The 86,809-nt window shown below is 62.9% G+C and carries 68 protein-coding genes and 1 pseudogene; 31 read left to right on the forward strand and 38 right to left on the reverse strand.

Features of this window, described 5'->3' with window-relative positions:
- Positions 1-124 precede the first annotated feature (124 nt).
- Positions 125-1,708, forward strand: coding sequence for a hypothetical protein (locus DA1_RS23505; RefSeq protein WP_034393307.1), 1,584 nt, complete (start codon positions 125-127; stop codon positions 1,706-1,708).
- Between the two features lie 16 nt (positions 1,709-1,724).
- On the opposite strand, the gene DA1_RS30645 is transcribed toward DA1_RS23505, so the two are convergent.
- A complete protein-coding gene (locus DA1_RS30645) occupies positions 1,725-3,005 on the reverse strand; it encodes a S1 family peptidase (protein ID WP_155294235.1) in 1,281 nt (426 codons plus the stop codon).
- 252 nt (positions 3,006-3,257) lie between these two features.
- Between DA1_RS30645 and DA1_RS31395 the strand changes: the two genes are divergently transcribed.
- The 3 genes from DA1_RS31395 (at position 3,258) to DA1_RS29995 (ending at position 19,010) form a co-directional block, all read left to right on the forward strand.
- Entirely contained in the window at positions 3,258-13,169 is a 9,912-nt protein-coding gene (locus DA1_RS31395) for an LPD38 domain-containing protein (RefSeq protein WP_080736864.1), read from the forward strand.
- A gap of 405 nt (positions 13,170-13,574) precedes the next feature.
- The gene (locus DA1_RS23520) at positions 13,575-16,097 is read left to right on the forward strand and encodes a DEAD/DEAH box helicase family protein (RefSeq protein WP_034393309.1); all 2,523 of its coding nucleotides are present in this window, start codon (positions 13,575-13,577) and stop codon (positions 16,095-16,097) included.
- A 1,605-nt stretch (positions 16,098-17,702) separates the two neighbouring features.
- Complete coding sequence (locus tag DA1_RS29995) at positions 17,703-19,010, forward strand: HD-GYP domain-containing protein (protein WP_080736865.1); 1,308 nt, start codon at positions 17,703-17,705, stop codon at positions 19,008-19,010.
- A gap of 137 nt (positions 19,011-19,147) precedes the next feature.
- Here the strand turns inward: DA1_RS29995 and DA1_RS30660 are convergent, their stop codons facing one another.
- A complete protein-coding gene (locus tag DA1_RS30660; protein ID WP_155294236.1) occupies positions 19,148-19,381 on the reverse strand; it encodes a hypothetical protein in 234 nt (77 codons plus the stop codon).
- A 152-nt stretch (positions 19,382-19,533) separates the two neighbouring features.
- Complete coding sequence (locus DA1_RS30665) at positions 19,534-19,731, reverse strand: hypothetical protein (protein ID WP_155294237.1); 198 nt, start codon at positions 19,729-19,731, stop codon at positions 19,534-19,536.
- 128 nt (positions 19,732-19,859) lie between these two features.
- Between DA1_RS30665 and DA1_RS23525 the strand changes: the two genes are divergently transcribed.
- The 3 genes from DA1_RS23525 (at position 19,860) to DA1_RS31490 (ending at position 22,847) form a co-directional block, all read left to right on the forward strand.
- Positions 19,860-20,582, forward strand: coding sequence for an IPTL-CTERM sorting domain-containing protein (locus DA1_RS23525; protein WP_062794167.1), 723 nt, complete (start codon positions 19,860-19,862; stop codon positions 20,580-20,582).
- Between the two features lie 765 nt (positions 20,583-21,347).
- Positions 21,348-21,749: a hypothetical protein gene (locus tag DA1_RS31195; protein WP_218017181.1), complete on the forward strand. Its 402-nt coding sequence runs from the start codon at positions 21,348-21,350 to the stop codon at positions 21,747-21,749.
- Between the two features lie 69 nt (positions 21,750-21,818).
- Entirely contained in the window at positions 21,819-22,847 is a 1,029-nt protein-coding gene (locus DA1_RS31490) for a BclA C-terminal domain-containing protein (RefSeq protein WP_080736866.1), read from the forward strand.
- Between the two features lie 596 nt (positions 22,848-23,443).
- Here DA1_RS31490 and DA1_RS30675 read toward each other — a convergent pair.
- From DA1_RS30675 to DA1_RS23570, 8 genes are all read right to left on the reverse strand, one after another.
- Positions 23,444-24,472 (reverse strand): hypothetical protein, encoded by a 1,029-nt coding sequence (locus DA1_RS30675; protein WP_155294239.1) that lies wholly within the window; start codon positions 24,470-24,472, stop codon positions 23,444-23,446.
- A gap of 231 nt (positions 24,473-24,703) precedes the next feature.
- Positions 24,704-25,393, reverse strand: a complete 690-nt coding sequence (locus DA1_RS23540) for an ANTAR domain-containing response regulator (RefSeq protein WP_034393316.1) — start codon at positions 25,391-25,393, stop codon at positions 24,704-24,706.
- Positions 25,394-25,395: 2 nt separating this feature from the next.
- Positions 25,396-26,544, reverse strand: coding sequence for a transporter substrate-binding domain-containing protein (locus DA1_RS23545; RefSeq protein WP_034393318.1), 1,149 nt, complete (start codon positions 26,542-26,544; stop codon positions 25,396-25,398).
- An 80-nt stretch (positions 26,545-26,624) separates the two neighbouring features.
- Positions 26,625-28,355 carry a nitric oxide reductase activation protein NorD gene (locus DA1_RS23550; protein WP_034393320.1) on the reverse strand — a complete coding sequence of 577 codons (1,731 nt, stop codon included), beginning with the start codon at positions 28,353-28,355 and terminating at the stop codon, positions 26,625-26,627.
- A 12-nt stretch (positions 28,356-28,367) separates the two neighbouring features.
- On the reverse strand, positions 28,368-29,225 hold the full coding sequence (locus tag DA1_RS23555) for a CbbQ/NirQ/NorQ/GpvN family protein (RefSeq protein ID WP_034393323.1): 858 nt from the start codon (positions 29,223-29,225) through the stop codon (positions 28,368-28,370).
- Positions 29,226-29,296: 71 nt separating this feature from the next.
- Entirely contained in the window at positions 29,297-30,334 is a 1,038-nt protein-coding gene (locus tag DA1_RS23560; protein WP_012205469.1) for an aliphatic amidase, read from the reverse strand.
- A gap of 307 nt (positions 30,335-30,641) precedes the next feature.
- Positions 30,642-32,051 (reverse strand): GntP family permease, encoded by a 1,410-nt coding sequence (locus DA1_RS23565; RefSeq protein ID WP_034393326.1) that lies wholly within the window; start codon positions 32,049-32,051, stop codon positions 30,642-30,644.
- A 123-nt stretch (positions 32,052-32,174) separates the two neighbouring features.
- The gene (locus DA1_RS23570) at positions 32,175-33,683 is read right to left on the reverse strand and encodes a cytochrome P450 (protein ID WP_080737002.1); all 1,509 of its coding nucleotides are present in this window, start codon (positions 33,681-33,683) and stop codon (positions 32,175-32,177) included.
- 102 nt (positions 33,684-33,785) lie between these two features.
- Between DA1_RS23570 and DA1_RS23575 the strand changes: the two genes are divergently transcribed.
- The gene (locus tag DA1_RS23575; RefSeq protein ID WP_034398522.1) at positions 33,786-34,736 is read left to right on the forward strand and encodes a helix-turn-helix domain-containing protein; all 951 of its coding nucleotides are present in this window, start codon (positions 33,786-33,788) and stop codon (positions 34,734-34,736) included.
- Positions 34,737-35,074: 338 nt separating this feature from the next.
- Positions 35,075-37,309 (forward strand): NADP-dependent isocitrate dehydrogenase, encoded by a 2,235-nt coding sequence (locus DA1_RS23580; protein ID WP_013802520.1) that lies wholly within the window; start codon positions 35,075-35,077, stop codon positions 37,307-37,309.
- A gap of 154 nt (positions 37,310-37,463) precedes the next feature.
- On the opposite strand, the gene rbp is transcribed toward DA1_RS23580, so the two are convergent.
- Positions 37,464-37,811, reverse strand: a complete 348-nt coding sequence (gene rbp, locus DA1_RS23585; protein WP_012205474.1) for an RNA-binding regulator — start codon at positions 37,809-37,811, stop codon at positions 37,464-37,466.
- Positions 37,812-37,932: 121 nt separating this feature from the next.
- Positions 37,933-38,142 (reverse strand): hypothetical protein, encoded by a 210-nt coding sequence (locus tag DA1_RS23590; RefSeq protein WP_012205475.1) that lies wholly within the window; start codon positions 38,140-38,142, stop codon positions 37,933-37,935.
- Between the two features lie 353 nt (positions 38,143-38,495).
- On the opposite strand from DA1_RS23590, the gene DA1_RS23595 reads away from it, so the two are divergent.
- The 6 genes from DA1_RS23595 (at position 38,496) to fur (ending at position 42,517) form a co-directional block, all read left to right on the forward strand.
- The gene (locus DA1_RS23595; RefSeq protein ID WP_051940745.1) at positions 38,496-38,894 is read left to right on the forward strand and encodes a Fur family transcriptional regulator; all 399 of its coding nucleotides are present in this window, start codon (positions 38,496-38,498) and stop codon (positions 38,892-38,894) included.
- Positions 38,895-38,960: 66 nt separating this feature from the next.
- A complete protein-coding gene (gene zigA / locus DA1_RS23600) occupies positions 38,961-40,181 on the forward strand; it encodes a zinc metallochaperone GTPase ZigA (RefSeq protein ID WP_034393333.1) in 1,221 nt (406 codons plus the stop codon).
- A 46-nt stretch (positions 40,182-40,227) separates the two neighbouring features.
- Entirely contained in the window at positions 40,228-41,118 is an 891-nt protein-coding gene (gene folE2 / locus DA1_RS23605; protein ID WP_034393335.1) for a GTP cyclohydrolase FolE2, read from the forward strand.
- A gap of 45 nt (positions 41,119-41,163) precedes the next feature.
- Positions 41,164-41,313: a type B 50S ribosomal protein L36 gene (gene ykgO / locus DA1_RS23610; RefSeq protein ID WP_034393339.1), complete on the forward strand. Its 150-nt coding sequence runs from the start codon at positions 41,164-41,166 to the stop codon at positions 41,311-41,313.
- Positions 41,310-41,870 (forward strand): gamma carbonic anhydrase family protein, encoded by a 561-nt coding sequence (locus DA1_RS23615; RefSeq protein ID WP_013802514.1) that lies wholly within the window; start codon positions 41,310-41,312, stop codon positions 41,868-41,870. Before ykgO ends, DA1_RS23615 begins: the two co-directional genes overlap by 4 nt.
- 197 nt (positions 41,871-42,067) lie before the next feature.
- Positions 42,068-42,517 (forward strand): ferric iron uptake transcriptional regulator, encoded by a 450-nt coding sequence (fur, locus tag DA1_RS23620; protein ID WP_013802513.1) that lies wholly within the window; start codon positions 42,068-42,070, stop codon positions 42,515-42,517.
- Here the strand turns inward: fur and DA1_RS23625 are convergent.
- From DA1_RS23625 to DA1_RS23655, 7 genes are all read right to left on the reverse strand, one after another.
- Complete coding sequence (locus DA1_RS23625; RefSeq protein WP_034393342.1) at positions 42,504-43,289, reverse strand: DNA alkylation repair protein; 786 nt, start codon at positions 43,287-43,289, stop codon at positions 42,504-42,506. The two genes, fur and DA1_RS23625, sit on opposite strands and share 14 nt — an antisense overlap.
- Positions 43,286-43,777 carry a MarR family winged helix-turn-helix transcriptional regulator gene (locus DA1_RS23630; protein ID WP_012205483.1) on the reverse strand — a complete coding sequence of 164 codons (492 nt, stop codon included), beginning with the start codon at positions 43,775-43,777 and terminating at the stop codon, positions 43,286-43,288. The genes DA1_RS23625 and DA1_RS23630 overlap by 4 nt, the downstream gene beginning before the upstream one ends.
- A gap of 23 nt (positions 43,778-43,800) precedes the next feature.
- A complete protein-coding gene (locus DA1_RS23635; protein ID WP_034393343.1) occupies positions 43,801-45,333 on the reverse strand; it encodes a PepSY domain-containing protein in 1,533 nt (510 codons plus the stop codon).
- A 14-nt stretch (positions 45,334-45,347) separates the two neighbouring features.
- Positions 45,348-47,555: a TonB-dependent receptor gene (locus DA1_RS23640; protein WP_034393345.1), complete on the reverse strand. Its 2,208-nt coding sequence runs from the start codon at positions 47,553-47,555 to the stop codon at positions 45,348-45,350.
- Positions 47,556-47,653: 98 nt separating this feature from the next.
- The gene (locus tag DA1_RS23645) at positions 47,654-48,025 is read right to left on the reverse strand and encodes a DUF2946 family protein (protein WP_034393346.1); all 372 of its coding nucleotides are present in this window, start codon (positions 48,023-48,025) and stop codon (positions 47,654-47,656) included.
- A gap of 9 nt (positions 48,026-48,034) precedes the next feature.
- Positions 48,035-48,547, reverse strand: a complete 513-nt coding sequence (locus DA1_RS23650; protein WP_174549413.1) for a DUF192 domain-containing protein — start codon at positions 48,545-48,547, stop codon at positions 48,035-48,037.
- Between the two features lie 151 nt (positions 48,548-48,698).
- Entirely contained in the window at positions 48,699-48,920 is a 222-nt protein-coding gene (locus tag DA1_RS23655; protein WP_012205488.1) for a hypothetical protein, read from the reverse strand.
- Positions 48,921-49,129: 209 nt separating this feature from the next.
- On the opposite strand from DA1_RS23655, the gene icd reads away from it, so the two are divergent.
- Entirely contained in the window at positions 49,130-50,392 is a 1,263-nt protein-coding gene (gene icd, locus DA1_RS23660; protein ID WP_012205489.1) for an NADP-dependent isocitrate dehydrogenase, read from the forward strand.
- 66 nt (positions 50,393-50,458) lie between these two features.
- Here the strand turns inward: icd and DA1_RS23665 are convergent, their stop codons facing one another.
- The gene (locus DA1_RS23665) at positions 50,459-51,226 is read right to left on the reverse strand and encodes a DsbA family protein (RefSeq protein WP_034393351.1); all 768 of its coding nucleotides are present in this window, start codon (positions 51,224-51,226) and stop codon (positions 50,459-50,461) included.
- Positions 51,227-51,363: 137 nt separating this feature from the next.
- Between DA1_RS23665 and DA1_RS23670 the strand changes: the two genes are divergently transcribed.
- From DA1_RS23670 to mnmH, 3 genes are all read left to right on the forward strand, one after another.
- Positions 51,364-51,951, forward strand: coding sequence for a retropepsin-like aspartic protease family protein (locus tag DA1_RS23670; protein ID WP_230590790.1), 588 nt, complete (start codon positions 51,364-51,366; stop codon positions 51,949-51,951).
- A 31-nt stretch (positions 51,952-51,982) separates the two neighbouring features.
- A complete protein-coding gene (locus tag DA1_RS23675) occupies positions 51,983-53,107 on the forward strand; it encodes a serine hydrolase domain-containing protein (protein ID WP_034393356.1) in 1,125 nt (374 codons plus the stop codon).
- Positions 53,108-53,333: 226 nt separating this feature from the next.
- Positions 53,334-54,398, forward strand: coding sequence for a tRNA 2-selenouridine(34) synthase MnmH (gene mnmH / locus DA1_RS23680; protein ID WP_034398524.1), 1,065 nt, complete (start codon positions 53,334-53,336; stop codon positions 54,396-54,398).
- Between the two features lie 27 nt (positions 54,399-54,425).
- On the opposite strand, the gene DA1_RS23685 is transcribed toward mnmH, so the two are convergent.
- Positions 54,426-55,061, reverse strand: a complete 636-nt coding sequence (locus tag DA1_RS23685; protein ID WP_034393364.1) for a LysE family translocator — start codon at positions 55,059-55,061, stop codon at positions 54,426-54,428.
- A 136-nt stretch (positions 55,062-55,197) separates the two neighbouring features.
- On the opposite strand from DA1_RS23685, the gene DA1_RS23690 reads away from it, so the two are divergent.
- On the forward strand, positions 55,198-56,709 hold the full coding sequence (locus DA1_RS23690; RefSeq protein ID WP_034398526.1) for an aminotransferase-like domain-containing protein: 1,512 nt from the start codon (positions 55,198-55,200) through the stop codon (positions 56,707-56,709).
- Between the two features lie 120 nt (positions 56,710-56,829).
- Positions 56,830-57,627: a hypothetical protein gene (locus tag DA1_RS23695; RefSeq protein ID WP_373851554.1), complete on the forward strand. Its 798-nt coding sequence runs from the start codon at positions 56,830-56,832 to the stop codon at positions 57,625-57,627.
- A gap of 9 nt (positions 57,628-57,636) precedes the next feature.
- Here the strand turns inward: DA1_RS23695 and DA1_RS23700 are convergent, their stop codons facing one another.
- The 5 genes from DA1_RS23700 to DA1_RS23720 all read right to left on the reverse strand — a co-directional run bounded on the left by DA1_RS23700 (position 57,637) and on the right by DA1_RS23720 (position 62,866).
- Complete coding sequence (locus tag DA1_RS23700; RefSeq protein ID WP_232625587.1) at positions 57,637-60,072, reverse strand: TonB-dependent siderophore receptor; 2,436 nt, start codon at positions 60,070-60,072, stop codon at positions 57,637-57,639.
- 191 nt (positions 60,073-60,263) lie between these two features.
- Entirely contained in the window at positions 60,264-61,256 is a 993-nt protein-coding gene (locus tag DA1_RS23705) for a FecR domain-containing protein (RefSeq protein ID WP_034393372.1), read from the reverse strand.
- A complete protein-coding gene (locus DA1_RS23710; RefSeq protein WP_051940748.1) occupies positions 61,253-61,783 on the reverse strand; it encodes a sigma-70 family RNA polymerase sigma factor in 531 nt (176 codons plus the stop codon). Before DA1_RS23710 ends, DA1_RS23705 begins: the two co-directional genes overlap by 4 nt.
- Positions 61,784-61,983: 200 nt before the next feature.
- Entirely contained in the window at positions 61,984-62,313 is a 330-nt protein-coding gene (locus DA1_RS23715; RefSeq protein WP_013802496.1) for a cupin domain-containing protein, read from the reverse strand.
- A 100-nt stretch (positions 62,314-62,413) separates the two neighbouring features.
- Positions 62,414-62,866, reverse strand: coding sequence for an SRPBCC family protein (locus tag DA1_RS23720; protein WP_012205499.1), 453 nt, complete (start codon positions 62,864-62,866; stop codon positions 62,414-62,416).
- A gap of 233 nt (positions 62,867-63,099) precedes the next feature.
- On the opposite strand from DA1_RS23720, the gene DA1_RS23725 reads away from it, so the two are divergent.
- The 5 genes from DA1_RS23725 to DA1_RS23745 all read left to right on the forward strand — a co-directional run bounded on the left by DA1_RS23725 (position 63,100) and on the right by DA1_RS23745 (position 68,121).
- Positions 63,100-64,083 (forward strand): Bug family tripartite tricarboxylate transporter substrate binding protein, encoded by a 984-nt coding sequence (locus tag DA1_RS23725; protein WP_034393374.1) that lies wholly within the window; start codon positions 63,100-63,102, stop codon positions 64,081-64,083.
- 11 nt (positions 64,084-64,094) lie between these two features.
- Positions 64,095-65,399, forward strand: a complete 1,305-nt coding sequence (locus tag DA1_RS23730) for a CaiB/BaiF CoA transferase family protein (RefSeq protein ID WP_080736868.1) — start codon at positions 64,095-64,097, stop codon at positions 65,397-65,399.
- The gene (locus DA1_RS23735) at positions 65,384-65,779 is read left to right on the forward strand and encodes a cupin domain-containing protein (RefSeq protein ID WP_034393376.1); all 396 of its coding nucleotides are present in this window, start codon (positions 65,384-65,386) and stop codon (positions 65,777-65,779) included. Before DA1_RS23730 ends, DA1_RS23735 begins: the two co-directional genes overlap by 16 nt.
- Positions 65,780-65,836: 57 nt before the next feature.
- The gene (locus DA1_RS23740) at positions 65,837-67,000 is read left to right on the forward strand and encodes an acyl-CoA dehydrogenase family protein (RefSeq protein WP_013802491.1); all 1,164 of its coding nucleotides are present in this window, start codon (positions 65,837-65,839) and stop codon (positions 66,998-67,000) included.
- A gap of 167 nt (positions 67,001-67,167) precedes the next feature.
- A complete protein-coding gene (locus DA1_RS23745) occupies positions 67,168-68,121 on the forward strand; it encodes a LysR family transcriptional regulator (RefSeq protein WP_034393379.1) in 954 nt (317 codons plus the stop codon).
- On the opposite strand, the gene DA1_RS30015 is transcribed toward DA1_RS23745, so the two are convergent.
- The 3 genes from DA1_RS30015 to DA1_RS23750 form a co-directional block, all read right to left on the reverse strand.
- Positions 68,102-68,422 carry a hypothetical protein gene (locus tag DA1_RS30015; protein ID WP_080736869.1) on the reverse strand — a complete coding sequence of 107 codons (321 nt, stop codon included), beginning with the start codon at positions 68,420-68,422 and terminating at the stop codon, positions 68,102-68,104. The genes DA1_RS23745 and DA1_RS30015 overlap by 20 nt on opposite strands.
- A gap of 196 nt (positions 68,423-68,618) precedes the next feature.
- On the reverse strand, positions 68,619-69,296 hold the full coding sequence (locus DA1_RS30020; RefSeq protein WP_230590791.1) for a hypothetical protein: 678 nt from the start codon (positions 69,294-69,296) through the stop codon (positions 68,619-68,621).
- Between the two features lie 474 nt (positions 69,297-69,770).
- A complete protein-coding gene (locus tag DA1_RS23750) occupies positions 69,771-72,263 on the reverse strand; it encodes a hybrid sensor histidine kinase/response regulator (RefSeq protein ID WP_034393382.1) in 2,493 nt (830 codons plus the stop codon).
- Between the two features lie 85 nt (positions 72,264-72,348).
- Between DA1_RS23750 and DA1_RS30680 the strand changes: the two genes are divergently transcribed.
- The 4 genes from DA1_RS30680 (at position 72,349) to DA1_RS23765 (ending at position 77,933) form a co-directional block, all read left to right on the forward strand.
- Entirely contained in the window at positions 72,349-72,639 is a 291-nt protein-coding gene (locus tag DA1_RS30680) for a hypothetical protein (protein WP_155294240.1), read from the forward strand.
- Positions 72,640-72,861: 222 nt separating this feature from the next.
- Positions 72,862-73,962, forward strand: coding sequence for a porin (locus tag DA1_RS23755; RefSeq protein ID WP_013802488.1), 1,101 nt, complete (start codon positions 72,862-72,864; stop codon positions 73,960-73,962).
- 122 nt (positions 73,963-74,084) lie between these two features.
- On the forward strand, positions 74,085-75,665 hold the full coding sequence (locus DA1_RS23760) for an esterase-like activity of phytase family protein (protein ID WP_034393386.1): 1,581 nt from the start codon (positions 74,085-74,087) through the stop codon (positions 75,663-75,665).
- A gap of 504 nt (positions 75,666-76,169) precedes the next feature.
- Positions 76,170-77,933, forward strand: coding sequence for a DEAD/DEAH box helicase (locus DA1_RS23765; protein WP_034393389.1), 1,764 nt, complete (start codon positions 76,170-76,172; stop codon positions 77,931-77,933).
- Positions 77,934-78,082: 149 nt separating this feature from the next.
- Here the strand turns inward: DA1_RS23765 and DA1_RS23770 are convergent, their stop codons facing one another.
- From DA1_RS23770 to DA1_RS30030, 6 genes and pseudogenes are all read right to left on the reverse strand, one after another.
- On the reverse strand, positions 78,083-78,520 hold the full coding sequence (locus DA1_RS23770) for an SEL1-like repeat protein (RefSeq protein WP_034398531.1): 438 nt from the start codon (positions 78,518-78,520) through the stop codon (positions 78,083-78,085).
- A gap of 136 nt (positions 78,521-78,656) precedes the next feature.
- Positions 78,657-79,100: pseudogene (locus tag DA1_RS23775) on the reverse strand (DUF1501 domain-containing protein); the annotation flags it as partial.
- A 577-nt stretch (positions 79,101-79,677) separates the two neighbouring features.
- On the reverse strand, positions 79,678-80,328 hold the full coding sequence (locus DA1_RS30685; protein ID WP_155294241.1) for a DUF1780 domain-containing protein: 651 nt from the start codon (positions 80,326-80,328) through the stop codon (positions 79,678-79,680).
- Positions 80,329-80,346: 18 nt separating this feature from the next.
- Complete coding sequence (locus DA1_RS23780) at positions 80,347-81,222, reverse strand: toll/interleukin-1 receptor domain-containing protein (protein ID WP_051940750.1); 876 nt, start codon at positions 81,220-81,222, stop codon at positions 80,347-80,349.
- A 378-nt stretch (positions 81,223-81,600) separates the two neighbouring features.
- Positions 81,601-82,257 (reverse strand): HNH endonuclease, encoded by a 657-nt coding sequence (locus tag DA1_RS23785; protein WP_051940753.1) that lies wholly within the window; start codon positions 82,255-82,257, stop codon positions 81,601-81,603.
- Positions 82,241-83,716: an ATP-binding protein gene (locus DA1_RS30030; protein ID WP_218017182.1), complete on the reverse strand. Its 1,476-nt coding sequence runs from the start codon at positions 83,714-83,716 to the stop codon at positions 82,241-82,243. Before DA1_RS30030 ends, DA1_RS23785 begins: the two co-directional genes overlap by 17 nt.
- Positions 83,717-84,186: 470 nt before the next feature.
- Here DA1_RS30030 and DA1_RS23790 point away from each other — a divergent pair, with 470 nt between their 5' ends.
- Positions 84,187-84,564, forward strand: coding sequence for a hypothetical protein (locus tag DA1_RS23790; RefSeq protein ID WP_034393398.1), 378 nt, complete (start codon positions 84,187-84,189; stop codon positions 84,562-84,564).
- 109 nt (positions 84,565-84,673) lie between these two features.
- On the opposite strand, the gene DA1_RS23795 is transcribed toward DA1_RS23790, so the two are convergent.
- Together DA1_RS23795 and trpB are read right to left on the reverse strand one after the other, a co-directional pair.
- The gene (locus DA1_RS23795; protein WP_016445999.1) at positions 84,674-85,219 is read right to left on the reverse strand and encodes a PepSY domain-containing protein; all 546 of its coding nucleotides are present in this window, start codon (positions 85,217-85,219) and stop codon (positions 84,674-84,676) included.
- A 142-nt stretch (positions 85,220-85,361) separates the two neighbouring features.
- Positions 85,362-86,573 carry a tryptophan synthase subunit beta gene (trpB, locus tag DA1_RS23800; protein ID WP_034393401.1) on the reverse strand — a complete coding sequence of 404 codons (1,212 nt, stop codon included), beginning with the start codon at positions 86,571-86,573 and terminating at the stop codon, positions 85,362-85,364.
- Positions 86,574-86,809 lie beyond the last annotated feature (236 nt).

Below are 86,809 nucleotides of genomic sequence, written 5' to 3' on the forward strand. Positions count from 1 at the left end.
TCGCCTATCTCAAGCAACTGCACCCCGACAAGGTGGGGCAGTACCGAGCGAGTCTGCAGACCATCCGCGCCGAACTGGCGCGCCGGGTGCAGGAGTTGGACAGCGAATTGAAGGAGTGCGAACAATGAATTTGGGAAGTGGTTTCGCTGCAGGCCTGGCACAGGGCCAGCAATTTACGAGGGGCATTGCTGATGCCTATCGCGCCGGTCAGCAAATGAACGATGCGCGCGACCAGGCGGCGCAGAAAGAGGCGTTGAAGGGCATTGCCAGTGCCACCGCCGTGGAGTCCACGGGCTACACCGCCGATCAGGGCAAGGAGCTGGAAGGCTTGGCCGCCAACGGCTACAAGATCGACTTTGACGACGCACAGAAGGCCTATGTCGCGAGCAATGAAGCCGGCGACACCAAGACCATCGCCATGCAGGGCGTGACCGATTTCATGGGCGAGCGCACGCAGGGCTCGATGAGCCGCGAGCAGCAGGACAGCACGCGCATGCTGGCCATGGCCGACGTGATCGGCCGCACGGACCCAGAGCGCGGCCTGCAGATGCGTCAGCAGTTCCGCCAAGGCCAGCATGCTGAAAGGCGCCAGGCCCGCGAGGAAAAGCAATGGGCCAGAGAGGACGGTATCGAGGCGCTGGACAAGGAAATCGGACAGTCGTTCAAGGATTCCCTGCGTGGTGAGGACGGAAAGGAGCGTGCAGCCACGGCCGATGACTATCTGGCCAACATGCAGCAAAAAATCGCGCGCTATTCCGGCGCCGGGTTTGCAAAAGAGGCAGAGAGCGCCATGAAAGAGCACTACGCCATGGCCAACATCAAGCTGCAGACTGAAAGCAAGGAACGCGAGGCAGCCATTACCAAGACCATTGCCCGTTTGGATGCTGGTGACGCCTCGGGAGTTATGGACTACTACAACAAGTTCCTGCCCACCGGGGACAAGCTCACCGGGGTGGAGCTGGGCAAGGATGGCAAGGTCGTGGCGCAGCGCGTGCGGCCGGACGGCAGCGAATTGCCGCCAATGACTATGGGGTCCATTGATGAACTTCGCACTGGGCTGCTCAAGAGCGCTGACTACAAATTCGCATACCAGATCAGCCAGGACCAGTTCACCAACAACTTGAAGCTCCGTGGCGAACGGCGCGCCGACAACGCCGACCGGCGCCAAGCTGGCGCGGATGCCCGCGCTGCAGCAGCACACGGGCTCAACATGCAGGAGAAAGCAGAGAGCCTAAAGCAGAAGCGAGAGCTGCCTAGCATCCGCGAGGCCCTCGCAAGGGAGGCTGACCCATCCATCTCGGAAACCAAGATCCGGGGCGTGCGCGCGGGCATCGTGCCGACACCAGGGGCCGACAACGCTAAGGCCAAATACGACTACGACCCGGTGAAGGTGCAGAAGGCATTTGGTGAAACGATCCCGGCCCGTCTTCCGGGGGAAAAGGACACTGTGAAGCGCGACATGGACAAGGAGCGGCGCTTCCAGGAGTTCATGGCCGACAACCCGAATATCCGGAGCGTAGACGAGGGGCTCATGAAATTTAATGTCACAGAAGTCAAAAACACCAGGAATGAGAAGGTCCGCCGGGCTGCCGCAGTGCGGGCGGCTATATCGCCTCAGGCTATAGCAGCCACAGCCAAGAAAAATGGAATCACGGAAGAGCAAGTCCGCGAGCGCTTGCGCGCGCACGGACTGATTCAGGTTGACTGAAAACAAGCTCCGTAGATCAGTTTGTAAGAAGCTTTATATTATAGTATTTAGTCAAATATGGCCCAAGTGGTTGGTAAACTGACTTTGCTGCCGGGCCTCCGCCGAAGACTGCGCCACAGGTTCCGTCGGGATGTTCCCCGGGTGACCCAACATAAATGCCGATAGCATTAAAGGCATTCGAAACCACAGGGCCTCCAGAATCGCCGGGGCCTCCGCAGGCTGAAAATTCGCCAAAGAAGAATTCACGGCCTTTTATTGTATGACGGGTGCTTGGTGTTACTAACGTTCCGCATCGCCAGCCATTGCTTCCTCCGGAAGTACAGATAGTTGTAAATGGTGTTGGAACTATCAGTGGCTTGACGTTTGCAAGGTTGTTGCCGGTCGTAATTATTTGCCGCTGCAAAGTATGTACGAAATTTGTGTTGCCAAAAAGAATGGCATCCATTTTGTGTTCCCAGCCATCTGCGAAAAACTCACCAATTAGTGGGCCTTTTATAGATCCGGGGCTATTGCCTGTGTTGAAATGGACAAATTTTCTTGATCTATCGTAATCAAGACAGTGCGCTGCTGTAATTGATCCTGGGTATATGTCGTCAATCACTACATGAAATCCAGTTGTGCATAAATACATGCTTTGGGTGCCATCGTATGTTGCGCCTATTTTTGTCCCAGAATATATGGTTCCCATTAAAGTAATCGGGCCATTTTGTTCTTCAAAAACAATTATTGATGTGTCAATGCCAGATCGTTGAATTATTTCTGTAATGTACTGATAGTTCTCTTTGCGACCGCGAACAAATACTTTATTTTCTTTTTCATAGACGCCGCTGCTTAGTAGAATTGCTTCGCCGCCTTGCTCAATTCCTCTGAAAATATCTGCGATTTTTGTCTCTATAGAATTTAGATAGGCTAAATTATAATTAACCTTCTTGAAAACAATTCGCTGGTTTTTATTTTGATTTTGGCTATTTTGTCGAAATATTGTTTCTTCTCCAGAAACTCCAATGACTAGTGTGGCGCGTTTATTGTCATCATATTCAATCCATGCACCACCAAATTCGTTGCCTAATTCTTGTTTTATGCTTTCCAAATTTTTAGTTGATTCCGCTATTATGTTGTCATTATCGCTGGTTGCATATTCCTCTAGGCCGGCCGCCTTTAATGCGGATTCCTTTGAAGTATGTTTTGTAAATGTGGTCTGATTTCCCTCGGTGACCGCATTTTCTTGGGAATAAGATGTTGTTGAAATAAGAAGGCCTAATGCAAGAAATATATTGCGCATAGTTGATTTACTCATTGAAAAACTGATCTACGGCTGCATGTTAGCCTCAAAGAGCAATGTCCTCAATAGATTGACATGAAAAATATAAAATTAATTTGTTTGCATGCTGTCTATTGGCATTGTGGTGAGCTAACGAATTGTCGATTCTTCAATGGCCGTGAGTGAGAGTGTGCAACCTCACTTATTGCACGATATAGACAAATTTGATTCCTCCGCGGTCGTACCAAGCCTGACAGCCTCAGCAGGGTTCTATCCGCGAGGTAATGCATGCCCCAGACCACCCAAAGCGCCGCCGATGGCGGCGTTGACCTGTTCGAGATTGCCGGTATCAATCCCACGGCGAAGACGGCAACCCAGGCCCCGACCGGCGACGTTGACCTGTTCGAGCTGGGCGGTATCTCCATCGATGTGCCAAAGCCCAAGCCACAGGGCATTGGCGGCTATGTGGCCGATGCCATCACCGACGTGTTCAAGCGCGCGGGCGGCGCCGCTCTCTCTGGCGTGGCTGCCGTGCCCGAGGCCGCCCAGTCGGGCGTCCGCGCCACGGTGCGCAGCGGCGCCGGCGGCGACCCCGCCACGGTCATGCCCGGCGGCGCCTTCATCCCAAGCATTGACACAGACGAGGCCATCAACGGCCCGATGACGCAGCAGCAGCTCGACCGCCGCGAGCTGCAGGCCGAGCGCGCGGCCGTTGGCGTGCGCCTGCCGGGCGCGGAGGCGCTGGCACGCGCGGGCCGCGATACGCAGAAGGCCATCAACGACACTAACAGCCAAGCCACGCAGCATGCGGTGGCCAATTCCCAGATCACGGGCAATCTGCTCAAGGGCGAGATCGACTTCGGCAAAGACCCGTCTGTGCGCGGCTTCCTGATGCAGGGCGCAGACGTGTTCGGCAGCATGTTCCCCGTAGTGGCCACGGCGCTGGCCACACGCAGCCCGGGCGCGGCCGGCGCGGTGGGCGGCGCCATGGCAGCGGGCGAGGGCGTAGAGAACGCGCGGGAGTTCATCGCCAAGCAGTCGCACGAGCAGCTGCTGGACACCAGCCCGCTGTATCGCCGCATGGTCGATGCCGGCGCGCAGCCCGACGAAGCGCGGCGGATCACCAGCGCCAAGGCCGAGGATGCCTCGGCGCTGCTGCAGGGCGCGGTGGCCACGTTCGGCGACCGCTTCACCGGCAAGCTGGTGACGGGCGGACTCGACCCGCTGCTGGCCCGCGTGGCCGGCCGCTCGGTGCTGGGCAAGACTGCGGCCGGCGCGGGCATCTCGGCGCTGGAGGAGGGCACGCAGGAGCTGATGGAAGGCGTGGCCTCGGACCTGGGCACCAAGAGCGTTGCCCACGGCAAGGAAATCGGCGAGGACTCGGCCGCCAACTTCGTGCTGGGCGCGCTGGGCGGATCAGCACCAGGTGCTGCCCGGGGCGTGGTGGCCGGCGTGAAGGATCGGGGCGCCAAGGCGGATGCCGGCGGGCGCAGCACGGTCATCGACGTGACCTACAAGGACGCCGAAGGCAACACGGTCACGGACGTGGCCACGACCGCAGACGCTTACCCAGGTGACGGCGCTGCAGCTGCGCCTGTGCAAGACGCCCAGGCCTCGGCGCCTGTCTCGGCGCCGGCCGCGCCGCAGACGGAACAGCAGCGCGTGCAGCAGCCCGATGGCACGCCCGAAACCATGGACAGCACCACGGCTGCCACGCGCCTGGCCGAGCTGGAGGTGATCGACAGCACCACGGGCCTGAACCCGGTGCAGCAGGAGGAGCGTGCAGCACTGGCCCAGCGCCTGGAGCAGGACGCGGCGCGCGAGGCCGAGCTGGAAGCCCTGGGCGATGAGCCCCAGGCCGTGGCCGCCGAAGCTGCTGCGGACGAACAGGCCCCGGCGTTTGATCCGGGTGCAGTGCGGTCCAAGACCTGGCCCCAGTTTGTGCACGAGCGCGGCGAGAAGGTGGCCACCCTGCGCCGGGGCACGCCCATCTGGGACCAGCTGCAGCACGAATGGGCCGCAGTGAAGACGCGCCGCGCCGGCACCAACCCCGAGGGCACGGGCGCCGCCGGCACGCCGGCCCAGGAGATCCAGAACCGCGACCGCAGCCGGCCTGCCAGCGTGGTGCAGATGCAGGGCATGGCCCAGAACCCCGACTACCTGCGGCTGGGCGTCTCGCGCAGCCCAGAGTCTGGCGCGCCCATGGTGTTCGCCGTGGGCGACCAGGCCGACGCCGTGCAGGCGCTGGGTCGGGCCGACGTGGCCGTGATGAGCGATGGCCAGCGCGTGCCGTTCCGCTATGGCGTGATGGAGGCGGCCGACGTGCAGCCGTCCAACTTCGCGGACGGCGCCGTCAATCCGCTGTTCGACGCAGCGCACCCGGGCACGGTCAAGGCCTTGAACAACGGCCGCGTGGCAGGCCTGCGCGCTGCCTACGAGCGCGGCACGGCCGACGCCTACCGGCAGGAGCTGGCCGCCGACAGCGACATGCACGGCATCGACCCGGCCGCCATCGCCGGCATGCATGCCCCGGTGTTGGTGCGCCTGTACTCCGAGAAGGACAACCAGGTCAACATGGGCGCCAAGAGCCAAAGCCAGGCCTTGGGCCTGTCCGCCACGGAGCAGGCCGCCACCGATGCGGCACTGGTGGACGGCGGCGTGCTGGAAGTGTTCGACAGCGGCGCCCTGGACAGTGCGGCAAACCGCGACTTTGCCCGCGCCTTCATCGGCAAGCTGCAGGAGCAGGGCCAGGACGTGGCCGGCATGGTGGACGCCAATGGCGCGCTCTCACCGGCCGGCGTCACCCGCCTGCAGGCGGCCCTTGTGCACAAGGCCTACGGCGACGGCGACCTGGTTGAATCGCTGTTCGGCTCCACCGACAACGACATCCGCGCCATTGGCGAATCCCTCAAAGCCGTGGCTGGCGAATGGGCAAACCTGCGCCTGGCGGCCGAGCGCGGCGCCATCAATGCCGAGGTGGACGTGACCGAGAACCTGCTGCAGGCCATCCGCCTGGTGCAGAAGGCCCGGCGCGAGCGCGCGGCCCTGCACGACGCTGTGCAGCAGGTGGACATGCTGACGGGCGACGTGCCCGATGCCCTGACCGTGGGCATGCTGCGCCTGCTGTACAGCGGCCATTACCTGACCCGGCCCGTGGGCCGCGACCGCCTGGTGGAGTCCCTGCGCGCATACATGGGCGCTGCCTTAGCGACCTCGGCCAGCGGTGATATGTTCGGCGAGCAGGTAGGCCCTGCCGCAATCCTTGCTGCCCTGAGCGGCCAACCCGTCCCAAAGCGACAACAGACCAATGACACAAGCACCGACTCCCAGCAAGCCCCAGCCCCGCAAGGCAGCCGAGAACCCCCTGGCAGCGATGCTGCTGGGCAGCGTGCTGATGCAGCAGGGCCAGAAGCACAGCGACAAGAGCCAGACGGAGCAGGGCGAGCAGCTGCTGGAGATCGCGCAGAACGCCCAGGGCAAGATGCCGACGCCGACAGCGGCGCCGTAGCGCCCGCGCTGGAGCTTTCCAGCTACACCCCCGAAGAAATCCAAGCCCAGCAGGCCCAGCAGCAGGAGGCCGAGCAGCGCCGTGCGCGCGACGATGCCAAGGCAGATGCGGACGCGCGGGCCGAGCGCGAGCGCAAGGAAGTGGCCGAGCGCCAGACTGCCAGCGCCGAGCACTTCCAGCTGGGCCAGGATGCGAACGACTCGCTGAGCGGGCAGAAAGGCATCTTCGATGCGCCGGCCGAAGCCGAGCCGGCCCAGCGCCACGATCTGGAGGCCATGTTCGACGAGGTGCTGGACGAGGTGGTCACGGAGCGCCAGGCCTCGCCCCGCTCCGGTGACTCGGTGCCGCACGGCAAGGCCTTGACGCAGGAGGCCGCCCAGGCTGCAGCCCAGGACTACCTGCGCTGGCTCGGCGCAAAGGCGCCCGGGGATGTGCGCCCCGGCATCCATGGCGGCTACACCTTCGAGGGCGGCCCCGGTGCCGTGCGCGTGAAGGCCGGGCACATCAAGGTGGACGGTCAGGACCGCCTGCAGTTCCCGATTCAGCGTCTGCTCAAGCTGGCTGACCCGGCCAAGCCCAAGCCGCGCGGCCAGGCCGCCCAGAAGGCCGCCGGACAGGAAGCCGCGCGGGCGGCCTATTTCACGCCGGACAACATCGTCCGAAGCCAAGACGGCAGCCACGATCGCGTTGTCTCGTACACGGCACCCGATGCGGATGGCCGCTGGAGCGTCACCGTGCGTCCCGTGGAAAAGGAAGGCAATTCATGGGTGGATGTGCCAGGTCTGCGCGAGCGCACCCACGGCACGCAGCCCGATACCCGTGCATTGAAGGCCGGCCCGGTCGCTCAGGCGCAGCCCGAGCGCGGCGCCGGTGAGGCACTGGCCAGCGCAGCCAAGAATGCCGGCGCGGGCCTGGCCGCCGCCATCGATGGGCTGGGCGAGCTGTTCGGCGGCGCGGGCAAGCTCGGCTCAGGCCTGTCCTTCGATGAGCAGACATACGCCAAGGCCAAGCCGCTGTTTGCCCAGGCCGTGGCCAACCTGCAGGTCGCCGGCACTGACCTGCGCGATGCCATGCGGGCCGTGGTGCGCATGGTCGTAGACAAGTTCGGCGCCGAGGCGGCCGTACGAATGAAGCCGTATGTTGTGCGCTACATCGAGGAAATGCGCGACAAGCATGCCGCATTCCCCGAAAATACCTCCAACGGAAAGGACACCTCCCATGTATCAGGCTCCGCTGCCCATCTGGAACGAAATCGCCCGGAGTCAGCCGGTGCTCCCTCCGATGCTTCCCTCGATGCGCGAACTGTTCAGCGCGACACCCGAGACTCTGCCAGCGCTGATCGACAAGCACCTGGACAAGCCGGCCGAGGCGATGGGGCTGGACACTCCGACGACGCTGGCTTTTCGGCTGGTGATGCCGCTGTTTATGGAAAACGAAGCGATCAGCGCATTCATCGAGGCGAAAGGCCAACCGCAGCTTCGCAGCTGCTTGCCGGAACTGACAACGGTCAGGGAGTGTCTGGAGCTGGCCGCACTGGAATACCGGCTCGACCAGTCACAACTGGCCAGCTTGCAGCGATCACTCGTGCAGCACGCGCAGCGGCTCGAAACCGAAGCGATAGCAGCAATGAACGCAGCGCAGAACGCGCAGTAGGTCCGGCGGTTGCGCCCAGCGCGGGCGAGGCCGCGCACCTGGCCAAGGGCGAGCAGCCGGCCCGCGCGCATCGGCAGATCGACCTGACCGACGCGAGCAGCGTGGAGGAGCTTTTCGAGCGGCTGGAACACCTGGACCTGCCCACACGCACCAAGCCTCGGCAGGCCGCTGCAGCTGCTGGACCAGCGCCTGTAGGCGCCCAGCCGGCCACGGTGCCCAGCACGGCCACCCCACAGGCCCAGCCCGCGCCGGCCCAGCTGGCTACGGGGGAGCCCGGCTCCCTGAGTGGCCAGCTGCAGCGCGACGGGCGCCCGCTGGTGCCGCACACGACCAAGGGCGGCAAGCCGCTGCAGGGCATCGTCATGCAGGGCGTGGACCGGGACACGGCCATGCTCTACGACCCATACACCTTCAAGAAGGACGGCGGGTATTTCATCCGGGCCAAGCACCTGGCGCGCGAGGGCGTGGGATTCCGGCGCGGTGAGAGCGCCGTGGCGCCGGCCATGACGGCCGACCTGGCGCAGGAGCTGCTGCGCATTGCCGGCAGCACGGCGCCTGCCGGTGGACGTGGAGCCCAGCAGGCGCCCATGGCGCGCGCGCAGAAAGTCGTGGACGAGGTGCGCAAGGCCTGGGCCAACGCGCCGCGCATCAACGTGGTGTTCGACCTGCAAGACCCGCGCGTGCCCCAGGAAGCGCGCGACACGGAGCGGCTGCAGGCGGCCGAGGGTGCAGAGGGAGTGCCCAAGGGCTTCTACTTCGATGGCGAGGTCTACCTGGTGGCGAGCCAGCTGGCCACGCCAGAGGAAGCGACCCGCGTGCTCTTCCACGAGGCGCTGGGCCACCACGGGCTGCGTGGTGCCTTTGGCGAGAAGCTGGACGCGGTGCTGGACCAGATCATCGTGGCCCGCCCGCGCGAGGTGCGCGCCAAGCTGCAGGAGTATGGCGAGCTGGACGACCTGGTGGGCCGGCGCTACGCGGCCGAGGAGGTGCTGGCCGAGATGGCCGAGATGCAGCCGCATCTGGGATTCGTGCGCCGCGCCGTGGCAGCCATCCGCGCCTGGCTGCGCGCCCATGTGCCCGCGCTGCGCGACCTGGCCATGACGGACGCGGAGATCATCCGCGACTTCATCCTGCCGGCGCGCCGCTGGGTGGAGCGTGGCGCTCTGGCTGCCGCTTCCGCGCCGGCAGCAAAACCTGCGTTCAGCCTGGACAGCGGTGCGGGCCGTCGCGCGCTGCAGGAACTGTCCGAGCTGGACGACCTGTTCACGTTCCCGAAGTCGCAACAGAAGGACCTGGCTGCCATCGCAAAGGAGCACAACCCCGAAATTCAGGTGAGCAAGCCCATCAGCATTGCAGGGCGCCAGGAGTACACGCTGACCATGCCGGGTGGCAAGAAGGCCATCCTGTCGGTGCGCCAGCCCAACCCGTATGGCGGCGAGCAGGTCTACGACATGCTCTACACCGCCGAGGGCATGGAGGCCGTGACCGGCCGGCCCGGTGTGAACCCCGAGGACGTGCCGCCCACGCCCGACGTATGGCTGGACGTGTCCCGGCTGGACCAGGGCGATGCCGGTGCAATGGCCTACAGCATCGCCTCGACCTTTGCCCACAACACAGACAGCATTTTCATCGGCGACCCGCACGGCCTGAGCAAGACCGCGCTGCGCCGCCGGCTGGAGCAGATGCTGTCCAGCGCCTTGAAGTTCGGCACCACGCGCCACCTGGCGCCGCATCCCGACCAGGTGCGCGGCGGCCATGGTGTGCCGGGCCTGCGATGGGTCTATGGGGATGACGTGGGCAATGTGGAGCGCATGATTGCGGCGAGCTTGGAGGGAATGGATAATGCATTTCCTTCATCCAATCAGATTGCATACGATGCCGAACGAGGCACTTTCCGACTATCCGATTCCGGGCAGCAACTATCAAGACAGCAATTGGCTGGCTTGGTTGGACAATCCATCGAAAGAAGACGTCGAATGGATGCAAGCGCGCCAGGAGACGCGGAAGCTGGCTGGCGAACAGTTGCGCGAGCGGCTGTCTGGCGTTCCCTTCTACGCGGAGAGGGCAGCTCGGGTGAAGGCAATCGACGGGGACGAGGCGCTGTACTGGGAAGGTTTGCTGAGCGGCACGCACAAGTTCTAGGCGACCCCAGTCCCAAGCTGCGCGTTTTCTACAGCCGCGGCCCCGCTGCCGGCGCGGCCACGCCGGCACCCTCAAAGGGCCTGCTGGGCCGCCTGCAGGACAAGGTGGCGGACCTCACCGGCTACCGCTCCGTCGATGACTTCCTCTACGCTTGGCAGGACAAGTTCATTGACCTCAAGCGCATCCAGGAACATATCAAGGCCCTGAACGGCACCGTCAGCGAGACGAACGACGCGTACAGGGGCGAGGAGCTGTACCACAAGCGCGTGGCCAAGCGCACGGCAAACTTCCTGCGCGACGAAGTGCAGCCGCTGCTACGGCGCCTGAACGCCACGGGCGTGGCCATCGAGGAGCTGGAGCGCTTCCTGCACGCCCGGCACGCGCCCGAAGCCAACCGCGTCATGGCCGAGCGCAACCCTGGCGCCCAGCAGCTGCAGGCGCAGCGCGATGGCGCCGCCAAGACCGTGGAAGATCTGCGCCGCCAGCTGCAGCGCGCTCAGGCCCGGGGCATGGCCACCGGCCCGGTGCAGAAGGCGCTGGGGCAGGCCCTCATCGACCAGGACCGCTGGGACGGCGCGGAGGCCTTCACAGGCACCGAGGACGAGCGCCTGTCCCTGTCGGGCATGAGCGATGCCGAGGCAGCGGCGGTGATGGCCAGCTACAGCCCGGAGCAGCGCCAGGTGCTGGACGAGCTGGCTGCGCGTGTGGACCGGATGAACGAAGGCACGCTGCAGACACTGGAGAGCTACGGCCTCATGGACCAGGCCACGCTGACGGCCTGGCGCAAAACCTACCGGCACTACGTGCCCCTGCACCGTGACGAAGCCCACCCGGAGAGCAAGGCTCACCCCATTGGCCAGGGATTCAGCACCAAGGGCGATGCGGCCAAGAAGCGCACGGGCTCAAACGAGCGCGTGACCAACATCCTGAGCCACATCGTCATGCAGCGAGAGGCGGCATTGACGCGCGGCGAAAAGAACAACGTGGTCAAGCGCCTGTACCTGCTGGCCGCCCAGAACCCGGACAAAGATCTGTGGAGCCTGGAACTGCCCAAGAAAAAGGCGCTGGACCCTGATACCGGCCTGGTGCGCACAATGGTGGACCACGCGGCGAAGCTGCGCGCCAATGTCGTGTCGGTGCGGATCGGCGGCAAAGACCAGTACATCGTGTTCAACGAGCGCAACGAGAAGGCCGTGCGCCTGGCCATGGCCATGAAGAACATGGACGCCATGGAGCTGGACAGGTTCACGCGGGGCGCGGCCTGGATCACGCGCTGGTTCGCATCCGTCAACACTCAGTACAACCCGGTGTTCGGCGTCATGAACCTGGCGCGCGACCTGCAGGGCGCCATGCTGCAGCTGTCCACTACCCCCTTGGCCGGCAAACAGGCAGAGGTCTTCCGCAACATCCGGCGCAACACGCGCGCGATCTACAAGGATCTGCGCCGCGAGCGTCGAGAGGAGGGCATCGGCACGAGCGAATGGGCCAAGCTGTGGGAGCAGCTGCAGCTGGACGGCGGCACCACGGGCTACCGTGACCTGCACGCCGATCCCCAGGACCGGGCCAAGAAGCTGCAGAAGGCGCTGGACCAGGTGGGCGAGGGCAAGGTGGTCGGCAGCGGCCGGGCGCTGCTGGCCTGGCTGTCGGACTTCAATGAAACCCTGGAAGCAACCACGCGCCTCGGCGTCTACAAGGCTGCGCTGGACCAGGGCATTAGCCGCCAGGAGGCCGCGAGCATCGCCAAGAACATCACGGTGAACTTCAACCGTAAGGGCCGGAATATGCCCGTGGCCGGCGCGCACTTCGCTTTTCTGAATGCGGCAATCCAGGGCAACAAGCGCATGCTGGAGACGCTGGCGGGGCCGGCCGGCCGCAAGATCATGATGGGCGGGGTGGCCCTGGGCATGGTGTCGGCCATGGCCGGCTACCTGATGATGGGCGGCGGGGATGGTGCAGACGACGAGTGGAAGAAGATCCCGGGCTTTGTGAAAGAGCGGTCCATCATCATTCCGCTGGGCCGGCAGGACTATGTGGCCACCCCGCTGCCGCTGGGGTTCCATGTGTTCCCCAACATCGGCCGCACCATCGTGGAGATGGCCGTGCACGACGACCCGACAAAGAGCCGAATGGGTCACGTCCTGGACATGGCCGTGCTGGCCATGGATGCCTACAACCCGCTGGGCGGCTCTTCAAACCTGGGGCAGTTGGTGTCCCCCACCTGGCTCGATCCCACAGTGGCGCTGTGGCAAAACCAGGACTGGACGGGCCGAGAGATCTACCGTGAAGACCGCAGCTCCAAGGACCCTAAGCCTGGCGATGCTCGGGCCAAGGATGCGGCTCCAGCTCCCTACAGGGTGATGGCCAGGACTGTGAACGCTATCAGCGGCGGCAACGAGTGGCGACCGGGCGAGTTCAGCCCCACGCCCGAGGCCATCGAGTACCTGTTCGGGCAGATCACCGGGGGCGTGGGCCGCGAAGCGTCCAAGGTCGCCAGCATGGCAACAGCGGCCTGGACGGGGGAGGAGTTGGCCGCGCACCAGCTCGTCCTGGTCGGCCGGGTCTATGGCAACTCGCGCGGTGTGAACGGGCAGAGCGCTGGCTACTACGAGAACGTCAAGCGCATCAACGTCAGTATGGCCGAGGCCAAGGGGCGCGTGGAGCGCGGGGAGGAGGCCGATGCTGTGTTGCTGGACGTGCCACTGGCTCAACTGGACGGTGCCGCATCCCTGGTGGACAAGCACATTTCCAACCTGGTGAAGGCGCGGCGCCGCGTGCATGCCAGCGACGATCCGAACAAGCGCGAGTTGGTCAAGTCGATCAATCAGGAGATTGAACTCTCAATGCGGCAGTTGAACCAGGGGGTTGAGGATGTGCTTGGCAATTTCGGGGGGCGATGATGAAAAGGGTACGGTTCTTCTGGTGTGCAACTGCTGCCGTCCTATTGTGGTCTTTTGGGTGCCTTCGTGTAGGGTCTACTTTGCAGGGGAAACCACCGTTGCCTGCTCCGGCTGAACTGACGCCAGATACCGCATTACGGTCGCCAACACGCTCGGACAAGGGATGAAGGCGCAACAGGTTCCAGAGGTGCCAGTCAAGGATTCGTGTCGACGTGGATCTAGTTTGTCGTCGAGATCTCTCCGATCAATAGATTAGGATGTACCTTCTCTCGAAGGGAAGATTCCTGGTACTCTCCAATCGGAGAATCACGAGTGCATCAAACTGGGCTGTAAAAATCTATGTGAATTTGTTAGAGGGCGGCAGCTTGCTCTAAAATTGCACACATTAAAGGGAGAAGGCGTCTTATGGTTGATTTCAGTAAAAAGCTTGCAAGCAAGAAGGTCTCAAAAGTATCGGACCCCATTGAGCTATATAAAGGTCTTGATCGGGCCAGCGACAAGGGTCCACTTCGTCCTTCTCAGGATGCGATATTTCGAGAGTGGAATGCGACCGGTCGCAATCAGCGCGACGTCATCGTCAAGCTGCACACCGGCCAAGGCAAGACGCTGGTTGGGCTTCTGATGCTGCAGGCCCGCCTGAACGAAGGAAAAGGTCCGTCCGTCTACCTTTGCCCGAACAACTACCTCATTGAACAGACCTGTGAGCAAGCGCGTCAGTTCGGAATTGCAACGTGCCAAGCAGAACCTGATCTGCCCGAGGCGTTCCTCACAAGCGAGCAGATCCTTGTGACATCGGTGCAAAAACTCTTCAACGGCTTGACGAAATTTGGCCTTGAACGCAACTCAGTTTCTGTCGGGACTCTCCTGATGGACGATGCTCACGCGTGCGCAGATACGATCCGTGATCAATGCAAGATCCGTATCGATACCAGTGAACCAGCGTACCAAGCGCTCCGAACCTTGTTCGCTGCCGAGCTTGAACTACAAGGCGTTGGTACTTACGCTGACATCTGTAATGGGAAACAAGATGCGCTGCTGCCGGTTCCCTATTGGGTCTGGCGTGATCGCGAGTCCGACGTTGCAGCGATCCTGTCGGCAGCATCTGACCGAAGGAGCGTCAAATTCGCATGGCCGCTCTTGCGCAATATGCTCGCACACTGTCAGTGCGTTGTGTCCGGAACCTCGATCGAGATTGAGCCGCATATCGCACCGCTTCAATCTTTCGGAAGCTACTGGAAGGCGGAGCATCGGATTTTCATGTCTGCCACGGTGACTGACGATGCATTCCTGATCAAAGGGCTTCGGCTGCAGCCATCGACGATCGTTGCTCCACTTCTTTACTCTCAAGAAAGTTGGTCCGGCGAGAAGATGGTGCTGCTGCCTTCTGTCATCAATCCGCTGTTGGATCGTGAAGCGATCGTCGCTAAATTCGCTCCCAAGGATGCGCGTCGCCACTATGGCGTTGTGAGCCTCGCGACCTCTTTCAAGAACACAGCTGATTGGGAGACCTACGGTGCAAAGGTGGCAAAAACGGAAACTGTGTGGACGGACATTAACGCATTGCGTAAGGGAAACTACGAGCAGACGCTGGTGCTGGTCAATCGCTACGACGGCATTGATTTGCCAGACGATGCCTGCCGAATTTTGGTGATCGATGGAAAGCCCTACTCCGAGAGTCTGATAGATCTTTATCAAGAGGACTGCCGCCCGGCGAGCGACACTACCCTAATGCGTCTGGTTCGAAACATTGAGCAGGGCATGGGGCGAAGCGTGCGAGGCGAGAAAGACTATTCTGTGATTCTTGGAATCGGCGCTGATCTCACTCGGGCGCTCCGAGACCAGCATTCGCGAAGCTACCTATCGTCCCAGATGGCGACACAGATCGAGATCGGCATTGAGGTGGCTGGGTTCGCGAAAGATGATATTGCCAATGGAGCCGATGCTGAGACGGCGTTCTTCGGCCTCATCCGTCAGTGCTTGGGTCGGGATGAGGGCTGGAAGGCGTTCTATGCCGAGTACATGGAGAAGGTTGAACTGAGAGGCGCCAATAAGCGGCTGCTCGGTATATACGCTGCTGAGCTTGAGGCTGAAGAGCTGTTTATGGCTGGAGACTACAGTGGTGCGGTGCAGCGCATTCAGAAGTTGATGGACGAACAAAATTTCGATGCGCCTGATCGTGGATGGTATCTCCAAACCATGGCGCGATACAGCTATCCGCTCGATCGGGCAGAGTTCAAGCGCCTGCAATTGGCTGCGCACGGAGCCAATCGCATAGTGATGAAGCCACCACAAGGTCTGAAGGTCACGAAACTTTCAGTGGTGAGTCAGGGACGCGTTGAGCGAATAGCCCAATGGATTCGCAACCACAACGATTACGCCGAACTTGACATTGCGTTGGCGGACATTCTCGGACGTCTTGTATTCGGCGTGAAGGCGGACAAGTTTGAACAGGCGCTTGATGAGCTGAGCCGGGCGCTGGGCTTTGCTGGCGAGCGGCCCGACAAGGAATGGAAGGAGGGTCCAGACAACCTTTGGGCGCTGGATGACGCTAACTATATCGTCTGGGAATGCAAGAACGAGGTCGATCTGAGCAGGTCGGAGATCAATAAGACTGAGGCCGAGCAGATGAACCGTTCCGCGGCATGGTTCCGGAAACACTACGAGGGATGCACTGCCATCCACATTGAGGTGCACCCCGCGTACCAGGTACAGAGTGCTGCCAACTTCTTGGTAGACGTAAAGGTGATGCGAGAGAAGGAGTTGAAGACGTTTGTGAAGGCTGTGAAGAAGTTTTTCCAGTCATTTCAGCGCCTCAATCTCAAGGACTTGTCTCTGCCGCACATCCAGAATCTCCTTGTCGAGAATGGATTGGACGTTGACAACCTGCTCAATGGAAGCTTTATGAGGAAGACCGTTGACCTAAAGTGACCCATTATGACCGAGCAGCCTTCGATTTCGGAGGCGCTGCTTGTTTGGATGTTGTGCGGTTGCGCCAATTGCAACCGACGAATAGCTGGCGATAATTGCAGCTAATAATCAGCCTACCGGTGGGGAGTGAATTTGATTGCGCCTGTAGCAGGCATCCTGAGTGGATGCTCAATGACTGCTCCTGGCCGATCTTCGAGGCTCGCTGCTGCTCCCAGAGCTAGGACGCCAGCCTCGTAGAGACTGTTAGGCGTGTTCCAGCAGCTTAAACGGCCGCATGACGGACGGTGTGAGTCTCGGCCCCTGTGCTATGACCAAAAACTGTCCAGAATACGCAGCAATAGGGTGAAAAAGGCAAGATTTCGAAAACACCGGAAGCGTGGCTATCGCTGCAAGTTGTTAATCGGAAAGGTGTTTTCTCTCATGCCTATTTCGGTGGATCGGACTTTTAATCCGTTGGTTGCGGCTCCCTGGGCAGGTTGTATTCCCAGACGGGTCTATGCGCCTTTCTGTTCAAAGGCTTCCGGGCTTGGTAGGGCCTCCATCACCGGTCGGTACATGCAGACACCCGGATCTACGCACCATTAGAAGCACAACTGAGCCAGCGATGCTGCAAAGTTGCTACGGAGGGTCGGGGGTATTCCTCTAAGTTGCTGTCAGATAATGATTTTCTTCAAATATCAATCCAGTCCATCATGGGCGCAACGGACATGCGCCACATGCTGGCAGGTGCTTGATTTTCTACGTTTTTCATTGATCTGATTGGGTTTTTTGCTCTGGCGGCTGCTCTTGGTTTTACGCCGTGGAACCCCGCTTTTCCTATTGTTCCAGCTCTGGGTGCTACAGATTGGGCTTGTGGCGTGCAATAGGAGCCATCACTGCACGCAAGTCGAAAGGTTCTGACCAGCGAATGGTTGCACCGGCGGGGGTACGAGCTGCAGCAGGGGCGTGCTTCAGGCCGGGCTCTGCACAAGAAGGTCTCAGTGGGGAGCTGCCGCGGAATTATGTCAGCGCGGCCGAAAACGTGACTGAGTGGGGTCGTAGCAAAAGGTGGACTTCGCGCCGGCCGGCCTCCGGCCTGGCCCGGCTTCAAGCGGCCAGGCCCATGAGTGGCGCGACGAAGGCCAATGGAAGAGCACCGTGGCGGCTGCTCGGGTAGCCAGCAGGAAGGTGTTGATGCAGACCGGGACTGTCAAGGCAGCCAGCAGTCTGCCTATCCCGGCCACCAAGGCGAGTAGCGAGGCGGCTGCAGGTGCGGTTACAGGTGCGGTTACAGGGCAGCACCTGATCGGCCGCGAGACCGGCGCGGATCTTCGAATACGTGAGCCTGAGTTGCAGGCCTTGCATGCCTGGCACGCAAGCATAGTGGTGCTTGCAAAAGCCGGAGGCATTCCAGCATCAAACTCCAGCATGCACATTACTCACATATCGCGTCCAGCTTGCTTCTGGATAGTTTGAGTTTTGGAAAAAAGAAGTGCGTTAGATAAATTTGATCTTCAGTCATTGCGGATTGTTGAAAAAATTCTATTTTTCCGGATGCATTTTGTGGCAAGTTCTACATGTGCTTTGAGCATTGCATCATGTATTTAACCAGTTGAGGCAAATTGAATGAATGACATGAGGAAACAAGACTCATTCTCGCCCCAATCGCGCTTGCAAGCATTGCTGGCGGACCCTGGGATGGAGGATTTTTCAGGGTTAAACCTATTGCTTGAGCAAGCCGGGTATGAACTGAGTTGGGTGGCGAGCGAATCTGATGTGCAGAATTTGCTCGAAAGGAAGCATGTTGATTTGCTTATATGCAACACGCGGCTGCTTGACGTGGACGACGGAAGGTGGATGGAAGAATTGATTGTCCAATCGTGCAATATTTCCGTGATTATTTTGGATGAAGGCGGGAGAGGGAACGCTAGGGGAGGTATTGGGCGTTTATTGGGATTGTGCCGTCATATTATCAGCCCATGGGATAGCGATCAATTTTTGGCGACTATTGAACAGTTGAATGAGCAAAGGATTTCACGCCACGAAAATATTCGCCTCGAACAGAGAAATCGGACGCTGGTGAAAGAGTTGAGTGAACTCAGTTCGAAGCTGGAGAATGCTGCGCACGAGCATGACGACGAGCTTCTGGAAGCACATAGAAAGCTCAAGAGGAGTTTCGTGGCGACAATCCGGATGTTCTCGAATCTTCTGGAGTGGCGAGGAGGGGCGCTTGCCGGCCATTCTCGACGCGTGGCCGACCTGACTCGGCGAACGGCAAATATCATGCAGCTTGACGAAGGTGAGCAGCAAAATGCCTTTGTCGCTGCGTTGATTCATGATATTGCACACATAACGCTGCCCGACGGGTTGTTGAATAAATCAGTGACCAGCTTAAGCCATGAAGAGCTGGAGAAATATCGAACCCACTCCAGCTTGGGAGAACAACTGCTCCTGTCAATAGATGACGCACATGGGGTTGCCACTTTGGTCAGAGGCCATCATGAACGTTTCGATGGCGCAGGTTACCCGGATGGGCTGAAAGGGGGAAATATTCCAGTAGGTGCGCGAATAATCGCAGTCGCAGATTGTTATGATGACCTGACAATAGGACATTTGAACGGTAAATCTCTCACTCCGGCAGAGGCAAGAACCATAATATCCCATGGCAGGGGTACGCAATTCGACCCTGAGGTAGTCGATGCATTCTTGCAGATTCTGCTGCAGGCAACGCCCGCTGTTGATCCTGCACCATTTTATATTCGCTGTTCAGATCTCAAGCCTGGAATGGTCTTGGCCCAGGATTTTATGTCTGGAGAGGGTTTGGTTTTACTCACTGCAGGTCGGGTTTTGACTGAGGAGTTGATTCACAGAATACAACTACGTGTTCATCTTGGACGCAAGTTGCCGGTTCGTGCCATGACGGTGGCCGCATGATGCGGGTTTTTCTCATAAAACGTCTTTATTGAATCCTATGAATTCCTGGGCTAAAGGGGAATATCGAAGATTGGTCTGGATGCTCCGATGTGGAAACTGTCCTTGTTACGAAATGTTGACGCAAATAAGTCCATTTATCAGGGTTTCTTTGCCTTGAAGAACTTCAGCAGAATTTCGCCATTCAACGCGACTGCTTGATTTTTCAATATATCTGCTATATGTGATGGAGGCGCTTCTGTTGAATAGAGCTTGTTGTCGCTCACTCGATATAAGATCCTGGTGGCGCCCATGATGAATTCGTCTCCTTCGATATGGCCTACATACCTGCCATTTTTTGTGTAGGCTTTCCACCATCCGCCTTCAATCATCATATGTCTCTTTCAGTTGGGGATTTTATCATTGGGGCTCATTGTGTTTTTGAGCGCAACCAGATTCTATGTTGATGATTATTCTTTTGTGCAGGCGAGACAAAAATTGACAGAGTTTGGAAACCATTCATTTATTTGATAATGAGTTTTCAAAATCAGCCCATGGCGTGAGTTGTGGTGCCATCGATATCCAGGAAGAGGGCGACGACGATACGGACACCTCTTGCACCACCAAGGGCAAAGCCGGACACCAGCATGCCTGCCGGGCCCGCGGCCACCGCCGCTGCGACGGTACGCCTCCTGAACCAAGAAGTGCAAAACGTGTTTGTAAAAACAGAAGTGATAGTTTGCATGCTAAATGCAACCGACTTCTTGATAAGTTTCTTTAATGAAGTGCGTTTTGTTTCAGTTGACAATGTTTGATACTTTTTTGAGTCGGATCCACGTCAGGTGGGTCTCGGCCTTACCGGAGCCTCCCCTGATGAATTTTTCAATTTCCCGCTGGCTGAGCGCAGCAGGTGTTGCGCTTTTACTGTGCTCCAACGCCGCAGCTCAGTGGTCCTACCCTCCAGGTAGTTCCTTGGTCGTTCCCCCTGGCGGTTCTGTTGACCTGTCCTGCTCCTCGTTGGACATGCAAGGGACCCTGGATCTCGGGGGGGCGCTGACTGTGGATTCTTCAGCAACCTTTGGAAGCACGGCAGCCATCACCAGCAGCGGCGGAACGCTGTCCGTGGGCGGTGACCTGCACATCAATGGGTCGCTGAATGCAGGGAACAACACGATAGAGCTGCGCGATGGGTGCGACCCAGGCAACACGAGCCAGCTGAGCGGAACACTCGTGGTGCAGAACCTGACCATCAAGAGCACGAGTGGGCGCACTTTCGTTCTTCCCGTCGGGGCCAACATTACCGTGCTCGGCACTCTGACCATTGAGGGCGTGCCTGGCCAGCCGGTGGTACTGCAGGCGGCCAGCGGCACGGCCGTCATCAACCTTGGCCCTGGAGCGACGGTAGTGCGTGGCAATGCCACCGTGCCAGCGAATGTGCAGATCGGCGCGCCGGTTTCCACAGCCGCCATTCCGACCTTGAGCGAGTACGGGCTGATGCTTCTTTCCCTGCTGATGTCCATCGCTGTTTGGGTGCAGCGCAAGCGGTCGTCGGCTCCACGGCGCGATGCACGCGCAATCTGCAAGACATCTTTTTGAACCTTTGCGATTTCCTGAATCATGCGAAAAAAACCAACTGCTGCGTCTCCCTGGCTGATCCTCACTCTCTCCTCCGTTGCAGCGCTGCATGCGGCGGGCGCCTTGGCGGCTGACATCACTCTCACGCCTCCTGCCGGTGGCGGGTTTGTGATCAAGAACCAGGCTGGGCAGGAACGCCTGCGCGTCCAGGACACCGGCCAGGTTCTGCTCCCTGCGCTGCCGTCAACATCGGCCTCCGGCACCCATGTGACTTGCCATGACGGCGCTGGGCAGCTCATGCCCTGCGCGGCAGGCGTGGGCGCAGGAGCGACGGGGGCCACTGGTCCTGCGGGAGCTGCAGGAGCTGTCGGTCCTACCGGGCCTACCGGCGCAGGTACGCCTGGAGCGACCGGCGTGGCAGGTCCCATGGGTCCTACGGGGGTTACAGGGGCAGTCGGCCCTGCCGGCCCCACTGGCGCCGGCATACCAGGAGCCACCGGTGCGACAGGCCCCACAGGTGCGACGGGTGCAACCGGAGCGACCGGCCCCACCGGATCCACCGGGGCGCAGGGCCTTCAAGGAATCCAAGGCGTGCAGGGCGCTCCGGGTTCGACTGGAGGCGTTGGGCCGGTTGGCCCCACGGGGTCCCAAGGGGCACAGGGCGCTCAAGGCAATCAAGGTATTCAGGGAATTCCCGGTCCCACTGGCGCCACCGGCGCGACGGGTCCTGCTGGCAGCGGCGGGGTGCAATTGGTGGACGGTGCCAACAACGTTCTTGGAAAGGTCTTGAGCGCAACTCGCAGCAGCATCACGATCGTGACCAGTACAGGACATTTGCTTGTGATGTCGTGGGACGGCACAGTCCCCAACGGCCAAATCTACTACCAAGGCAGTGGCGGCAATCTCTGCTCAGGTACAGCCTTCCTCAATTCGGGGAACTCCACACCCGCATCTATCTATGCGAAGACGCTGGTGTGGTCCGGTTCGCTGGCATCGTTCATGGTTCCGGCTTCTGCACCGCAGTCCAATGGAACCGTGCTGTCTGCGGCCATGAGCGGCATCACTGGCATCGACAATCCGGCCTGCGGACCCTCCAGCAGCACCCAGCATGCCTGGCAGTTGCAGACCATCACCCCCGCACTTGTGGGGCTACCGGCGACGATCACGTCCCCGCTGGTCTTCCAGTAGTACGCAGCTGTATGAGCAGCTTGCTGAAAGCTGCTCGTGGCTCTACTCCCGTCCCGTTGATGGGCTTGAATGAGCCCGCGGTTCTATGTGAAGGATATGGCGGCAAAACCAAGCCGGCGTTGGCCGGCGCTCCGCAACGCCGATGACACAACATTCACGACCATGAAAACCATGAAATTTACGCTGCGCTCTGTTTCCTTTGCCGTAGCCATTGTTTTGAGTGGTGCTTCGATGGCGGCTCCTGGCGGCGCCGACATCACCATCACACCGCCGGCCAATGGTGGATTCGTCATCAAGAACAATGCAGGCAATGCAGAGCGGTTCCGGGTAATGGAAACAGGCGATGTATATCTGCCCAACCTGTCCAATACAACGGAGGCTGGCAGCGTGGCCTGCTATGACGACGCGACGGGGCGACTGGGCAAGTGCGCAGCAGGCGCGATTGTGGGGAACCCGGGTCCGACGGGAGCAACCGGAGCGACCGGTGCAACAGGGCCGGCAGGCGCGACCGGCGCGACCGGCCAGGCAGGCCCGGCGGGACCCACAGGTCCGACTGGCGTTCAAGGCCCAGCGGGCCAGACAGGCGCTCAAGGCCCCATTGGTGCCACGGGCCTTCAAGGTCCGACGGGGGCGCAGGGTGATATTGGCTTGTCTGGTCCCACAGGCCCCACCGGACCAGCAGGGGCTGGAGGAACTACTGCCACCTCAATGGCTGCTCACAATACAAGCGGTGCCGTAATAGCTGTGGTTCTCGGTGGGACCGATATTCCATTGCCTCAGTCGCAGAATCTCTCTGGATTCATGGTTAATGGTTTAAATACGATGTTTACTGTCCCTTCGAGTGGCAGGTATAGGGTTAAATATTCTATTAAAACTAATGCCAATATGCTTGTTTCAGCAAGGGTTTTGTTGAATGGTACGCCAGTTGCGGCGCTTACAGAGAATACAACGATCAGCGTTTCAAGGTTCGATGGTGAATCAATTTTGGCTTTGGCTGCCGGCGATACACTGAGGGTTCAATTCTTTGATATGCTTGGGGTGGTGACTTTGCAGTCAGGTAGCGGTGCTGCTCTAATCGCGGAAAAATTAAGCGATTAGCATATTTGGATTTTCATAAAGCGAGATGTATATCTCGCTTTATTTTTTGTTGTGTGGATTTGTGGCCTAAGGAATAGTATTTTTGATAAAAAAATGCCAGAGAGAGGAAATGGCCTGCGGGTATCTGAGGAAAGATGAAGTGGTGAAATAGATGTGTCCCGGGTTCGGGTCTATACATTTCTACCGAGGGCTTGCAGAAGAGCTTTCCAACGCTGAGTGCAAGACTACCAACCAGACCATCCACTTTGACAAAAATCTGTCCAAAGTAGGTAGAAGTCGAGGGCAAATGCATGATTTCGAAAATACTAGAGGCGTGGCTATCGCTGCAGTTTGTTGATTGTAAAATCTTTCTCTCTTATGCATATTTCGGTGGATCGGACTTTTAATCTGTTGGACGCGATCCCATAGGTAGGGGATATTCGAAAGTGATTCGATGTGTCCTTCTGCTCAAAGGCTTCTGAGCTAGGCAGAGGTCTACCCCGATAGGTGAGCATATGAAGACAGCCCGAAGCACAGTTAGGAGCGCAACTTAGCGATGGGTGCAGCAGCCGTGGCCTGTCCGGGGCTGGCCGGATTGGGTCATGGTGCAAAGCCGCTCAACAGGTGTGCGGCGCGGTTATCAAGTAAGCAAGGATGGCAGTGCACACACAAGCCAAGGCCACCATCAGTCCCAGCCACATGCCTTTGCGAGCGAGCATTGCCTCGTCCTGTGCGCGGGCGGCCTCATTACGGTAGAAGGCGGCTTCTTTTTGCGCTTCCAGCGCGCGATTTCGTTCTGCCCGCAGTGCAGCTTCCGAAGCTATCGCGCTGCGCCTGGCGTACTCGGCTCTTTTGTCTTCGCGCTCTTCCTGTTCCCTTCGCCGCCCCTCCAGCATGTGGCTGAACGGCGTCGATCCTGTTATTTGTTGGCGGGGTGGGGGGTCTCCCCCGCTGGGTCGTACTTTGAGCAGTATGGGTTGAATTGGAGTACTTTTTTTGGCGGGGCTGTCTGGTGTTTTTTGAGTTTTTGTCTCGTTACCTTTTGTATTTTTGGAGATGGGAGTTTCTGAGTCCTTGATATTAATCTTGGGGTTTGATGTGGTTGGTTTGGATTTGCTGATTTTCCCGTTGAACTCGATGAGGGGAATCCTCGGTGAAACATGGGTTTCCCGGGTCTTATTGTTTGCATGGCTGGCGGGCTTTGAGTTTTTTGATGCGATATAGGAATGGTTTGATATTTGGGTGGGAGTTTCTACTCCATGCGGGTAGGAGTGGAGAAACGAACCATATTCAAAACGACCTGAAGCCTGCTGCTGGAATAGATTGATATCTTTAGGCGGTGATGGCGATTGCGATGAGCCTTTTGAGTTTGATGTTGTCAATCGGAGGTCAGGTTCCGGAAGGCTCTGTGGCGATTGGGTAGTTTCATTCCCGAGAATTTCTTCAGGCGACAAGGCAGAGATGCTTGCATTCAAGGCCGCTCTCATCCTGTCCAGGGCTTTGTGATCACGTCCTGCGATGGATCCACTCAGGCCTGCGGCCTGTAAGCTGAGATCAGCAGGAGTAGTGGGGCTTTGCCCAAGATGATTTTTGGGCATGTTGCTTTCCGATTCTCTGTCTTCTTGCAACTTTTTCGGATCTGTCATTGCTCTCTCACGGTCTCAGATGTGATCAGGCTATTGTGTCATCCCGGCCGCTTGGGCCTATGCCTTTGCAAGGCAATGAAGCACTTGCCGGTCATCCTTGTCCTTGGCGCAGTCAACGGGCCTGCGGCGCCCTTGACGGCATCAATACTCGGTGTTTCTGAACCGTCAGCCGAAGCATTGACGATGTGCCAATAGCGCCTCACTCGTCCGCGTTGTTTCTGCCCGGCCCCTTCACTGGCCCACGCCCTTGCCCAGCGACAGTATTTCGCTCGCATGCACGATGGCTTGGGCAATCTCCTCCACCGAGCTGCGCCGGCTCATGGCCTGGGCGCGGATCATGTCGTAGGCCTGGTCTTCGTTGATCTGGTGGGTTTGCATGAGGATGGCCTTGGCTTCGGCTACGCGGCGCTGGCCCAGCAGCTTGGCCTGGAGCTTGGCGATGCGCTGCTGCTGCTGGCGTGATTCCTTGTGGTTTCTGCGCGCCAGCACCAATGTGGACAGCAGGCCGAAAGAGCGTATGGGCGAGGGCAGGATGGCTTGCACCTGCAGTTCCAGCACGGCGGAGACGATGGTGGGGTTCTCGTAGTTGACCACGGCGATGGCGGTGGGCGGGCTCTCTCCCTCGCCCTGGGTCCAGGCGTAGTTCAACTGCAGGTGATCGGGGCGCACGGCCAGGAAGACCACGTCCGTGCCCTCGGGCAGGCTGGGCTGGGGCGGCCAGATGGCCTGGACCTGGCAGCCTATGCGCTGCAGCTGCTGGGCCAGCAGGCGGCCGTCCGCGTCGTCGGGGTGGACGACGGCAATGCGCAGCTGGCGCAGTTCCTTCAGTTGGGGCGAGGTGGCACGCAGCAGCGGTTTTCTTTCCAGCAGCGGCCGGCCTGTGGCAGCGCTGCCGGCGTCCTTGTTCGGGGCGGCATCCACGCTCAGTTCTCCAGGGCACCGAGGCTGGCGGTCCAGTCGCCCAGGGAGTGGGTGACCAGGTAGGGGTCGGGCGAGACGGCCCGAGTGGCCTGGCGCACGATGGTGAAGCCGCCCTGGGCATTGGCGCGGCCCACGCGCGGGTGCAGCCAGGTGTGGTGGTTGTCGGGGTCCAGCCGGATGCGGCCCTGGGGCGCGTCGAATTCGCTGCCCAGCAGATGGGGCAGCAGCTCGCCTATTCGATCACTGCCGGCCTGGCGGAAGGCGTTGGCGAACAGGTGCATCTGAAAGTAGGCGGCCTCCCAGCACAGGTTGGGCCGGCAGTCGTCCCCCAGGCGCTGGCGCAGCCGGGCCAGGCAGCGCGCGTTGGCGGGCGAATCGATGGACTGGAAGTAGGGCGCGGCCGTGAAATGTCCGCTGGCCACGTCGGCCCCCATCTGGGCGATCTCGGCCTCGGAGGTGGTGAGGCTGGCAATCGGCATGGTCTGCGGGCTGAAACCCGCATCGGCATAGGCGCGGTAGAGGCTGGCCGTGGAATCGCCGACCACGGTGGAGAAGATGAAGTCCGGCTGCCTGACGCGGATGTCCTGCATGATGGCCGCGTAGTCGCGCTCGGTGGCGTCCAGCGGCAGGTAGTGTTCACCGAGCTTGTCGCTGCCCGGGTGCTGCATGACCAGCTCACCCATGATGCGGTTGGACTCGTAGGGATAGATGTAGTCCGAGCCGATGAGGTAGACCCGTGCGCCGAAGCTGCTGGTCATGTAGTCGGCCAGTTGCACGCTGTTCTGGTTGGGCGCGGCGCCCGTGTAGATGACATTGCCCGAGAACTCGAAGCCTTCGTAGAGCGTGGGATAGAACAGCAGCTTGTTCCATTTCTCGACGATGGGGATGACGGCCTTGCGGCTGCTGGACATGTAGCAGCCGAAGATGACGTTGATGCCGTCGCGCACGATGAGCTGCTCGGCCAGGGCCGCATAGCGGGCCGGCGTGGAGGCCGGGTCGTAGCGCACTGCGACCAGTTCACGCCCCAGCAGGCCGCCCGCCTCGTTGATTTCGTCGATGGCCAGCTGCGCGCCCTGCAGCTGGGACTGGCCGATGGTCGATGTGGTGCCGGTGGCCGAGTAAAGAATGCCGACTCTGACGGGGTCGTTCATGGGTTCCTTCTGTGCCAGGTACTGGCTTGCGTTCTTTGCAGGCTTCAGGTTAATCGAGATTTCCGTGGCGCTTGCCGTGGTCAGCGGCCGGCTGCGAGCCTTGCGCCCATCTGGGACAGCCGCCTTGGCAGATGCCGCGCGTCGTCGGCAATGCCGTAGTTGCGCCCGCCAAAGATATGGCGCACATAGCCGTCTGCCTGGCTGTCCACGGCCAGGCAACTGATGCGTATGCCTGCGGCGCGGGCCTGCTGCACGGCGTGGCGCGCGTCTTCGATCAGGTAGCGATCGTCATGCACGTCGATGTCGGCGGGTGCTCCGTCGGTGATCACCAGCAGATGGCGCTGGCCAGCAGGCTCGGCTGCCAGCAGGCTGCTGGCGTGGCGCAGGGCTGCGCCCAGGCGGGTGGAATGGCGGCCCTGCAGTGCCTGCAACCGGGTGGCCGCTGCTGCGGCAAAGGGTTGGCCGAAGTCCAGCAGGCGCAGGTAGCGGACTTCGGTGCGCGTGTTGGACGAGAAGGCGTGGATGGCCAGGCGGTCCACGCCGGTCCTGTGGCCTGCGCGCGATTCGGCCAGCATGAGGGCCGCCTGTTTCTCCAGCTCCAGCAGGCTGGCGCCGTGGGGGCCGGGCGTGTTGACCGATTCGGAAGCGTCCATCAGCACGAGCACGCTGGTGGGGCGCGGGCCTTTGCCGGCACGCATGAAAAGGCGAGGTTCCGGTCGCAGGTTCAGGCGGCGGTCCACCTGGACCTCGATGGCGGCATTGAAGTCCAGGTCATCGCCTTCCCACTGGCGGCGCAGGCGCTGGCGCCGGTCCAGCTGGCGTGCGGGCGGCAGCGGCAGGGGCGGCAGTGTCTGTCTGCCGGCCTGGGAGCCTTTCCCGGCCAAAGCCTCGGCCTGCCATGCGGGCAGGGTGTCGATGACGGTGCACCAGTCCGTCTTCAGGCGCTCCGACCTGCGATCCCATTCGGGATAGCTGTGGCGCGACAGTTCCAGGCCTGGGTCCAGCGACTGGCCTTCCTGTGCATCGGACTGCTGTCCTGCGCCGGCCGATGGAGGCGGAGCTGCACGCGCAGCGGTCTGCTGCAGCGCGAGTGTGTCTTCCTCGCCCTGAGGCGGCTCCGGATGCTGCCAGAGATAGCTGTTGTCATCACGGTAGATGCTGGGCACGGCATGGTGCTGCGGGTCCATGCGCACGCGCATCTGGCCCAGGTCGTTGGCCAGGATGGACGCAATGGCCCGGAATGCGGCGTAGTCCTCCAGCCCGTGGCGCGTGGCGGTGTTCTCGAACAGGTCACGGGCCTTGTGGATCCAGTGGTTGCCGTCCATGCGCTCTGGCCACAGCAGCATGCGGTCCAGCCGGGCCATGAAGGCGGCAAAGCCCAGGTCGGATGGGTCGGGCTCGGGGGCGATGCAGGCCTCGAACCAGCGGCGCACGCCGGGGTGCTGCAGGCACAGCAGCCGTTCCACGCGCGCATCTTCCAGTGCGCCCACCACGGCCTGGCCCATGGGCTTGAGGGCGCTGCTGTCCTGGCGGGCGGGCGAAAAGCGCAGATGGGCTGCGGCATGGGCCATCGTGGCTGCGTGCAGGTGTGCCTGCATGGGCAAGTTGGCGGGAACCAGCAGCCGGGCAGGTTGGCTGATCAGCACGGCGCGCGGTGGCAGGGCGTGGGCCTGGCCCGGCGCCGGGGCACTGGCCGGCATCCTGGCCAGCGCCTGCACGGCGACAGGCTGGCGTGCCAGGCCGCTGGCCAGCAGGCCCAGCGTGTGCAGCAGGCGGGACTCTTCGGGCAAGGCAACGGAGACGATGGCCATGGCGCGCGGCCCTCAGGCGCCGAACTCTGCTTCGACCAGCTGGCGCAGCGCGGCGGCCGTGTCGGGGTCGTCGGTCAGGGCGCTGGTGATGGTCATGTCGCAGCTGTCGTGCACCGGCATGCCGTCGCGCATCAGCAGGCCTGCGTAGATCAGCATGCGGGTGGAGGCGCCTTCGTCCAGGCCCCGGTGGCGCAGTTCGCGCGTGCTGCGCGCCAGGCTGACCAGGCTGCGAGCGGTGGCCGGGGCAATGCCGGTCTCGTGGGCCACGATGTCCGCCTCGATCTCGGGCGCCGGGTAGTCGAAGTCCAGCGCCGCGAAGCGCTGGCGGGTCGATGGCTTCATGTCCTTGGCGCTGCTCTGGTAGCCGGGGTTGTAGGAAATCACCAGTTGGAAGTCGGGGTGCGCGTGGACCACCTCGCCCTTCTTGTCCAGCGGCAGGGCGCGGCGCGCATCGGTCAGCGGGTGGATGACGACCGTGGTGTCCTGGCGGGCCTCCACCACTTCGTCCAGGTAGCAGATGCCGCCGTGGCGCACGGCCAGGGTCAGCGGGCCGTCGTGCCAGGCCGTGCCGTCGGCATCCAGCAGGTAGCGGCCCACCAGGTCGGAGGCCGTCATGTCCTCGTTGCAGGCCAGCGTGACCAGGGGGCGCTTGAGCGCCCAGGCCATGTACTCCACAAAGCGCGTCTTGCCGCAGCCCGTGGGGCCCTTGAGGATGAGCGGCATGCGGTGCTGGTAAGCCTGGCGGTACAGCTGCACTTCGCGGCCCGAGGGGCGGTAGAAGGGCTCTTCCTCGATGCGGTAGGCCGCCAGCGGGTCGGCGGCCTGGTTGGCAGGAGCGTGCAGCGGGCCTGTGGTTGTTGTCGTGCTCATCTTCACTCTTCACCTTTCCGTGTTCATGGGCGGGCCTGCCCCAGGCCTGCAGGCTCGGAGGCAGGACGCTGTCAGCGGTGCTTGGGCGCCTCGTGCGGAATGCCTTCGATGGGGCATTCGGGCGTGCCTACGGTGGTGCGTGTGAAGGACTCCACCATCTCGCGCGTGCCCTCGGGATCGTTGACCCACTGGCTGTAGAAGTTGTAGGGGCAGGCGGCCACGCCCTTGTCCCCGTCGCCGGAGTTGATGGTGCCGGTGTAGCCCCGGTGCACCAGCTTGAACAGATGGTTCTGAGACTGGCCGTTCTTGCGCGCATCGCGGATCAGGTGCTTGGACAACTCGGCGTACTGGATGCCCATTTCCTCCTCGCCGGTCTCGCCCAGGGTGCGGCCGTCGAAGCCGATGATGGCTGAGTGCCCGAAGTACGAGTACACGCCATCGAAGCCCGCCGCATTGGCCACGGCCACGTAGCAGTTGTTCATGAAGGCCATGGCCTTGGAGACCATGATCTGCTGCTCCTTGGCCGGGTACATGTAGCCCTGGCAGCGCACGACGAGCTCGGCGCCACGCATGGCGCAGTCGCGCCAGATCTCGGGGTAGTTGCCGTCGTCGCAGATGATGAGGCTGATCTTCAGGCCCTTGGGGCCCTCGCTCACATAGGTGCAGTCGCCGGGGTACCAGCCCTCGATGGGTACCCAGGGCATGATCTTGCGGTACTTCTGCACGATCTCGCCCTGGTTGTTCATGAGGATCAGGGTGTTGTAGGGCGCCTTGTTGGGATGCTCCTCATGGCGCTCGCCCGTCAGCGAGAACACGCCCCAGACGTTGGCCCTGCGGCAGGCGTCGGCGAAGATTTCGGTCTCTTCGCCCGGGATGGCGCTGGCCGTGTCGTACATCTCCTTGGCGTCGTACATGATGCCGTGCGTGGAGTACTCGGGAAAGATCACCAGGTCCATGCCCGGCAGGCCGCGCTTCATGCCCACCAGCATGTCCGCGATCTTGCGGCAGTTGTCCAGCACCTCGGCCTTGGTGTGCAGGCGCGGCATCTTGTAGTTGACCACCGCCACGCCGACGCAATCGTTGCTGCTGGAAATATCTCCGTGTCTCATGCTGCTACTCCTGAAGGGGTTGAGGGGGCGGCGCGCGGCATCACAGCCCCCTCGATTCCCGGCCAACAAAAAAAGGCCCGAACCGCTCCGGGTCATGGAGCGGTTCGGGCCTTGTTGCCCGACATCTGCGCTGGCAGCTTTGGCAGCGGATGTCGTCTTGTCGGTAATGCGGGAATGAATCGGGGCGATGCCTTATCGCCGTGCATGCATTGTTGCCATGCACCCGCTCCGCGCATATACGTCATATGCCGGTTGTGGCGGGCGCGAGGCCGTGGTATTTTCCGCGCGCGCTCTGCGCCCTGGTCCCTCAGAAGGACCCGAACATGGTGCCGAGCGTGATCACCAGCACCAGGGCCAGCAGTGGCGCGCCAATGGTCATGATGGCGATGTTGCCGTATGACTGGCGGTGCGTGAGGCCGCAGATGGACAGCAGCGTGATGATGGCGCCGCTGTGCGGCAGGGTGTCGAAGCAGCCGGCCGCCATCACCGCCACGCGGTGCAGCAGCTCGGGGCTGATGCCCAACTGGGCGGCCATGGCCAGGTAGTCCTTGCCCAGCGTGGACAGTGCAATCGACAGGCCGCCCGACGACGACCCCGTGATGCCCGCCAGCACGTTCATGGCCACGGCCTCGGAGATCAGCGGGTTGTGTGGCGCCACGTTGAGCACGGCCTCGCGGATGATGGCAAAGCCCGCCAGCCCCGCGATGACCGCGCCGTAGCCCACCTCCGAGGCCGTGTTGAAGATGGGCAGCATGGAGCCCAGCACGCCCTTGTTCACCGACTCCTTGAGATTACGCCAGCGGCCCAGGCCCAGCAGCACCAGTGCGGCGCAGGCCACGGCCAGGGCCATGATCAGCGCCCACAGGCCCGTCTGCTTGGCCGGGTCCACGGCAGGAAAGCGTTCCTTCAGAAAGCCGAAATCCATCTGCGGGAACACACCGTAGGTCAGCAGCGCATTGACTGCGATCACCAGTACCAGCGGCAGCAGGGCCAGCAGCAGCGGCAGGTCCCGGCGGCTGTGCAGGGCGGGATCGCTTTCTTCATGCAGCCCCTGCTCGACGGCGTCGTCATGGTCGCCGTAGCCTTCGCCGGCCACGCGCGCCTTGGCCGCGCGCGACTGCAGCCACCACAGGCCCAGGGCCAGCATGGTCATGCCGCCGATGATGCCCAGGCCCGGCGCCGCGAACACATTGGTGCCGTAGTAGGGAATGGGAATGGCGTTCTGGATGGACGGCGTGCCCGGCAGCGCCGTCATGGTGAAGGTGAACGAGCCCAGCGCGATGGTGGGCGGTATCAGCCGCTTGGGCACATGGGCCGCGCGGAACAGAGACTTGGCAATCGGATAGATGGCAAAGGCCACCACGAACAGCGACACGCCGCCATAGGTGAGCACGGCGCAGGCCAGCACCACCGTGAGGATGGCGTGCTTCTCGCCCAGCACGCGCATGATCCAGTGCGATATCGCGGTGGCCGCGCCCGAGTCCGCCATCAACTGGCCGAACAGCGCGCCCAGCAGGAACACGGGGAAGAACTGCAGCATGTAGTTGCCCAGGGCGCCCATGAAGGTGCTGGTGTACAGCGGCAGCATGTGGCCCAGGTCGCCGGACAGCAGCACGGCCACGGCGGCCATCAGGGGGGCCAGCAGCAGCACGGAGATGCCTCGGTAGGCCAGGAACATCAGTCCCGCCAGTGAAATCACGATTGCCAGGGTACTCAAATCGTCTCCAGTCCAGTAGTTCTAGTCAAAAAGACAGAATAAATGCGGATGGGTGACAATTTGGCGTAATTGGCGTGCTTTGTGGATGATTTGGCGCAATATATCGCCACGTTATCCCCATGTTTACCCGGCCTGTGCGCCGCTGCGCGACTGCAGCCGCAGTCTCAAGGGCGTGGATGGCCGCAGCGTGACCTGCAGCACAGGGCGGGGGGCGCCGGCACCTTCGGGCACGCTCAGCCGCAGACGCTGCAGCACCATGGCCGCCACCACCGTCATCTCCGTGCTAGCCAGGTGCTGGCCCAGGCATACGCGCGGGCCGGTGCCAAAGGGCATCCAGCTGCCGCGCGGCGCGGCAGGGGCGCCGTCCTTGTCGGCATCGGCGAAACGCTGCGGCTGAAAGGCATCGGGTTGCGGGAACCAGCGCGCATCGCGTTGCATGAGGCCGGGCGCAATCATGAACAGGGTTCGCGCGGGCAGGCGCCACGGACCCAGCTGCACAGGCCGTGTGCAACGCCGGCTGATGAGCACCGGCGCGGCCGGGTACAGGCGCATGGCTTCTTGAAGGCTCCAGCCCAACTGGCGCAGCGCCGGCAGGTCCTGCGCCGTGGGCGTGCGGCCCTGCAGCTGTTCCTGGATCTCGTCGGCCACCTGCTGCTGCGCCTCGGGATGGGTGGCCATGCACCAGGACCACCAGGTCAGGCTGCTGGCCACGGTTTCGTGACCTGCCAGAAAGGCCGTCATGCACTCATCGCGCACGGCCTGCAGTGTCCAGGTCTGGGCGTCGCCCCGGTGCAGGCGCAGCAGGCGGCTGAGCAGATCCTCGGGCCAGTCTGCATCGGCCTGCGCCAGCCGGAGCCGGACCTGCCGGTCGATGAAGCTGCGCAGCCAGGCAAGCGCCCGGCGCTTGCGGCGCTTCCAGGGCATGGCATCGGGCCAGCGCAGGGGCCAGTAGAACTCGCTGTTGGCGGCATGGCTGACTTCGCGGATGGCCTGCTCCGCGGAGCGCGCATCCTCGCCGATGGCGCCGGAGAACATCAGCCGCATGATCACATCCATGGCCAGGGCGGTCAGCGCCTGTTCCATGGGAAAGTCCTCGGACTGCTGCGGCCAGGCCTGCAGCGCGGCCTGCGCGGCTGCGGCCAGGGCCGGTATCTGGGCCTGCACGGCTTTGGGGGAGAAGGCCGGCAACAGGGCCTGCCGCTTGCTGCGCCAGCGCTGGCCTTCGCTGACCAGCACGCTGTGGCCGTGCAGTTGGGCAAAGACCGAGATGCCGTGCTCCCAGCGCACCAGCGCATCGTGCTGGCCGACCAGCAGCTCGCGCACCAGTTCGGGATCCGTGACGACGACCTGGTGCTCTGGCCAGATGCGCAGATGGATGGCATCCCCGTGCTCGCCGCGCCACTGCGCCAGCGTACCCAGCAGGTCGCGCGACATGCGGCGCAGCAGGCCCCAGCCCATGAGCCCCGGTGCCGGGCCGGGTGGCCAGGCCGTGGAGGCCATCTGCTCGGATTGCTCGGATTGCTCGGGTTGCGCAGGTTGCGCGGATTGCCGCGCTTGCGTGGCAAAGGGGCAGGAGGCTGCGTTCGACGGCGCCGGTGTGCAGGTATCTTGCGTGGGATTCGGGCGGTTCATGTTCCCATGCTCGCTGGTCACGCCGCCCGTGGTCTTGAACGAAAGCGTCACGGGATCGGCGGGCGGCAAGGCCTACACTGCGCCTCCATGGATGCCGTCGTGATGCCCGAAGCCGAAGCCGCAATCGAAGCCTGTACGTCCAGTGCCTTTGCTGCCTGTCCGCCCCTGCATGCCAGGGCCGCGCGCTGGGCAGGCCAGGGGCGGCAGCCGCACTCCATGCTGTATCCCGCGCCGGCAGGGCTGCATGGTGCGGTGGTGGCCGTCGTCTGCCGCGATACGCGGGGCGTGGTCCTGGACGATGCGCAGCGGCTGTCGCATTTTCCCGCCACCCCCATGGTCTGCCTGTCCTGGTACCAGGACATGGCCGCAGGCCTGGTGGGCGTGCAGGGCTGCGAGCCCTTTGAGGCATCCGTCATGCTTTCGGGCAGCCAGACAGCGCCCACGGCGAGCTGGGCCAGCGGGCCGGGCCGTGGCGGCATGGTCTGCCTGCACCTGGATGCCGCGCTGCAGCTGTTCGGCTCCGGCGTGCTGCAGGCGCAGGATGGCTTTGTCGCGGCAGCCGGGGTGCTGGGGCCGTCCTGGTCCGCGCTGTGCCAGGCCCTGCTGCATGCGCAGGACGATGCCGGCACCCTGGACGCGTTGCAGCGCCACCTGGCGCCGCGCTGGCGCGAGGTCCGGGGGAGCGCCCTGCAGGTGCTGCCCTCATTGCGCGAGCATGGGCGCCACTGGGTGGCCTGGCTGGGGATGCAGGCGCTGCAATGGCAAAGAACGCTGGGCGCGCGCCAGGTGGAGCGGCGCATCAAGCAGTTCAGCGGACGCTCCCTGCGGCAGTGGCAGGGCATGGTGCGCACGGAAAGCCTGTTCCATGCGGCGCGGCGCCGCCATGAACAGGGACAGGCGCTGGACTGGGCCGCGCTGGCGCTGGACGAGGGCTTCTCCGACCAGGCCCATATGTGCCGCGCCGTGCGCCAGATCACGGGGTTTTCGCCGGGGGAGTTTGCGCGGCGCTTCGAGCACGATGAATCGTTCTGGATGTATCGGCTCTGGGTTTGACCCGGGGGTCTGCTCCGCTTGCGTGTCCGTCACGCTACAGCATTTTTTGCATGGTAGAAAACGCGGGGGCTGCAAGCCGTTTCCCTGTGAAAACAGGTCCTGAATGCCGCTGTAAAACCCTAAGTCTTCTACAAGACTTAAAAAATGTGGCGGGTTCCGCTTAGAATTTTGTATTGTGGGATCGCATTGCAGAAAACGCCGGGGCAGCATGCTGGCGCGACGGGGCATTGCGTGACGGTCCTACTGCCTCAGGCTGCACCGGCCCCGTTTCCCCTAGCGGATGCCCGGTTCGACGGCCTGCGGCGCGACCCCTACCTTTTCACTACCTGAGACAAGAGATGAGCACGCAGCAACCCACCATCATCTACACCCTGACCGATGAGGCTCCGCGCCTTGCCACCAGTGCCTTCCTGCCTGTGGTGCGCGCCTTTGCCGCACCCGTCGGCGTGAATGTCGAGACCGCCGACATCTCCGTGGCCCACCGCATCCTGGGTGAGTTCTCCGAATTCCTGGCCGAAGACCAGCGCGTGGCCCACACCTTGTCCGAGCTCGGCAAGAAGACGCTGGAGCCCGATGTCAACATCATCAAGCTGCCCAACATCAGCGCCTCCGTGGCCCAGCTGACGGCTGCCATCAAGGAGCTGCAGGGCAAGGGCTACGCACTGCCCGACTACCCCGAGAATCCGACCAACGACCAGGAAAAGGACATCAAGGCACGCTACGGCAAGTGCCTGGGCTCGGCCGTGAACCCCGTGCTGCGCGAGGGCAACTCCGACCGCCGCGCTCCTGCCGCCGTCAAGAACTACGCCAAGAAGCACCCCCACTCCATGGGCGAGTGGAAGCAGTGGTCGCAAACCCATGTCTCGCACATGGAGCACGGCGACTTCTACCACGGCGAAAAGTCGATCACGCTGGACGCCGCACGCGACGTCAAGATGGAGCTGACCACCAAGAGCGGCAAGACCGTGGTGCTCAAGTCCAAGGTGGCACTGAAGGCCGGCGAGATCATCGACTCCATGTTCATGAGCAAGAAGGCGCTGTGCGACTTCTACGAAAAGGAACTGGACGACTGCCGCGACGCCGGCATCCTGTTCTCGCTGCACGTCAAGGCCACGATGATGAAGGTCTCGCACCCCATCGTGTTCGGCCACTGCGTGAGGATCTACTACAAGGAAGCCTTCGAGAAGCACGGCAAGCTGTTCGACGAGCTGGGCGTGAACGTCAACAACGGCATGTCCACGCTGTACGAGAAGATCGAGACGCTGCCCGCCTCGCTGCGCGAAGAGATCATCCGTGACCTGCACGCCTGCCAGGAACACCGTCCCGCGCTGGCCATGGTGGACTCGGCCAAGGGCATCACCAACTTCCACTCGCCCAACGACGTGATCGTCGATGCGTCCATGCCCGCCATGATCCGCCAGGGCGGCAAGATGTGGGGTGCCGACGGCAAGCCCTACGACTGCAAGGCCGTGATGCCTGAGTCCACCTTTGCCCGCATCTACCAGGAGATGATCAACTTCTGCAAGTGGCACGGCAACTTCGACCCCAAGACCATGGGCACCGTGCCCAACGTGGGCCTGATGGCGCAAAAGGCCGAAGAGTACGGCTCGCACGACAAGACCTTCGAGATCGAGGAAGACGGCGTTGCCAACATCGTCGATCTGGCCACCGGCGAAGTGCTGATGAGCCAGAACGTGGAGCAGGGCGACATCTGGCGCATGTGCCAGGTCAAGGACGCTCCCATCCGCGACTGGGTCAAGCTGGCCGTCACGCGTGCCCGCAACTCCGGCATGCCTGCCGTGTTCTGGCTGGACCCCTATCGTCCGCACGAGGCCGAGCTGATCAAGAAGGTCAACACCTACCTCAAGGACTACGACACCACGGGCCTGGAAATCCACATCCTGTCTCAGGTCCGCGCCATGCGCTACACGCTGGAGCGCGTGGCCCGCGGCCTGGACACCATCTCGGTGACGGGCAACATCCTGCGCGACTACCTGACCGACCTGTTCCCCATCATGGAACTGGGCACCTCGGCCAAGATGCTGTCCATCGTGCCCCTGATGGCCGGCGGCGGCATGTACGAAACGGGTGCTGGCGGCTCGGCTCCCAAGCACGTGCAGCAGCTGGTGGAGGAAAACCACCTGCGCTGGGATTCGCTGGGCGAGTTCCTGGCACTGGCCGTGTCGCTGGAAGACCTGGGCATCAAGAACGACAACGCCCGCGCCAAGCTGCTGGCCAAGACCCTGGATGAAGCCACGGGCAAGCTGCTGGACGAAGACAAGTCGCCTTCGCGCCGCACCGGCGAGCTGGACAACCGTGGCAGCCAGTTCTACATCGCCCTGTACTGGGCACAGGCCCTGGCGGCGCAGACGGAAGATGCCGAACTGGCCTCCAAGTTCGCTTCGCTGGCCAAGCAACTGGCTGACAACGAGTCCAAGATCATCGAAGAGCTGCGCGCCGTGCAGGGCAAGGCCGTGGACATCGGCGGCTACTACATGCCCGACGTGGCCAAGATGGATGCCGTGATGCGCCCCAGCGCCACGTTCAACGCAGCCATCGACGCGCTGCTGTAAGCCACTGTGCCGGGGCCTGGCCCCGGCAGGCTTCAGCCATGACCGGCCGACCCGCAAGGGCGGCCGGTTTTTTCATGCCTGCAACGGCGGGAAAGAAAACCGCAGGCGAAAAAAAACCGGCCCAGAGAGCCGGTTTTTGGAAGCTGCGCCGTGATCAGTAGCGACCGCCGCCGTGGCCGCCATTGCCGTAGCCGACGTCCGAACGCTTGCCGGCGTAACCCTGCGGGCTGTAGCCACCGGAGCTGCGGCCTTCTTCACGGGGACGGGCCAGGTTCACGACGATCGAGCGTCCGTCCACGGACATGCCGTGCAGGCCGGTGATGGCGGCTTGGGCGACTTCGGCAGAAGCCATTTCCACAAAGCCGAAGCCCTTGGAGCGGCCGGTTTCGCGGTCCATCATGACCTTGGCGGAGGCCACGTTGCCGAACTCGGCAAAGTTGCTTTCCAGGCTGGAGTCGGTCACGGAGTAGGGCAGATTGCCCACGTAGATTTTGGTGGTCATAGGAAAACCTCTTCGATTGGATGTGCGCAAAAGGGCGCACCGTTGGCATGCATGCGGCGGACTGTGCAATCCGCGGCGGTGAATGGGTGGGAGGGCGACAGGCAGCCGGGCAGGCAGGCCGTCAGCACGCAGGCGGATGCTGCATGCAGGTCTGAAGCCAGCCCTGAGTGACGGCAAACAGCCGTGCTGCTTCGCGGGAGGCGAACGCCTTGTCGAAACGGAATACGCGGCAGTAGCTGCCGTTGCCTTGGGAGCGATGGACCGCGAAGGAGGCGCGGAAGCGGCCGCAGTCGGTCGGGTGTGTCGAGGGCGAGACGACGTACTTGCCCATGGGAATGCCGGTGTTTGAAATGTGGTTCAGTCAGGTTCGCAGGCTTGAACAGGCCTGCGTGAGCATCTGGGAACTCGGTTGGCTGCAGCTCTACAGACCAACTGTGCGACAAAGGTCGCAAGAGACATCCTGCGGGGAGCGGCGGACAGCCGTTGTGCAGGGAAGGGAAGTGGGCGGCTTAAGCGCTTGGCCTCAACAACGGAGCTGACTATAACCTGTTGTGTATTTAGGCGCAACTTAATATTCTTTTTAATTGTAAAACAGTGCGTGGCCGCCGATTTTGTTATGTTATAACGTAACTGTTTTGATGCAGGGCAAGGTCGCTGCCCGCCCTTTTTGACCAGGAAACCACCATGTCCCACTCCCTGACCACCAAGCAACAACGCGTGCTCGACACGCTGCGCCAGGCCGGCGCGCCGCTGACGGCCTACGCGCTGCTCGACCAGTTGCGGGACCACGGTTTGACGGCCCCTACCCAGGTCTACCGCGCGCTGGACAAGCTGGCCGAGCAGGGCGTGGTCCATCGCCTGGAGTCGCTGAATGCCTATGTCTGCTGCTCGCATCCGGACGAGGGCAGCCATGATTTCTCGGCCTTTGCGATCTGCGACAGCTGCGGCCAGGTCGATGAGTTCGTGGACGACGCGCTCAACCGCTGCCTGGGCAGCTGGGCGCATGGCAATGCCTTTGCGCTGGCCCATTCAAACATCGAGCTGCATGGCAAGTGCTCCGCCTGCACCGCGCTCCCCGCCTGAGACCCCTCCCTGCGCATGCGGCCGCAGTGCCCGCCGCGCGATCCCTGTCCCTGTTCGAGAGATTCCATGATGCATACCGTAGCGCCGGTTCAGCCGCCGCATGCCCGATTGCCTGTGACCGTGCTGTCGGGCTTTCTGGGCGCGGGCAAGACCACCTTGCTCAACCACATCCTGCACAACCGCGAAGGGCGGCGCGTGGCCGTCATCGTCAATGACATGTCCGAGGTCAACATCGACGCGGCCCTGGTGCGCGATGGCGGGGCCGACCTGTCGCGCACCGACGAAAAGCTGGTGGAGATGAGCAATGGCTGCATCTGCTGCACGCTGCGCGAGGATCTGCTGCTGGAGGTGGCGCGGCTGGCGGGCGAGGGCCGTTTCGACCAGCTGGTCATCGAGTCCACGGGCATCTCCGAGCCGCTGCCGGTGGCCGAGACCTTCACCTTCGCGGGCGAGGACGGACGCAGCCTGGGCGATGTGGCGCGGCTGGACACCATGGTGACCGTGGTCGATGCCTTCAACTTCCTGCACGACTATGGCTCGCGCGACAGCCTGCGCTCGCGCGGCGAATCGCTGGGCGAGGAGGACCGCCGCACCGTGGTCGATCTGCTGATCGAGCAGGTGGAGTTCTGCGATGTGATCGTGCTCAACAAGATCGACCTGGTCACCGAGGAGGACTGCACGCGGCTGATGGCCATCCTGCGCGGGCTCAACCCGCGTGCCAGGCTGGAGATCGCCTCCTTCGGCCAACTGCCGCTGGATCGCGTGCTCGATACCGGGCTGTTCGATTTCGAGGAGGCCTCCAGGGCGCCGGGCTGGCTGCAGCAATTGCGTGGCACGCACCAGCCCGAGACCGAGGCCTATGGCGTTGCCAGCTTTGTCTACCGCGCCCGCCGCCCCTTTCATCCCCGGCGCTTCTTTGGCCTGGTGCAAAGCGAATGGCCGGGAGTGGTGCGCTCCAAGGGGTTTTTCTGGCTGGCCAGCCATCCGGCGCTGGCCGGTTCCTGGTCGCAGGCTGGCGCCGTGGCCCGCCATGGGCCGGCCGGCCACTGGTGGGCCGCCGTGGAGGCCGAGCGCTGGCCGCGCGACCCCGAAAGCGTGGAGCGCATCCTGGACAAATGGGTCGATGGCGTGGGCGACGCGCGCCAGGAACTGGTGCTGATCGGCATGGGCATGGACGAGGACGCGCTGCGCGCCCGCCTGGACGAGTGCCTGCTGACCGATGCAGAAATGGCCCTGGGCCCACAGGCCTGGGCGCAATGGGACAACCCGTTTCCCGACTGGAATTGAACGAATACCGCGCCGGCCTGGGTCGGCGTGGCCACTGGAGTCCCGAATGCCTGCACCTCTTCCCGATGTTTCCCTGACCGATCCCGCTCCCAGCCTCAGCCCGCTGCAATGGGTGGGCATGCAGGGCATAGACCTGCCCGTGACCGTGGCCGAGCCCGGCTACTGGCGCGAGCTGCATGCGCGTGCCGATGTGCAGGTCGATCTTCCTGCGGCCCATGTCAAGGGCATACACATGTCCCGGCTGTACCGGCAACTGGACAGCCTGGCCGAGGAGTCCGCGCTGTCTGCCCTGGCGCTGCGCCACGCGCTGCAGGCCATGATCGACAGCCACCTCGACTGCCAAAGCCGCAGCGCCCGGCTGCGCCTGTCGCTGGACCTGCTGACCCAGCGGCCGGCCCTGGTCACCCACGATCTGTCGGGCTGGAAGTCCTATCCCGTGCGCCTGGACGCCACGCTGGCGCAGGGCGTGTTCCAGCTGCGGCTGCAGGTGAGCGTGGGCTATTCCTCGACCTGCCCCTGCTCGGCGGCACTGTCGCGCCAGTTGCTGGAGCAGGGCTTTTTGCAGGCCTTTGCGGGCGAGCCGCTGGTGGAGCCGGACCAGGTGGCTTCCTGGCTGCGCCGGCATGGCACTCTGGCCACGGCACACAGCCAGCGCAGCGAGGCCCAGGTCAGCGTGGACCTGGCCTGTGATGCGCCCGACCTGGGCATCCTGCCCCTGATCGCCCGCGTGGAGCAGGCGCTGGGCACGCCCGTGCAGACCGCGGTCAAGCGCGCCGACGAGCAGGCCTTTGCCGCGCTCAACGGCCGCAACCTGATGTTTGTCGAGGATGCGGCGCGCCGCATACAGGCCGCGCTGGAAGGCAGCTACGCCCGGCCGCGCGTGCATGTGCGCCACATGGAGAGCCTGCATCCGCACGACGCCGTGGCCTGGGCATGACCGGCGAGCCGGCACCCGTTTCTCTACAACCCAAGGAGTTTTCCCATGCAAGTTCTCTCGTCCCTCAAGGAAGCCAAGCTGCGCCATCGAGACTGCCAGGTGGTGTGCCGTCGCGGCCGCATCTACGTCATCTGCAAGAGCAACCCGCGCTTCAAGGCCCGCCAGGGCGGCGCAAAGAACAGGCGCAAGGGATGATCCGCAAGAACCCGCGCGGCGACCTGCCGCGCATCCATGCCAGCGCCTTCGTGGACCCCACGGCCATCCTGTGCGGACTGGTGGTCGTGGAAGAGAACGTCTTCATCGGCCCCTATGCGGTGATCCGTGCCGACGAGATGGATGCGGACGGCCACATCGACCCCATCGTGATCGGTGCCCACTCCAACATCCAGGACGGGGTGGTGATCCACTCCAAGTCCGGCGCGCGCGTCAGCGTGGGGCAGCACACCTCGATCGCCCATCGCGCCATCGTCCACGGGCCCTGCACCGTGGGCAATGGCGTGTTCATCGGCTTCAACAGCGTGCTGTTCAACTGCGTGGTCGATGACGGCTGCGTGGTGCGCTACAACGCCGTGGTCGATGGATGCCACCTGCCGCCAGGCTTTTATGTGCCGTCCACTGCGCGCATAGGCCCGGAGACCGACCTGTCCACGCTGGCCCAGGTGCCCGCCGACGCCAGCGATTTCTCCGAGGACGTGGTCCGCACCAACAACGAATTGGTGCGCGGCTACAAGGCCATCCACAATGAGTTCTAGAACAAAGCACCCCCTGAGCGGCTACGCCGCTTCCCCCTATCTCGCTGCGCGGGAGGGGGACGACACCCTCGGTGCGGGGCGGCGCGGCCGGCATAGGCCCTTCCTCGGTGTCCCTGAGCTGGGGTGCGCCAGTCTCGTGGACCGTGGACGGTTGGTAGCGCGCATTGGCGTGAATCACTGAGACAAGAAAGGGCTGCATGTCCGATTCCGCTGACCTCAAGAACCTGGGGCTGAAGGCCACGCTGGCGCGACTGTGGGTACTGGACATCTTTCGCCACGGGGACCAGCGGCATTTGGCGGCGGAGGAGGTCTACCGCCAGCTGCATGACCAGGGCCGGGGCACCAGCCTGGCCACGGTCTACCGCGTGCTGGCGCAGCTGGAGCAGGCCGGCATGCTGCGCCAGCAGCGCTTTGCGGCGGGCAAGGCGGTCTATGAACTCGACGACGGCGAGCACCATGACCACCTGATCTGCACGCGCTGCGGCCTGGTGCAGGAGTTCCACGATGCCGTGATCGAGCAGCGCCAGAAGCTGCTGGCGCGCTCGCATGGCTTTGCCATCGTGGAGCACTCCCACATCCTCTACGGGCGCTGCATCAAGCCCGACTGCGAACGGCTGGCGGGCCGGCAGGAGGCTAGCTCTCCTTGAGGCTGCGCTGCGCACGCTCGCAGATGCGGCGCGTGGCGGGCACGGGCGATTCCTCGAGCCATTGCGCGCACAGGGCGCGCACCCAGTCGGGCCGGCTCTTGGCCGCGTCGTTGAGCCAGTTGGCCACCGAGTCCTGCACATAGGGCGAGGCATCGGCGCGCAGCCGCTGCAAAAGGGGCAGGGCGATCTCCGGCTGCTGCTTGAGCGCCGCGATATGGCTGCACCAGACGCCGCGCGGCCGCAGGGCCTCGCTGGCGAAGCGGCGCAGGCGGTCGGAGGGCCGCCTTGTCCACCGAGACAACTCGGCCACGGCCTGCGGCAGATCGCTGGCCAGATGCGGGCGCACGCCCATCCACGACCATTCGCGCACGCCGAAATGCGGGTCATCGGCCAGCGGCTGCACCAGCTCCAGGCGCTGGCTCAGGGTCAGGCCCGGCTGCGCGCCGGCCATGAAGCAGGCCCAGCCGCGCACCGTGTCAGAGCGGTGCGTGAGGCAGCGCTGCCAGCCGGCCTGGCCCAGTGTCTGCCACAGCAGGCCGCCAATGCACTCCATGCGCTTGAGAATGCCAAGCTGGCCCAGCGCCTGCGCCGTGTCCTCCAGTTGCGGCCACGCGTCAGGAAAGACGGCCTGCAGCAGCCGGGCCTGGTCCACGGCCAGGCTTTCGGTCAGCGTGGCGGTCTCGATCTCGCCCAGGGACAGGGCCTGCAGCAGTTCGGGAGTGATATCGACTGTGCGGTTGGCGCCCTTGCGGCGGGGGGCGGGCGCCGTCATGCGCTGGCCTCCACGCCTGCGGCGGCCTTGGCCAGCAGCTTTCCCAACTGGCCGCGTTCGGCGGGCGACAGGTTGGAAAACAGGCCGGCGATCCATTGGCTGTGCCGGGCAAACAGCTTGCGCGCCAGCTGGCGGCCCTTGGCGGTGAGCTGCACGCGCAGCGCTCGGCGGTCGGCCGGGTCGGGCAGGCGCTCGGCCAGGGCCTCGCGTTCCAGGCCGTCCAGCAGGCCGGTCACGGTGGCGCGGGTGATGCCGGCCTGCTCTGCCAGGTGGTTGGGCGCCAGCCCTTCGCTGGCGGATTCCAGCAGGAACAACAGCACGAAGCGCCCTTCGGACAGGCCATGGGGCGCCAGCAGCGCGGCGCAGTCACGGTCGATGCGCGCAGCCAGGGACAGGGTCTGGAAGCACAGCCGCATGCTGTCCACGTCGTCCAGCTTGCGGCGCTCGGCCTCGGCCAGCAGGGCCTGGTATTTCTGTTCGAGTTGCATGTGGCAAGCATACAGTATGGTGGCTAACCATGTGGCTGCGCCTCCAGGCAAGCAGTGGCCTGTGCGCGATGGCTGCGCTTGCGGCGCAGCCTGCGCACGCCTATGAGCACGCCCGTGGCGCTCATCAGCAGGCCGCCCAGGCTGAAGGCCAGCAGCAGCCCATCCCACAGCGGCCGGCGCTGCAGCAGCGGCAGCCAGTCCCAGCTGTGCAGCATGGCGAACAGCCAGCGCTTGAGGCGCTGCGTGCCGTCCAGCCGGCCCAGCACCTGGCCCGTGTGCGGGTCGATGTGCACCCAGCTGGCCGCGGCATCGCCAAAGACCACGCGCAGCACGGGCAGGGGCTTGTCATGGCCGCCCATCATGGTGTGCTCGGCGCGCTCGTACCAGTACAGGTCGTGCGCGGTCAGCCATTCGCTGCGCAGCACGGGTGCGTCGATCAGCACGGCCGCGCGGTCCAGCAGGGCCTCGCGCGAATGGGCTGCGGGCGCTGCGCTGGCGCTGTCCAGCACCAGGGGCGTGCCGGCTGCGGGCTGGGCCAGCACCTCGGTGCGGCCTGCGGTGCGCAGCCAGCGCAGTTCGCGCACGGGTCCGCCCGCTGCGGCAATCAGCGACTGCGGCGTGGCGTCGCCCCCTGTCAGGCGCAGCGGGCCCTGCTGCCACCGGGCCATGTGCAGTGGCGGCGTGCCTGTGTCGAACAGACGCCAGGGGTTCATGGACATCAGGCCGCTGAAGATCCAGGCCAGCGTGGTCAGCGCGAACAGCAGGCCCGCCACATGGTGCCAGCGCATGGCGCGGCCCGGGTAGGGCGTGCGCCGGCCGCTGCGGTAGGGCTGCCTGAACCGCCAGCGCATCACCCCGACCACGGTGCCGGTGATGGCCACGGCAATGCCGAACAGCGACAGCACGTTGACGATGTCGGCCCAGGCGCCGTCAAAGGCATTGCCCCGGAACATGTACAGCCAGTGCAGCCAGGCGCCCAGGTAGTTCCAGCCGCGCTCGGTGCGCGTGGCATCGCGCACCACCTCGGCCGTGCGGCCGGAGATGTAGAGCAGCGTGCCCTGGGCATCGTCCATCTGCACGCGGTGCAGGGGGCGGTGGATGTCCAGCGCGCGCGAGTGGCTGAAGGCATCCTCATCCACCGTGCCCAGGTAGTGCAGGCCCGTGCCGTCCTCCGCGAAGGCGCGGGCACTGGCCAGGGCCTGCGCCTCACTGGTGGCGGGCAGCACCTGGCCGCTGGCCGCATCAATGGCCACGGGCTGGCGCCGCCCCTCGGGCGTGGCCAGGTAGCTGGCACGGCCGGCGCTGCCGGCATGCAGGCGCAGATCCTTGAGCGGGCCGTCGATGCCGGCCGCATGCAGCGCCTCGGCGGGCGCGAGCAGGGCGGCGTTGCCATCGAGCGGGGGCAGGTGGCGCAGCCGTTCGGCTTCGGTGAGCTTGGGGTAGCCCACGTACATCATCACCATGCCCGAGACAAACCACAGCGCAAAGAACAGGCACACGGCAATGCCCAGCCAGCGGTGCAGCAGGAACAGCCAGCGTTTGAGGTGAAGGCGCATGGCGCGGCCCTCTCTCAGAACGCCACGCGCAGCGTGATATCGGCCGTGCGCGGCGCCCCCAGGTAGGCCATGGTGCTGGTCAGGCTGGCGGCGTAGACGCGGTCCGTGGCATTGCGCAGCCGTGCAACCACGGTCATGCGCGGGTCGATGCGGTAGCTCAGGCCCAGGTCCAGCAGCGTGTAGGCAGGCCAGGACAGGGTGTTGGCCGCATCGGCATAGATGCCTCCCACGCGGCGCAGCCCGGCGTTGACCTCCAGGGCCGGCGTGATGCGGTAGCTGGTCCAGAGGTTGAGCACGCTGGCGGGCGTATTCGTGGGCCGCTTGCCCGCCAGGGACACGCCGCCTTGCTGGTAGTTGTCATAGCGCGCGTCCACATGGCTCCAGTTGCCCTGGACCGACCAGCGCGGCGTGGGCGCCAGGCCCATGGACAGCTCCACCCCGCGCGAGGACTGCTGGCCCACCAGCACAGTGCGCGTGCTGTCCTGCGGGTCCTGGGTGGAGATGTTGCGGCGCGTGATGTGATAGACCGCCAGCGCCGCCGTTCCCTTGCCCTGCCAGAACGACAGCTTGCTGCCGGCCTCCACCTGGCGGCCCGTGGTCAGCCCGGTGTTGTTGATGGCGTCGGCAAATGAGGCGCCCATCAGCATGCCCGACGGCGGATCGGCCGCCGTGGAGAACTGGGCGTAGAGATTGGCCTCGGGCGTGGCATCCCAGACCAGGCCCACGCGCCCGGTCGTCGGGCTATAGCTGCGGCTGTAGCTGGCGGGCAGCGCGGGCGTTACATCGCGCCGGTTGGTCAGGTCCACGTCGATGCGTTCATGGCGCAGGGCGGTCAGTAGGTGCAGGGCCGGGGTGAGGGCCGTGCGGTTTTCCAGGTACAGGGCGGTGGTGGTGACCTTGTTGTCGCGGTCGGGCCTGAAGCCGGGTGCCATGCCGGGAATGTCGTAGAAGTTCTCTGTCGTGAAATCGTAGGGATTGACCGTGCTCACCGTGCCAGACAGGCTGTTCGGAAAGCGTGTCTGCCGGTTCACGCTCACATCCAGCCCAAAGGCCCATTCGCTGCGCCGGCCGGCCAGCTCGCCCAGGTAGCTGCCTTCGATGCGATCGCCCACCATGCGCTGGTCATGGCGCTGCAGCAGCGCAGCCGAGCGCACCACCGCGCTGTTGTCGGGCGTGAAGCGGTAGGTCTCCACGTTGCGGTAGTCGCGCAGCGCGTCATAGGCGTAGAAGGTGTTGCTCAGCTTGAGCCGGTCGCTGGCCCGCCATTCGGTGATGGAGCGCAGCCACTGCACGCGCTGGGCATACAGGCCGTCGGCGCTGTTGTAGTTCTTGCCGAGGGTGGCCTCGTCAATGCGCGCCTGGCCGCGCAGCGGGTTGAGCAGCGGCGTGCCCCAGTAGGGGCGGTCCACGCGCTCATGCTGGGCTTCGTAGGCCAGGGTGTGCGTCAGGCCGCCACCCAGGTCGGACAGCAGCGAGGCCGCCAGCTGCGTGGAGCGCGACTGCGTGCCGCCCACCCAGCTGCCGGCATCGCGGTGGTTGAGGTCCAGGCGCAGGTAATGGGTCGTGCCCTGGCTGTCGGTGGCATCGCCCAGGCGGCGGTTCAGCCCGACGGAGGCTTCTTTCAGCCCATAGCTGCCCAGGCGCAGCTGGCCTTCGGTGAAGCTGTCGCGCTGGGCCAGCTTGGTGATGTAGTTCAGCGTGCCGCCCACGCCGCCTGCGCCGTAGAGAAAGCCGGAAGCGCCGCCAATGGCCTCCACCCGGTCGTAGATCCAGCTGTCCACGGGCCGGGCCGCAATGGAGTACTGCAGATTGATGCCGTTGAACAGCTGGCTGACCGACCCCGTGCCGAAGCCCCGGTAGCTGATGCCGATGTTGCCGGGCGGGCTGTAGGCCGTGACGCCCGGAATGGAGCGCAGGATCTCCTGCGTGTCCTGGGCGCCGCGCGCCTCGATGGCGGCGCGGTCCACGATGTGCACCGAGGCCGGTGTTTCCCGCGCCGTCAGGCCCAGGCGGCTGGCCGTGCCCACGGTCTTGTTCAGCGGCAGCAGTCCGTTGGCGTCGGCCGTGGCCTGGTCGGAGACTTCGACGGCGGGCAGTGCCGCCTCGGCCAGGGTCTGCGCGTGCGCAGCAGGTGCCCATGCGGCGCCCAGCGCGCAGCACAGCGCCGTGGCCAGGGGATGGAGACGAAAGGCGTGCGTGGATGCGCGCACCGGCGCCGCCATCGCGGGGAAAGGGGAAGAATTCACGAACTGACTCCGGGTCTTGCACCGCGCATGCGGCACAGGCGGGCCGGGCGCGCATCAGCAGGCCCGGCGGCGATTCAAGAGAACACGGCAGTCAGCGGGGGAGGGCCGCGCGCCGGCAGCGGCGCACGTGTGACGGAGGCAATGTGCGCCGCCACCAGCGGCAGCAGCGCGTGGGCCAGCGGTTGCTGGTGGGGCACGGCCATCTGCGGCAGCGCCGGCGGCGGTGCGCCAGCGGGCAGGCACATGGGGCAGTCAAGCTGGTGGTGGCCCATGCCCGGGGCTGCGCTTTCGCCCAGCGCCACCAGCTTGACGTCGCCGCTGGCCGTGCAGACCAGCTCGAATCCCTGGGGATGGACCAGGGGTGAGGCCACGGCAACGCCCAGCGTCACGGCAAACCAGGCCAATATCAGCCGGGTGAGCCAGAACGAGGAGCGAAGCGCTTGCATGGGGCGTGATTATGGCTTGGGGGCTGGCGTCGGTGTGAACAGACTGCCGCCCAGCTTGACGCCAGCCTTCAGGCCGCGCTTGGCGAACCAGCCCTGGTTCATCTCCAGCACATAGCGCACGGGCTTGGCCGAGCAGTGCGAGTCCTCGGTCATGGGCTTCATGTCGGCCAGGTTCACGATGGTGCCGTCATCGGCCACGAAGGCGGCGGTCAGCGGCAGCAGGGTGTTGCGCATCCAGAAGCACTGCACGGCGGGCACCTCGAAGACGAAGATCATGCCCTCCTGCGCGGGCATGTCCTGGCGGAACATCAGGCCGATGGCGCGCTCGCGGTCCGAGGCGGCCACCTGGGCATCGATGCGGTGGAACCCGGCCGTCAACTCCACGCGGCGCAGATTCATCTGGGGGCTGCCCTGGGGCTGTGCGCCTGCCGATACGGCGGCGCCGGCCAGGCAGGCGGCCATGAGCAACCGCTGCAGCGCGCGGCGGGAAAGGGATGTGAGGGGTGTCGAAGGCTTCGTCATCTTGCACATTCTGTCGCAGGGGGCGCGTGGCCGGACGCAAAAATCGGCCTGGCCGGGCCATCATGGCCGGGCGGGCGGCAAAAAGCCCGCAGTGCATTGCTGACTTGCGGGCTTTTTTGAGGGGATGCCGGCTGGCATCCCGCGGCATGGATCAGGCCACGGCCTTGTGTGCCTTCTTCGTGGAGCGCTTGGCGTGCTTCTTGCCGGAGTGCTTGCCGCTCTTGGCGACCTTGGCCTTCTTGGCTGTGTGAGCGGGAGCAGCTGCGGAAGCGGCCGTGGGAGCCGACATCGGCGCTTCGGGTGCTGCGGCGGCCTGTGCGAAGGCGCCTGCGGCAAACGAACCGGCGATCAGGACAGCGAGGAGTTTTTTCATATATGCCATTTCCTAGAAAAGCGGTAGAAGCCAAGTTGAATCAGACAACGGTGCGAAATTCTTGATGCACCGCACATGCTCAACGCGTTTACTGTATCGCCGTTGACAGGAGGGCGGCCCGATTGTCGTTAGAATTTTCTGCACTAAATTCGTGCCCGATCCGGGCATTCACTCTTGCCTCGTGCACCAGCCAACGGAGACCCGTCCCCATGAACCGCTTCCAGCACATCCAGGTGCCGGCCGAGGGCCAGAAGATCACTGTCAACGCCGACATGTCGTTGAACGTGCCAGACCAGCCCATCATTCCTTTCATTGAAGGCGACGGCACCGGCGTGGACATCACGCCCGTGATGATCAAGGTGGTGGATGCCGCCGTGGCCAGGGCCTATGGCGGTAAGCGCAAGATCCAGTGGATGGAGGTTTTCGCAGGCGAGAAATCCACGCGCATCTACGGCCCCGATGTCTGGCTGCCCGAGGAAACCATGCAGGCCCTGCGCGAGTACGTGGTCTCCATCAAGGGCCCGCTGACCACGCCCGTGGGCGGCGGCATCCGCTCGCTGAACGTGGCGCTGCGCCAGGAGCTGGACCTCTACGTCTGCCTGCGCCCCGTGCAGTATTTCAAGGGCGTGCCTTCGCCGCTGAAGGAGCCCGAGAAGACCAACATGGTCATCTTCCGCGAGAACTCCGAGGACATCTACGCGGGCATCGAGTACGAGGCGCGCAGCGACAACGCCAAGAAGCTCATCGACTTCCTGGTCAAGGAGATGGGCGTCAAGAAGATCCGCTTCCCCGAGACCTCGGGCATCGGCGTCAAGCCCGTGTCCATCGAGGGCACGGAGCGGCTGGTGCGCAAGGCCATCCAGTACGCCATCGACAACGACAAGCCCAGCGTGACCCTGGTCCACAAGGGCAACATCATGAAGTTCACCGAAGGGGGCTTCCGCGACTGGGGCTACGCGCTGGCCGCGCGCGAGTTCGGCGCCCAGCCCATCGACGGCGGACCCTGGCTCAAGTTCAAGAACCCTCGCACGGGCCGCGACATCGTCATCAAGGACTCCATTGCCGACGCCTTCCTGCAGCAGATCCTGCTGCGCCCGGCCGAGTACTCGGTGGTGGCCACGCTCAACCTCAACGGCGACTACATCTCGGACGCGCTGGCGGCCCAGGTCGGCGGCATCGGGATTGCGCCCGGCGCCAACATGTCCGACTCCGTGGCCTGCTTCGAGGCCACGCACGGCACGGCCCCCAAGTACGCGGGCAAGGACTATGTGAACCCGGGTTCCGAAATCCTCTCGGCCGAGATGATGCTGCGCCACATGGGCTGGCGCGAGGCGGCCGACCTGGTCATCAGCGCGCTGGAAAAGGCCATCCAGAGCAAGCAGGTGACCTACGACTTCGCCCGCCTGATGGACGGCGCCACCCAGGTGTCGTGCTCCGGCTTTGGCGAGGTGATGATCTCCAAGATGGATTGACGGGCGCCCGTGCTCCATGAAAAAACCGCGCCAGGCGCGGTTTTTTCTTTGCTGGTCGTTGAGGGATCAGCTCTTGGGCAGCGCACAGCCATCGGGCCCGCAATCCTCGCCTTGGGGCGCGGTCTGCTCGCCGGCGGTGATGGCCGCCACCTGTTGCACCCACTGGCCCAGTTGCTGCGCCCAGCCATCGGCATCTCCCAGCCAGGGACCGATGTCGATGCGCTGTATGGCGCGCTGGCCCGGCTGCTCGGCCTCGGGGTGGTCGAACTCCAGCGCGAAGGTCGGGAAACCCTGGCCCTGGGCCAGCTCCAGCCATTCGCGCGCCTGGGCGATATGGGCCTGGGTGGCGGCGCCCGAAAGGCGCTGGAAGGCGTCGGTGAAGGCCGCCACGTCCAGGCCCAGGTCCCGGGCCAGTTCCAGCAGCACGGCCGGATCGCTGATGCGGCGGCCTTCCACGTAGTGGGCCTGCTGCTGGCGCGCCAGCATGTCCAGGCCCCGGCCCGCCAGTTCCTCGGCGGCCAGCAGGGCCGTGGTGGGCGGTTCGGAGTCCAGCACGGCGCCCAGGTCGTTGAGCAGGCCGTCGAAGTAGGCCGTGCCGAAGGGCTGGCCCGTCATCTCGGCAATGCGCTGGTCGTGCGGCATCACGTGGCCGCGCCAGTCGGCCGTGATGGTGCGGGTGTGGGCGCCCGTGAGCATGCCGCCGCCATGCCACTGCAGCGTGACGCCGGGCACGCTGCGCGCGGCCTTGACCAGGGGCGCGGCGGCATAGCACCAGCCGCACAGCGGGTCGAAGATGTAGTGGAGGACAAAGGGCGGCTGCGCGGTCGTGGTCATGGCAGGAGCAGGCTGTGATGAAGGCGCCCACTGTAGCGGCTATTGGCTTGCCCGTGACGGGGCAGGGCCGCAGGCAGAATGGGCGACTGCCGCCGTGCAGCCACGGTGCTGCCATCGTCGATCCCGTCTGCATTGCCATGCGCCTCAAATCCACGCCGCCTCCGTCCGATCCGTCCGCTTCCTCCGCCCCGGCCGCCCCGGCCGCCGAGCCCAGCGTCCAGTCCGTCGCCCGGCGCGGCATGCTGGGTTTTCTGCTGTTCTGGCTGCTGGTCATGGGCGTGCTGTACTGGGCCATGCAGATGTACCTGAAGCCGGCCGGCGTCAAGGTCCAGGCCGATGGCACCGTGGCCATTGCGCGTGACCGCGACGGGCATTTCCGCGTGGAAGGGGCCGTCAACGGGCAGCCCGTCATGTTCCTGGTGGACACGGGCGCCAGCATGGTCGGCGTGACCGAGCCGCTGGCCGAGCGCGCAGGCCTGGACGGCGGCGAGCCCGTGCGCTTTCGCACCGCCAATGGCGAGCGCGACGGCCGCATGGTGGTGGCCGAGCAGGTGCGCGTGGCCTCCCTGGTGGTCAGCGGCCTGCGCGTGGGCACGGGCTATACCGGCAGCACGGACAGGGATGCGCTGCTGGGCCAGAACTTCCTGCGCCAGTTCGATGTGGAAATACGCGGCGACCGCATGCTGATCCATCCGCGCGGCAGCGGGTCTTCGCCCAAGCAGTAAGTACGTAAGTAGGTAACTAAGGGAGAGGGACATGACAAACAACGGCTTTCGCACCGACAGACGCAGATGGCTGCAGACAGGCGCAGCCCTGGCGGCGCTGGGCTGCACGGCCTGTGCCAGCGTGGGGCAGGGCGGTGCCTCTTCCTCCGGCACCGGCCTGGCCGAAGACCTGGGCGAACGCCTGGACCAGGGCGTGCAGAGCGGAGAACTGGCGAACCTGCACGCCGTCGTCGTGATGCGCCACGGCCGGCTGGCGCTGGAGCGCTATTTCGAGGGCGAGGACGAGCGCTGGGGCGAGCCGCTGGGCAAGGTGGCCTTCAACGCCGACTCCCTGCACGATGTGCGCTCGGTCAGCAAGAGCGTCGTCGGCCTGCTGTACGGCATGGCCCTGGCCGAGGGCAAGGTGCCCGCGCTGGACACGCCCCTGGTACAGGCGTTTCCCGCCTACGGCGATCTGGCGGCCGATGAGGGCCGGCGCGCCATCCTGGTCTCCCATGCCCTGGGCATGACCATGGGCCTGCAATGGGACGAGGACCTTCCGTATTCCGACCCGCGCAACAGCGAAATCGTCATGGAGCGCAGCAGCGACCGCTACCGCTACGTGCTGGAGCAGCCCATCGTCGCCCCGCCCGGCGAACGCTGGTGCTACAGCGGCGGGGCGACGGCCCTGCTGGGCCATCTGATCGCGCAGGGCAGCGGCATGCCCCTGCTGGACTATGCGCGGCACAAGCTGTTTGCTCCGCTGGGCATCGACCAGGCCGAGTGGACGCCTGGCACCAACGGCGAGGCGGCCGCCGCCTCCGGCCTGCGCCTGCGGGCGCGGGACTTGGCCCGTATTGGCCAGCTGGTGCTGCAGCAGGGCGAGTGGCCGGGTGGAAGGCAAGGCCGGGCGCTGGTGCCCCGGTATTGGATTGTGCAATCCATTCAGCCGCGCGTGGACGCCTGGCCCGGCCTGCGCTACGGCCACCACTGGTACGTGGGGCAGACCCGCGCCGGCCTGGCGTACTACATGGCCATCGGCCTGGGCGGCCAGCGGCTGGTGGTCGTGCCCCAGCATTCGCTGGTGTATGCCGTCTTCATGGGCAACTACGACAGCCCCCAACAGGTGCAGCGCGTGGCCGCCGTGCAGGGCCTGATCGCCGCTGCCTTGCGTTGACAGCCTTGCCCTGACAGCCGAGCGCGGGCACGTCGGGCGTGCGAGAATCCCCGCTTCCAAGGTCGGCCGCATGCCCGGCTCGCGCAAGCAGGGCGCGAAGCGGGGCGGGCCGGTGCGTGTCGAGGCTCGATCCACTTTCCTGGTTCCGGTGCCGGCCCATGAGCCCCCGAGGCCATGGCGCCGGTTGTTTCTGCCTCCCGCATGATCGCCAGATCACCGTTTGCCCGTGTCCCACCGCCAGCCCATCCGCATCGCCGACCGCCACCAGTTCGACACCCTGATCGACGCCCGCTCGCCTGCCGAATTCGCGCAGGACCACATTCCCGGCGCCATCAACTGCCCCGTGCTCGACAACGAGGAGCGCGCCCGGATCGGCACCATCTACAAGCAGGTCAGCCCCTTCGAGGCCAAGCGCCTGGGCGCGGCCATGGTCTCGGCCAATCTGGCGCGCCATCTGCAGGAAACCTTCGCCGACAAGCCCGCCAACTGGAAGCCGCTGGTCTACTGCTGGCGCGGCGGCCTGCGCAGCGGCTCCATGGTCACCTGGCTGCGCCTGGTCGGCTGGGATGCGCAGCAACTGGCCAACGGCTACAAGTCCTATCGCGGCCATGTGATCGAGCTGATCGACCGCCTGGTGCCCCAGCTGCGCCTGCAGGTGCTGTGCGGCGCCACCGGCAGCGCCAAGACCCGGGTGCTGCATGCCCTGGCCGAGGCCGGCGAGCAGGTGCTGGACCTGGAGGGCTATGCCAGCCACAAGGGCTCGTTGCTGGGCAACCTGCCTGGGGTGGAGCAGCCCAGCCAGAAATACTTCGAGACGCTGCTGGCCCAGCAGCTGGAGAGTTTCGATCCGTCGCGCACCGTGTACGTGGAAGGCGAGAGCGCCAAGATCGGCCGCGTGTCCCTGCCGCTGGTGCTGGTCGAGCACATGCGCCAGTCGCCCGTGATTGCGCTCGATGCCACGCCCGAGGCGCGCCTGGCCTACCTGCTGCGCGACTACTCCTACCTGGGCGACGATCCGCAGATGCTGGCCGACAAGCTGGGCTGGCTCAAGGAGCTGCAGGGCAAGGAGACCATCTCGCGCTGGCAGGGCTGGGCGCATGAGCGCAGTCTCTCGCCGCTGTTCTCCGAGCTCATGGCCCAGCACTACGACCCGCACTACGAGCGCTCGCAGGAGCGGCATTTCACGCAGTGGAGCACGCGCCGCAGGGTGCAGGCCGACGACCTCAGCGAGGCCGGCATCGCCGCGCTGGCGCAGCAGATACTGGCGCTGGATGCGGCATCGGCCGCATGAAGCAGCCGCGTGGATCAGGCGTTTGAATCAGGCGTGTGAATCTGCCAGCACCGGGTACAGCGACAGCAGCAGCAGGGCCGCCATGCCCCAGTTGAAGCGGCGCAGTGCCTGCGGCGAGCGCAGCGCGCGCCCCACGGCGCTGCCGAACAGCGTCCAGACGCTGACGCTGGGATAGTTCACGATGCCCAGCACCAGCGCGGCCAGCACCAGGTTGATGAAGAAATCCTCGCGCGGCGTGTAGGTGGCAATCACGCCGATGGCCATGATCCAGGCCTTGGGGTTGACCCACTGGAAGGCCGCCGCCTGCCAGAACCCGAAGGGCCGGGCACCCGCGTTGCCGCCGTCAATGCCGCCGCTGCCCGCGATCTTCCAGGCCAGCCAGACCAGGTAGGCCGCGCCCAGGTACTTGAGCGCGGTGTAGATCACCGGCAGCCGCTCGAACACCGCGCCCAGGCCCGCGCCCACCAGCAGCACCATGACCACCACGCCCATGGTGATGCCCAGCATGTGGGGCACCGTGCGGCGGTAGCCGAAGCTGGCGCCCGAGGCCGTCAGCATCACATTGTTGGGGCCGGGCGTGACGGAGCTGACGAAGGAGAACATGGCCAGCGGCAGCAGGAACGAGGTTTGGGCGGTATCGAAGGGCATGGTGGCAACAGGCATGACAGGGAATCCGGCGCCCTGTCTGCGCATGCCGCAGGCCGCGGCGCCGTCAGGCCATGCTAATCGCAGTTGGTGGCAGTTATCGGTACAGTAGCAGTACACTTTGCCAGAACAATTTGCCAACTGGCCTGCCATCATGACCCTGACACTTGATCCCGCCGCCACGCCAAATACACCGCAGGCACCGCGCGCATCCTCCGATACGGCTTTCCAGGCCGCTGCGCCCTGGCGTCCGCTGCGGTCCTCCGACCTCTCGCTGGTGGACCAACTGGTGGACCACTACGGCGGCCTGATCCGCCACCACGGCCTGCGCGCGGGATCGCGCCTGCCTTCCGTGCGTGCGCTGGCGCAAGAGGCGGCCGTGAGCCGCGACACCGTGGTGCAGGCCTATGACCGGCTGGCCGCCCAGGGCCTGGTGCATTCGCGGCGCGGCTCGGGCGTCTTCGTCAGCGCCCGGCGCGCGGCCCAGGCGGCGCCCCGGGCCAGCGATGCCCTGCCTACGCTGGAGCAGGGCGCGGCCTTCGATACCGCCTTTTTGCTGCGCAGCATGTTCCGCGAGGGCATGGAGCACTCGGGTGGCGCGGGCATGCTGCCGCCGGAATGGCTGGACCAGGAGATGCTGGCCTCGGCCCTGCGCGCCGTGGGCCGCAGTACGGGCACCAGCCTGCTGACCTACGGCGTGCCCCAGGGCTACCTGCCGCTGCGCCAGCAGATCGCCTCGGTGCTGCAGGCCCAGGACGTGCCCGCCCACCCCGAGGCCCACCTGATGACCGTGGCCGGCGTCACCCAGGGCCTGGACCTGATCGTGCGCAGCCTGGTGCGGCCCGGCGATACGGTGCTGGTGGAAGACCCCGGCTGGTTCCTCATCTTCGGCCGGCTCAACGCCCTGGGCGTGAACGTGGTCGGCGTGCCCCGCCTGCCCGGCGGCCCCGATGTGGAGGCGCTGGAGCGGCTGGCCCGCCAGCACCAGCCCCGGCTTTTCATCCTGAACACGGCCGTGCACAACCCCACTGGCCAGACCCTGTCGGCCGGCGTGGCCCACGAGGTGCTGCGCATTGCCGAGCGCCACGACTTCTACCTGGCCGAGGACGACACCTACTCCGACTTCCTGCCCGGCGTGCCCGTGCGCCTGGCCGCCATGGACCGGCTGCAGCGCGTGCTCCTGGTGGGCGGCTACTCCAAGACCCTGGCCGGCAGCCTGCGCGTGGGCTATGTCGCGGCACACACCGACCTGATACGGCGGCTGACCGACCTCAAGCTGCTGGGCGGGCTGACCACGGCGCTGCCGGGCGAGCAGGTGGTGCACCGCGTGCTGGCCGATGGCCAGTACCGCAAACATGTGGACCGCCTGCGCGAGCGCGTGGACCGCGCGCGCAACCGCTGCCTGCGCATGCTCGAAGCCCTGGACTGCCGCGCCCCGCACGAACCGCAGGCCGGCATGTTCGCCTGGGTGGATTGCGGCGTGGACTCGGAGGTGCTGGCACGCCATGCCGCGCCGCAGGGCCTGCTGCTGGCACCGGGCCTGCTGTTTTCGCCCAGGCAGGCCGCGGGCAGCATGCTGCGCATTCCCGTGCCCATGGTGGAGCAGCCCCAGACCTGGAAGATCCTCGGCCACCTGCTGGCGCAGCACCGGGGCGGTGGTGGATGAGTGGATGACTGGATGGTGCAGCAACGCTGCCTGACGGGAGGTTGACGCTGCCGGCGCCAGGGCATGTAAGACATGGCATCGGGCCTCGGCGCCCCGGTAGCGCGCTGCTATCGTTCCGGGATGACTATTGAGCTTGTCTTGCCAGGGGAGGCCGGCCGCAGAGCCGGGGTGAACGACAGCCGGCCCCGACCGGGAGGCGGCGCGGCGCGCCGCCTGGCGCCGGTGCTGGCGCTGCTGCTGACAGCGGGCTGTGCCGACACGCCCGCGCCGCGCGGCAAGGTGGAGGGTGCCTCGTTCGAGCCCAGCGAAATCGTGCAGTCCGACAGCAACCGCATGGCCACGCTGGCCATGAAGGAGAACCTGGACAGCCTGATGCGCATCATGGACAAGCTCTACCTGCGCAACCCGGCCGAATGGAAGAAAACCGCCGAAAGCCGCGAGGCCGCATCCGCCTACGTGCGCATTGCCATCACCGAGCGCCAGCCCTGGGCCGACCTGCACGGTGCCCAGGACGTGGCCGCACTCTCGCTGGCGCTGCAGCCCGACTTCAAGGGCGACCGCGTGGCCGCCTTCGTCCATGCGCTGGCCGACACCATCATCACCGCCCACGGCGGGCGCACCAGCTTCACCCTGGTCCATGGGCTGGACCCGCAGCTGATCTACAACGCCGCACGCAACGTGGAAGTGGCCAACTGGATACTCAACTCACGGCGCAATGCCGCAGGCGGGCCGCTGCTGCTGTCCAACCACCTGGGCGACGACGCGCGCAACCTGAGCTTCGAGCGCGAGATGGGCAAGATCATCGGCCGGCTGGACCTGATCGCCAACTACACCACCGAGCGCTACAGGCGCTCCTTCATCGGCTACGGGCAGGGGCTGGTGGCGGGGCCCTTCATGCAGTTCCTGCCCGTGCGTTGAGGCGCGGCCTCAGAGCCTGTAGCTGAGCGTCACGGCCACCGAGCGCGGTGCCCCGTAGCGCGCCAGGCCCCCCGACCATGAATAGCCAAGATCCTGGTAGTAGCGGCGGTCCAGCAGGTTGTCCACGCTCAGCTGCACATGGGCATTGGCATTGACCTGGTAGCCCACGCCCAGGCCCAGCAGGGCGTAGCTGCGCTGCGTGGTCTCGAAGCCGGTTTCGCGGCGGAACATCTTGCTTTGCGCATGCAGCGATCCGTACAGGCTCCAGCGCCCGTACTCGCCGGGCAGGCGATAGCTGGTGTAGAGCTTGAGCAGGTGCTGGGGCTCGTCGGTGCTCACGCGCTGGCCGATGTTGGTGGCAATCCGGTCCTTGGTGTAGCGCGCCCGCACATAGGTGTAGCCGGCCGAAACCTGCCAGCCGGGCTGCAGCAGTCCGGACAGCTGCAACTCCAGGCCATCGCTTTGGATCTCGCCCGCCGCGCGAAAGCAACTGATGGCGCCGCTGGTGGGGCAATTGGCATCGTCACGCACGGCACGGTTGCGTTGCGTGATGCGGAACACCGAGGCGCTGGCATGGAGTCGCCCTTCAAAGTACTCGCCCTTGGCGCCCAGCTCGTAGTTGGTGCCTGTCATCGGGTCCAGGGTGTTGCCCCGCACGTCCATCGAGCTTTGGGGCTGGTAGCTCTGTGTCAGGCTGGCATAGACCGAATGCCTGTCATCCACGTCATAGACCAGGCCCGCATAGGGAACGAACTTGGCACTCTCGTCCAGGCTGCGCTTCCAGTTGGGCGTGCCGGTGTACCAGCCCGTCGTGTCCTGCTCGTACCAGCCCAGACGCCCGCCCAGAATCAGGTGCAGCGGATCGGCCAGGCTGAAGTTGCCGCTGGCGTAGATGGCTTTTTCGCGCGTCTTGCGGCCCCACAGGTCGCCATTGGCAGGCACTGAGCCGGTCCAGGGCGCGGAGTAGGGATTCCAGTTCGCAATGTCGACGATGCGCGAGGCCGACGACCCCCAGGTCTCGGCCGCACGCGAGCTGTCATTGCGGTAGCTGGCGCCCACGGCGATCTCGTGCGTGCGCCCGAACCACTTGACCGGGCCCCGGGCGCGCAGGTCGGCCACGGTCTGGCGTGTGCCGTAGCGCCAGCCCGTCTCGGACTGCTCCAGCTGTGTGGTCGATCCCGCGAAGCGGCTGTTGGTGGTATTTCGGATGTCGGAATCGGCCTCGACATGGTTGATGCCCAGCTTGACCGTCCAGCCGTTGCGCAGGCGCTGCTCCAGATCAACGAACACGCCATCGTTGTCGCGGTTCTGGAAAGACTCCGCGTTGTTGAGGAAGGTGGAGTGCGGCAGGTCCATGTGGCCGCCATCGGGCAGGGTGGGCAGGCCCGTGAACACGCCCTTGGTGCGCGTGCGCTGGCGGTAGGCGCCCAGGCCCAGCGTGGAGTCGGGCGTGAGGTCCGCTTCCACGATGCCGTACAGGCTGGCATTGCGGGTGTTGGTGACATCGACAAAGCTGTCGCTGTCGCGCCAGCCGCCCACCACGCGAGCGCGCACGCTGCCGCTGGCATTGAGCGCACGGCTTGCGTCCAGCGAGGCCTGGCGGTTGTTCCAGCTGCCCAGGCCCAGCGTGGCATTGAGCAGCGGCTGGGCCGTAGGGCGCTTGCGCACCAGGTTGACCGAGCCCGAAGGCGCGCCCACGCCATCCATCAGGCCCGTGGCGCCGCGCACCACCTCCACGCGGTCATACATCAGCAGGTCGGCCGAGACATTGCGCGAATTGAAGCCCGTCACGTCCAGCGGCAGGCCGTCCACATTCACATGCTCCAGCGCAAATCCGCGCGCGTAGAAGGTGGACTCCGAATCGGTCACGGCCGGATTCTTGGCGTACAGCCCGGGCGTGACCTTGGCAATGTCCTGCAGGGTGCTCAGGTGGAAGTCATCCATTTGCTGGCGCGTCACCACGCTCACGGACTGCGGCGTCTGGCGCTGCGACAGGTTCAGCCCCGTGGCGCTGGCCATGCTGGGCGTGGTGTATGAGCCCGTGCCTTCCGTGGCGCTGCTGCGCTCCGCATCGGCCGTCACATTGACGGTTTGCAGCGTGCTGGCGGAAGACGGTGGGGTGGGGCCTGCCGCAGCAGGCAAGGGCGCGGCAGCCTTCAGTGAAAAGCCTCCGCCAGGCTGCTGCACGGCTGCCACGCCGCTGCCCGCCAGCAGTTGCTGCAACCCGGCAGACACGCCGTGGCTGCCGGTCAGCCCGCCCGTGCGCAGGCCCGCCACCAGTGCCGGGTCATAGGACAGGCTGACGCCCGCTGCGCGGGAGAAGCGATCCAGTGCCGCATCGAGCGGACCTGCTGCAATGCTGAAATCGCGCGTGAGCGCTCCGGCCTGGCCTGTGGCCGTCTGCGCCCATGCTGCGCCTGCAGGCGCCAGGGTCGACATCGCCATGCCGATGACGGCGGCTTGCACAAGGGTGACAAGCGGGCGGGGACGCCACTGCGGTTGGCTACCGGGCCTGGGCGGGTGATGACGGGACATGCTGGGTTCTCCTGGATGGAATACGGGAAAGGATTGAAGGACTCATTCCCAGGCCGTACAAAAATCCGGATCCCCTCACTTTTTCTGAAAAAAAGTGGAAATCACTGGCCGGATGCCGGCCCCACATGAACCCACCAGCGCGTGCGCCGGCTGATGCTCACGGGCTGCGTCTGCGCGATGAGCTGCAGCACCTGCTCGGTCTGGCGCACATGGAAGGTGCCCGACAGGCGCAGGCCTGCCACGCGATCATCGCAACTGATGTGCCCATGGCGGTAGCGCCCCAGTTCCGCCAGAAGGTCACCCAGGCGGATGGCCCGGCCTGCCATCACGCCATCTGCCCAGTCGTCCGCACCAAAGTCCGGGTGAGGTGCCGGGGTACTGGCATCGGCCGACAGCCACCACGGCGAGCCGGGCATCGCCGTTTGCCGTGCGGCGCTGTCGGCGGCCTTTGCAGGCGTCAGCCGTACGGCGCCTTCCTGCACGCTGACAAGGGCCCGATGCTTGTGCAGCCTGACCACAAAGCGCGTGCCCAGGGCCTGCAGATCGCCAAACGGCGTGCGCACCCTGAAGGGCCGGTGGCCGGGTGCAGTCTCGTCGGCGCCCGTGGTCACCAGGATTTCCCCACGGCTGAGCACCACCAGGCGCTGCTGCGGGTCCAGCTCCGTGCGGATGGCCGTGTCCGTGTTGAGCACGATGGTGCTGCCATCGTCCAGCCTGACGGTGCGCTGCTCGCCCACCGAGGTGCTGGCGCTGGCCAGCAGGCGCTGCCAAGGCGTGTGGCTGTAGGCCATCCAGCCCGTTGCCGTGGCGATTCCGGACAAGGACAGCAGCTTGAGGGCGCGGCGGCGCGAGACGCTGCGGGACTGGCGCATGCGCTGCGCTGCATCCAGCGTGTCCAGTGCCAGGCGTTGCGGCATGCGGCCAAAGTCGGTCCTCAGTGATTGCACCCGATCCCAGGCCAGGGCGTGGGCGGGCTGCGCATGCAGCCATTGCTCGAAGGCCTGCCGTGTGGCGGGGCTGGGCGTGTTGAAGTCCAGCCGTACGGACCACTGGATGGCTTCGTCGATCAGGCCGGGCGAAAGATCGCTGCTCATGCCCCGAAGCGCAGTGCGTAGCAGTGGCGCAGGGCCGTGGCAATGTAGCGCTCGGCCGTGGCCAGGGACACGCCCAGTCGTTCGGCGATCTGCGGGCAGGTGAGTCCTTCCAACTGCGCCCACAGAAAGGCGCTGCGCACCCGGGGCTTCAAGGCATCCAGCATGCGGTCTATGGCGACCAGGGTTTCCAGGAAGATCAGCCGGCTTTCCGGCGAAGGGGCCTGCGCCTCGGGCATGAGGGCCAGGGTCTCCAGCCAGGCACGTTCCAGCTCGCGGCGGCGCCAGTGGTCCACCAGCAGGCCATGGGCAATGGTGCTCAGGTAGGCGCGGGGCTGGCGCAGGCCGGTTGCGTCAGGGCCGGGTTGGCGGGTGAGCAGGCGCATGAACACGTCCTGCGCCATGTCGGCCGCGTCGAAGGAGTCGCCCAACCGGCGCCGCAACCAGCCCTGCAGCCAGTTCTGGTGGCTGTGGTACAGGCTTTCCACGCTGGTTGCCGCCTTGGCGGACTGGGAAATCTGCGCGTCCATGGAGCGTCCATTCAACGAATGCAATCACGGGGCTCGTCATGCATTGCGAAGGGCCGGCGGCGGCTGCGTCCATGGCGTGAGCTAACGAGAAAGGCGTGATTATAGATTTGGTAATGAGAATGAATCGCAAATGAGGCGCAGGCACAACCATTCGCACGCGGGCAGGCCGCGCGCGAGGCTGCATGTTCCGCGTCAGCCGTTCAGCTGCACAGAACGATGGTGACCAGAGCGGAGGTGTCTTCGATGGCGCGTACCGCATGCGCCATGTTGGCCGGCAGGTGCATCAGCTGGCCGGCCTGCAGGGACTGGCGGCTTTCGCCGAGCATCACCTCCAGCTCGCCTTCCAGGCAGTGCAGGCTGACGCTGCCCGGCACCTTGTGCGGCGGCAGCGACTGGCTGGCGCGCAGCACCACGCGGATGACCTCCATGTCCTGGGACTTGAACAGGGCGCAGGTCCGGGCGCCCGCCAGCCGCGCACCAAACGGCAGGACATCGATGGCTTGAGCGGTCAGTGCAAAGGGGGTGGCCATGGCGGACCTCCGGGCGTTGGCGGGCAATACTGCCATTGTCCTCCGAAGCACCGCAATCCATCAACCGCAGCTGTGTGACAGCAGGGGCTTGTGCAGGGTCTCAGCCCGGCACGCTGGCCTCCACCAGCAGGGTCAGCAACTGCAGAGACTCCTGCCAGCCCAGGTGACAGGCCTCGGCGGGAATGACGGCGGGCACGCCTTCCTGGGTCACATCCATTTCAGTGCCGCAGAACACCTCGCGCAGCGTGATGGTGGTGATCATCTCGCCAGGCAGTTGCGGGTCGTCGAAGCGGTCGGTATGGCGTACCAGCCGGCCAGGTTCCAGGTCCAGGAACTCCCCGCCGAAGCCGCTGCGCCCGCCCGTGGACAGATTGACGAAGGCCATGCGGTAGCGCCCGCCGACCCGGGCGTCGAACTCGGGCACCTCGCAGATGTAGCCGTGGGGCGGCAGCCATTTGGCCAGGGCAGCGGCCGTGGTGAAGGCCTGGTACACGCGCTGAGGCGGCGCCTTGAGGACGCGGTGCAGCCGGATGGTGTGGACGGTGTGTGACATGCGGAACTCCTTGGCGTGGTGTCGTGCAAGGCTGCCAGCCTCGCACCGATGCAGTCCGTGTGCAAGAGGCGGGACCTGGAGGCTGAGGCGGGATTCAATGATTCATAAATCGAATCCTTGATTGGTTTTAAAGAATTGGACTTGAATCATTGACACCCGCACCATGGCGGCGAGCGCTGGACACACAGCGCCGCCTTCCATAGGAAACAGGATAGGAAACAGGAGACAAGCAAATGAAGCATTCCCCGTTGCGCAGGGCCCTGGCCCTTGGCGCTATCAGCACCATTGCGGCCGTGGCCGCGCCCTCCGTGTTGGCGCAGGGGGGTTACCCCTCCAATCCCATCACCCTGGTCGTGCCGTTCGCGGCCGGCAGCGGCACGGACGCCGTGGCGCGCCTGGTGGCTACCCGGCTGGGCGAGCGGCTCAAGCAGCCCGTGATCGTGGACAACAAGGCCGGCGCCAATGCCCAGATTGCCGCCAACCATGTGGCCAAGGCCAAGCCGGACGGCTACACGCTGTTCATGACCACCAACACCTCGCACTCGGCCAACCCCTGGCTGGTCAAGGGCCTGAAGTACGACCCCGTCAAGGATTTCACGCCCGTGGCGCGCGTGGGCGAGCTGCCGTTCGCGCTGCTGGTCCACCCCTCCGTTCCCGCCAAGACCGTGCAGGAACTCATCGACTACGCCAAGGCCAATCCCGACCGCCTGTCCTACGGCACGCCCAACAGCACCTCGCTGGTGGCCTCGGAGACCTTCAAGTACGTCACGCACGCCCAGATCACCTCGGTGCCCTACAAGTCCAGCCCCCAGGCGCTGACCGACCTCATGGGCAACCAGATCCAGGTCTACGTGGCCGACCTGGGCTCGGCCTGGGGCACGATCAAGACCGACCGCGTTCGCACCCTGGCCGTCACGGCGGCCAAGGGCTCCACCCTGCTGCCCAATGTGCCGGCCATCGGCAAGACGCTGCCGGGCTTCGACATCACCTCGTGGAACGGCATCTTCGGCCCGGCCGGCATGCCGGCCGAGATCACCGAGCGGCTGAACACCGAGCTGCAGGCGATCCTCAAGGACAAGGCCGTGCAGGAGCAATTGGCCCAGGTCGGCTTCGAGGTCTGGCCCACGGCCACGCCCGCCGAGTTCGCCACCTATGTGAAGGACCAGATGGCCCGCTGGGGGCAACTGGTCAAGCAGGCCGGCATCGAGACGCAGTGAGGGAGACCGGCATGCAAGAAGCGCAGCAGGGGCAGCAGGGACAGCAAGGCCCTCTTGCCGGAGTGAAGGTGCTGGACATGACCTCGGTGGTCATGGGCCCCTTTGCCACCCAGATCCTTGCGGGCCTGGGGGCCGAGGTGATCAAGGTCGAATCGCCCGAGGGCGACAACATGCGCCACGTCGGCCCCATGCGCAACCCCGCCATGGGCCACATCTTCCTGCAGGCCAACCAGGGCAAGCGCTCCGTGGTGCTGGACCTCAAGCAGGGCGCCGCGCGCGAGGCCCTACTGCGCCTGGCCGAAGGCTGCGACGTGCTGGTCAGCAACGTGCGGCCCCAGGCCATGGCACGTCTGGGCCTGGCCTACGAGGACTTGGCGGCGCGCAACCCGCGCATCATCCACGTGAGCTGCTGCGGCTTCGACCAGCGCGGCCCCCATGCGGCCCGGCCCGCCTATGACGACCTCATCCAGGGCGCCACCGGCGTGCCCTGGCTGGCGCAGCAATACGGCGGCGGCGAGCCGGCCTATGCCCCCATGACCCTGGGCGACCGCGTCACCGGCCTGCACGCCGTCTACGCCGTCACGGCCGCCCTCTATGCGCGCGAGAAGACCGGCAGGGGCCAGGCCGTGGTCGTGCCCATGTTCGAGGCCATGACCCAGTTCATCCTGGGCGACCACATGGCGGGCCTGTCGTTCGAGCCGCAGCTGGGCGGCCCCGGCTATGCGCGCCTGCTCACGGCCCACCGCAGGCCCTATCGCACCAGCGACGGCCACCTGTGCGTTCTCATCTACAACGACAAGCACTGGCACAGCTTCTTCAACGCCATAGGCCAGCCCGAGCGCATGGCCGAGCCCATCTTCGCCACCCACAGCCAGCGCGCGCTGCACATCGATGCCGTCTATGCCGAAGTCTCGCGGCTGATGGCCGGGCGCACCACCGCCGAATGGCGCACGCTGCTGGACGCGGCCGACGTGCCCAACATGCCCATGGCCTCGCCCGAGGATCTGATCGCCGACCCCCAGCACCAGGCCACCGGCTTCGTGCACGAGATAGACCACCCCAGCGAAGGCCGGTTGCGCACCACGGCCAGCCCCACGCGCTGGAGCGCCACGCCGCCCGCAGAACGCGCCGCCCCCGCGCCGCGCCTGGGCGAACACACCCTGCAGGTGCTGCGCGACGCGGGCCTGACCGAGGCCGAACTGGCCGCCCTGCAGGCCAGCCGCGCCTGCAGCCAGGCTGCCGCGCTGCAAGACGCCCCACCACAAACACAAGCACAGGCACAAACAGAAGGAAACCGCCCATGCCCCGCTACCTGATCCGCGAACAAGACGTGCCCGGCTACAGCCCCGCCAACCACCACGGCACCGTCAACCGGCGCCTGGTCAGCGCCGCCAACGTGGGTGCGCGCCACATGGAGCTGGTACTGGGCACGCTGGAGCAGGGCGGCGGCGCGCTGCCCCATGCCCACCCCGGCATGGAGCAGGCCTGCTACCTGCTGGCCGGCACGGCCGAGGTGGAAATCGACACCCCGGACGGCAAGGAACGCTTTGCCATGCAGCCCGGCGACACCTGCTTCTTCCCCGAGGACTGCATGCACATCTTCCGCGTGACCAGCGCCGAGCCCGTGCGCCTGCTGGTCTTCTACAGCCCGCCTTACGCAGAGAACCCCGAGCGCGTGCGCCGGCCGGCAGCCTGAGCGCCGTCACCCCACAGACACAACAAGCGAACAGCAACAAGCAACGGAGAACACACCATGGACTTTCTGTGGAACGAAGAACAGGAACAGATACGCGACGCCGTCGAGCGCGCCTGCGCACCCTTCGATGCCGACTACTGGCTGCACAAGGACCATGAAGGCGGCTTCCCGCACGACTTCCACAAGGCCCTGGCCGACGCGGGCTGGCTGGGCATTGCCATGCCCGAAGAGTTTGGCGGCGCCGGCCTGGGCATCAGCGAAGCGGCGCTGATGATGCACACCATCTCGGCCACGGGCGCGGGCCTGTCTGGCGCCTCGGCCGTGCACATGAACATCTTCGGCCTGCACCCCGTCGTCGTCTTCGGCACGGACGAGCAAAAGCGCCGCTGGCTGCCCCCGCTGATCGCGGGCACGGACAAGGCGTGCTTCGGAGTCACCGAGCCCAATGCGGGCCTCAACACCCTCAAGCTGCAGACCCGCGCCGTGCGCGATGGCGACGTCTACGTGGTCCATGGCCAGAAAGTCTTCATCTCCACCGCCCAGGTCGCCAACAAGATCCTGCTGCTGGTGCGCACCAAGCCCGTGGAAGAGTGCAAGGGCACGGAAGGCCTGAGCCTGTTCTACACCGACCTGGACCGCGAACGCATCGAGGTGCGCGAGATCGACAAGCTGGGCCGCAAATGCGTGGACACCAACCAGCTGTTCATCGACGGCCTGCGCATCCCCGCCGAGGACCGCATCGGCGAAGAGGGCAAGGGCTTTTCGTACATCCTGCACGGCCTCAACCCCGAGCGCATCCTCATCGCCGCCGAGGCCGTGGGCCTGGGCCGCGCAGCCCTGGCGCGAGCCACCCAGTACGCCAAGGAGCGCGTGGTCTTCGACCGCCCCATCGGCCAGAACCAGGGCATACAGCACCCGCTCGCCCAGGCCTGGATGGGGCTTGAGGCGGCCCACCTCATGGTGCAAAAGGCCGCCTTCCTCTACGACAGGGGCCTGCCCTGCGGCGCCGAGGCCAACGCCGCCAAATACCTGGCGGCCGAAGCCTGCGCCAAGGCCTGCGAAACCGCCATCTTCACGCACGGCGGCATGGGCTACGCCAAGGAATACCACGTGGAGCGCTACATGCGCGAATCCTGGATCCCGCGCCTGGCGCCCGTCAGCCCGCAATTGATCATGTGCTTCATCGCCGAAAAGGTATTGGGCTTGCCTAAATCGTATTGACCCCCTGAGTCGCTTCGCGCCTTCCCCCTTCTCGCTGCGCGGAGGGGGACGACACCCTCGGTGCGGGGCGGCCCTTCCTCGGTGTCTCAAAGTTGAGGTGCGCGGGTTTTGTGGCTGCGAACCATCTGAAGTCCCATGATTTATCAATCTGTATTTCAGAGGTAGCCATGGTGCAAGATGCCATCTCGCTTGCTCCTCATCCGCCGCCTCTCATGAAGACCCACCTGCTGCGCTATTTCGTCGCCCTGGCCGAGGAACGCCACTTCGGCCGCGCGGCCCAGCGCCTGTGCATCACCCAGCCGCCGCTGAGCATGGCGCTCAAGACCCTGGAGCAGGACCTGGGGGCCAGCCTCATGGACCGCGACGCCAAGAACGTGCGCCTCACCCCTGCGGGCGAGGCCTTTCTGGTCGAGGCACGCAAGGTGCTCGCCCAGCTGCAGCATGCGGCTGACGTGGTGCGTGGCGTGGCCGAAGGCATGCAGGGCCGGCTGGACGTGGGCATCACCGGCTCCATGGTCTACCGCCAGGTGCCCGACTTCTGCCGCGCCTTCCGCGCAGAACGCCCCCTGGTCGAAGTCTGCCTGCATGAAATGTCCACGCGCGAGCAACTGCAGGCCATTGCCAGCGGCCAGATCGACTGCGGCTTTCTCAACATAGGCACCCCGCCAGACGGCCTGCAGACCCTGTCGATCGGCGAGGAACCCTTTGTCTGCTGCCTGCCCGCCACGCATGCGCTGGCGCAGCAGCCCGCCATCGACCTGCGCGAACTGGCCCGCGACACCTTCGTCATGTTCGCCCGCGAAGTGGCTCCGGCCAACTACGACAACGTCATCGCCTGCCTGCAGCAGGCCGGCATCCACCCCCACACACGCCACGCGGCGCGCCAGTGGCTCACCGTCATGGCCCTGGTCTCGGCAGAACAGGGCGTGGCCCTGGTGCCCAGCTGCATGCAGCGCGTGGGAATGAACGGCGTGGTGTTCGTGCCGCTGCGCGGTCCGCAGCAGGCCATGACGCCCGCTGTCATGGCCTGGCGGGCGGACCAGCCTGCGGCGGTGCTGCAGGCTTTCATTGAGAGGGTGAGGGCGATGGCATCCACCGCCGTCAAGGGTGGTAGGGGTTGAGGGCTGTCACCTCTACAGACCCTTCGCAGTAGTGCATGGCGAAAACCACCAGCTCCTTACCATTCGATTGGGTGATGGCCTCCACGTACCAAAAAGGCACTTTTTCTCCTGGAGAAAACGTCACCTTGGTGATATCGAATGCGTACTGAGGAAACTTCTCTTTCAGTTTTTTCAGTACATTCGTTCGAACCAGATTAAGGTCATGGTTTTCGCAAGCGGTTGCGTTTTTTGCGTCCCCGCATGCGGTGATCAGCAAGAATGCGCCAGCCAACAAACTGCGCAAAAAACTGCATCTTGACATGGTTTTTTCATATCAGCGGCCTGTGAAGTAATTGGCCAAAGCCGTTGATGGCCGGATACTGGCTGGAATTATGCGCGGATGTGCGGCGTTGTGCGGGCACCATCATCAAAGACGGGTTGCCATGGTACTTTCTTCTGTTTTAGGCTGAAGAAGGCACCATGGCTTCCTGGTGTCATACACTTGGTTTATTATTGCTTCAATAGATTTCCATTATCCCATTCTCACTGGCCGAGTATTTGCTTTCCGAAACTGCTCGAGCAGAAACGGCCTTTCCCCCTGTGCCGGCCAAATGGGGGTACATGTAGCACAGAACTGCGACTTGCAAATTTGCTACTGGAATGCTACCAGCCATGGTGAAACCATTGTTATAGCAATTTGGAATTCCTCGAACTCCAACGGCGAGTGAAAGATCGCCACCTCTCGCGACAGAAAAGTCAACTCCTGCACTTGCAGATACTCTTGTATATGAACCAGCACGTGGGTAAGGGTCGTAGCTTAGAGATAGAACAGGTCTGTAGTCCCATTGGCCACCAGGCATGTAATAGTAGTTGGAATGTTGCTTAAATGACATTTCCTTTTGAAGGGAAGCCGGTTCACAATGAAGGGGAATATTCCTTTCATCGCTACCAATTACCATTTTTCCAGGAGATTCTGGATTTTTGTCTCCGTATATTTCACACAACCTCTTGTTGAATTCAATTGCTTCATCATTTTGATTGGTGGTTTCGTAGAGATACGATCCATTTGATAGCTTGACTAGATTTATGGTCACAGTACCATTCATTCCAGCCATGCTGCCAGAAATACTTCTGGCGACCATTGGCATGCCGTTCTTTTCAATTTCCTCATTCCCTATCAAAAAATCTTGAGCCATTGCAGATATTGATCCGAGAACAAGTATGGATCCGGTGAGAATTTTACTTAGCATAGTTCCCTCTGTGCTGAAATGTTAATAAGCCTTTGCTGCCATATGGCAGTGAGTGGCGCTATTAGTCTAAGTTCTTTCGCATTTTCAGATCAAGTGCAGACTGCTGTCGTTTTCTGTTTGTTCTGAAAAATAAGATACTTCCTAGGAATTGACGTGAATTGACGATCAACGGTCTAAACACACGCATTCGGATGGCCTGATGAGCAAGGCTTGCGCTGATTCGCAGGCTTGATGAATCCGTAAGTTCCTGGTGCCGTGCATCCGAGTGCTCTTGCCGCTTTGGCAGTGCCCCTTTGTCGTCGGCGATCGAGTCTGCCCACATAGCCACTACGAGGGCCGAGGGAGATGCGATATGGCAGGGTTTGAGCTGCGAGACAGGCGCCCGGAATCTGCGGGTCACCACGGCGCCAGCCGCGCAACTCAGTCCGATGGCACAGCGTCTGTACTGCCCAGAATCTCCGCCACCTTGAGCGCCAGCGCATCCAATGTGAACGGCTTGGTCAGAAGCTGCGTACCGGGGTGCAGGTTTTCCTGGCTGAGCGGAGATGCCTCGGTGAACCCGGTGATGAAGAGCACCGGCAGGTCGGAACGGGCCAGGCGCGCCTCGTCGGCAAGCTGCTTGCCGTTCATTCCGCCGCGCAGCCTCATGTCCGTGATCAGCATGTCCACCCGGGTTCCGGCGCGCAGTACCTGCAGCGCGGCGGCTGCATCGGCCACGGCAAGCACCGTGTAGCCCAGGTCGACAAGCGCCTCGTCGATGAGATGGCGGATCGGGGCTTCGTCATCCACGACCAGCAAGGTCCTTTGGGCAGGAACCACCACCTGCCTTGCCGCATCGACCGCGCGTTCTGCAACGGGCGCGGCGTCGCACCTGGGCAGATACAGGCAGACCGTGGTGCCCTGGCCCGGCTTGGAGAAGATCCTGACCGCTCCTCCCGATTGCCGTGCGAAACCGTAGATCATCGACAGCCCCAACCCTGTTCCATGGCCCACCGGCTTGGTGGTGTAGAACGGCTCGAAGGCGCGCGCAATGGTCTGCTCCGACATGCCGGTACCCGTGTCGGTGACGCACAGCGACACATAGCCGCCCGGCGGAAGGTCCCACTCCCGGGCTGCCGCCTCTTCAAGCTCGATGTTGGCTGTCCTGATGGTCAGCCGGCCGCCTTCTGGCATGGCATCGCGGGCGTTGATGCACAGGTTCAGGATGGCGTTCTCCAGCTGCGTTCCATCGATTTGCACATGCCACAGATGGGCTGCCGGCACGATGTCTATGTCCACGCTGGCGCCCACCGTCCTTCGCAGCAGGTCCTCCCAATCGGCCAGGAGCGCGGCCATATCGGTGGGCTTGGAGTCCAGGATCTGCCGGCGCGAGAACGCAAGCAGCCGCTGCGTGAGCGTGGCGGCGCGCCGCACCGCCCCCTGCGCTCCATGGATGAAGCGCGTGAGGTTGTCCACCTGGCCGCGCGCCAGCATCCGCTGCAGCAGCTCCAGATTGCCCATGACGGCCGCCAGCAGGTTGTTGAAGTCGTGCGCAAGGCCGCCCGTCAACTGGCCCACCGCCTCCATCTTCTGCGACTGGCGCAGTTGCTCCTGCGCCTTGGCCAGCGCTTCGGCCTTGGCCATTTCGGAGGTGATGTCGCGGCCCACGGCGTTGATGCGGCCTGCCGCCGAACGCGTGGACCAGGAGATCCAGCGGTAGCTACCGTCCCGATGGCGATACCGGTTGTCAAACCTGGCATGCGCCATGCCTGTGGCCAGCTCCTGCGTGTCCTGGATGGTGCGCGCCAGATCCTCCGGATGGATGAGATGAAAAAGCGTTGTGCCCAGCAGCTCGTCTTCACGCCAGCCCAATACCTCGGTCCAGGCCGGGTTGACCGCAGTGATGATGCCCTCGAACGTGCAGCGCATCATGATGTCGGATGACAGCTGCCACAGCGCGTTGCGGTCGGCCGTGCGCTCTGCCACCTGTTCCTCCAGCGTGGCATTCAAGCGCTCCAGCGCGGCCTGGGCCTGCTTGCGCTCGGTAATGTCGGAGGCCGCTCCCAGCCAGCCGGTGATGGCGCCTGCGGCATCGAACAGCGGCACGGCGCGCGAGAACGCCCAGCCCACGCTGCCATCGACCCGGTTCACCCGGTGCTCGATCACATAGTCGGTCTTCGTGCGTATGGCCCGCGCGATCTCCGCGCGCACCAGGTCGCGGTCCTCCGGGGGGATGTAGTCTTCCAGCCAGTTCGTGTTGGACGCCTGCGTGTCAGGGATGAACCCGCCGCCTGCCAGCTGGTGCAGCTCGCTCCAGTCCGCACTGATGGAGTAGCGCACCTCCGACGAGGACCGCACCAGCGCATCCAGCCGTTCCTCGCTCTGGCGCAACATGTCCAGCGCCCGCCGTTCCGCATCGATGTCCAGAATGGCGATGGCCGTGGCCACGACTTCCTTGTCTGCATTGCGCAGCGGCACCCCGAACACGCGCGTCCATACTTCGAGCCCCTGGGGCGTGTCATAGACGCAGTCAACACCCGGCACCACCAGCTCCCCGCGGAACGCGCGGGCAGCCACAAACTGGTCGCGGGGGACGGGCTTGCCATCCTTGTCCCAACTGCGCCAGCGCCCCCGGTCTTCCTCGGCCGACAGCAGCGAAGGGATGGGGGTCTCCGGCAGGAAATGGCGGTAGGCCGGGTTGGACATCAGCACCTTGCCGCCCTTGCTCACCAGGCACAGGCCTATCGGCAGATGCTCAATGAAATCCGAAAACAGCGTCTTTTGGTCTGCCACCTGCGCATCGAAGGGGTCCTTATCGCTGGTGCCCGCGCCCTGCACGGCGCTGGCATGGCCCGCCGTGGCAATCGCCAGCTGCGCCCGCAGCCGGGCGTTTTCAGCCCGAAGCAGGGCAATCTCGTCAGACGCTTGGATCATGGGGGAATGGGGCGGGGCGTTGGGTGGAGGAGAGGGGGCAACTCGCCGCTGGCGGGGACGGTGATGCTGCCTGGGGATCATAGCTGTGACTGCTGGTGCGACCGATGTTGAGGCTGTAGTCCTCGGTGCGGCAATTCTTGTGAGCTTTCGGCCTCCCAGGGACTATTGGGTTGAATTGGCCGTGCAATGGGCTGAATTTGGGTCCCCAATGACCGATGAATCGGTCGACGAACGCTCGAAATGCGCCATTGAAAATATGGAAGTCGAGAACCTTATTGAGAAAATGGCAAAGGATGCATATTTCCGCCAATTTCTCGAATATGAATCAAACAAATCGGCAATGAATGATCTGCCCCGTCGTGCAGGCCATGGCTGAAGGGGGGGCGGCGAGAGGGCTTCCCTGCAGGAAACGTGCCGCAGGCACCGCCGCTGCTGTGACTTTCATGTCACACAGCACAGCTGTCACGAAGAATACTTATGTGTTGCCTAGAGTTCCCGCAGCGGTGGCAGGAGGCTACCGTCATTCTCATTAATAAGTTCAGTTCGTATCTCGCCAATGAAAAATCAAAAAACGTGCTCGCGCATTCTGGGACTCGCGATGGGCACATTCTTCGCCTCTTCTTCCAGCCTGGCCTTGGCACAATCTTCCGTCACCATTTTTGGTGTGGTGGACGTCGGCGTCACCATTGCCAAGTCCGGCAGCAACAGGCTCAATGCGCTGAACTCCAGCCAAGGCAAGACCAGTCTGCTTGGATTGCGTGGCACGGAGGACCTCGGCGGCGGCAACAGAGCTCAGCTCTGGCTTGAAGGCGGCCTCAACCCCGATGTCGGCACTGGCGGCAGCAGCGGCTCCCTTGGCTTCGAGCGCCGCTCCACGATCGGGCTGAGCAACAATTCCTGGGGCGAGATCCGGCTGGGTCGCGACTACACCCCCAGCTACAACATCTTCACCGCTTTCGCGGGCCCCGACACCACCACCGGCGTGCAGGCCAATCTGTTCCAGACGATCCGCCAGACTGCCTACAACGCCGCCAGCCAAAGCGGCGTGGTCGACCGCACGCGCATCAGCAACGCCGTGGGCTACTTCCTGCCGAGCGACTTGGGCGGTGTCTATGGCCAGTTCTCGGTTTCCTTTGGCGACGAGAACGCCTCCGGCTCTGGCGCAAGCAAGGCCCGCAGGTACATAGGCGGCAACCTGGGCTATCGCTCTGGCCCGCTGAACGTGGGTATCGGCTACGGCAGGATCGACGGCACCGCAGCCGTGGCTTCGCCCAGCGCCATCGCTGCAACCAGCGATCTCGAAGACCTGGTGCTGGGCGCCTCGTACAACTTCGGCAGTTTCCTGCTTAATGGCGGATACAACAGCCTGAAGTGGGAGCCCGTCAACGGCGCAACCTCCGGGAAGGTGGACGGTTTCTACCTGGGCGCAACCATCCCCATGGGGCCAGGCAGCTTGCGCGTCAAGTACGCCAGCGCCAAGTTCAGCGGCAACGCCTCTGCCCTCACGCGCAGCGGCGGCAAGGCCGACAAGTATTCGATCGGATATGTCTACGACTTCTCCAAGCGCACCTCTCTGTACGCAGGGCTGGCGCGTGTCAACAACAAGAACGGCGCCAGCGTCGGCCTGATCGGCGGCCCTGCGGGTGTGGCCAACGCCGGCTCGACCGGTGTGGATCTGGGCATCAGCCACTCGTTCTGAGCGGCACAGCGCCTTTTCCAGAAACGAAGCCTTCAAGGTGGGGCAGGCCCTTGCCACGCAGGGCCTGCCGATCTGCCTATCTGCTTATCAGGCTTGCCTCTTCTTCTCAAGACCTACTCGCCATGCGCCCCCCCACTTCTTCTTCCTGCCTGATGGCAGTGATCGCCGCCGCGGCTGCCTTGCTGAGCGCCTGCGCCGACACCCGCCCGCTCCAGGTCGCCGGCTCCGAGACGGTGACGCAGACCACCGGCGTCGGCAGCATCCGCGCCACCGTCACGCACCAGGACGTCCAGTTCGACGACAGGTTCTATTTCCCCTACGAAGGCCAACACCCCGCTACCAAGGCCGATTTCCCCAAGGGATTTCTGCCAGCCTACGGTTCGGGCCTGGCCTTGAAGGGCAGGCGTGCCGACGGCACGCTGGAGTTCTACGCCATCACCGATCGCGGCCCGAACGCGACCACCGGCCCGGTCACGCAGATCACCGACGGCTCCAATCCCGCGGGCTTCGCCAGTTCCACGGTGTTTCCCTCGCCCAACTTCACTCCGTCCATCGGCGTGATCGCCCTCGGAAAGGACGGAGCCAGGCTCGTCTCCACCCTGCCGCTCAGATTCAGCGCCACACAGAATGCCAACGGCCGCGTGCAGCCACGGGGCATCACAGGCAACACGGGCGAGCAAGTCCTGGACGACTCCTTCACCTATCCCGGCAAGGCCAAGGGCTACAGCGAATTCGGCCTGGACACAGAATCCGTGGTGGTGGATGCCGCACGCAATGTGCTGTGGGTGTCCGACGAATACGGACCCTTCATCGTGAAGATCGACCCGGCCACCGGCATCATCCAGAAGAAATACGGGCCCGGCACTGGCGCGGCCGATCTGCCGGCCATTCTCGCCAAGCGCCGCGCCAACCGTGGCATGGAGGGGCTGAGCATTGATGTGGCCAGCGGCAAGCTGCACGGTTTCCTGCAAAGCCCCCTGGACGACGGCAAGGCCGACTACACCACCACTGCCGTTGCCGACGCCACAGGCAAGTCGGAGAACGTGCGCGACTACGCTCGCTTTGTGCGCTGGGTGGAGTTTGACCCGACCACCGAGAAAACCCGCCTGTTTGCCTTGCCCGTGGACAGCCGCTGGTACAACCAAGGCAAGACCGGCAATGCCAAGCTGGGTGATGTGGTCTCACTGGGCAAGGGGAAATTCATCGCCATCGAGCAAGGCACGGGCAAGGACAAGAAAGTCTTCAACGATCTGGTTCTGATCGAGTTTCCGGCCAACGCCACCGACATCACCGCGCTGGGCTCCGACCTGGAAAAGAGCAGCCTGACTGGCAAGCCGGTCAATGGCTCGGACTATTCCAAGGTCGTGACGCTCAAGAAGACCCGGCTCTTCAACCTGAACGCCACCGGCTGGGTGGCCGAGAAGGCCGAAGGCCTGGCACTGGTCGATGACTACACGCTGGCGCTGACCAACGACACCGACTTCGGTGTTTCGCTGGCCGTGCTGGACGCCAGCGGCAAGGCAATCGAAGGCTCGGACGTCACCAAATGCATGGTGGACGCCGAAGGCAAGATCGTGAACGACGGCCAATGCGCCAAGGGCGCGGCGAGCCTGCGCTTTACCACCAATGACGTCAACGATCGCACGCAGCGACTGTGGACCTTTGGGTTCAGCAAGAAGCTGAGCGAATACGGCGCTCCCTGAACGACTGGACTACGACTGCGACTGCATGGCATAGGCAAGACAACGGGGCCACGGCGATCCAGGGCGGTTCGTCCAGCGCGAAGGCGCTGCGACGGGCCGCAACGCTGATGCCGCTTCCTCTGGCACGGCGCCGCCGTTGCGGCGCAAGTGTGGGCTTGCCGCAATGACTGGTCCTTTCGACCTTCGGCAGTGTTCCGGCATTGCCCAAAGCGGTAGTCGTTGAGTGCGTAGATGACAGGCATACGTCCGAGCCGATCACTCCCACAATCAAATCCCCATCTGCTGGCCATTTCAGAAGCGCCTTCAAATTCCATGCTGTTTTCCCCGCGAGTCGAGGAAATTCAACAGAGAGCCGTTCAGAATTCAATTCCGGATTTTCGATGGCTTGGGATTGGCCAGTCATCGAATTCCTGAAGAGATGGCGCGTGCGGTATCCTCAGCCGCTCTGTGGAGGAGAAGAAAGTGGCGGTACTGATTCCTGCGATGGGGGCGTGCGTTGGGCGCATGACGCCTGGCGAGCGACGGCTGGCCGAGCGTTTGGAGCAAAAGCTCGAAGACGATTACATGCTTTGGTATGACGTACCCATCGGTCCCAAGCAGACGCATCCTGACTTCGTCGTCATTCATCCACGCAGGGGCGTTCTGATTCTTGAGACCAAGGATTGGCGGCTCGAGACGGTTCAAGAGGCGACCAAACAGGCCTGGACGCTCATCGTGGATGGAAGACCCAAGGTCGTCATCAATCCGGCAGCTCAGGCGCGACACTGCGCCATTCAAGTGGTCAATGCGCTGGAGCGAGATCAGCAACTCATTCACGGCGAAGGCCCTCATCAGGGAAAGCTGGCATTTCCCTGGGGCAGCGGCGTGGTGTTCACCAACATCACGCGCAAGCAGTTTGAAGAGTCTGCACTGGACCAGACGATTGATGCGCATCTCGTCATCTGCAAGGACGAGATGCTGGAATCCGTTGATGCCGAGGCTTTCCAGCAGCGCCTGTGGAACATGTTCCCCCACGCTTTCGGCAAAGCCATGTCGGTGCCGCAGCTCGAGCGCACGCGGTGGATCATGTTCCCGCAGGTGCGTGTTCCGGTGCAAGGCAGCCTTCTGCCGGAAGACGCGGACGAGCTGCCGGACATCATGCGCGTCATGGACTTGCAGCAGGAGCAACTCGCGCGCAGCCTGGGCGATGGGCATCGCGTGATCCACGGAGTTGCCGGCTCAGGCAAGACCATGATTCTTGGCTATCGTGCGGAACACCTGGCCAAGACCGCTTCGACCAAGCCCATCCTCGTGCTCTGCTACAACGAGCCCTTGGCAGTGAAGCTCAATGCCTGGTTTGCGGCCAAGGGCCTGGCCGATCGGGTGCACGCCCGCAACTTCCACAAGTGGTGTCGCCAGCAATTGGTGGCCTATGGTCAGACGCTACCCGCTCAGGGCCCAGGCATGTTTGATCAGATGGTGGAGTTTGTGATTCGCGGCTTGGACCGGCAACAGATTCCGTCCGGGCAGTACCAGGCCGTGATGGTCGACGAGGGGCACGACTTTCAGCCTGAATGGCTCAAGCTCGTCACCCAGATGGTGGACCCTGAGACCAACAGCCTGTTGATCCTGTACGACAGCGCCCAGAACATCTATGGCAAGAGCAAGGCGCGTGGGTTCAGCTTCAAAAGCGTGGGAATCCAGGCCTCAGGGCGCACAACCATTCTCAAGATCAACTACCGCAACACCAGGCAGATTCTGCAAATCGCCAACCGCGTCGCCGCCGAGTTCCTGCAACCCAATGCCCAGGATGATGACGGTGTTCCGCTGGTGCAACCCATCAGCTGCGGCCGCGAAGGGCAGGAGCCGCTGATCGTGCGCCTGCCGAGCTTGCGGGACGAGCCCGCCAAGATCGCCGAGCTGCTGGCTGCGGCGCATCAGGAAGGCCACGCCTGGGGTGACATGGCCATCCTGTGCCGCGATCACGACTCCATGAACCAGTGCGCCATGGCACTTGGCCGCCGAAAACTGCCGCATCGCGTGCGACATCGCTCAGGTGACTTCGATCCGCTGGCCGACACCATCAAAGTGATGACAATGCACGCCAGCAAGGGATTGGAGTTCCCGGTCGTGGCCGTTGCAGGAGTGGGGCAGATGCCGCGTGAAGGCGAAGATGCGGCGGACGAGGCCAAACTGTTCTATGTGGCTGCGACTCGGGCGACACAAAAACTGGTGTTGACTGTGGCGGGAGAAGGGGCGTTTGCGAAGGCGCTGGTGGATGCGGGGTGAATGCGGGATGAATGCGGGGTGAGGGCAGGGCGAGGACAGGCACAAGTCCGTGGTGCGGTGGTCAGGGCTCCAGGCGTGGTCCCAGTGGCGTTGCACCCGCAGCGCATTCTTGAGGATGGCGCTGCGATCCGAAAAGGATTTTGCGCATGTCACCCTTCCCACTCGGATGCGCACGCCATCTTGCCACTCGGCGCATTGCGCAGGCGGTTCAGGAAATCCAACTGGCTTTTGGCCGTTTGATTCCCTTTTGCCACGGCTTGCCGCAGCCAGTGCACTGCTTCACAGCGATCCGCTTTCACCGCGGTGCCATACAGGGTTGGGCCTGCCAGAAGAATCCATGCCAGTGTTTCCTGGGCTTGTGGCTCGCCATCCCGGGCCGCCTGGCGCAGCAACGCGAGCATGGTGGCGTAGTCACCCGCAGTCTGCGCCTCCAGGGCCAGTTGAAACCGCTGCTCGGACGTGGTGGCCATGTCAAACGGCAACGGTGCCGCCTGCGCCAGCGCGCCGGACAGGGCCGCTGCGATGAACAAGCCATGCCGTGCCAGCGTGGCAATTGGGGTGGCAATTGGGCGGAATTCGAATCGCATTTTTGTCTCCACTTGAACTGAGTGGCCCCATCGTCTTCGCAATCCCGATCCCTGAAAATTCGGAATCTTCAAAGGCGCCCTCAGGGCCACCCAGAGGCTGATTCGAATCGGCCGTGCAGGCCTGGCGCCCACGGCTTCAGCCCATGAACCCCAGATCGATGGGATAGGCCGAGCCGCCGAAGTTGCCGATATGCGGCAGCACCCCCGCCAGCTCGGTATTCGCCACGCCGAACCAGCGCGCCAGGGTGGCGGCGTACTGGTCCACGGCAGTGCTGGGCAACAGGCGCCCCTGGCCGACATGCCACTGGTCTTCGCTGCCGCTGCCGTTGCCCACGCTGATGGGCGGTGGCGCGCCATAGAAGGACGCGCCACGCACCGCGCCGCCCACGACGAAGTGGTGGCTGCCCCAGCCATGGTCCGAGCCGTCGCCGTTGGAAGTCAGCGTGCGGCCGAAGTCCGACGCGGTGAAGGCCGTGACCTTGTCGGCCACGCCGAGTTCGGCCGTGGCGTTGTAGAAGGGCGTCATGGCGCTGCTCACCTTGTCGAGTAGCTGCGGCTGGTTGGCGATCAGGTTGTCGAATCGCCCCCACGGCCCCCGCAGGCCACCAGCAGCGCTGCTGCAAGGGAGGAGGTCAGGGCGGGGGGATCTGTGTGCTCTTCGGTCCGTGGCCGAGGTGGCCGGGTTCTGCGCAGGCAGGCAAGGAATCTGCGGGCGCGCGGTCGGGCGGCTGCAGCGTGGAGGCTGCAGCCTGTGTTGTGAGGTTTCCAGGCAGCGGCCGGGTCGTGGCAACGAACAGCCTCGCTCTTCGGCGCCTGGCGCAGAGTGTTTCAAGGATCTCGGAGGTGCGCAGCCACCTTGCAGCCCTAAAGCGTGTCGAGACGTTATACGGCGGGGCGGCAGGGGCGGTATACAGGGTTGACGCTGTAGAGCCTGGGCAAAGACCGATGGGTGCCGCTCGACTGCCTGCGTTCTTAGGGAATGCGCAGCGTTGTGTGGGGGCAACCATGCAGGCGGATTGGCATAGGGCTTTCTTCTGTTCCGGGCTGAAGAATGCGGCATGACGTCTTGGGACCGTACACCTGAGTGCGGTGCGTCTGCACGGGGCAGCGTTTCCGAGCTTTCGGAGGACCATCACTAGTCGCGGGCACCAGAATATTTAAATAGGTTCGCTCCTAAGTCGGGCCTTTCCAAGGTTATCTCGAAGAAACTGTGGAGCACTATTGCTAGTCTGAAAAACAATGCTCACGTTGTTGAAGATTACCGCAGAGACTGAACGCCAACCGTAAGGCTCAAATAACTCGTTGCTAGGTACAGGACCATCATCGAACCAGTGATTTATTTTATTTATGTAGAATAATATATCTGTTCTTTCCTTCATGCCGGGTAAATAACGGCTATTAATGGAATTTAAATGCTTCAAGACTAGCTGAGCTGCGTCTGCGGGGAATAAGTCAATCGCAAATCTTGATTTTATGTATGATTTTCCATTGCCGTGTAGAGAGTTATTGCGAGCCTGCTTAGCCTCTTCGTGTCTGCGGCGCCCTTCGTCCATGATCTCCTTAACCTCGAAAGCTGCATCTTGGTAAAAAACATCAGGGGGGTCTTGCGGGCTGCAGAAAACCTGAGAGTCGTCAACGCCAATATGAAGATTGGTCAAAAAATCGACTGTATTTCTCCACTCACGCCAGTTTTTAAATTTCCTAGAGAATCGATCATCGCCCAACTCAGGTTCCGGAGGGTCTGGTATAGACGGCATTGTTGCCAGTAAGGGTTTATGTAATTTAGAGCGAGACATGGGAATATACAAGCGCGATGTTTTTCCTCATTACATGCCATAATATTTTGAACTGAAGGAAACAGTTATAGGCCCACCATCATGCACGCACATAACATTTACCTTTAACTTTTTCTTGTGATCATAGTAGGTGTGGCAGTGTGTCTGTATTCGGACTAGATCCAGTTCGCTGGGGTTGATGCTTAGTGCACCCAGTATTGGCTCTGGATCGAACTTTTGGTTTTGATTGAAGGGCGCAGTACGCTTGAGATCAATTTCAATGAAGCTAACATAGCTACCCTCCCGCTCTAAGAACATTCTGCATTCATCATTTTCTACGATGATGTTGCCTGCCTCGTTAAGGTCACCACCAACCGCCTCAAGAGCCTCTTCGATTTTCATTCCCATGTACTGAAAAGGTCTATGGAATGGTCTAAAAAGAATAGGCAGATTGAAGGTGGTAGCACGGTCAAGCGCCTCGCCCAATGTGGCTCCCGTGTGACTTGTATCAAGAATTGACTTGTTGAATACAATGCCAATACTTTCTACAAGTCGTTTCAGTCCCAAGTGATATTCTGAATCATTGGTGAAGTCAGCGTAAAATTTCCCAAGCAAAAAACCAGGGAGGTCGCACTTCCGATAGATCAGAGGAAGCACCTTGATTTTTCGTCCGGAAATTTCTTGATTCATTGCAACATCTAATTCGCGCTGGACCCATGGAGATGCAATTGAATTGGGGGATAGAACTGCAGCGACGTAATCTACTTCATCCAAACCTTGGCGTATTTTTTCAATGAGAGATTCACCTACTTTGATTTCGGCTTCATCGAGCCAATACCTGATACCGTGGGCCTCAAGATCAGCTGCTAACTTACGGACGAATGTCTTGTCGGTGTACGTGTGGCTTAAAAAAATGCTCTTGTTCACTGAACTCTCCTTGTGCTAAAAATAAAAAATGTTAGGGATACACTCAGTACGAGCAGTCGCGTTAACAGCATGCCTTTCTAAGGCAGAGCGGTGCACAATAACTACTCGGGTTTTCCGAGCGAGTTATTTTGTAAGGAAACTCGGTTGAGGTAAGTCAGATTTTCAGCTTCAGCGCGTTTGGAGTAATATAGTTTAGGGCATTGTAGGGATGCTCGGCGTTGTAGCATCAACCCTAATATCGTTTGCCGCCTCCTTGCGCAATGATAGGCAAGCTGGTGCCTCAGCCTGTGTCCGCGTAACCAGTCTCCACTCCAAGCCTTTGTGTCGCAAAAAGTTGGGAATTCTGCAGAAACCGTTTCAATAAAGATAATATGCGAGTTAATTATATCTAGTGACATAGCCGATTAAAGATCTGAGTGCCCTATCTCGTTGCACTTTATCTGGATTTTCCATGTAATTTCTCATAAGACTCTCTATAATATTCTCATCAATTATCTGTTCTTCCCAACCAAACTCCCTAAGCCGACGATTTAAGACGCATACCCCAATTGTAAAGTGCCCTTTTGCAGTAATATCGAAAAAGTATTGTCCAAATTTCTCAATGTGCTCGTTATATGTATCGAAATGAGGATGTACTATTAAAAAAGAATTGCTAGATTTTGGGTATCGCAGAGGTTTTTTGTTTGCCGTGGTATCTTCTTCTTTTCCTAAAATTTCTTTACTCCTTTTTATTTGGTTGCAATCTGCGCATATTACACATAGATTTTTTGGTTCAAAAATGAACTTCAATACTCTTGACTTTGGCACAATATGTTCGACTTGACAGTTTGCGGCAGATTCCAAAGAAATATTATTTTGGCAATAAGCGCATTTCCCATTTTGTTTGATTCTATAATAATCTCTGACAGATTTTCTGAGATGCTCCAAATCTTCGGAAGACCAACAATTATGGTTGAAATTTGGGTCGTTAAGTTTGTCTTTTATTATTTTTAGTTGATCTGATGTGTACTTTATTGGGTCATTGATTTCGGCCATATTTTCTCCAAATAAGCTGCAATGCCGAAATTAATTCCTTTAGTGGATCGTCTGAGTTAATTTTCCCAAATACTTCGTTCAGTATTCTCATTTCATTTTCATCTTCAATATCGAAGTTTTTATTTTTGGAAATTCTAATGAATAAATTAACTGCAATTCTGTTGAGGTATTCGTTTCTTCTTCCTGGGGTCTTAAATACATTGGCCAGTTGAAAATCTATAGAGCGATTTGAAAAATCCAGTGCTTTATTTGCCTTGCCATCTTCCATGCTCATAACAAAGCAATTTGCTTGAGAAAGCTCTGCAATTAATTGAGGGGAGTGTGTGGCAATTATGAATTGACATCCGCGATATTTTTCAAATGTCTCTAAGAGAAGATGGATGTAGCGTTCTTGCCACTCAGGATGCAAACAGATTTCTGGCTCATCTATGCAAATCAGTGAGTTATTTTCTATCTGGCTTGCTATCCCCAGCATACTCATTACAACCGATTGCTCTCCGGAGCTGGCATCTGTTATGTTTAACTTGCCAGTATCAATTTTCTCCAGCTTGACACTGCGAAGCTTGGCATGACCTGTTGCAATCAATGCCAAAGCTTCTCTGGTAGAGGCATCTCCCTTAAAGGTTACTCCAAATTCATCTATTGTTAGATCAATTCTTGGTTTAGTTTTATTTTCTGATAATTTTGTAAGGTAGTTGAGTGATATTTCTTTGTCGTCATTGTTTGCTGCATTGGGGAAAATATAGTCATTTATTAAAATAAGCGAGTTAAATGGAGTGTTGTCTTTTATTCCGATTCCATCTTTGATGGAAAAATTGCCGCTATCTTTAATATCTTTAATTGTTTTTCGAGTTTTTGATGCAATATATGTAGAGAAGGTACACTCGATTTTTCCGGCATAACCGAGATAATTTAGCACTCTTACTATTTCAAGGGCGTTGCCTTTGGGTTTGATTATTGATTTGACCAATTCAGCTATTATTTTTGCCATATAGCTGGTGCTTGGATTGTTGCTGGAAATGCCTTTTAATCCAAGGTAAATATAAGGATTAGATGCATGTTGTTCGCTTAATATTGGGAATTTGTCAAATGGACTGGTGGAGACGCATATTATTTTTTGAGGAAGATTGTTGTGGTCTAGTGTGCCTCTAGTGGAATTTAGTTCCAGTAGCTTGTCTTCTCTGTCAAGAGTGATTGGTGAACTGAACTTTGATAGCAAACCAAGGACCATACTTCTAAGCAGTCTGCTTTTCCCTGTGCCGTTTTTTCCAACTATTATCGTAAATGCATTTGATCCAGAGAAAAGCCCATATCCTGAAGGTAATATATTGAATGACTTTTCTTTTGTGTGATAGCTTTTAATCATTTTATTGAAAATTTCAAATAAAAATTTGACTTGCCTTAGTTTAACTTGAAAATCTTTGCAAGGGTGTCTTGTGGAAAACAGTGTGAGCAGCAATTCATGGATAAGTGTACCTTGGTTTCTGCAATTCGATTTTTACGTTTTCCTATAGAAGTGGCGATCCTGCGGCCAGTCTCATTAAAACCTTAACTTTGCTCATTCAGTAGATCTAGTTATTCGATTTGCGTCGTCGCCCGTACCTGTTTGTAGTGTATTTTCCTTGCGACTAAATTCAATTGGTGAACCGCCCAGCGCACTATGGCGTACATAGGGTTAAGTTGTTGTCAACTCTGTCTCTACCCTTCCAGATTCCTCGGTGCAACGCCTCCATACGTCGCAGATACTGAAGACTGCTCGTACGCCAGGACTTTTCAGAAATCTCTCTTCGGAGGGACCCTGCAGCTTTACGAAATTCCAACTATAGGTGGCAGACAGAGACTTAGCAAAGCCGGAAGCTTTGTTGTCCGGTTCTCCCGCTTCCACTGCGTGCAGTGGCTCTGGGACCGATACTTCTCGACAGGACTTCAATGCCTCAGCTCACTCCCGCCACCACACCCCCACCCAAACTCGAAGACCTCGCCATAGACGCCGTCCTGCACATGGGCGCCGCGCTGGATGTGCTGGACCTGCTCGCTCGCCACAAGGTCACGGCCATCAATTGCGTGTGTCGCGATCTGCTGCGCATCTACTACGTGAAGGCCGCTCAGGCGCAGTCGCTGGAGCCGGAAGACAGGGAACTGGTGGGCCTGCTGCACGACACGGCGGTGAACTTGGGCTATGCCATTGAGGTGGTGGAGCATCTCAATGGCGATGAGGCCGACGACCCCATTCTTTATGCCGTGAGCTATCTGCTCAGGGCCGCGAAGCGGTTTGCGGATGAGGGGGTGTCGGTAGCGTTGGCCTGAAGGGCGCAGCAGGTGCGGATGGCCTGCGGGCATGGCGGGAGCGAGGCAAAAAATGCGCGAAAAAAAGCGCGCCCCATGCTGAAGCGCGCTGCCGGGTGGGGGCCGTGGGTCAGTCTTTCTTGGCCCGGATGACTTCGCCGCCCACGGCGTCGATCTTGACTTCCATGAGCGTGCCGTTGGCCTGCAGCACTTCGACCTGGTAGCTGGTCTGGCCCCAGTGGGAGTCCAATTCCGCGCTGACGGGTGTGCCCGGGGTGTGGCGGGTGGCGGCCTGGATGGCTTGCTCAATGGTGGATTTGGCCTTTTCCAGGCGCTGGCGGTCCTTGCGCTTGGCGGCGCCGTCGTTCTTGTGCTGGGCGGCCTGGCCGGTGATGGCGTTGACCCAGACTTCCACGCTGTCGCCGGCCGGGGTGATGACTTCGATTTCGTAGCGCGGGCCCATGCCATCGCCGTCGTCCAGCTGGGCTTCGATGGCCTTGCCGGGCACGGCCTGGGTGGCGCGGGTGATGGCCTGCTCCAGCGGGATCTTGGCCTGGCTGGTGATGGTCTGCCATTCGGCCACCGATTTGGCTGCGGCGGGCAGGGCGGCGGTGGCGCAGGTCAGGGCCAGGGCGATGGAGAGGGCGGCGGTGCGTGCGAACGGGGCAGGCTTCATGGGTATGGCTCCTTCCGGGAATGGGGTTGGACAAGACAACGGTCGGGGCCATTGTCTCCACCGTCCCGGAGAGCGGTTGTCGGAGAGGGCGCCCTTTGCCCCCTCCGGCGTGCTGCGGTTTGATTCAGCGCAAGCTCTGCGTTCAGAGGCCCAGCACCTTGGCCACGTAGTCGGCGTCCTTGTCGCCACGGCCCGAGAGGTTGATGAGGATGTGCTGGTCCTTGGGCAGGCCGGGCGCCACGCGCATGGCCCAGGCCACGGCGTGGGCGCTTTCCAGGGCGGGGATGATGCCTTCCACGCGCGACAGCTGCATGAAGGCGTCCAGGCATTCCTTGTCGGTGACGGATTCGTACTGCACGCGGCCCAGGTCCTTGAGGTAGCTGTGCTGCGGGCCCACGCCCGGATAGTCCAGGCCCGAGGCAATGCTGTGCACGGCAGCCGGCGTGCCGTCTGCGTTTTCCAGCACGTAGCACTTCATGCCGTGGATTTCGCCGGGCTTGCCCATGCTGAGGGTGGCTGCGTGGCGGCCGGGCTTGTCCGTGCCTTCGCCCGAGGGCTCCACGCCGACGAGCTTGACCGAGGCGTCGCCCAGGAAGGCCGTGAAGATGCCCATGGCGTTGGAGCCGCCGCCCACGCAGGCGGCCACGTGGTCGGGCAGCTTGCCGTGTTTGGTCTGGAATTGCTCGCGCGCCTCGCGGCCGATGATGCTCTGGAAGTCGCGCACCATCATCGGGAACGGGTGGGGGCCGACCACGGAGCCGATGGCGTAGATGTAGTCGGTGGGGTTGGTGAGGTATTCCTCGAAGGCGCTGTCCACGGCTTCCTTGAGCGTGGCCGCGCCGCGTGTGACGGGCACGAGCTTGCAGCCCAGGATGCGCATCTTGGTGACGTTGGGGTGTTCCTTCTCGATGTCCACCTGGCCCATGTGGATCTCGCAGGGAATGCCCACCAGCGCGCAGGCCGTGGCCAGGGCCACGCCGTGCTGGCCGGCGCCGGTTTCTGCGATGACCTTTTTCTTGCCCATGAACTTGGCCAGCAGGGCCTCGCCCAGGCAGTGGTTGATCTTGTGGGCGCCGGTGTGGTTGAGGTCTTCGCGCTTGAGGTGGATCTGTGCGCCGCCGAGCTGCTCCGACAGGCGCCGCGCGTGGAAGATGGGGCTGGGGCGGCCCACGTAGTCGGCGAAGAGCTGGGCCAGTTCCTGCTGGAAGTCTTGGCGTTTGGTGATTTCGGCGTAGGCGGTGTTGATGTCGTCCATGGCCTGCTTGAGGTGGGGCGGGACCAACTGGCCGCCGTAGGGGCCGAAGTAGCCTTCTGCGGTGGGCATGGGGGCGAAGGTGGGGGGTGTAGTGGTCATGGCTGCTTGTGTTCGTTGTGATGGATGACGCTCTGGCGATTCAGGGTAGCCGTGGCAGCTTACGCAGGGCTGTTGGGGGTGGCCGAGAGAGAAAACCCCGGTTGGATTGACCGGGGTTTCTGGTTTTTGGCCCTGCCGGGTGGTTGTTTTTCGAGGCCGGGTTTCGGCCCGGCAGCCGACTGCCCTTTCTTGATTCGCCAAGAAAGGTCAGATCAAAGAAGGCGACCCGAATGCCC

This window comes from Delftia acidovorans NBRC 14950, assembly GCF_001598795.1.
GTDB classification, from domain to species: domain Bacteria; phylum Pseudomonadota; class Gammaproteobacteria; order Burkholderiales; family Burkholderiaceae_C; genus Comamonas; species Comamonas acidovorans.

What these genes read in the sequence shown, in the direction of transcription:
- DA1_RS23505 (WP_034393307.1), top strand. Translation starts at nt 125, where the DNA reads ATGAATTTGGGAAGTGGTTTCGCTGCAGGCCTGGCACAGGGCCAGCAA.
- DA1_RS30645 (WP_155294235.1), bottom strand. Translation starts at nt 3,005, where the DNA reads ATGAGTAAATCAACTATGCGCAATATATTTCTTGCATTAGGCCTTCTT.
- DA1_RS31395 (WP_080736864.1), top strand. Translation starts at nt 3,258, where the DNA reads ATGCCCCAGACCACCCAAAGCGCCGCCGATGGCGGCGTTGACCTGTTC.
- DA1_RS23520 (WP_034393309.1), top strand. Translation starts at nt 13,575, where the DNA reads ATGGTTGATTTCAGTAAAAAGCTTGCAAGCAAGAAGGTCTCAAAAGTA.
- DA1_RS29995 (WP_080736865.1), top strand. Translation starts at nt 17,703, where the DNA reads ATGAATGACATGAGGAAACAAGACTCATTCTCGCCCCAATCGCGCTTG.
- DA1_RS30660 (WP_155294236.1), bottom strand. Translation starts at nt 19,381, where the DNA reads ATGATGATTGAAGGCGGATGGTGGAAAGCCTACACAAAAAATGGCAGG.
- DA1_RS30665 (WP_155294237.1), bottom strand. Translation starts at nt 19,731, where the DNA reads ATGCAAACTATCACTTCTGTTTTTACAAACACGTTTTGCACTTCTTGG.
- DA1_RS23525 (WP_062794167.1), top strand. Translation starts at nt 19,860, where the DNA reads ATGAATTTTTCAATTTCCCGCTGGCTGAGCGCAGCAGGTGTTGCGCTT.
- DA1_RS31490 (WP_080736866.1), top strand. Translation starts at nt 21,819, where the DNA reads ATGAGCCCGCGGTTCTATGTGAAGGATATGGCGGCAAAACCAAGCCGG.
- DA1_RS30675 (WP_155294239.1), bottom strand. Translation starts at nt 24,472, where the DNA reads ATGACAGATCCGAAAAAGTTGCAAGAAGACAGAGAATCGGAAAGCAAC.
- DA1_RS23545 (WP_034393318.1), bottom strand. Translation starts at nt 26,544, where the DNA reads ATGAACGACCCCGTCAGAGTCGGCATTCTTTACTCGGCCACCGGCACC.
- DA1_RS23550 (WP_034393320.1), bottom strand. Translation starts at nt 28,355, where the DNA reads ATGGCCATCGTCTCCGTTGCCTTGCCCGAAGAGTCCCGCCTGCTGCAC.
- DA1_RS23555 (WP_034393323.1), bottom strand. Translation starts at nt 29,225, where the DNA reads ATGAGCACGACAACAACCACAGGCCCGCTGCACGCTCCTGCCAACCAG.
- DA1_RS23560 (WP_012205469.1), bottom strand. Translation starts at nt 30,334, where the DNA reads ATGAGACACGGAGATATTTCCAGCAGCAACGATTGCGTCGGCGTGGCG.
- DA1_RS23570 (WP_080737002.1), bottom strand. Translation starts at nt 33,683, where the DNA reads ATGAACCGCCCGAATCCCACGCAAGATACCTGCACACCGGCGCCGTCG.
- DA1_RS23575 (WP_034398522.1), top strand. Translation starts at nt 33,786, where the DNA reads ATGCCCGAAGCCGAAGCCGCAATCGAAGCCTGTACGTCCAGTGCCTTT.
- DA1_RS23580 (WP_013802520.1), top strand. Translation starts at nt 35,075, where the DNA reads ATGAGCACGCAGCAACCCACCATCATCTACACCCTGACCGATGAGGCT.
- rbp (WP_012205474.1), bottom strand. Translation starts at nt 37,811, where the DNA reads ATGACCACCAAAATCTACGTGGGCAATCTGCCCTACTCCGTGACCGAC.
- DA1_RS23590 (WP_012205475.1), bottom strand. Translation starts at nt 38,142, where the DNA reads ATGGGCAAGTACGTCGTCTCGCCCTCGACACACCCGACCGACTGCGGC.
- DA1_RS23595 (WP_051940745.1), top strand. Translation starts at nt 38,496, where the DNA reads ATGTCCCACTCCCTGACCACCAAGCAACAACGCGTGCTCGACACGCTG.
- zigA (WP_034393333.1), top strand. Translation starts at nt 38,961, where the DNA reads ATGATGCATACCGTAGCGCCGGTTCAGCCGCCGCATGCCCGATTGCCT.
- folE2 (WP_034393335.1), top strand. Translation starts at nt 40,228, where the DNA reads ATGCCTGCACCTCTTCCCGATGTTTCCCTGACCGATCCCGCTCCCAGC.
- ykgO (WP_034393339.1), top strand. Translation starts at nt 41,164, where the DNA reads ATGCAAGTTCTCTCGTCCCTCAAGGAAGCCAAGCTGCGCCATCGAGAC.
- DA1_RS23615 (WP_013802514.1), top strand. Translation starts at nt 41,310, where the DNA reads ATGATCCGCAAGAACCCGCGCGGCGACCTGCCGCGCATCCATGCCAGC.
- fur (WP_013802513.1), top strand. Translation starts at nt 42,068, where the DNA reads ATGTCCGATTCCGCTGACCTCAAGAACCTGGGGCTGAAGGCCACGCTG.
- DA1_RS23625 (WP_034393342.1), bottom strand. Translation starts at nt 43,289, where the DNA reads ATGACGGCGCCCGCCCCCCGCCGCAAGGGCGCCAACCGCACAGTCGAT.
- DA1_RS23630 (WP_012205483.1), bottom strand. Translation starts at nt 43,777, where the DNA reads ATGCAACTCGAACAGAAATACCAGGCCCTGCTGGCCGAGGCCGAGCGC.
- DA1_RS23635 (WP_034393343.1), bottom strand. Translation starts at nt 45,333, where the DNA reads ATGCGCCTTCACCTCAAACGCTGGCTGTTCCTGCTGCACCGCTGGCTG.
- DA1_RS23640 (WP_034393345.1), bottom strand. Translation starts at nt 47,555, where the DNA reads ATGGCGGCGCCGGTGCGCGCATCCACGCACGCCTTTCGTCTCCATCCC.
- DA1_RS23645 (WP_034393346.1), bottom strand. Translation starts at nt 48,025, where the DNA reads ATGCAAGCGCTTCGCTCCTCGTTCTGGCTCACCCGGCTGATATTGGCC.
- DA1_RS23650 (WP_174549413.1), bottom strand. Translation starts at nt 48,547, where the DNA reads ATGACGAAGCCTTCGACACCCCTCACATCCCTTTCCCGCCGCGCGCTG.
- DA1_RS23655 (WP_012205488.1), bottom strand. Translation starts at nt 48,920, where the DNA reads ATGAAAAAACTCCTCGCTGTCCTGATCGCCGGTTCGTTTGCCGCAGGC.
- icd (WP_012205489.1), top strand. Translation starts at nt 49,130, where the DNA reads ATGAACCGCTTCCAGCACATCCAGGTGCCGGCCGAGGGCCAGAAGATC.
- DA1_RS23665 (WP_034393351.1), bottom strand. Translation starts at nt 51,226, where the DNA reads ATGACCACGACCGCGCAGCCGCCCTTTGTCCTCCACTACATCTTCGAC.
- DA1_RS23670 (WP_230590790.1), top strand. Translation starts at nt 51,364, where the DNA reads ATGCGCCTCAAATCCACGCCGCCTCCGTCCGATCCGTCCGCTTCCTCC.
- DA1_RS23675 (WP_034393356.1), top strand. Translation starts at nt 51,983, where the DNA reads ATGACAAACAACGGCTTTCGCACCGACAGACGCAGATGGCTGCAGACA.
- DA1_RS23685 (WP_034393364.1), bottom strand. Translation starts at nt 55,061, where the DNA reads ATGCCTGTTGCCACCATGCCCTTCGATACCGCCCAAACCTCGTTCCTG.
- DA1_RS23690 (WP_034398526.1), top strand. Translation starts at nt 55,198, where the DNA reads ATGACCCTGACACTTGATCCCGCCGCCACGCCAAATACACCGCAGGCA.
- DA1_RS23695 (WP_373851554.1), top strand. Translation starts at nt 56,830, where the DNA reads ATGACTATTGAGCTTGTCTTGCCAGGGGAGGCCGGCCGCAGAGCCGGG.
- DA1_RS23700 (WP_232625587.1), bottom strand. Translation starts at nt 60,072, where the DNA reads ATGGCGATGTCGACCCTGGCGCCTGCAGGCGCAGCATGGGCGCAGACG.
- DA1_RS23705 (WP_034393372.1), bottom strand. Translation starts at nt 61,256, where the DNA reads ATGAGCAGCGATCTTTCGCCCGGCCTGATCGACGAAGCCATCCAGTGG.
- DA1_RS23710 (WP_051940748.1), bottom strand. Translation starts at nt 61,783, where the DNA reads ATGGACGCGCAGATTTCCCAGTCCGCCAAGGCGGCAACCAGCGTGGAA.
- DA1_RS23715 (WP_013802496.1), bottom strand. Translation starts at nt 62,313, where the DNA reads ATGGCCACCCCCTTTGCACTGACCGCTCAAGCCATCGATGTCCTGCCG.
- DA1_RS23720 (WP_012205499.1), bottom strand. Translation starts at nt 62,866, where the DNA reads ATGTCACACACCGTCCACACCATCCGGCTGCACCGCGTCCTCAAGGCG.
- DA1_RS23725 (WP_034393374.1), top strand. Translation starts at nt 63,100, where the DNA reads ATGAAGCATTCCCCGTTGCGCAGGGCCCTGGCCCTTGGCGCTATCAGC.
- DA1_RS23730 (WP_080736868.1), top strand. Translation starts at nt 64,095, where the DNA reads ATGCAAGAAGCGCAGCAGGGGCAGCAGGGACAGCAAGGCCCTCTTGCC.
- DA1_RS23735 (WP_034393376.1), top strand. Translation starts at nt 65,384, where the DNA reads ATGCCCCGCTACCTGATCCGCGAACAAGACGTGCCCGGCTACAGCCCC.
- DA1_RS23740 (WP_013802491.1), top strand. Translation starts at nt 65,837, where the DNA reads ATGGACTTTCTGTGGAACGAAGAACAGGAACAGATACGCGACGCCGTC.
- DA1_RS23745 (WP_034393379.1), top strand. Translation starts at nt 67,168, where the DNA reads ATGGTGCAAGATGCCATCTCGCTTGCTCCTCATCCGCCGCCTCTCATG.
- DA1_RS30015 (WP_080736869.1), bottom strand. Translation starts at nt 68,422, where the DNA reads ATGTCAAGATGCAGTTTTTTGCGCAGTTTGTTGGCTGGCGCATTCTTG.
- DA1_RS30020 (WP_230590791.1), bottom strand. Translation starts at nt 69,296, where the DNA reads ATGGCTCAAGATTTTTTGATAGGGAATGAGGAAATTGAAAAGAACGGC.
- DA1_RS23750 (WP_034393382.1), bottom strand. Translation starts at nt 72,263, where the DNA reads ATGATCCAAGCGTCTGACGAGATTGCCCTGCTTCGGGCTGAAAACGCC.
- DA1_RS23755 (WP_013802488.1), top strand. Translation starts at nt 72,862, where the DNA reads ATGGGCACATTCTTCGCCTCTTCTTCCAGCCTGGCCTTGGCACAATCT.
- DA1_RS23760 (WP_034393386.1), top strand. Translation starts at nt 74,085, where the DNA reads ATGCGCCCCCCCACTTCTTCTTCCTGCCTGATGGCAGTGATCGCCGCC.
- DA1_RS23765 (WP_034393389.1), top strand. Translation starts at nt 76,170, where the DNA reads ATGACGCCTGGCGAGCGACGGCTGGCCGAGCGTTTGGAGCAAAAGCTC.
- DA1_RS23770 (WP_034398531.1), bottom strand. Translation starts at nt 78,520, where the DNA reads ATGCGATTCGAATTCCGCCCAATTGCCACCCCAATTGCCACGCTGGCA.
- DA1_RS23785 (WP_051940753.1), bottom strand. Translation starts at nt 82,257, where the DNA reads ATGGCCGAAATCAATGACCCAATAAAGTACACATCAGATCAACTAAAA.
- DA1_RS23790 (WP_034393398.1), top strand. Translation starts at nt 84,187, where the DNA reads ATGCCTCAGCTCACTCCCGCCACCACACCCCCACCCAAACTCGAAGAC.
- DA1_RS23795 (WP_016445999.1), bottom strand. Translation starts at nt 85,219, where the DNA reads ATGAAGCCTGCCCCGTTCGCACGCACCGCCGCCCTCTCCATCGCCCTG.
- trpB (WP_034393401.1), bottom strand. Translation starts at nt 86,573, where the DNA reads ATGACCACTACACCCCCCACCTTCGCCCCCATGCCCACCGCAGAAGGC.